The following is a 98,480-nucleotide window of genomic DNA, read 5'->3' on the forward strand; positions in this document are numbered from 1 at the left end:
CCTCGCCGAGACTATGGTTCTCCCGCCGAGACTATGGTTCTCCCGCCGAGACTATGGTTCTCCCGCCGAGACTATGGTTCTCCCGCCGAGACTATGGTTCTTCCGCCGAGACTATGGTCGATGGCCGTAGTCTCGACGGTGAATCCGTAGTCTCGCCGCCTGTCGCGGCGACGCACTACAGGAAGATGTCGGGGAACAGGTCGCTCTCGTCCACGCCGGGGGAGTACTTTCTAAGGTCGGTGATGCCGGCATCCGCCAGCACCTCCTCCACGATGAGCGAGCGCCCGGTGAACTCGCGCGCGGGCTTGGTGAGCACCTCGTAGGCGGCGTCCGCGTAGATCTCCGGCGTGCGGCTCTTGGCCAGCAGGGCTTCGCCGCCCAGGATGTTGCCGACAGCGGCGGTCTTGATGGTGGTGGCCGGCCACAGCGTGTTGGCCGCGATCCCGTCGCGCGCGAACTCGGCGGCGAGACCCAGCGTGACCAGGCTCATGCCGTACTTCGCCAGCGTGTAGCCGGTGTGCGCGCCCAGCCATCTGGGGTTGAGGTTGATCGGCGGGCTCAGCGAGAGGATGTGCGGGTTGAACCCGTTCTTCAGGTGGGGGACGGCCGCACGGGAGAGCATGAATGTTCCGCGCACGTTGACGTCCTGCATGAGGTCGTAACGCTTCGGCTCCAGCTCGAGCGTGCGGGAGAGGTTGATCACGCTGGCGTTGTTCACCACGACGTCGATGCGTCCGAACTCGGCCACCGTGGACTCGACGGCGCGCGCGATGTCGTCGTCGTTGCGCACGTCGCCGACGATGGCCAGCGCGTTTCCGCCCGCGGCACGGATGTCGTCGGCTGCGGTATGGATCGTGCCGGGTAGGCGCGGGTCGGGGGTGTCGGTCTTCGCCAGGAGAGCGACGTTCGCGCCGTCGCGCGCGGCGCGAACGGCGATCGCGAGGCCGATGCCACGGCTGCCGCCCGACATCAGAATGGTGCGTCCTTCAAGGGTGGTCATGGGGTCTCCTCGTCTCGATACGTCGATGAAGCGGATGCCGTCAGCGGGCGGACCGCGCGGCGAACGCTGCGACTCGGGCACGGGCATCCGGCGTCTCGAAGGCGGCACCGATGGTGCGGGCCTCATCATCGAGCCCGTCGCGGAAGCTGCGTGCGACCGCCCCGCGCACGAGCCGTTTCGCCTGCCCGTACGCCCCCGCAGCACCCGCCAGCCAGTGGTCGGCTATCGCCCGGGCGCGCTCGCGCAGCAGATCGTTCGGGACCACCTCGGCCACGAGTCCCCACTCGAGCCCTTCGACGGCGGTGAGGGAGCGGTCGGTGAGCAACAACTGCAGAGCCTTGCGCGCACCGACGGCCTGCGGCAGCAGTGTGCTGACGCCGCAGTCAGGCGTCAGCCCGATGTCGGCGTACTTGGAGACGAAGAACGCGGCCTCGCCGGCCACCACATAGTCGGCGACGAGCATGAAGCCGAGGCCACCGCCGGCCACAGCGCCCTGAACGGCCGCGACGATCGGTTTCGGCGTTTCCGCGAAGATGCGGTGCCCCTCGTGGATGACGTCGGCCAGGCCCTCGACGATCTCGCCCGTTCCGCCGAGCGCGCTCATCGCCGCCACGTCGCCTCCCGCGCAGAACGCCGGGCCTGCGGCGTCGAAGAGCACGGCCCGGATGTCGTCGCGTTCTGCGACCTCCCTCGCCAGATCGCGCCAGCGGTATGCCGCCTCGCCATCGATGGCGTTCAGTCGGTCCGGGCGGTTCAGAGTGAGGTGCGCCAGTCCGTCACTGGCCTCGAACAGGATCGTGTCGCTCATGGTTGTGCCCCCTCATCGGGTCTGTGCTCATCATCGAGCGCTCATCATCGAGCGCTCATCGTCGAGTGCTCATCATCGAGCGGTCGCGACCGCGCCCGCACGTGTGCAACCTACTCCGCTGACGGATGCCCGCCCCGAGTCGGTGTACGCCGGCGACAGTCTCAGACGCGCGACGCGGCTGCGGTGTTGTAGGCATCCGTCAGCGCCGCTGCGGCGTAGCGACACGAGGCGCTTCTTTGCTCGCTGCATCAGCGTGTGGTGAGAAGTGCCGCCGTGCGGAGAATCGGCGCGACATCCCGGCCAGCCGCCTGGTGTGGCGAGATGTCGCGTCGAGTCCCCGCACGGCGGCGAGAGCCCTTTTGGGGGATTGGGCTCAGCTCTCGGTCACGGTGCCTCCGACCGGACCCCGGGTGGCGTGAGCATCACGACACCCCTGACTGGGCCCTCGGGGTGGCGTCAGCATCACGACAGCCCCAACTGGGCCCTCGGGGTGGCGTGAGCATCACGACAGCCCCAGCTGGGCAGAGAGCACGAAGACCGCCGCTCCGAGCACCACGAGGTCGTGGCTGTCGTCGACGATGCTCATGCGCGTGCGCTCGCCCACCGTCGAGAGGGTGCGTGCGTGCACGACCTTCAGCGCCGAGTCCAGTAACGGGCCTTCGATGAGGTCCCTCGGCCCCGCGAGAACGACGTCGTCGAGACCCAGGGCGGCCACGATGGGCGCGATCGCGAGTCCGAGCGAGCGGCCGGCGTCAGACAGCACGGTCTCGCGTGCCTCGTCGCGCGTTGCGCGGAGCCGTGCGCGCAGGTGGGGCACGGCGACGATCTGCTCGAGGCATCCGCGTCGTCCGCAGGCGCACGGCTCGCCGTTCTCGTCGACGACGAGGTGGCCGATCTCGCCAGCGTTGGCGTTGCTGCCCTCGACGAGGGTGTCGCCGATGACGAGGCCCGCGCCGACGCCGTGCTCGATCTCGACGAGCATGAAGCTGGGTGCCGCTTCGCGGAACGTGTGGATCGCCAGGGCCGCCGCATTCGCGTCGTTGCCCACGTGCACCGGCACTCCGAACTCCGCCCGGAACGCACCGGCGAGGTCGAGGCCGGACCATTCGAGGTTGGGCGCTGACAATACGACGCCGGCCGAATCCACTACGCCGGGCGTGCCGATTCCGATGCCGAGCAGCCGCACCGTCGACCTCTTGACGAGATCCCGGGCGAGGGACACGGCCTTCGTGAGTGCGTCTGTTCCGGTGGCGTCGTCGAGCGGCACGTCGGCCCGATGCACGATCTCGCCTCCGATGGCCACGACCGCCCCGACGAACCTGTCGTCGGCGGAGAGGTCGAGGCTCACGACGTGGTACGCATCTTCGTTCAGGCCGATGAGCTGGGCCGGCTTGCCGACACGGGCGTCGGTGCGCTGGCCGAGCTCGCGGATGAGACCCTCGGATGCCAGCTCGCTCACCAGGTCCGAGACCGTCACGCGCGTGAGCCCCGACCGGCGCGCGAGGTCGGCACGGCTCATGGCGCCGTCGTGCAGCAGGGTCTGCAGGAGCAGCGAACGGTTGTGCTGACGGTTGTGCTCCGGCAGCGCCTTCGCCGTCACGCGCAGCTGTGCCATGCTCACCTCCGTCGATGGTCGCTCTGTCGTCGGACCCCATCGGGTCGCGGTTGATGCCGACCGTGTTAGTGAACTGCTCTTACAAACTCCGTGTCAAGTCGACGAGTTTGCAGGCCAAGTGCTTCGTAAGTTTTACTAACAAACATGCCCGAGCCAGAAGTGCCGTTCGATCACGCCGAGCTGCCCATCGACATGAGTGATGCGGATACCCGTGCTCGCGCCATAGCGACGACCCTGCTCCCCGGATTCACCGGCACGCGCCTCCCCGACGCACTGCGTGACCGACTGGCCGCAGGCCTCGGGGGAGTGTGCGTGTTCGGGTCCAACATCGTGTCGGAACAGCAACTGCGCGAACTGAACGACGACATCTTCTCCGTGGCCCGACTCGCCGTGATCGCGATCGACGAGGAGGGCGGCGACGTGACACGACTGAACTACGCGGACGGCTCGCCCTACCCGGGCAACGCGGTCCTCGGCAGGCTGGACGACCTTCCGCTCACCGAGCGCGTCGGACGCGACGTCGGCCGTGCGTTGCGCCGCACCGCGTGCACGCTCGATTTCGCGCCGGACGTCGACGTCAACTCGAATCCCGACAATCCGGTGATCGGCGTTCGCAGTTTCGGCACAGGGGCCGAGCTGGTGGCGCGACACGGGGTCGCGTGGGCCACGGGCATCCAGTCCACGGGTATCGCCGCGTGCGCCAAGCATTTTCCCGGGCACGGCGACACCGCGCTCGATTCGCATCTGGCGCTTCCGGTGATCGACCGCTCGCTGGATGAGTTGCGCGAACGCGAGTTCGTGCCGTTCAAGGCTGCGATCGATGCCGGTGTGTTGAGTGTCATGACGTCGCACATCGTGCTTCCTCAGGTCGATGCCGGCACTCCTGCGACATTCTCACCGCGCATTCTGCAGGAGCTGCTGCGCGAGGATCTCGGCTTCGAGGGCGTGATCGTCACAGACGCGCTCGACATGAAAGGCGCCAGCGGTGAGATCGGCATACCGGAGGCGGCGGTACGTGCGCTGGCCGCCGGTTGCGACCTGCTCTGTCTCGGTTCCGACACGAGCGACGACTTGGTGAACGAGGTCATCGGCACGATCGGCGAGGCCATCGACGCAGGACGGCTGAGCGTGGAACGGGTCGCGGTTGCGGCGCGCCGGGTGCGCGCACTGGCGCGGCGGCTCGAGAAGCTGCGGGAGAGCATCCCCGAGTTCGCTGCCGGCGAAGAGAACGACGGGCCGACGGTGGGCCGCGCGGAGCAGGCGTTCGACGTGCGGCCGGGTGCGGTCGACGCGCTGCAGCGGGCGCGCGCACCGTTCTCAGTGGTGCGTCTGGAGACCGAGGCGAACATCGCCGTCGGCGTCGCGCCCTGGGGGCCGTTCGCGCAGGTCGTCGCGCAGCCATCGTCCCCGGATTCTGTGGAGTGGGTCGGGCATCCGGAGTTCATCGTCTCGGAATCCGAAGCGGCAGGTGGCGAGCTCGACCGCCGAATCGCCGACGTGCTGGCCGCGGTGCCGGCCGACCGCGGCGTCGTCGTGATCGGCAAGGCGGTTCACAGGCATCCGTTCGCGCGGGCGACCGTGGACGCGCTGCGTTCGGCCCGCACCACGCTCGTCGTCGACATGGGCTGGCCGTCGGATGATCGGGCGTATTCCGACATCGCGACGTTCGGCGCATCCAGGCTGATCGGACGGGCGCTGATGTCGCTGCTGGCCCCTCGGACGCACGTGGAGAACGGGCGGTGAGGGTCGGCCTCGACATCGGCGGCACCAAGGTCGACGCCGTGGTGCTCGATGACGACCTCGCCGTGATGGCGAACGTGCGCACCCCGACCGGGCTCGGACCCGACGGCGTGTTGGCGTCGGCGGAGCGTGCGACGCGAGAGGTGATGGCGTCACATGGTGCGCCTCTCACCGAGGTGAGCTCGGTCGGCATCGGCATTCCCGGCATGGTGGATGCCTCCACCGGCGAGGTCAGGCATGCCGTCAACCTCGACGTCGAGCACCTCGCTCTCGCCGACGAACTCGCGGCTCGCATCGGTGCGCCCGTTCGAGTGGAGAACGACGTGAAGGCGGCGGCGCTCGGCGCCTACCACCTGCTCGGTCTGCGCGGATCGGCCGCGCTGCTCAATCTCGGCACCGGGCTCGCAGCAGGCATCGTCGTCGACGGACGCCTGTGGCGTGGCGCGGAGGGCGGCGCCGGCGAGATCGGCCACATCCCGGTCGTGCCGGGTGGCGTTCTGTGCGGCTGCGGCCAGCGCGGATGCCTCGAGACCGTGGCCAGCGGGTCCGCCGTCGCGCGCGTGTGGCCCAGCGAGACCCAGCCGCCCGCCGTCGACCTGTTCGACAAGGCGGATGCCGGCGACTCGCGAGCGCAAGAAGTGCGGCGCGCGCTTGCGGAGGGCGTGGCATCCGCTGTGCGTATTCTCGTGCTCACAGTCGACGTCGGCACGGTCGTGATCGCCGGCGGACTGAGCAACCTCGGGGACCGACTGCTGGCGCCGGTGCAAGACGTGCTGCACGGGTGGGGGGCGGACTCGCGGTTCCTCGCCTCGCTCGGCCTTGCGGAGCGTGTGCGCATGCTGTCGCCGCAGCTGTCGGCAGCCGCAGTCGGCGCCGCGCTCGTCGGCGGGCCGGCTCCCGTCGGCGCAACGGTGCAGGCGGGTGGACTGGTCCCCGGCACCGCCGCGCAGGTGGGCGGGGTGGTCCCCGGCACCGCCGCCCGTATCGGTGCGGCCGGGCTGGTCAGGGGGGCCGCGCAGGTAGAGCAGACTGGTACCGAGACTCGAGAGCTTCTGGAGGGGCATCCGTGGAGGTTGTGATCAAGCAGACCGCCGATGAGGTGGGGGTGCTCGCCGCCGATCTGATCGAGCGGGTCGTCGAGTCGAAGCCGCGTGCGGTGATAGGACTGGCGACCGGATCGTCGCCGCTGGCGATCTACGCCGGCTTGGCGCGGCGAGTGGCTGCCGGCAGTCTCGACTTCACCGGCGTTCGCGGGTTCGCGCTCGACGAGTACGTGGGCATTCCGGAGGAGCATCCGCAGAGCTACGCATCCGTGATCCGAACCGAGGTGGTCGAGCCGCTGCACATGGATCCGACACTGGTGCAGGTGCCTGACGGCCGGTCGGTCGACATCGAGGTGGCGTGCCGGGACTACGAGCAGGCGATCGCGGATGCCGGCGGCATCGACATCCAGATCCTCGGCATCGGCGGGAACGGGCACATCGGATTCAACGAGCCGACGTCGTCGTTCCGCTCGCGTACCCGGATCAAGACGTTGGCGCCGAAGACGCGGGCGGACAATGCCCGCTTCTTCGACTCGCCGGAGCAGGTGCCGACGCATTGTGTGACACAGGGGCTGGGCACGATCATGGATGCCCGCAGGCTCGTGCTCGTCGCGCAGGGCGAAGGCAAGGCGGATGCCATCGCCGCGGCCGTGGAGGGGCCGGTGTCGAGCGTGTGCCCGGCATCCATCCTGCAGTTCCACGAGCACGCGACGGTGATCGTGGATGAGGCGGCCGCGAGCAAGCTCCGCTTCGCGGACTACTACAGGTACACCTACGACAACAAGCCGGCCTGGCAGCTGTAGCGCCGCGATCGCTGTGACCCGGCCCGTCGCAGCACGGCCCGTCGCCACGCGGCCCGCGCCCGGCCCGCGGATGAATCCATGGCCGAACCTGTCGCTTCCGGCCAGTGAAGCGACTGTATGGGCCATGAACTTTGGTGCGGCTACCCACGCCAGCCTCCACGGATGAGAGCTGTACGGATGCGCGCTATCGCCGGTTTCGCCGAGGGATAGACCAGTCCCGATGTGAGCCGCACGACCTCCCGGCCTGCGTCGACACACGCAGAATGCTTGTCCACGTCGCGTTGCCATTGCTTGCGGTCGGTCCTGTGGTGGTCACCGTCATACTCGGTCAGCACGCGATACTCGGGGTAGGCGAACTCCGTGAACCCGATCGGCGTCCCGTTCGCGGCGAACACGTCGTAGTCGAGGTGCGGGTCCGGCAGGCCCGCTCGGGCACCGGCAAGGCGCGTTCGCGTCTCCGCCGCCGACGAACTGCCGACACGGATCATGGCGAGTGCCGTGCGCAGCTTGGCCGCGTGCCGACGGTACGGCGCGCTCGCCGCCGCGCTGAGTTGCTCGAGGGTGGCGAGGGCATCCCCTGGCGTGCCCCGCTGCATGCCGTGGCATCGCGGAATCCGCACGATGGCATCGCCGACCTCGACCAGCTCATCGACGCTGAGATCGTCGGCGAGCATCGCCCACGTGGATGCCGGACTGGAAACCCGAATTCCGTCCAATGTGCGCGCGCTCGTAAGTCGTTCACCGAACTGGTGTCCTCGAGTGCCGGCCGCCTTCGACGTGCGTCGTGGCGCGATCGCGCCGATGTCGATCCCGCGAGGGGGAACCTCCACTCCGCGATGTCGAGACGGCACCAGGGAGGCACGTAGCAGGCGAAGCGGAATCGGCAGGCCCCAGAGCACGGCAGCAGTCACGTGGCAGAAGAACCACCCGGGAGCTGCCGTGGTGGCGAATGCGGTTGCACGAGCCACGATTCCGCGGCGAAGACATTCGGCCCCGACCGCGAAGGGACTCCCGTCGTCGGGCCGTGCGCCTTCTCCCTCAGCGAATTCAGCACGTGAGTTGAACATCCGCACGCCGCGGAAAGGCGATGCCAGACGAGGATGCCGCAGTCGCCCCTCCGTGACTCCGGCGGCGTGAGCATCCTTCACGGAGAAGGCGTCACCGAGCTCTGCAGGCAGTGGCTCGGAGATCCGTGGCATGCGACCATGCTGTCCGAATCATGGCTGCGGAGGGGCAGCCGTGGAGCGTTGGTGGAGGATCCAACGACGCGAACGCCTGGGGACGACGAGCGTCCGCCGTCCGAGCGGCCGCACGCTCTGGGTGCCGTGGGAGAACCGCTCGCACTATCCGGCGAATTCCTGTCCCGATCCGTTGCTATCAGGCGGGATAACGACGGCTACGGCCATGAAGTCCCGGTCTGCGGCGCCACGGGGCAGCGCAGACCGGGCGGCGCAAGGAGTCAGACCAGAAGGTCGCCGGCGGCCCAGACCTGATGCACGGACCACTCGTGGTCGAGCAGCACCGCGTCGGCGAGGTAGCCGGCGGCGAGACGGCCGAGCTCGTGCTCGCGGCCGAGCATGCGCGCCGGCGTCAGCGTCAGCGCTTCGACGGCGGCGACGGGCGCGATGCGGGTACGCTCCACGGCGATCTTCAATGCGGTGTCCTGCGTCAGGGTGGACCCGGCGATGCTCGTGCCGTCCGCCAGCATGGCCTGGCCGTTCACCACGTTCACGGTGAGGGAGCCGAGCTGGTACACGCCGTCGGTCGAGCCGGCCGCTGCCATGGCATCCGTGATGAGCGCGATGCGGTGCGGTGCCTGCACGAACGCGAGATGTGCGACATCCGGATGCACGTGGAATCCGTCGAGAATCAGCTCGAGCGTGACGCGGGGATCGTCCACCGCGGCCACGATCGGGCCGGGAGCACGGTGATGGATGCCCGGCATCGCATTGAACGCGTGCGTGAGCACGCGCGCCCCGGCATCGAACGCCTGCGCGGCCTGCTCCTCGGTCGCGTTCGTGTGCCCGACGGCCACCACCACGCCGGCCTCGACGAGCACGTCGATCGCTTCCATGGCGCCCGCGAGTTCCGGCGCGATCGTGATCTGCTGCAGCGTTCCCCTCGCCGCAGCGATGAGCAACTCGACCGCCTCGAGGTCGTCGGGCGTGATGAGGAAGTGCGGGTTGTGCGCGCCACGCTTGTCGGCGTTGAGGAACGGGCCCTCGAGGTGCGAGCCCAGCACGAGCGGGTCGGAGTCGGTCAGATCGGCGATGAGGCGCAGGCTGTCGCACAGCTGGGGCACCGGATTGGCGACGAGGCTCAGCACCGAGCGCGTCGTGCCGTGGCGGCGGTGCGTGCGCAAAGCGGTGCGCAGGTCGTCGAGGTCGCCCTCGTAGGCGCATCCGCCCGCGCCGTGCGAGTGCACGTCGACGAAGCCCGGCGTGAGCCAGTGGCCGCCGGCATCCGTCACGGCGGCGCCGTCTGCGTACGCCCTCCAGCCGGTGCCGTTCCCGGTGGCGACGATGCGGTCGCCCTCTGAGGCGAGCCAGAAGTCGTCGACCTGGCCGTCGACATCCAGCTTGCGAGCGCCGTGGATGACCAGCGCGGCGCTCACGAGAGTTCCCGTCGTCCGCTGACGATGCCGCTCAGCAGCGCGACGAGTGCGAACACGACGGCGACGATGGGCTGGCCGAGGTCCCACCAGGCGAAGGCGGCGGCAGTCATGACGATGATCTCGACGATCGCCTTGCCGAACGTGTCGATGCGGATGACCGCCTTCGGCGACCGGAACAGCGCCCAGAGCACGATCGCGAACAGCGGCGCGCCGATGCCGACCACGATGTTCCACGGCAGCGGCCATGCGATGAAGCCCCACACGGCAAGGCTCACGAACGCGAACAGCTCGATGACGAAACGGAGTATGTCCCACGGCCCGATCTGAGGCTGGGCGGGAGCGTGCGGATGCTCGGAGTTCTGGGCAGACATCGTCTCCATCGTATCCGGACGCGGGCGCAGCCCGGCCCGACGAGACTGCACGCCCGCCCCGAGAGTGTGGGTAGTACCCGCTGTTTCGGGGCGGTCGTGCAGTCTCACGGGAACGCGGCGTGCAGTCTCACGGGAACGCGAGCGAGCGGACGGATCAGCGGAAGATGATCGTACGGACTCCGTCGAGCAGGATGCGGTTCTCCGCGAACCATTTCACCGCTTGCGTCAGCGTGCGGCTCTCCTCGTCTTGACCGATCGCGACCAGCTGCGACGGCGACTGGGAGTGGTCGACTCGCACCACGTTCTGCTCGATGATCGGCCCCTCGTCGAGGTCGCTCGTGACGAAGTGAGCGGTGGCTCCGATGAGCTTCACACCACGCGCGTGCGCCTGCTTGTACGGATTCGCGCCCTTGAAGCCGGGCAGGAACGAGTGGTGGATGTTGATGCAGCGCCCCGCCAGCGCATCGCACAGCTCCGGAGACAAGATCTGCATGTACCTGGCGAGCACGACGAGCTCGATGTCGTGCCGCTCCACCTCCTCGAGCACGCGGGCCTCGAAGGCGGCCTTGCCCGCGGCATCCGTCACGGCGAGCGAGTCGAAGGGCACGCCGTAGAAGCCGGCGAGATCGCGCAGGGCGCCGTGGTTGGAGAGCACGAGGGGGATGTCCACCGGCAGCTGCCCCGCCCGCTGCCGGAACAGCAGGTCGTTCAGGCAGTGCGCAGCCGTCGAGACGAGCACGAGGGTGCGCAACGGCCGGCCGACCGTGTCGAGCGTGTACATCATCTCGTAGCGCTCGGTGACCGGGTTCAGCGCCGCCTCGAACTCTGCGTGATTTGCGGGCGACTGGATCTGCAGCCGCATGAAGAACCGGCCGGTGTCGGCGCTGGAGAACTGCTGGCTCTCGGTGATGTTGCCGCGTGCCTGCACGACGGCTCCGCTGACCGCGTGCACGATGCCGGGCCGATCGGCGCAGTTCAGCGTGAGCACCCAGTGCTGTAGGGCATCCATCCCATCAGGGTAGGGCACCGTCTGGTGGGCACTGAACGACAGGCGAACCAGGAGTTCGTTGAGGTGCCGATGAGGCGTGAGCGGTCGAATCGAATCGATTAGAGTAATCGCGGCTCCGCTGCTCAACACACTCGATCGGCTCGGCAACCCCAGCAAACCGGGGTCGCTCTCGACTCGGTCGCGTTTACGAGGCTGCATGAGCAGTGAAGGAGGAACCGCGATGCAGTCGCACACGCATCAGCCCGACACCGCACGTTTTCCGTGGGCCGGGATGATCGCGCTCGCCACGGCGGCGTTCCTCGCCGTCACCAGCGAAACGCTGCCCACGGGCCTGCTCCCCGAGCTGGCGAACGGCCTGCACGTCTCGACCCCGCAGGCGGGGCTGCTCGTGTCGGTGTACGCGTTCACGGTGGTCGTCGCGGCGACACCGGTGACGGCGCTGACCCGGCGCATTCCGCGGCGCGCGCTGGTGGTGAGCGTCATCATCGTGATCGGCCTCAGCTCGCTGCTTCTGGCCATCGCGCCGAACTACACGGTCGCCGTCATCGCACGCATCACGGGGGGCGTGGCGCACGGCGTCTTCTGGGCCGTGACCGGAGCGTACGCCGGCCACATCGTGCCATCGCATCAATTGGCCAGGGCCGTCTCGATCACGTCGGGAGGCGTCTCGCTCGCGCTCATCCTCGGCTCGCCGCTGGCCACGATCCTCGGTCATGCGGCCGGATGGCGCGTCGCGTTCGCGGTGGTCGGATGCCTCCTGGTCGTGGGATCGCTCGTGGTCGGCACGATGCTGCCGCGGGCGAGCGTGCCAGGAGTCGGGACGGCGACGGCGAGCATCCCGACCGTCACCGGAAGCGTTCCAGCCGTGACCGCCCCGGTCGCCGGCCTGCCGCGTCGCTCGAAGCGACGTGCGCGTGGAGGCGATGCGAGCATCCGTCCGGTGATCGTGATCTGCGTGCTCACCGGAACGATCGTGCTCGGCAGCATGACGTTGAACGCGTATGTCGCTCCGTTCGTGTCGGATGCCATGGGACTCGGTGTCGGTGCCGTCGGCCCGTTGCTGTTCGTCGGCGGCATGATGGGCGCGGTCGCCACCGTGCTGGTCGGTGTGTGGCTGGGTCGGCATCCAGGGCGGGCGATCACCGTGGCTCTGGCGCTGACGACCGTGGGCGTCGCGGTTCTCGCGGTGGTTCCCGGCATCACGCCCGTGGCGATCGCGGCGTTCGCTCTGTGGGCCCTTGCCTTCGGATGCCTGCCACCCCTTCTTCAGACCCGGTTGCTGCAGGCGGCGTCCCCCCGGTTCCGTGATACCGCGAGCGCCCTTTACACGACGGCGTTCAACGTGGGGATCGGCGGGGGTGCCGTCGTCGGCGGCGGGATCTATGCGGTGTGGGGCATCGACGCCGTGCCGTGGGCGGCCCTGATCGTGCTGGTGCTCGCGGTGGTCATGCTCGCTGTGGTCAGCGGAGTGCGACCTGGATCAAGCGTCGCCGGCGAACGTGACATCGACGCTGACGTGTGTGCTGGGACCGAAGCGGCCTGAACCGCCGGCGTAGCGCACCGCGATGTCGTGCGAGCCGGGCGTGCTCACGAAGAAGTAGTCGGTTCCACCGAACGCGACGTCCGGCTTGGTCGGCACGCCATCGAGGAGGATCTGCGTCGGCGCGCCCGCAACGCCGGCCACCGTCACCGCGACCACGGGCGAGCCTTTCCAGAGCACGTTCCCGGCCGTCACGCCGGGGCCGGTGAGCGAGAAGCGGGCGGACGCGCTCGGCGAGGTCGCGCCGTCGATCGACTGGCTGGCCGTGACAGTGCCCGAGACGGTTGCGGACGGCGACGTGGTCGAGCGAGCTTGGCCGGCCGACGGCGTGGGGGTGGGGGTCTGGTCGCCGACGGACGGCGCCGAGGGCTTCGGAGCCACCGCGGCCATAGCCCGCAGGTGCGAGGCCGGGATCGCAGTCGTCGTGCTCGTGCCGGCGGACGCCGGGGCGCCGGTCGGCCTGATCACGGACGCGGGAGCGGCCGAGGCCGCGGTCGGCGCGGCCACCTGCGCACTCCACACGCCGGACGAGCCGGCCGTGACGCTGGTGGCGGCACCACCGGCCGACACCGTCACGGTCGCGCCCGGAGTCGCGGTGCCGGAGACCAGCGGGTAGTACAGGTTTCCGCCCGTGTCGACCGTGCCGATCGTCGGCGCCGCCGGTTGCTGCGGCTGGGTGGGGGCTGCCGGACCGGTCGGGGTGCTCGGCGCTGCCGGCGCAGCGGGCGCGCTCGATGTCGCGGACGGGCCGCCGGCCCCGGGACCGGAGCGGCCGGAATCCGAGGGGGAGGGATCGTTCGGTGCCGGAACATCGGAAGGCGCGGGCGCCGCCGGTGGAGCCGAGGCGTTCGTCGAAGGATCACCGGACGTCGAGCCGGTGCGCGAAGAGTCGGTGTGCGAGGAGCCGAATCCCTGCGCGACGACCGTGCGGGAGGCATCCGTTCCTCGTCCCGGCGAGGTCGCGATGAGTACTCCGGCGACGGCTGCGCCGACGACCACGACGGATGCCGCCGTACCCACGATCACGCCCGTCGCACCACTGAAGACTCCGCCGATGCCGCCCGAGGAGCCGACGCTCGCACCTGCGCCGGCGGACGACGCACCCGATCCCACTGTGGTTCCCACTGTGGCTCCGACGCCGACGATCACGCCGGTCTTCAGTGTCGCCGCGTACACCGTTGCCGCTCCGCTGCCGAGGATCAGCGGAAGCAGCACGAGCGCGAGCCGCAAGCCGGTCTCCTCCGCTTCGGCGGCCGCCATTCTGCACAGCTCACAGGTCTGAAGGTGCGCATCCACCCGCGCGTTGTCGCGCTTGCCGAGACGTCCGCGCGAGTGCGCCGCAAGGTGCTCGACGGTCCAGGCGCATGCCGGCTCCAGATCGGCCGACGTGAGGTGTGCGCGGATCCAGGCCTGCCGCAGACCCTCCCGCGCCCGATAGCAGAGCGCTGCGGCTGCCTGAGCGCTGAGGCCCACCAGCGGAGCCAGTTCGGCGGGCTGCATGCCCTCGACCTCGCTGTACCAGAGCGCCTCCTGCCAGCGCGGCGGCAGGGAGCGGAAGGCCTGCGTGGTCATCGATCGCTCGAGGGTGGCCAGCGAGTGATCCTCCTGCACCGCGAGCCTGTCGAGCTCCTCCGGCTCCAGTGGAAGGGCGTCCTTGCCGGCGCGGCCCCACGAGGCGGCGATGTTCCGCACCGTCGTGAACAGATAGGGGCGGAACGCGTTCGTCGGTCCGTTCCCCGACTTCAGGGCCTGCAGGATTCGCGCGTATGCCTCGGAGACGAGGTCGTCCGGCTCGTAGGTGCTCGTGACGGAACGGGCGACGGATGCGGCGGCCGACGCGTGCCGGCGGAAGAGCGTCGCGTAGGCATCCGTGTCGCCCTTGCGGGTCAGGCGTACGAGCTCGGCGTCGCCGGCGCGCTCGAGTCGGCGCGGGGAGTGGTGCGCTGACATTCGGGTCGTCTGTCGCCTTTCGCGCCTCACGGCGCCGGATACATGAGTGCTGAGCCTCGTCGGCGGTGGGGCAGGGCCGCCGTCCGGGTCCCTTGATTCTCCGTTGACCGACCTGTATACGCAATTCGCACGTCGGAGACAGATTGCGAGAAGAGCGTCTACGCGTCGATGCAACGGACATCGGTGCTGCGTCGCGAAGAATCTCAGCGAACCCGCGTCATGATCCGGTGCGCGCCGCGTCTTCTCATAGTGAAACGGACCACCGTCGCGTCACATTCGGCTTCTGGCGCGGCGGCCCTGGCTGCGACCCGAAAACGGTCAGGATGCCGCGTGCGCCTGTGGGGGCTCAGAGCACGTGGTGCCGGGGTGGTGCCGGCGATGTGAACTCCGTCGGCACCGCCCCATCGTCCGTCGACGCGACGCGACGCGACGCGACGCTCGCATGCGCGCGGCAGGCTACTCGTGCCCGGGTGCCTCGTGGTCGGCGGATGCTTCGCGCGCGCGACCGTCGCTGAGCACGATCGCCAACAGCACGAGGTTGACGATCCAGCTCAGCACTACGAACGGAACCACGGTGTGCAGCGGGAACAGCACGAGCAGTACCAGCGCACCGACGATGTGTACGGGCGTCCAGGGCCCGCCGGTGGCGCGGCGGAAGAACGCGTTGCCTAGTGCGTAGAGCGCTGCCCCGCCGCACAGCAGTCCGGCGACCCACGAACCGCTCGCGCCTGCCGACTCGCCGAGGATCAGCGCGTCGGCTACGGCGGATGCGACGATGCCGAAGACGAGCAGCACCGGAATGTAGGTGAACGCCGTCTGCGCGATCATGCCGCGGTCATGCGCGTGCGAGATGTACTCGCTTCCGCCTCGCTGGTTGTGCCGGAAATAGAGGAGGAAGAGGAGCACCGTACCGACGAATGCGGCGAGGAATGCGTTGCCGCGCATCCAGTCGATGCTGCCGGAGGCGAAGCTCACGCCCGTGTCGATGATCGATTCGCCGAGCGCGATGATGAGAAAGAGGCTCACGCGCTCCGACATGTGCTCTCCTGAGACGTTCCATGTGGAGTCGTCGGAGGATCCGAGCGCCGGCACCCAGAAGTGCAGCCTCGGACCGGCGTATTCGAGCACGAGAGCCGCGATCCACACCCAGAGCCGCGCGTCGGGCGGCACGAGAGCGCCGGCGATCCAGAGGACGCCCACCCCGGCATGCCAGCAGGTGATGCGCACGAAGTTCATCGCGTGCGGCCTGCTCGTCGGGGCGAATGCGGCGATGGTGAACACGCTGCGCACGAGTCCGAACGCGGTGAGCGCGAGAGCGAAGAGCAGCGCTCGGTCGCCGAAGGCATCCGGAATCGCGACGGCGATCAGCATGCCGAGCAGCATCATGAGGAACAACAGAGCTGCGACCGGCCATCGCTCGGGGTTGAGCCAGCTCATCGCCCAGGTCGTGTACACCCAGGCGAACCACACGACCATCGCGAGCATCACCGTGTGCAGCAGGGCGAGCGGATCCCGGTGGTCGATCAGGATGTGCGAGAGCTGCGTGACCGCGAAAACGAACACGAGGTCGAAGAACAGCTCGACGTAGCCGACGCGGTGGGCGACGTCGCCGGTCGCGGGGCGCAGCAGTCCGGGTGCACTCGCTCTCATCGGCACCACTCTGGCACGAGGATGCAGCCGACAGTGGGACGAGGACACCTGCTACGCGACGATGACGCGCATGCCGGCATCCTTGAAGTCGTTCAGCTGCTTCGTGGTGATGCCGTCGTCGGTGATGAAGGTGTCGAAGGCGCCCGCCTTGCCGACGGAGGCGAACGCGCGGCGACCTATCTTGCTCGAGTCCGCAACGAGCACGGCCCGTTCCGCACGGTCGGCCATCAGCGCGTTCACGGCGGCTTCGTGCTCGTCGTGCACGGTGGGACCCAGTACCGGGTCGAGACCGTTCACTCCGATGAAGGCGAAGTCCAGCGCGATCTGCCCGAGCACGGAGTCGGTGTACGGGCCGACGAGCTCGTACGACCTGGCCTGGACGACGCCGCCGGTCATCACCACCTTGATCTGGGGCCGCATGACGAGCTGGGCCGCGATGTTGATGGCGTTCGTGACGACCGTGAGAGTCGGGTGGGAGGACGGTTCCGCGACGTCGGGGCGTGCGGCCAGCGCACTCGCGACTGCGGTGCTCGTCGTTCCCCCGCAGAGGCCGACGACGGCTCCGCGCGGGACCAGCGAGCTTGCCGCTTGCGCGATCGCCTGCTTCTGCTCCGCGTGCTGCTCTCGCTTGTATCGCAACGGAAGGTCGTAGGCGACGGACTGCCCGGTCGCGCCGCCTCTGGTGCGGCTGAGCAGTTGCTGCGACGCGAGTGCGTCGAGGTCGCGACGGGCGGTGGCCGGGGAGACGCCGAGGCGCTCAACGATGTCATCCACCTCGATCTGCCCGGTCTCGGCGAGCAGATCGAGCACGGCGCGGAGGCGCGCTGTGCGGTTCACGAAGCAGCCCCGTCGGTTGCGGCTGTGCCACCGCCGGTGCCGGCGGCGCTCTCGGATGCCGCGCCGGCGTTCGCGAAGAGGCGGAGCATCCGCTCGGCTTCCGCGCTCAGTGCGGCACGCCCGGCCTTCACGTACTTGCGGGAGTCGACCACCGTCGGATTCTGCGCGAGGTACTCGCGCACCGCCCGGGTGAAGAAGCCGTTCAGGTGGGTGGAGACGTTGATCTTCGTCATTCCGGCGCGGATCGCCGCGACGATCACTTCGTCGGGCACGCCGGAGGAGCCGTGCAGTACGAGCGGCACCTCGAGTGCGGCGTGCAGCCGGGCGATCAGGCCGAGATCGAGGGATGCCTCGCGCGCCGTCATCGCGTGCGACGAACCGACGGCCACGGCCAGGGCATCCACGCCGGTCTCAGCGACGAACGAGCGCGCCTCGTCGGGGTCGGTGCGCACGCCGGGCGCGTGGGCACCGTCTTTGCCACCGATCTCGCCGAGCTCTGCCTCTACCATCACCCGGTTCTCGTGTGCGTACGCCGCGATCGCGGCAGTCGCATGCACGTTCGCGGCATACTCCAGGCGGGATGCGTCGAACATGACCGATCCGAACCCGAGGTCGATCGCACGGCGAGCGAGCTGTTCGTCTTCGGCATGGTCGAGGTGCACGGCGACCGGCGCGGTGGACTGTCGGGCGAGCGCGAGACATGCGAGCGCGATCGGGTCCAGAGCTGCCGGATCCGACGTCGTGCCAGAAGCGCTCGCGGCGTCAGCGCTCGCGTGGTACGCGACGCAGTTCTGCGAGATCTGCAGAATGACGCCGATCTGCGATCGCTCGGCGGCCGCCACGAGCGCCTCGGCGGTTTCCAGGTGAATCACGTTGAACGCACCGATCCCGGTTCCGCGTGCGGCGGCATCCGTGATCAGGTCCGCCGTCGGGGTCAGTGCCATTTCTCTCCTTCGTCGACTCTCAACACACCACCGGCTGAGCCGTTTCCGCCGGTCGAGTCGTTTCCGCCGGTCGAGCCGTTTCCGCCGGATGAGCCCTTCCCGCCGGTTGAGCTCGTCGAAACCGCCACACCAGCCGCCAGGGCATCGCGCGCCGCCAGCGCCGAGCCGAACAGCCCTGCGTCGGCACCGATGCTGGCCTTGATGAGCTGCGGGCGGCGATGGAACGTGAGGATGTCGTCCAAACGCTCACGAAGCGGCTGCAGGAGTTCCTCGCCCGCCTCCGACAGCCCGCCGCCGATCACGATCGCCTGAGGCGCCAGCAGCGCGACGATGTGCGAGAAGCCGAGCGCGAGCGCGTCGAGCGCCGTCGCCCAGTCGGTTGCGGCGTTCGCGTCGCCGGCGTGCATGAGTTCGAGCACCTCTTTGGCGCCGGCGACCGTGCGTCCGGTACGCATGCGATAGCGGCGCGCGATGGCGGCGGCCGAGGCGACGGCCTCGAGGCATCCACGGCCGCCGCATGCGCAGATCGGACCCTGGGCGACACGGTCGTGGCCGATCTCCCCGGCAAGGCCGCCTCCCGCATACAGTCGGCCGTTGATGAAGACGGCGGCCGCGATGCCCGTACCGATCGTCACCACTACGACATCATCGAAACCTCTGGCTGCACCCATCCGATGTTCGGCTTCACCTGCCCCGCGTACGTCGTGACCGAAGCCGACGGGCACGCCGAGAGCAGCCTCGGCGCGGTCGCGGAACGGGAAGTCGTGCCAGCCGAGGTTCTCGGCGAACACGCCCACTCCGCGCACATCGTCGACGTGGCCCGGAACGAGCAGCCCTGCCGCGGCGGGGTGCACGGCGGGATGCCTCGCCGTGAACTCCTCCGCGAGCCTGGCGACCTCATCGACGACGCGCTGACCCGTGTCTTCACCGGCCAGCGGCGTCGGCACTCGTGTGCTCTCGAGCATCCGGCCCTGCTCATCGAGCAGCGCCGCTTTCATGTCGGTGCCGCCCACGTCGAATGCGAGCACCGCGGCGCCCGGGCCTACCGACGTGGGAGGGGTCATTGCGGGTCCAGGATGACGGATCGGGTGAGGTTGCGCGGCTGGTCAGGATCGAGCCCCTTGCGTCGTGCGCGCTCGAGAGCGACGCGGTGCAACCTCACGAGGTCGGCCATCGCATCGATGTCGCGGTGCTCGAAGCGAGCGCCGGTCGCCGTCGTGTCGGCTGCGATGCCCTCGGGAAGCGCTCCGAACGCCCAGGTCACGCGACCGGGAGCGGCGATGGCGATGGGGCCGTGCCGATACTCCTTTGCGAGATACGACTCCGTCCACGACTGCGAGGACTCGCGCATCTTCAGCGCGGCCTCGTGTGCGATGCCGACGCTGAAACCGCTGCCGAGGAAGGTGTACTGGTCGGCGTCGACGAGTTCGTCGTCGATGGGCTCTTCGAGCACCGCCCGCGCCTGGTCGATGACCGGCGCGAGATCTTCGCCGAGGGAGGCCCGCAGCAGTGCCAGCGCGCTCGTCGCGAACCGGGTCTGCACCACCGAACGCTCATCGGCGAATGGCAGCGCGACCACATCGTCGACGAGATCGACGAGAGGAGTGTTCGGGTCACCGACGACGCCGATCGTACGAACACCGGAGCCGTGCGAGCGCACTTCCTCGAGCAGTTCGAGCACCTCCGTCGTCGTTCCGGAACGGGTGATCGCGACGATCGCGTCGTAGCCGCGGTCGATGAGAGCTTCGGATGCCGCAAAGGCATCGGTCTCGCCGTGCCCGCCGCGCTCGCGCAGGCTCGCGTAGGACTGCGCCATGAACCACGAGGTGCCGCAGCCCACCACGGCGATGCGCTGTCCGTCAGCGGGAAGCAGCGCGCGTTCCGGAGCCAGCGCGACGGCGCGCGCCCAGACATCCGGCTGCGACGTCAGCTCCGCTTCGAGGTCGGCGCCGGGCACTCGTGTGTTGTCATCGGTCATGCATCCAATGATCGTTCATGATCATTACTGGTGTCAAAGCTGCAGTTCCGATCGTTGGCTCCGCTCGGACGGGATCGCATGCTGCCGTGATCGGAACGGCGTCCATGCGTTCGAGCATCCGCTCGATCAGGCTACGACGACGGTGATTCCTGCGACCTCGAATGCGGCGCGGTGGCGGTCGCTGATGCCGACGTCGGTGATCAACGTCTCGAACGCCTCGAGCGATGCCACCGTCGCGAACGCACGCGTGCCGATCTTGCTCGAATCGGCGATGACGACAGCCCGTTCGGCACGCCGCGCCATGAGTGCATTGATGGCGGCTTCACGTTCGTCGTGCACTGTCGCACCGAAAACGGGATCGATGCCGTTCACTCCGATGAACGCGAAGTCCATGGCGATCTGCGCAAGGACCTCGTCGCTGTATGGTCCGACCAGCTCATAGGAGCGCGGCTGCACGACGCCACCGGTCACGACGGTGCGGATCCGGGGTCGCATGACAAGCTCGGCCGCGATGTTGATCGCGTTGGTCACCACGGTCAATCCATGGCGCGGTGACGGTTGGGCGAGGTCAGCACGCGCGGCGAGGGCGCCGGCCACCGCTGTGCTCGTAGTGCCGCCGGTGAGGCCGACGACCGCCCCCATCGGAACCAGATCGCTCGCCGCTTTCGCAATCGCCTGCTTCTGCTTCGCGTTCTGTTCCCGCTTGTATCGAAGTGGGAGGTCGTACGCGACGGACTGTGCGGTCGCTCCGCCGCGCGTTCGTGCCAGCAGCTGCTCGGCGGCGAGGGCGTCGAGATCGCGCCGTGCGGTGGCCGTCGAGACGCCGAGCCGATCGACGATCTCATCGATCTCGACGCTGCCGGTCTCGGCGAGCAGATCGAGTACGGCGCGCAGGCGCTCGGTGCGCTTCACAAGCATCCCCTCTCCGGGCGTGCCCGGATCCGCGGCTTTCGCGCAACCGTGCACCCGGCCCGCATCGTTAGTCATCGTACGGGCGTGCCTGTGGAGCGGGGGAGCGCAGGCGACAAGGGAGCTGGCCGCATCCTGACCATGAAGTTGAGCGATTGTGAAACAAAACGGCAACAAAAGTGCAACATTCGTCTTGCAGCGTCATGTTTGTTGTGCTCAAATGACCCAGCACGGTGCACAGCGAGGTGAATGGAGCAATGGATGCCGATCGGTGACGGAATGAGGATCGGCGTCGTCGGTGCCGGTGCCCGCTGCAAACTGGCCCTGAACGCCATCGATCCCGCCGTCACCGCCGCTTCGGTTCCGGCGGGCATCGTGGCAGTGGCAGACACAACCCCACAGGGCCGCGCTCGCGCGGCTCGGATCTTCGGCGAAGACGTCGCGGTGGTTTCCGATGTGAGTTCACTCATCGAGCAGGGCGTCGACGCGGTGTTCGTCACCACTCCGGACTTCACGCACGCCGAGATCGCTGTGCAACTTCTGCGCGCCGGCGTCGCGGTCTACCTCGAGAAGCCGTTGGCAATCACCACCGACGGCGCGGACGACGTTCTGCGCGTTGCGTACGAGTCCGGCTCGAAGCTCTACGTGGGCCACAACATGCGGCACATGCCGGTGGTGCGACTCATGCGCAGTCTCATCCAGGACGGCGCGATCGGTCAGGTCAAGGCCGTCTGGTGCCGACACTTCGTGGGCAACGGCGGCGACTACTACTTCAAGGACTGGCACGCAGAGCGGGCCAAGACGACCGGCCTTCTGCTGCAGAAGGGCGCGCACGACATCGATGTCATCCACTGGCTGGCCGGCGGCTACAGCCTCGACGTCACCGGCATGGGAGACCTCGCCGTCTACGGCGACATCGGCGATCGTGCCGACAACTCGGGTCGGGTCATGGGGGACTGGTTCTCCTACGACAACTGGCCGCCCGCCTCGCAGACCGACCTCAACCCGGTGATCGACGTCGAAGACATCTCGATGGTCTCGATGCGGCTCGACAACGGCGTGCTGGCCAGCTACGAGCAATGCCACTTCACCCCCGACTACTGGCGCAACTACACCGTCATCGGAACCGAAGGACGCCTGGAGAACCACGGCGACTCCGCGGGCGGGACTGTGCGCGTGTGGAACAAGCGCACGTCGTACAACGAGTCCGGAGATCAGTCGTACCCGATTCCCGAGGGCGAGGGCGGCCACAACGGAGCGGATGCTCTCACCGTCGCCGAGTTCCTCCGCTTCGTCGGCCACGGCGGCGCGACCGACACGTCACCGGTCGCCGCCCGCAACGCGGTGGCTGCGGGCGTGGCGGCGACCGAGTCGCTGCGCGACGGCTCGACACCACGTCGTGTGCCTGCACTCGACGCCGAACTTCTCGACTACTTCGCACACCACCAACAACGAAGAGGCGTCGCCTGACGCCTCATCCTCCAACACCAAAGAAAGAGAAACGATCATGGACCGTCGTTCCTTCCTCTCCTTGGCCGCACTCGGGGGCGTAAGCCTCGGGTTGGGCGCCACGCTTGCGGGCTGCAGCTCGCAGTCGTCGGGAACAGGATCCCAGTCCGGTGCCTACAAGGCGCCGTCGAAAGATCTCAAGGCGACCATCAGTTACGCCATCTGGGACGTCAACCAGCAGCCGGCGATGGAGAAGATAGTTGCCGCCTTCAACAAGATCTATCCGAACATCACGGTCAACATCCAGCTCACGCCGGGGGCAGGCGGTGCCTACTGGACCAAGATGAAGACGCTGGCGCAGGGCAAGAACCTGCCCGATGTGCTCTGGATGAACGGCCCGAACATCCAGCTGTTCGCGCTGAACAACCAGTTGCTGCCGCTCGACGACCTGGTCGCCGCCGGCGCGGTGAAGAAGAGCAACTATCCAGCGGCTCTCGTCGACCTGTACACGGCGGGCGGCAAATTCTGGGGCGTTCCGAAGGACTTCGACACCATCGGGCTGTACTACAACAAGGACCTGCTCGCCAAGGCCGGTGTGCCGGAGCCGACGTCATCGTGGACGTGGGACGACCTCAAGACGAACGGCAAGAAGGTCTCCGACCATTACAACAAGAGCGTCTTCGGCTTCGCCGGCGACCTGACCGGCGGTCAGACCTCCTGGTACAACACCATGCTGCAGGCCGGCGGCTACATCATCTCGCCCGACCACAAGAAGTCCGGCTACGATCTGCCCGGTTCGGTCAAGGGCCTGCAGTTCTGGGCCGACTTGATCGCAGCAGGCATCTCGCCGTCGATGCCGCAGCTGACCACCACGCTCGCCAACGACTGGTTCACCTCGGGCAAACTCGCCATGGTCATGGACGGCGACTGGGAGACCACGCCATACCACCAGGCCTTCGGAGACAACCTCGGCGTCGTCGAACTCTCCAAGGGGTCGAAGAGCAATCAGTGCGTCATCCACGGTCTCGGGAACGTGATCTCGGCGACGACGAAGGAACCGGATGCCGCGCGGGCATTCGTCGCCTACCTGGGCACCAAGGACGCCGCCCTGGTGCAGGCCGACGCGGGCGTCGTCATTCCTGCGTTCAACGGGAGCCAGACCGTCTGGGCGAAGTCGATCCCCGGGCTGAACCTGCAGCTCTTCCTCGACGAGGCGAAGGTCGCGTCGCCGTACCCGATCTCGAAGAACACCTCGGCGTGGAACCAGTTCGAGACCGACATCCTGCCCGGCGCATTCGCGGGACAGACGCCGATGGCGACGGCGGCGAAGCAGCTGGCCGACAAGATGAACGCGGCCCTCGCGAAGGAATGACGCGATGAGCACCTCGACCGCTACGGCCACCAGTGCCGGGGCGGCGAAGCCTGGGCCGGCGAGAAGGTCGGCCCGGCTTCGCCGGTTGCTGCCAGACGGGCCCTGGCCTTGGGTCTTCATCGTGCCGACGCTCTTCGGTGTCGCCGTGTTCTACCTCTGGCCGATCCTCAAGACGTTCTATCTGAGCTTCACCACCGTCGGCGTCTTCGGCGGCTCGACGTTCACCGGGCTCGCCAACTATGTGGAACTGTTCACGGATCCGCAGATTCTCCGCTCGATACTGAACACGGCGATCTACACGGTGATCGTGCTTCTCGGCATCCCGATCGCGGTCGGACTCGCCTCGTTGATCGAGCGGCCGGGCATGCGCTTCCGCACGCTCTACCGCACGCTCTACTTCATTCCGTACGTGACGATGCCCGCCGCGGTCGGCATCGTGTGGCGGCTGATCTTCAACGGAGACTTCGGTCCGGTCAATTGGCTGCTCTCGCTGGTGGGCATCAAGGGACCTTACTGGTTGGCCACACCGGGCTTCGCGCTCGTGGCCGTGGCCATCGTCGGGCTCTGGATGTCGCTCGGCTTCAACCTCATCATCATCAGCGCCGGCCTGCGGGAGATACCCCAAGAGCTGTACGAGGCGGCGCAGGTGGACGGGGCGTCGCGGTTCCGGCAGTTCCGCAGCATCACCGTGCCGCTGCTGACGCCGAGCATCTTCTTCGTGACGATCATGACCGTGGTGAACGGCTTCCAGCTTTTCGACCTGCTGTACGTCATGCTCGGCAAGTCGAACCTCGCCATGCCGCAGACGCAGAGCATCGTCTACATCTTCTACAACGAGGCGTTCATCCAGAACAACCAGGGGTACGCCTGCGCCATCGGCATCCTGATCCTCGCGATCATCGCCGTGCTGACGGCCGTGCAGTTCCGACTGCAGCGGAAGTGGGTCAACTATGTCTGAGAACCTCTCGACGGTCGCCGTCGTCACAGGCGACAGGGCGCGTCAGCGTGAGCTGACCAGGCGTCGAGGACGCACGCAGTCGAACTGGGGTGCTCACACCGTGCTGCTGATCGGCGGGATCGTCATGATCTCGCCGTTGATCTACCAGGTGATCATGTCGCTGTCGACCAGCCAACAGGTCGAGAGCGCGCCGCCCACGTTCTGGCCCGGCGTGCTCCAGTGGCACAACTACGCGGACGTCTTCGCGCAGATGCCCTTCGGGCAGGAGCTCTGGATCTCCGTCGCGATCACCGCAGTGCGCCTGATCGGGCAGCTGCTCCTGTGCTCGATCGCCGGGTATGCGTTCGCTCGAATGCGGTTCTCGGCGAAGGGCGTCATCCTTGGCGTCATCCTGTCGATCATCATGGTGCCGGCGCAGATCTATCTGATTCCGCAGTATCAGATCATTCAGGGCCTCGGCTGGCTCAACACAGTGATCGGCATCGCCGCGCCCGGCGTGTTCAGCGCGTTCGGCACGTTCCTGATGCGCCAGTTCTTCCTGGGGCTGCCGCAGGAGCTGGAAGATGCCGCGCGCATCGACGGAGCGAGCTCGTTCCGAATCTTCTGGAACATCATGCTGCCGCTGGCCTCGAACGGACTATGGGCGCTCGGCATCATCACGGTGCTCTGGTCGTGGAACGACCTGATGTGGCCGCTGATCGTCACCTCCAGCGCCCAGACCGCGCCGCTCAGCGTCGGGTTGGCGAATCTGCAGGGGGTGCACGCGAACAACTACCCGGTGCTCATGGCGGCCAGTCTGATGGCGATGCTGCCCATTCTCGCCCTGTTCATCCTGCTGCAGAAGCGCGTCGTCGCCGGCATCGGCCGTAGCGGGCTCAAGTGATGGCGACGATCGAGAGCGGGCACACGCACGGGTGGAGCTTCGTACTCTGCGACGCGCTCGAGAAGGTGTACCCGGATGCCGAGCCGCGGCAGTGGGCGCAGGAAATACCCCTGAGTGTGACGCTGGGCGAGACCGCATCGTTCCAGCTCGCGTATCGTCCGCCGGCGAGCGGTGCGTTCCGCGATCCGACGCCGCTGCACCTGAGCATCGAAGGGCCGTCGTCCGATCTGGTGAGCGTGCACCGCGTCGAACTCGTGCCGTGCGATATGCCGGCGTTCCCCGGGCATGACGATGGGTACGACCGCGACGCGCCCGGGCTCTTCCCCGACCTGCTGAGGCCGCTGGAGAACGGGGAGCTGTGGCCGATGTTCGGCAGCTGGCGTGCCGTGTGGTTCGACCTGGTCGCTGATGAGATGGCGAGGGCGGGCATCCAGTCCGTCAGCGTCGTCGTGCGCGACGACTCGGGCAGCGAGCTCTACCGGAGCGAGGTGAGCATCACAGTCCTGCCGCTGCGGTTGCCCGAGCTCGACATCGTGAACAGTCATTGGCTGCATGCCGACGCGGTCGCCGACCACTACGGCGTTCCGGTCTTCAGTCAGGAGCACTGGAGGCTGCTCGAGCGCTTCGTCGCGTCGGCGGCGGGCATGGGGGTCAACTCGCTGTTGGCACCGGTGTGGACGCCGCCGCTCGACACCGGCACGGGGCACTACCGCACTCCGGTTCAGCTCGTCGATGTGGATGACGTGGGAGACGGCGAATACCGGTTCGGTTTTCAGAAGGTCGTGCGCTGGCTCGAGCTCTGCCGGTCGGCCGGGATCCGTGGCGTGGAGGTCGCTCATCTCTTCACTCAGTGGGGCGCGGAGTTCACCCCGGCGATCTACGCGCGCCGTGGTGATGAAACCGTTCGGCTTTTCGGGTGGGACGTGCGTGCCACCGACCCGCGCTATCGCGCCTTCCTTCAGCAGCTGCTTCCGCAGTTGCTGACCGTGCTCGACGAGCACGCCGAACCCGAAAAGGTCGTCTTCCACGTCTCCGACGAGCCGCACGGCGAAGAACAGCTGTCGAGCTACCTCGCTGCGAAGAACGTGGTGGCCGACCTGCTCGACGGACGCAGACTCGTGGATGCCCTGAGCGACTTCGCGTACTACGAGAGCGGCGCCGTCCCTGTTCCGGTCGTCGCGACGGACGCCATCGGGCCCTTCCTCCTGAACCGCCCGGACGAGCTGTGGGCGTACTACTGCGTCTCGCAGGAGCGCGACGTGGCGAACAGGTTCTTCGCACTGCCGTCGGCCAGGAGTCGCGTGATCGGGCATCAGCTGTTCCGGTTCGGCATCCAGGGCTTTCTGCACTGGGGGTTCAACTTCTACTACTCGTGGCACTCGTTGCGACTGATCGATCCGTTCCGCGACACGAGCGCGGGCGGCGCATTTCCCGGCGGCGACCCGTTCGTGGTGTACCCGGGCGAGAACGGGCAACCTCTTCCATCGATCCGGTACCGGGTGTTCGCACAGGCCATGGCCGATCACCGCGCGATGCAGGCGCTGCGCGACCGCGACGGCGTCGAGGCAGTCACGGAGCTGATCGACCAGGACGACACGTTGCGTTTCGATCGCTTCTCGACGGATCCGGTGCACTATCTGAGCGTGCGAGAAGCGATCAACGCACGGCTCGTGCGTGGCTGACGCCACGGCACGCCAGACGGGACTCGGATGCGATAAACACGTAAGGATGTCTGTGCGAAGGAGGACGACGGGGTGAAGGCGCTCTACAAGGCCAAGGCCGCACCGGGGCTCGAGCTGGTCGATCGACCAGAGCCGGTGCCCGCGGAAGACGAGGTCAAGATCCGCGTGCTGCGCACGGGCATCTGCGGCACCGACCTGCATATCCGGCGCTGGGACGACTGGGCGGCCTCCGCGGTGGCGTCCCCGCTCATTCCGGGCCACGAGTTCTTCGGCGAGGTCGTCGAAGTCGGCCCTCTCGTGCACGAGGTGCAGGTCGGCGACCTGGTCTCGGGCGAGGGGCACATCGTGTGCGGCATGTGCCGCAACTGCCGAGCGGGACGACGGCAGATGTGCATCCGCACGAAGGGTCTCGGCGTGCAGCGCGATGGCGCGTTCGCCGAGTACCTCACGTTGCCCGGCACGAATGTGTGGGTGCATCACGAGTCGATCGACCCGGAGGTCGGTGCGATCTTCGATCCGCTCGGCAACGCCGTGCACACGGCGTTGGCGTTCCCGCTCGTCGGAGAGGACGTGCTCGTCACCGGCTGCGGGCCGATCGGTCTGATGGCGGTCGCGATCGCCAGGCACGTGGGCGCCCGGTTCATCGTGGCCACCGACATCAGCCCCGACCGGCTGGCGATGGCAACTCGCATGGGTGCCGATCTGGGCGTCGACGTGTCGAAGAACACGATTCGCAGTGCCCAGGAGGCGCTGCGGATGCGCGAAGGCTTCGACATCGGCTTCGAGATGAGCGGTGCGCCCAGCGCTCTTCCTCAGATGATCGAGAACATGAATCACGGCGGGCGCATCGCCATGCTCGGCCTGCCGACCGGGGCGATCGCCATCGACTGGGGCATCGTCGTCACCCACATGCTCACGCTCAAGGGCATCTACGGGCGTGAGATGTTCGAGACCTGGAACGCGATGGGTGCCATGCTGCAGACCAGTGCCGTGTTGCGTGAGGCGATCGGCTCGATCATCTCGGAGCGGATGCCCGCCACCGAGTGGGAGCGCGGATTCGAGGCCGCGGCATCCGCTCACGGTGGCAAGGTCATCCTGGACTGGACACAGCTGTAGAAGGGCGTTCACGTCGCGAATTCGGCCATTGCGGCCGCTCATGACGGCACACTTCGCGACGTGAAAGCGAGAACGTAGGAAGGCTGAGCACATGTACGGGGCGATCAGGGAGCACCTGGCAGGCGAACTCGCCGATATCGAGGCCGCGGGCCTGACGAAGCGGGAGCGCGGCATCCGCGGTCCGCAGCAGGCCGAGATCGAGGCCGATGGGCTTCAGGTGCTGAATTTCTGCGCCAACAACTATCTCGGCCTCGCCGACAGCCCACAGCTGGTGGATGCCGCGACCCGCGCCCTGCAGGAGTGGGGATACGGACTGGCCAGCGTTCGCTTCATCTGCGGCACCCAGGAGCAGCACCTCGAGCTCGAGCGGCGGGTGTCGGAGTTCCTCGGCACCGAGGCGACGATTCTGTACTCGTCGTGCTTCGACGCGAACGGCGGCCTCTTCGAGGTGCTGCTGGGCGCAGAAGACGCGATCATCTCCGACGAGCTGAACCACGCGTCGATCATCGACGGCATCCGGCTGTGCAAGGCAAGGCGCCTGCGGTACCGCAACCGCGACCTGAACGATCTCGAGGAGCAGCTGAAGGCGTCGCAGGACGCACGCTTCCGCGCCATCGTCACCGACGGCGTGTTCTCGATGGACGGCTACATCGCACCACTGGTGGGCATTTGCGACCTTGCCGAGAAGTACGACGCGCTCGTCATCGTGGACGACTCGCACGCCGTCGGATTCGTCGGCGAGCATGGCCGCGGCACGCCGGAGCTCTGCGGCGTCGAGAACCGCATCGATGTGCGCACCGGAACGTTCGGCAAGGCGCTGGGCGGGGCATCCGGCGGCTACGTCTCCGCACGACGCGAGATCGTCGATCTGCTGCGCCAGCGCTCGCGGCCGTACCTCTTCTCCAACACGCTCGCCCCGTCGATCGTGGCAGGAACGCTCGCCGCCCTGGATCTGATCGAGCGCTCCGACGACGCCCGGGTGCAGCTGGCCGAGAACGCGCGGCTGTTCCGCAGCCTGATGACCGCGGCGGGTTTCGAGTTGCTGCCCGGCGAGCATCCGATCGTGCCCGTCATGTTCGGCGATGCAGCCCTCACGGCCCGGATCGCGGCCGAGATGCAGCGCCATGGCGTGTACGTCACCGCGTTCAGCTACCCGGTGGTCCCCGTGGGAAAGGCGCGCATTCGGGTGCAGCTCTCGGCAGCGCACACGCCCGAGCAGGTGCGGCTCTGCGTCGACGCGTTCATCGCAGCCCGCGAATCGGCCTGAGATGGCCTGCGCGACACGGAAGCCTGCCCGCCGAGAGCCCGGTTCGCCGTGAGCAGCGGGGCGGATGCCGATCGCGCGACCCGCGATGCGGACGGGCGCGTCTCGTATCGAGTGCTCGTCTGGCTCGCCGTCGCCACGTTCTCGATGGGCATCGATGGATACGTGCTCACCGGCCTTCTGCCGAACATCTCCGCCGATCTGCACGTGACCACCGCTGCCGCCGGGCAGTTGATGACGGTCTTCGCGCTGACCGCAGCGCTCGCCGGTCCGGTTCTGGTGACGGTCACCGGTCGCTGGGAGCGACGCACGGTGATCGTGGCAGCGCTCGCGGTCTTCGTGGTCGGCAACCTCATCGTCGCCGTGGCGCCGGGGTACGGGATCGCGCTCGGAGGCCGGATCGTCTCAGCGCTCGGCGGAAGCCTGCTCAACGCGGCGGCGAGTGCTTACGTCATCGCGATCACACCCGAGCGGCACAGGGGCAAGGCGCTCTCATTCATCCTCGGCGGCTGGATGGTCGCCACGGCGCTCGGTGTTCCGGTCGGTCTCGTGATCGGCGAGGCCGACTGGCGGTTCCCGCTCGTCATGGTCGCCGTGGTAGGGGCCGTCGCGCTCGTCGGAATACTCATGCGCCTGCCACGAATGCACCTCCCCGAGATCTCGTTCGCGGAGCGGCTGCGGCCACTTCGCACCCCACGGCTCCTGGCGGGACTGCTCGTCACGGTGGGAATCCTCTGCAGCAGCTACTGCTGTTTCACGTACGCGACCGTGATCTTCGAGCCCTTGTTCCACGCACCGCAGGCGATGATCGCCCTGCTGTTCGGGTACGGGATCGCGAGCACGCTCGGCAACGCGTTCTCAGGAAGGCTGGCAGATACGAGCACGCCGGTGCGCACGTTGAGTGTGCTGCTCCTTCTGCTGCTGATCGATGCCGTCTTCGGTTTCGCGATGCTGAACACGGCCGTCGGTGTGATGGCGGCCGCCGGCGGTGTGGTGTGGTTCCTGATCGCCGGGATCGGCAACGGCGGTGCGGCCGTGCCGCAGCAGGCACGTCTGGGCAGCATGGCGCCGGACTCCGTCGCGGTCGTGATGGCGCTCAACGGCAGCGCCATCTCGCTCGGGTCGGCACTGGGGAGCGGTCTCGGGGGTGTCGTGCTGGCGGCAGGCGTGACCGCGGCCGCCCTTCCCGGCGTCGCCGCCGTCATCCTCGCCGGAACGGTCATACTGCACCTCCTCGTCGCGCGAACGCGGTCGGTCGTCGCCCGCTGAGGGCCCGCCCAACCGACGCTCGGCGCGTGTTCGGCGCTGGTAGGATCGTGCACGTCGCAACTGGCGTATCGACGTGGGTCGGGCATCCGGCATGCGTCGCGGATGGTTCACCATCGGGGAGCGACTGACCACCTTGCGAGATTCGAGGGCGGATTCGGCCGTGCGCCTGGGCCGACGCGAGACAGACGTGAAGACATCCGCCTCACGAAAGGCAAGGAGCCGCGCATGACCGTTTCGTCCACCTTCAACGCGCCACTGGCCGAGGTCGATCCCGAGATCGCCGAGGTTCTGAATCTCGAACTCGGCCGCCAGCGCGACTACCTCGAGATGATCGCGAGCGAGAACTTCGTTCCGCGCGCCGTGCTCGAGTCGCAGGGCTCCGTGCTCACGAACAAGTACGCGGAGGGCTACCCCGGCCGTCGCTACTACGGGGGATGCGAGTTCGTCGACATCGCAGAGAACCTCGCCATCGAACGTGCCAAGTCGTTGTTCGGCTCGGAGTTCGCGAACGTGCAGCCGCACTCGGGGGCATCGGCCAATGCCGCAGTGCTGAGCGCCATCGCACAGCCGGGCGACACGATCCTCGGCCTCGAACTCGCGCACGGCGGTCACCTCACGCATGGCATGCGGCTGAACTTCTCCGGCAAGCTCTACAACGTCGCCTCCTACGGCGTCGACCCCCAGACGTTCCGCGTCGACATGGACGTCGTGCGCGAGAAGGCGCTCGAGCACAAGCCGAAGGTGATCATCGCCGGCTGGTCGGCCTACCCGCGCCACCTCGACTTCGCCGCGTTCCGTGCGATCGCCGACGAAGTGGGTGCGACGCTCTGGGTCGACATGGCGCACTTCGCGGGGCTCGTCGCCGCGGGCATCCATCCGTCTCCCGTGCCGCACGCCCACGTGACCAGCTCGACCGTGCACAAGACGATCGGCGGCCCGCGCTCCGGGTTCATCCTGAGCAACGACGCCGACATCGCCAAGAAGCTCAACTCGAACGTGTTCCCCGGCCAGCAGGGCGGCCCGCTCATGCACGTCATCGCGGCCAAAGCCACCGCATTCAAGCTCGCGGCCACCGACGAGTTCCGAAACCGTCAGGAGCGTACGGTGCGCGGGGCCCAGATTCTCGCGGAGCGCCTGACGGCGGCCGATGCGAAGGATGCCGGCGTCGACGTACTGACCGGCGGCACCGACGTGCACCTGGTGCTTGTCGACCTGCGCACGTCGGAGTTCACCGGCAAGGAGGCGGAGGACCGCCTGCACGAGGTCGGCATCACGGTGAACAAGAACGCGGTGCCGTTCGACCCTCGGCCGCCGATGGTGACCTCCGGTCTGCGGATCGGAACGCCGGCTCTGGCCACCCGCGGATTCGCCGACGAGGAGTTCACCGAGGTCGCTGACGTGATCGCTCTGGCGCTGAAGCAGGACGCCGACATCCCGGCGCTGCGTGCTCGCGTGCGGAAGCTGACGGATGCTTTCCCGCTCTACCCGGGACTCGGCCCGTCCGGCTTCCCGGTCGAGCAGGTCGAACTCGCGTCGTCGATCGACCGATGACGGCGATTCGGCTCGATGGCAAGGCCACTGCGGCCGCCATCAAGCAGGAACTCGCCGAGCGCGTCGTCGCGCTTCGGGAGCGCGGGATCGTTCCTGGCATCGCGACCGTGCTCGTCGGCGCCGATCCTGCGTCGCAGCTGTACGTGGGCATGAAGCACCGGCAGTCCGAGGCGATCGGGATGAACTCGATCCAGGTCGAGCTGCCCGCGGACGCCACGCAGGAGGACGTCGAGGCCGCCGTCGATCGGCTGAATGCCGACCCCGCGTGCCACGGCTACATCGTGCAGCTGCCGCTGCCGAAGCACATCGACACCGACGCGGTTCTCGAACGTATCGATCCGGCGAAGGATGCCGACGGCCTGCATCCGACGAACCTGGGCCGGCTCGTACTCAACGTGAACGCGCCGATTCAGACGCCGCTGCCGTGCACTCCTCGCGCCGTGATCGAGCTGTTGCTGCGGAGCGGCTACGACTTGGCGGGCAAGCACGTCGTCGTCGTGGGGCGAGGCGTGACGATCGGACGCTCGATCGGCCTGCTGCTCACGCGGAGGGCGATCAACGCGACGGTCACTCTCACACACACGGGAACGCGCGACCTGCCGTTCTATCTGCGGCAGGCGGACGTCATCGTTGCCGCGGCAGGAGTGAAGCACCTCGTTCGTCCCGAAGACGTGAAGCCCGGCGCCGCTGTGCTCGATGTCGGAGTGACGCGCGAGGACAACCCCGAAACCGGAAAGCCGAAGGTGTTCGGCGACATCGCACCAGGGGTCGACGAAGTGGCGGGCTGGCTCTCGCCGAACCCAGGCGGAGTCGGGCCGATGACCGTCGCGCTGCTGATGACGAACGTGGTGGAGGCAGCGGAGCGCGCGCTGGAGCTTGGAGCGGAGGCCATTTCTGGCCTCCGCCGCGACGCTCCCTATCGCACGGCCGTCACGCCGCAGTAACGGCACGTCGGAACCGGCGATGGGGGCCCAGCGCCGACCGCCGTCTCGGCGGTCGGTAATCGTCTACTCGTTGTCCGGAGACGCGGCCTCGTCCGACGTCAGGAGGATGACATTGCCGTCGGGGTCGTCGACCATGGCGGCGTAGGGGCCCACGGTCTTGGTCGGCGACAAACGGCCGTGATACCCCGCTTCGGTGAGCTCGGCCCAGACGCTGTCGACGAGCGCGTCGGCGCCGACGTAGAACTCCAGGAGCTGCTGGTAGCCGCCCGACGGGCGCTGGAAGTTCGGATCGTAGACAGAAGCGAAACTCGTCGTGAGCAGCAGGCTCACGCCGCTCGGCATGCGGTGGATGACGATGGGCCGATCGCCGACCGGATCGGGGATCTCGAGACCGAGGCGGCGGTAGAACGCGATCGAGGCATCCAGGTCGCGAACCTCGAGCACGACCATGGCGAGTTGTATCTGCATGCTGCGATCGTGCCGCATGCCGCCGACACTCTTCGGGCGCGGCCCCGTGCTGGGTGCTCGCTACGCTGGAGCGATGAGCATCGACACGTCCCACTCCGCCGTGCAGGCCGTCGAGCGCGAGCTGCGGGCTCACGACATCAAGGGGGAGGTGCGGTGGCTCGACGAGGCGACACCGACCGCCGCCGCGGCGGCCGCGTCCCTCGGCGTCGAGGTCGGCGCGATCGCGAACTCGCTCGTGTTCACGCTCGACGGCGAACCCGTGCTCGTGATGACCTCTGGCGGACACCGGGTCGACACCGCCTACCTGGGCGGGCGGCTCGGCGGTGCGCTGAAGCGGGCATCCGCCGAGACGGTCCGGGAGGCGACGGGACAGGTGATCGGGGGAGTGGCCCCGACCGGGCATCCGGCACCACTGCGCACGTGGGTGGACACCGCGCTGAAGGCGTACCCCGAGATCTGGGCCGCGGCCGGGCATCCGCACACGGTCTTCCCGCTCACCTACGACCAGCTCGTCGAACTCACCGGCGGCACCGAGGCAGAGGTCGAGGCGGGGGAGTAGCGCTCACGCGCCAATCGTCGCGAATTGTGGACGCGACATGTCGCCATCTCGGCGATAAGCGGCAGGTAGCGACCCCGATTCCGGCGGCTACCGGGCGTTGTTCCCCGCGACCGAAGTCGATGACCGCACACCTCCCTCATGGTCGGCGACCATCGACCCGTTGCCGAGCCACGCATCCAGCAGCTCGCGGGGCTCGGCGGACTGAGCCGGGCGAGCCTCGCCGGGCTCAGACGTCCTGGGGGTAGATGATCGCCTTCACCGCAGAGGGGTCCCTTGCCCCGATCGCGAGCGCATCGGCCGTCTGGGCGAGTGTGAAGCTGTGCGTGTGCACGCCGGTCAGGTCGACGCGACCCGACGAGATGAGTGCGATGCCGAGCGGCCAGGTGTTCTGGTAGCGGCTCACCATGGCGATGGTGATCTCGTTCCAGTTCAGCGTATGCAACGGCAACTCCGCGTTCTGCTTCGCGATGCCGATCACGGCGGCACGACCGGCCGGACCGAGCCGCGACAGACCGTCGGCCAGCACTCCAGGCGCACCCGAGCACTCGAGGAGCACGTCGAACGTGCGCGACGAGCGGCCCGCACCGCTGAGTTCCACCGCGAATCCGTGCCTGCTCGCCAGTTCGAGCCGCGGTTCGGCGACGTCGGTGATGGTCACAGTGCGGGCACCGAGCGCTCGCGCGGACTCAGCGGCGAGAAGCCCGACCGGACCCGCGCCGGTCACGAGCACGTCATCGCCTGGGCGAAGCCCCGCTCGCTGGCAGCCCCACAGACCCACCGAGAGCGGTTCGACGATCGCGCCCTCTTCGAACGTCATCGTGCCAGGCATGACGAAGAGGGTGCGGGCGTCGATCGCCAGCCGCTGCACGAGCGCGCCGTCGACGGGTGGCGTCGCGAGGAACCGCAGGTTCGGGCACAGATGATACCGGCCGGCGCGGCACTGAGCGCATGTCCAGTCCGGAACGCTCGGCTCGATGGCCACGCGATCGCCCGGTACCACGTTCGTGACACCCTCGCCTACCGCGATGACCTCGCCCGACGCCTCGTGGCCGAGCACGAGGTCGCCATCCACGATGTAGGGGCCGATGCGTCCGTACCGGTAATACGCGACATCCGATCCGCACACGCCGACGGCGCGGATCGCGACGACCGCTTCACCCGGAGCGGGATCCGGTTCCGGGCGATTCTGCAACTGGATCGTTTCAAGCGCGGTCATCACCGCTGCGATGTTGGCCATGCGGTCTCCTTCGAGTCGGAGTTCGAGTTCGGGTTCGAGGCGAGGGCGAGGGCGTTGTCGAGGTCGAGGTCGAGGTGGTGGTGGTGGTGGTGGGTCAGACCCGCGCCGCCCCGCGGTGCAGCTCGAGGTGCTCGAGGTACACCTCGGCGTTGTGGCGGATGCCCGCGACATCCTGGTCGCTCAGCTCCCGCAGCACTCGCGCCGGCGCACCCACCACGAGCGACCTCGGCGGAACGAGGGTGCCCGCCGTGACAAGCGCCCCGGCGGCGACGAGCGACCCCGCGCCGATCACGGCCCCGTTCATCACGGTGGCGTGCATGCCGATGAGCACGTCGTCTTCGACGGTGCAGCCGTGCAGCACCGCGTTGTGCCCGACCGACACCCCGGAGCCCAGCGAGAGCGGAAAGCCCGCGTCGACGTGGCAGGAGCAGTTGTCTTGGATGTTCGACCGCTCGCCGATGACGATCGGCTCGTTGTCGGCGCGCAGCACGGCGTTGTACCAGACGCTCGCCCGGTCGCGCAGCGTGACGGCACCGATCAGGTGCGAACCCGGGGCGGCCCAGGCGGACTCCGCCACCTGCGGCACCGGACGGTCGGGCAGGGCGGTGAGGCGGGCATCCGGATGAGCGGTCATGCCGTCAAGGCTATGCCGCTGCTCAGGGGCTCGCACCACGGCGGTTTACAGGCATACCGCGCGAGAACAGGCAGAGTCTGCCTGCGTTCGCGTGGCATGCGCTTTCCTGCCTGCTTTCGGCAGGCGATTAGGAGTGGCTACTCGTCTCTGGACGCACCGGCCGACGGCACCACCGCGAACAGGTCGGGCTGGGCGTAGCCGTGCTCGGCGAACGCAGCGTCGACGGATGCCTCCACCTGCGACACCAACTCGTGCGGCACCAGCGCGATAGCCGATCCGCCGAAGCCGCCGCCGGTCATCCTGGCGCCGATCGCGCCGTAGTTCTGCGAGATCTCCACGGCCAGGTCGAGCTGCGGGACGGACACCTCGAAGTCGTCGCGCAAGGAGCGGTGCGAGGCGTCCATCAGATCGCCGATCGCCCGCGGGCCGTCGACGCGCAGTGTGCGCACCGTGTCGAGCACCCGCTGGTTCTCGGTGACGACGTGTCGCACCCGCCGGAACGTCTCACCATCGAGCACCTCGTGGGCCCGCGGAAGGTCTTCGATCGACACCTCGCGCAGCGATTCGACCCCGAGCGCCCGTGCGCCCGCCTCGCAGGATGCCCGTCTCGCGGCGTATCCGCCGTCCGCGTGCTCGTGCTGCACCTTCGTGTCCATCACGAGAACCTCGAGCCCCGCCTCGTCGAACCCGAGCGGGATGACGTCGGTCTCGAAACTGCGGCAGTCGATGAAGATGCCGCTGTCGGCACGGCCGAGCAGCGAAGCGGACTGATCGAGAATGCCCGTGGGCGCGCCGACGACCTCGTTCTCCGCGAGGTGACCCGCCTTGACGAGCGTCTTGCGGTCGAGGTCGAGCCGCCACACATCGTTCAGCGCCACGGCGACCGCGGACTCGATGGCCGCAGACGACGACAGGCCGGCGCCCACCGGAACGGCGGAGTCGAGATAGAGGTCGAAGCCGGGCACGGCGTTCAGGTCCGCGCCCGGTCGGCCCAGCATTTCAGACTGACCCAGTGCCCAGGCGACGCCGAGCGGGTAGTTCTGCCAGCCGCGCTCGCCGCCAGGGCCGAGGTCGGACAGCGACGTCTCCTCAACGCGGTCCGAGAACGACGACGCGACCCGGATCGCTCGGTCGTCGCGTAGTGCGAGCGCGCCGACCGTGCGCCGGTCGATGGCGAACGGGAACACGAAGCCGTCGTTGTAGTCGGTGTGCTCGCCGATCAGGTTCACGCGGCCCGGTGCCGACCAGACGCCCTGCGGTGCGTGCCCGAACAGCTCGGTGAAGCGTGCGCGGGCCGCTGTGACGAGGTCAGCAGAGACGAGGTCGGTCATTCCGGATTCTCCTTGTCTGCCAGCGCGATCGCCGTGCGAAGCGATTCCGCTTGCCGCTCCGGCGGCACATCGCCGACCCATGCTCCCATGGCCGCTTCGCTCCCGGCCAGGAACTTCAGCTTGTCGGCCGCGCGCCGCGGCGAGGTGAGCTGAAGGTGCAGCCGCACGTCGTCGCGGTGCACGTTCACCGGCGCCTGGTGCCAGGCCGCGATGTACGGGGTCGGTGTGTCGTAGAGCCGGTCGACCCCGCGCAGCAGGCGCAGGTAGAGCGTCGCGAGTTCGTCACGCTCGGCGGCCGTCGTCGCGGCGAAGTCGGGCACCTGCCGGTGCGGCACGAGGTGCACTTCCAGCGGCCACCTCGCCGCGAAAGGTACGTACGCGCTCCAGTGAGTGCCGGCCAGGAGCATCCGCTCGCCCGCTCGCTCGAAGTCCAGGATGTCGCCGAACAGTGTCGGCCCGTACGCCTCGACCGAGGCGAGCAACCGCTGCGTGCGCGGCGTGATGTAGGGGTAGGCATAGATCTGGCCGTGCGGATGCCCGAGCGTCACGCCGATCGCCTCGCCGCGGTTCTCGAAGGGGAAGACCTGCTGGATGCCTTCCAGTGCCGACAGCGCGGCGGTGCGGTCCGCCCAGGCCTCGATCACGGTGCGCGCCCTCGACGTGGGAATGCTGCCGAACGCTCCCGAATGCTGCGAGCTGAAGCAGACCACCTCGCACCGGCCGACGGAGGTGCGAACGCGTCCGATGCCGACCTCGGCGAGGTCGTCGAGGCCGCGCGGCGCATCCGGACCACGCAGGTAGGGGCCGAACGACGGCGATCGGTTCTCGAACACGGCAACGTCGTAGTCGCTGGGGATCTCCGACGGGTTGCCGGGTGACTGCGGGGCGAGCGGGTCGAGCTCGGCGGGCGGGAGCATCACGCGGTTCTGCCGGGCCGCGGCGATGGAGATCCATTCCCCGGTCAGTGGATCCTGGCGCATGCGCGCGGTCTGCGGACGCGGATCGAGCGTACGGAGATCGGGAGCGCGATCGGCCGGCAGTGTGCTGTCGGCGTCATCGAAGTAGATGAGCTCGCGCCCGTCGGCGAGCGTGTACTCGCGTTTCGTGATGGTGCCCACGAAGCGACCCTACCTTACGGATTGACAACCAATCAAAAGCAAACGTAAGTTGCTGCTGTGGCCGTCGTTCCCGCACCGATCACCGGTGCCGTACCCGACGCCGGTGCGCCGGCGACCATCAGGCGTCAGCGGATGCTGGGCCTGATCGGCGACCGCGGCTTCGTTCGCGTCAGCGAGCTCAGCGAGATGTTCGGGGTCTCCGACGTCACGGTGCGGGCGGATCTCGCGGTGCTCGAGGGTACCCAGGGCATCCGAAGGGTGCACGGCGGTGCGATGCCCCGAGTGACCGCGCCGCTGCATGAGCGCTCGTTCGAAGAGGCGCTGGAGAGCTCGGCCGACGAGAAGCTGGCGATCGGCCGCCGTGCCGTCGAACTCGTAGAACCGGGCATGAGCGTCATCGTCGACGTGGGCAGCACGTGCATGGCGCTCGCCCGCGAACTGGTGCGACGTGAAGACCTCTACGACGTCACCGTGATCACGAACGGGCTGACCATCGCTCTCGAGCTGGAGAACGCCGTTCCGCGGGTGCAGGTGATCGTCACCGGTGGCACGCTCAGGCCGCTGCAGCACTCGCTCGTGGCGCCACTGGCATCGCTCATGTTCGCGCACGTGCACGCCGACCTCGCGTTCATCGGTTGCAACGGAGTGGATGCCCGCGCCGGCGTCACCAACATCAACCTGCCCGAGGCGGAGCTGAAGCGTCAGATGGTGCAGGCATCCACGCGAGCCGTTGTTCTCGCAGACGGCTCGAAAGCCGGTCAGGTGCACCTCGGTCGCATCGGCGGGTTGGCGGACTTCGAAGCGGTCTACCTCGGCGCCTCAGCGGATGCCCGTGCCCTGCGAACGCTCCGCGCCGCGCACGCGCGCGTCGTGCGCGCCTAGTATCCGCCGCTTGGGCGCGCCTAGTACCCGCTGGTTGACGCGCCTAGTACCCGCTGGTCGAGCTCGTCGAAACCCATCGCCGGACGGCGGTTTCGACGCACTCCACCGCAGGGGTGGCGGCCTGCGCGCCCTACGCTGGGAGAATGCGCGCACCCACTGGGGACCAGTTCGAGTTGACCTGCGAGACGCCCGACGGGCAGGCGAAGGCGGTGATCACGCAGGTGGCTGCCGGCATCCGCTCGTATGCCGTCGGCGGTGTCGATGTCACGGAGCCGTTCGACGAGTACTCGACGCCGCCGGGAGGCTGCGGAATCGTTCTCGTTCCTTGGCCGAACCGGGTGAAGGATGCCACGTGGTGGTGGCGCGACGAGTCCGGCTCGGTCACGGAGCAGAAGCTGGCCGTCACAGAACCGGGCAACGGGAATGCGATCCACGGACTGCTGCGCTACTCGCCGTACCTGCTGGTGATGCGCACGAAGGACTCCGTCACGCTCTCCGCCACGATCTACCCCCAGCTCGGATATCCGTTCCTGCTCGACACCACGGTGCGGTATGCGCTGAGCGCCGACGGGCTCACTGTGGAGCACACCATCGTGAACACGGGAACCGGAGACGCGCCGGTGGCGATCGGTGCGCATCCGTATCTCAAGGTGGGCGGCGTCGACACTGCGGAGCTCGTTCTGCGGCTGGATGCCTCCACTCACTTCGAGGTGGACGACCGCATGAACGTGGTCGAGGAGCATCCGGTCGAGGGCACCGAATACGACCTGCGAGGCGGGCGCCGGGTCGGCGACCTGAAGCTTGACGACGGATTCGGCGGCGTGCGCCACGAGGCCGGCCGCGCAGAGCACTCGCTCACGGCTCCTGACGGCCGGTCCGTCACCCTCTGGGGTGACGAGTCGTTCGGCTTCGTGCAGGCGTTCACGAACCGATCGTTCTCTGCGCTCCCGAGCGGCAGTGTCGCTGTGGCGGTCGAGCCGATGACCGCCCCCGTGAACGCCCTGAACTCCGGAGAAGGGCTGCGGTGGCTCGGCTCCGGCGAGACGTTCAAGGCGCGCTGGGGGATCTCGCCGCATTTGACCGTCTGAAGGCATCCATAGCCAAATAAAGACAGTTACCTCCGAAATAGGGTTACCCTCTATCTGGAGGTAACTGTCATGAAGATGGAACAGCGTAGGTGGTGGGCGCTGATCGCCGTGAGCCTCAGTGTGCTCGCGGTCGGCATCGACGGAACCGTGCTCTCGATAGCGCTGCCGACCCTGGCCGGTGTGCTGCACGCGTCGGAGGCGCAGCTGGAATGGTTCTCGGCGGGCTATCTGCTCATGCTCGCCGCGGCGGTGCTTCCCGCCGGCCTTCTCGGGGATCGTTTCGGCCGCAAGAAGGTGCTCCTCGCCTCGCTCCTGGTCTTCGGCGCAGGGTCCGTCCTCTGCGCGTACTCGACCTCGCCGGAGGAGTTCCTGGTCGCCCGCCTGGTCATGGGAGTCGCCGGTGCCGGCATCGCGGTCATGGCGCTTTCCGCTGTCACGGTGTTCTTCGACGAGGCCACCCGACCGAAGGCCGTCGGTGTCTTCGCCGCCGCGAACTTCCTGTCGCTTCCGCTCGGCCCGATCGTGGGCGGCTGGATGCTCGCCAACCTCTGGTGGGGCTGGGTGTTCCTGCTCAACGTCCCCGTCGTCGTGATCGGACTGCTGGCGGTGCTGCTGCTCATCCCGGAGTCGCGGGCAGAGTCGTCCGCCGAGTCGCCTGCCGGGCATCGTTCCAGCCTCGACGTCGTGGGAATCCTCTCCTCCGTCGCCGGGCTCGTCGTCTTTACGTTCGGCATCGTCGAGGCCGGCCAGCACGGCTGGACGGATGCCGCGGCGCTGGCCTCCCTCGCCATCGGATTCGCCGTGCTCACCGGCTTCGTGTTCTGGGAGATCGCTCTGACGCGGCGCGGCCGCTCTCCGCTCGTCGACACGCGCCTGTTCCGTTCGCGGGCGTTCGCGGGCGGCGCGATCCTCGCCGGAGTGGCGGGCATGGGCATGGTGGGGCTGCTGTTCGTGATGCCGCAGTTCTTCCAGGCGGTGCAGGGGGTCGACGTGTTCGTCTCCGGGCTGCGGCTGCTGCCGTTCGTCGGCGGCATGCTGATCGGAGCGCTGCCCGCGAGTCGGATCAGCGCGCGGATCGGCTACAAGGCGACGGTCGCTCTCGCGTTCGTCGTGATCGGCATCGGTTCGGTGTTGGGCTCCTTCACCGTGCGCTCCACGGGCGAGGGGTACATCGCGATCTGGATGGCCGTCGTCTGCGCGGGCGCCGGGCTCGGGCTCACGGCCTCGATGGCGGCGGCGGTTTCTCAGCTGACCGCAGAACGCAGCGGAATCGGCTCCGGCCTGGTGCAGGCGCTGCAGAAGACGAGCGCTCCTCTGGGCACAGCCATCCTCGGCAGCGTCGTCGCAGCGGTGTACTCCGCGCAACTGGCGAAGTCGCTCTCCTCGATACCGGCGCTCGCCGCGGACTCGGCCGCGGCATCCGCCGCACAGTCCAGCGTCTACGCGGGCGCGGCCGTGGCGGCCAGGCTGCATTCGCCGCAACTCGCCGATGCCGTGCGTACGGCGTTCACGCATGGCATGAGCGTCTCCCTGCTGGTCTCCGCCGGCATCGCGGTGATCGGGGCCATCATGGCTGTGGTGATTCTTCCGCGCACGGCACAGGCCGGCGCCGTCACGTCACCCGAGGAGCCCCCGAGTCGAAGGACCGCACATGCCGAACCGAACGGATGACCCGGACAAACCCGGACTGCGCGAGCGCAAGAAGGCACGCACGCGGGCATCCATCCAGTCGCACGCGCTGCGCCTGTTCACTGAGCAGGGCTACGAGGCGACGACCATCGACCAGATCATCGACGCGGCCGAGGTCTCGGAGAGCACGTTCTTCCGCTACTTCCCGACCAAGGAGTCGGTGGTGCTCTTCGACGAGTTCGATCCGAGGATCGTCGCCGCCTACGACGCGCAGCCCGAGGAGTCGTCGCCGATCGCTGCCATGCGCGCGGCGATGCGTGAGGCTCTGAACGAATTGACCGACGCGCAGAAACAGGAGCAGCGTGAACGGCTGCCCCTGCTTCTCGGGGTTCCGGCGCTGCGTGCCGCGATGCTCGACCAGCTCTCACAAGGAATGCTCTTGCTGTCCGAGGCGATCGCGCATCGGTCGGGCAGGCCCTCCGACGACTTCCAGGTGCGCACGATCGCCGGGGCGATCGTCGGATGCATGTTCGCCGTTCTCGGGCGGCTGATGGACGAGCCTGGCGCGGACATGTTCGAGCTCATCGACGAGGCCTTCGGCTACCTGGAGAACGGGCTGGAGCTGTAGGGCCGCCCGACGTCGCGGTCGGTGCTGCGGCCCTCGGCCGCGCCATGTCAGCCCTCGTCGATGCCTTCGATCACCGAGTTGCGCGGCCTGAGCGAACCGCCGGTCGCCAGCTTCATGAGGTCGCTGTTCAGATCGATCGTCAGCTCTGTACCGCCCGCGCTGCCGTACTCGTGCTGATAGCTTCGCCAGCCCTCGCCGCGCACCTCGCGTTCGAACCCGCTCTCCATGAGCAGCAGCAGCTCGAAAGCAGCACGGTCGATGCGGGAGCCGAGCGCCTTGTCCTGCCAGTCCTCGGTCGCCGCGAACACTGAAGTGGGAACGCTGAGGGCCCGCAGGTAGGCGAAGAGCGACCGCATCTGTTCGTCGACGACGAGAGCGTGACGTGCTGTTCCCGCGGTGGCCGCGAGCGCGACGGGCTTGGCGATCAGCAGATCGTTGTCGAGTACCTGGAAGAACGAGCCGAACAGCCCGCTCGGCCCGGCCTTGTACACCGGAGTGCTCGCCACGATGCCGTCCGCCTCGCGCAGCGCATCGACCGCGGCCGTGAATCGCGGCCCCAGCAGGCCGGATGCCAACGCGCCCGGCAGCTCGGGCAGCAGGTCCCGCAGATCCACCGTGGTGATCTGCACCGTGTGTCCGCGGCGCTCCGCGGTCACACGCACCGCCTGAGCGATGCGGTCGCCGAGCAGCTTCGTGGAAGACGGATCGCTGATCCCCGCGTTCACGACCGCGAGGCGAAAGGTCTGCGCCTGCCGGGCGTCGTCGGGATACGCCATCTCAGTTCTCCTCGAACGGTGCCACCGGGTCGCTGTCGCGTTGTGCCGCTACGGCGTCGGTGTCCTGGTAGGGGGAGCCGCCGGTCACGTTGTCGCCGCGGTTCGCATTCGGCCGGGGCTGCCGCGGCTCGGCGTCTCCGTACTTGGCCTTCACGAGGCTCGCGTGAGTCGGGACATCCGGAACCTCGGGGTCGCGCAATGACTCGAATTCGCGCCGCAGCACCGGAATCACCTCACCACCGAGCAGTTCGAGCTGGTCGAGAACCTTGCCGAGCGGCAGGCCGGCGTGATCGACGAGGAAGAGCTGACGCTGGTAGTCGCCGACGTAGTCCCGGAAGCTCAACGTCTTGTCGATGATCTCCTGGGGAGATCCCACCGTGAGCGGGGTGCTCTCGGTGAACTGCTCCATCGACGGGCCGTTTCCGTACACCGGGGATTCGTTGAAGTAGGGGCGGAACTCGTCACGGGCATCTTGCGAGGTCTTCGCGATGTACGTCTGGCCGCCGAGCCCTACGATCGCCTGCTTGGCGCTTCCGTGGCCGTAGTGCTCGAAGCGCTGGCGGTAGAACTCCACCATGCGCTGCGTGTGTTCCTTGGGCCAGAAGATGTGGTTGGCGAAGAATCCGTCGCCGTAGTAAGCGGCCTGTTCGGCGATCTCAGGGGTGCGGATCGATCCGTGCCACACGAAAGGCGGCACGTCGTCGAGCGGACGCGGGGTCGAGGTGAATCCCTGGAGCGGCGTACGGAAGTGTCCTTCCCAGTCCACGACGTCCTCGCGCCAGAGCCGGTGCAGCAGGTTGTAATGCTCGAGTGCGAGCGGGAGGCCCTGGCGGATGTCCTGACCGAACCACGGGTACACGGGCGCGGTGTTGCCGCGGCCGAGCATGAGGTCCATTCGGCCCTTCGAGAGGTGCTGCAGCATCGCATACTCCTCCGCGACGCGCACGGGATCGTTCGTCGTGATGAGCGTCGTGGAGGTCGTCACGATCAGCCGCTTCGTCAACGCCGCGATGTGCGACAGCAGCGTCGTGGGGGATGAGGAGAAGAACGGCGGGTTGTGGTGCTCGCCGACGGCGAAGACATCCAGGCCCACCTCTTCGGCCTTGACCGCCATCTGTACGACGGCGTCGATGCGCTCGGCCTCGCTGGGCGTGGTGCCCGTCGTCGGGTCGCGCGTGATGTCACTGACCGAGAAGATGCCGAACTGCATCAGGATGACCCCCTCCGGGTGGCCGGTCGCCCGGCCCTTATGTCGATGTATGCGTTTGCATAGATACTGAACGCGTCATCCCTTGCAATCATTCCCGGCTCAAGACGGCTCGTACCACCACGGCGTCTCCACGTCGGCGTACTCGTCAGCGATCGCATGAAGCGCCGCTCGATCGTCCGGGACGTCGCCGACAGCTATAGCCAGATGTGCTTCGGTCCATTGCTGTGGAATACGAACGCTGAACTTTGCATCGAGAAGTTTCACGAGCTCGCGATCGTGATTCTCGGCATATTCGTGAGCGATGCTCTGCTCCGGCGGCACTGCATGCGGGCGCGAACTCTGGTCCGCGAACCACGTGAAGAACTCCTCGCCAAGGCGCTCATCGATGATCATCACATTGCTCCTACCGTGGTGGCGGACGAGGACGGGCTCTCGAGCCGCGATGCTCGTTGCCGCTGCCCAATGCCGGGCGACCCAGGAGGATGTCAGTTCTCGCATGTGCTGCAAAATACGCATTTTGCAGCACGTCTATGAAGCGGGATGTGTTCCCGGTGTGTTTCTCCAGAACCTTCACGTTGGGGACGCCGAGATTGAGATGCCGGTGCGCCCGGTGGGGCTCGAACCCACGACCCGCGGATTAAAAGTCCGATGCTCTACCAACTGAGCTACAGGCGCGCGCACACCAATCTACCTGGCGGACGAGCCGCTCGCGGGCCGCTCGAGTCGTGGGGAGCGCGACGCGACGCAGAAACAGTCAGACGCGCCGGCCCCCGGTCAGTGCCCGGATGATCCAGACGATGATCGCCAGGAGCAGCAGGACGATTCCCAGCCAGAGATGCTGTGCGTGGACTTTGCAGGCGAGTGCCGCGCACGCTTCGGCTGCGTCCACGCGGCAGATGCGGAATCCTTGAGGGGTGACCGATTCGAGCCGCCCGTATCACAAGCCGACGAAGCTTCCCGGCTTCCGGTTCGACGACCTGCACGGTGCAGACGACCCGGCGCAGACGAGCAGGGTGGCGCACGAGACGGCGGCGGCGCTTCTGGAGCGGGTGCGCAGGCATCCGGATCCGGAGATCGTCTCTCGCCTGGTCTCCTACACCGACGACAACGGCATCGACGCGATCGCCGAGCTGTGGTCGCGGGCGAGGGCGCACACGTTACCCGGCGCTCTGTGGCGCATCTACCTGCTGCGGCTCGCGATCCGCGAGGATCCGCACGCGGCGAGCCTGCAGTACCAGCGCGGAACCGACGTGCTGCAGTCGATCGATCCCGTGGTCGCGGGAGCCGAGGCTCCGACCGGACCGAGCGAGATCATCGACATGGCCGATCGCATCCTGCGCGGCGTATTCGAGGGTGACTTCGCCGTCGCGCTCGAGCGCGCAGCCGCGTTCTGTCGGGTCAGCGCGTCCGGATGCACGAGCCTGGCCGATGACGCGGAGCCCACGGAGCCGGCGCGTGCGACGGTGCTGACCAGACGCGCTCTGCGGTTCTCGGAGTTCGCGTCGGAACTCACCGCTGCTGCGAGGCTATGGCGCAGCGATTCGCTGGAGTGAGCGTCGGGCCAGGGCTGCCGCGGGAACCGCAGGGAATAGCCCTCGCACCAGTTCGTTACACTCATATGGCCGGGCCGCGGTAACCCCGGGCTCCATCATTCGCCGCTCCGAGCGGCCTCGCGCCGAGAGGCGTTCCGCGGCCCGGCGTTCTCGTGTTTCACCGCTGGCATCCCCCCGCCTCCCGTTGGTTTCCGCCCGCCGCCCCCCCCGTTGGTTGAGCTTGTCGAAACCCTGCCCGACTCGAAACCCCGCCCGACTCGAAACCCCGCCACGACTCGAAACCCTGCCCGACTCGAAACCCCGCCCGACTCGAAACCCCGCCACGACTCGAAACCCTGCCCGACTCGAAACCCCGCCCGAGCTACCCGAAGCGACCGGACACGTAGTCCTCGGTCGCCTGCACCGACGGCTTCGTGAAGATCGTCGCCGTGTCGTCGTACTCGATGAGTCGGCCGGGCTTGCCCGTTCCTGCGATGTTGAAGAACGCCGTACGGTCGGAGACGCGCGTCGCCTGCTGCATGTTGTGCGTGACGATGACGATCGTGTACTCCGTCTTCAGCTCCTCGATGAGGTCCTCGATGGCGAGCGTCGAGATCGGGTCGAGGGCCGAGCACGGCTCGTCCATGAGCAGGATGTCCGGGGAGACCGCGATCGCCCGCGCGATGCACAGACGCTGCTGCTGACCGCCCGAGAGGCCGGAACCGGGCAGATGAAGGCGGTCCTTGACCTCGTTCCACAGATTCGCTCCGCGGAGGGACTGCTCGACGAGCCCGTCCTGGTCGGACTTCGACATCCGCCGGTTGTTCAGCTTGACGCCGGCCAGCACGTTGTCGCGGATCGACATCGTGGGGAACGGGTTCGCCCGCTGGAACACCATGCCCACCTGTCGCCGCACCAGCACAGGGTCGACACCCGGTGCGTAGAGGTTGTCGCCGTCGATGAACACCTCGCCTTCGACGTGCGCGCCGGGGATCACCTCGTGCATGCGGTTCAGGGTGCGTAAGAACGTGGACTTGCCGCATCCGCTCGGCCCGATGAACGCCGTAACGGTGCGCGGCTCGATCGTCATGCTCACGCCCTCGACGGCGAGGAAGTCGCCGTAGTACACGTTGAGGTCGTTCACATTGATGCGCTTGGACACGATTGCTCCTGTTCGGATCCCACCGGCCGCTGCTAACGCAGTCCCTTGGGGGAGAAGACCTTGGCGACGATGCGGGCGATGAGGTTCAGAATGACGACGAGGATGACCAGAAGCAGTGCAGCGCCCCATGCTGACTGGTACGACGACGCGATGTCTTGAGAGGGGAACTTCCAGTCCGTGTAGACCATCACCGCGAGGGACTGCATCGCTCCGCTGAACGGATTCGCGTTGAAGTTGTCGGTGAAGCTCGCCGCGATGAAGATCGGCGCGGTCTCGCCGATCACGCGCGCTATGGCCAGCATCACGCCGGTGATGATGCCGGCGATGGCGGTCGGCAGCACGATGCGCACGATCGTGGCGAACTTCGTCACCCCGAGCGCGAACGACGCCTCCCGCAGCTCATCGGGTACGAGCTTCAGCATCTCTTCTGTCGACCTGATCACGATCGGGATCATCAGCACAGACAGCGCCACCGACGCCGAGAATCCGCTGAACGCCTTCGGACCCATGATCAGCGTGAAAAGAGAGAACGCGAACAGGCCGGCGACGATCGACGGTATGCCGGTCATCACGTCGACCAGGAACGTCACGGCGCGGGCCATCCACTGCTTCGGCTGCGCGTACTCCACCAGGTAGATCGCGGCCATGATACCGATCGGTATCGAGATGAGCGCCGCGATCCCGGTGATCACGAGCGTGCCGACGATGGCCTGCCAGGCGCCGGCGACCACCGTGACTTTGAGCGTCTTCGGATCGAAAACGCTCCCGCCGGTCTTCGTGATGAAGTCCCAGGTGAGCGCCGGGGCGCCGCCGACGACCACCGTGACGAGCGTGGAGATCAGCGGGATGAGCGCGAGCAGGAACGCGATAGTCACCAGTCCGCGTACGACCCTATCGGTGGCCTTGCGTCGGTTCTCGACGACGGTGGAGAGGATGCCCAACCCCACCAGATAGACCGCCGCGCTCAACACCAGCCAACCGACGATGCTGAATCCGGTCATCGCCAGCACTGCGGCACTCACCGCGAGCGCGCCGGCCAGCGTGTAGAGCTCGGCGAAGCGCGGCAATTGCCCTGAGGTGAGCGCGTTCGGCACCGGCCCGCGCGGGCTGCGGCCGTTCTGCACCGGCCCATGCGGGCTGCGGCGGTTTCGCACGACGGTGACGGTCATGCTTCAGCGGCCTCCTTGGCGGCCTGTGCGGCTGCGCGCTTCAAGCGGCGGCGGTTGCCCGCTCCGGTGCGGGCAACGATCCAGCGCGCGAGGAAGTTCACGCCGAACGAGATGACGAAGAGGGCGAGACCTGTGGCGATCAGGGCGTCCCGCTGCATCGTGTTCGACTCGGGAAAGTTGCTGGCGATATTCGCGGCGATGGTCTGCGAGTTCATGGTGTCGGTGATGACGTGCACCGAGAAGAGCAGCGACGGCGAAACGATCATCGCGATCGCCATGGTCTCGCCCAGCGCACGGCCGAGCCCGAGGAGGGTGGCGCTGACGATGCCGCTGGAAGCGTAGGGGAACACGGCGAGCCGGATCATCTCCCACCGGGTGGAGCCGAGTGCGAGCGCCGCCTCCTCGTGCAGGCGAGGGGTCTGCAGGAAGATCTCGCGCGAGATCGACGTGATGATCGGCAGGATCATCACGGCCAGCACGATGCCGCCGGCGAGCATGGTCGAACCGGTACGCGACACGGGGCCTGCGAACAGGGGGATCCAGCCGAGGTACTGGCTCAGCCAATCCTGGAACGGGATGATGAACGGTCTGATGATGAAGATGCCCCAGAGGCCGAACACGACCGAAGGCACTGCGGCGAGCAGATCGACGAGATAGCCGAGCACACTCGCCAGCCGACGGGGCGCATAGTGCGAGATGAACAGCGCGATGCCGATGGCGACAGGTGTGCCGAGCACGAGTGCGATGAGCGCCGAGAAGAGCGTGCCCCAGACGAGCGGGCCGACATAGGCCCAGAACGACGAATGCCCCTGCGTCGTGCCGTGGGTCAGATCGGGACTCGTCGTCCAGTTCGCGACGATGGCCGGCCCCGCCTTGATGATCAGGAAGATCGCCACTCCGGCCAGGATGACCATGATCAGGGCGGCGGATCCCGTGCTCAGGAAGCGGAAGATTCGGTCGGCCGGCCGCGATTCCGCCTTCGACCCCCGAGAAGAAGAACGCGGCGGCTCGGGGCGCCTCTCACCGGCATCCGACCGCTTCTCGGGCACGTTCGTCAGTGGTGATCGCACAGCGGTATTGTCTGTCACTTCACTCTTCCTGACGGTGAGCCGGAAACGGTCGGATGCCGGTTGTCGCGTTTCGCAGGTTGCGGCTACTTCACGGCGGCGAGCGTCTTGGCGGCCTTGGTGAGGAACGAGTCCGGCAGTGGCGCAGCGCCGGCGTTCTTCGCGCCGATCTCCTGACCGGTCTTGCTCACCACGAAGCCGAGGTAGGCGGCCGTTATCTTGCTCTGGTCGGCACTCTTGAACTTCTTGCAGAGGATGTCGTACGAGAGGAGCGGAATCGGGTAGGCCGTCGTGTCGGTGATCTTCGTCGTGTCGAGGGTCACCGTGAGATCGTCTACGCCCTGCGGTGTGATCTGACCGGACTGGGCGAGGGACTTGGTGGCAGCGGCCTCGCTGTACTGCACGAACTTGCCGCTAGAGCCGACCTCGATCGAGGCCTGTGTCGCCTTGCCGATGGAGCTCTGGTCTGCATAACCGATCGTGCCGGTTCCCGCCTCGACGGTGTTCACGACTCCCGAGCCGCCCTGCTGCCCGCTGCCGACATTGTTCGGCCATGCGGTGCTGGCATCCCAGGCCCACACGGCCGGGGCCTGCTGGTGAAGATACGTGGTGAAGTTCGCGGTCGTTCCGGAACCGTCGGACCGGTGAACGACCGAAATCGGAATGGCCGGGAGGTTCACCCCGCTGTTGAGGGCTTTGATCGCCGGGTCGTTCCAGGTGGTGATCTTGCCGGCGAAGATCGACGCGATCGACTTGGCATCGAGGTTCAGGCTCGACACTCCGTCGAGTTTGTAGACGATCGAGACGCCCGAGAGATAGACAGGAATGTTCACAGCGCCGTCAGGCCCGCACGTCTTCTTCGCCTGCGCGAACTGTTCGGCGGAGAGGGCTGCATCGGACCCCGCGAAGTCGTAGCTGCCATTGAGCCAGTTGGTGACGCCGCCGCCGGAGCCCTGCGACTTGTCGTAGTTGACCTTGACCCCGCTCGCTTGTGCCTGGAACGCGGCGGTCCACGCTGCCTGAACGTTGGCCTGGGCACTCGAGCCGCCCGCGGTGATCGTGCCGGAGAGCGAGCTGTAGTCCGCCGATGCGGAGGCGGTGGAAGAGCTGGTGCTGCCCGGGTCGCCGCCGTTGCCGGAGCAGGCGGTGAGCGCGAGCGCCGACGCCAGCGCGACGGCGCCGACTGCGGCTGCATTCTTGAACTTCACTGTGTTCCCTTCGGATGTGGGTGGCTGTCGGGCAGCCGCACACCCGCATGCCTCCTGCAGGGCGAGCGTGCATCCTTGGCCCGTGGCTCGGGCCGAGGAGTCGGCCCGTCAGCGACGGTATGCGCGGGGCGTGACCAGAATCCCGCCTCGTGGTGAACGGCAGGTGAACAGCTTCGTACGGCTAATGCCGAGGGCTGTGCGTCTCGATCGCGATGATGCCGGATGCCGGGTTGCTCTTCGACAGGTGCACGACGGAGTACTCGCCCACCTCGAGCGCAGCGGCATCTCTGATGTAGCTGCCCATCGTGGTGCCTGTCGCAAGGGCGATCTCGCGCAGCACGTCGGGAATGACCGGACCGTGGCTGCAGAGCACCGCGGTTCTGAGAGCACGTACGCGCTTGCCGACCACCTCACGGATGCCGGCCGTCGACGTGCCCGATTCCCAGGCATCCTGCGAGAGCACGTCGGTTCTCCTGGCGGTCACCCCGAAGGCGGCGGCCAGTGGTGCGACGGTGGCGACGCACCGTACGGCCGAGGAGGTGACGATGCGCTTCGGTCCCCACGCCGCGATGGTGGGCACGTTGCTGGTGGCCTGTTGCACACCGACCTTGGTGAGCGGGCGCAGGGCATCCGTGCCACTCCAGCGGGACCGGGAGATGGCCTTGGCATGCCGCAGCACCACGAGGGCGAACGTCTTCGTCACGCCCTCGTCGAAGAGGGCGGCCCACTGTGCGACGATCTCCGCGTCGCGCTCGTAGCTGAGGTACTTGCGGGTGCGCTTCAGAGGTACCCACTCGATGGCGGCGATCTCATCGTTCGGCACGAACGTGGAGGCGTGCACGGCCTTCTCGCTCACTTCAGCGGCCCAGTAGTGCACGAACTTCTCGCGTCCGCTGGAGATCACGTAGTTCGTGACGCCGAGCGGCACGCCGAGCGTCACCTTCAGACCGGTCTCCTCGAGAACCTCGCGCTGCGCGGCCTGGGGAAGCGACTCGCCGGGGTCGACCTTGCCTTTGGGCAGGGTCACGTCGGCGTACTTCGCCCGGTGCACGACCAGGATGTGCGGGGTGCCGTCGATGATGCGCCAGCAGACCGCACCACCGGCGTAGATGACCGTGTCGGTCACCGGCGGCTGCCCGAACGCTGTCGGTGCGAGATCACCTGCATGAGCCTATTCTGCAGATCGTCGAGCGGCTGTCCATTCTCGTCGAGGCTGTGCCGCACCCAGCTGCCGTCCGAGGTCAGCCACCACGACGACGTGCGTTCGTCCATCGCGCGATCGAAAAGGTCGTAGAGTTCGGCGATGTGCGCGGGGTCCACGAGGCGCACGAGCGTCTCCACCCTGCGGTCCAGGTTGCGGTGCATCATGTCGGCGCTGCCGATGTACACCTGCGGGTCCCCGTCGTTCTCGAAGGCGAAGATGCGGGAGTGCTCCAGGTATCGGCCGAGGATGGATCGCACCCGGATGTTCGCGCTGTACCCCTCCTGTGCGGACTTCAGCCCGCAGATGCCACGCACCCACAGGTCCACGGGAACTCCGGCGCGGCTCGCGCGGTAGAGCGAGTCGATGATGGCCTCGTCGACGATCGAGTTCACCTTGATGCGGATGCCGCTGGGGCGCCCCGCCTCCGCGTTGGCGCGTTCGTTCTCGATCGCCTTGATGAGCCCCTTGCGCAGGTGCAGCGGGGCGACGAGCAGCCGTTTGAACTTCTTCTCGATGGCATAGCCGGAGAGCTCGTTGAAGAGCCGCGTGAGGTCCTTGCCCACCTGATCATCGGCGGTGAGCAGGCCGAGATCCTCGTAGATGCGCGACGTCTTCGGGTTGTAGTTTCCGGTGCCGATGTGGCTGTAGTGCCGCAGCACTCCGTTCTCTTCGCGCACCACGAGCGCGAGCTTGCAATGCGTCTTCAGGCCGACAAGGCCGTACACCACGTGAACGCCCGACTTCTCGAGCTTGCGCGCCCACTCGATGTTCGCCTGCTCGTCGAACCGCGCCTTGATCTCCACCAGCGCGAGCACCTGTTTGCCGCGTTCGGCGGCGTCGATCAACGCCTCCACGATGGGACTGTCGCCGCTCGTTCGATACAGCGTCTGCTTGATGGCCAGCACGTGCGGATCGCGGGCCGCCTGCTCCAGGAACGCCTGAACACTGGTCGCGAACGACTCGTACGGGTGGTGCAGAAGGATGTTGCCGCGCGCGATAGACGCGAAGACATCCGGTTTCGCGTTGGGCTCGCGAGGCATCAGCTGGGCCGGTGTCGTCGGCACGTGGTTCGGATAGTGCAGTTCGGGACGCTCGATACGGCTGAGCTCGAACAGCCCGCCGAGGTCGAGCGGGGCCGGCAGCCGATAGACCCCCTGCTCGGTGATGTCGAGTTCCCGCACGAGCAGGTCGAGCGTGATCGGATCCATATCCTGCGACACCTCGAGCCGGATCGGCGGCCCGAACCGGCGGCGCAGCAACTCGCGCTCCAGCGCCTGGATGAGGTTCTCGGTCTCGTCCTCGTCGACCTCGACATCCTCGTTCCGCGTCACGCGGAACACGTGGTGTGCCAGCACCTCCATGCCGGGGAACAGGTCGCCCAGATGGTGGGCGATCAGGTCTTCGAGCATGATGAAGCGCATCTGCCCGATCGACTCGCGCTGGTCGATGCGCACGAATCGGGGCAACATCGTCGGAACCTTGAGCCGGGCGAACTGCTCCTTTTCCGTCTTCGAGTTGCGCACCCGGATCGCCAGATTCAAAGAGAGCCCCGAGATGTAGGGGAACGGATGCGCGGGATCGACCGCCAGCGGCATCAGCACGGGGAAGATCTGCCGGGAGAAGATCTCGCGCATCTGCTCACGGTCGGCGTCGTCGAGGCTGTCCCAGGTCGCGATCGAGATGCCGGCTTCGGCAAGCGCGGGCATCACGCCGTCGTGGTATGCCCGGGCGTGCCGCACCTGCAGCTCATGCGCCTTCTCCGAGATGTCTGCGAGCACGTCCACCGGAGCGCGGCCGGTGTTCGTCTGCACGGCGAGCCCTGTGAGGATGCGCCGCTTGAGACCCGCGACGCGCACCATGAAGAACTCGTCGAGGTTGGTGGCGAAGATCGCGGCGAAGTTGGCCCGCTCCAGCACCGGGATGAGCGGGTCCTCGGCGAGCTCGAGCACGCGCTGATTGAAAGCCAGCCAGCTCAGCTCCCGGTCGAGGTAGCGGTCCGGCGGCAGGCTCGGATCGATCTCGGGGTTCCACGGCTGCTCGAAATCGTCGTCGAACTCCGGGCTCAGCCCGGTGCCGATCATGGTGTCTTCGCCGTCCATCCCCTCATCATGACAAACCCGCCGTCGGTTGAGCTTGCTTTTGCCGACGGTCGGGCTTGCCTCGGCCGCCGGTCAGCGTGCCTCAGCCGTCGGTTGAGCTTGCTCCCTCCGCCGGTTGAGCTTGGTCCTCCGCCGGTTGAGCTTGTCGAAACCTCTTTGCACTCCTGGTTTCGACAAGCTCAACCAGCGGGTCCGGGGTCGGCTCAACCCGCGGTGCGCCTGTATTGCACATCGACGGCGTCTTCGATGAAGCCGAAGCGGCGGTACAGGGCCAGGGCCGGGTGGTTGTCGCCCTCCACGTACAGGGACGCCTCGGTGCGGCCCTTCGCGCGCATCCTCCGAAGGCCCTCCGCGAGCAGGAGCTTGCCGAGGCCGCGGCTCGCGGCGTCCGGATCCACGCCCAGCACGTACACCTCGCCCTCTGCGGCGTGCGGCTGAAGCTTCATCCAGTGGAAGCCGAGCATGCGGCCTGCGGAGTCCTTCGCCACGAGAAAGTCCGCCGGGTCGAACCAGGGTTCCGCCTCCCGCTCGGCGAGGTCGTCGGCGCTCGTGCTGCCCTGCTCAGGATGCGATGCGAACGCCCGTGCGTTCAGCGCGAGCCAGTCGGAGGCATCCGCGTCGGGGTCGAACTCCGCGATGCGGATGCCGCTGGTCGACATCGCAGCGCCCGCGCCCGTGGACCCGCCGTCACCGACCGTGAGCAGGGAGGGCAGCCGCAGCCGCAGCAGGGTGCGCACCACGTCGAAGCCGTGGCCGGAAGCGAGGGCACGCGCGGCCGGATGATCGCCGTGCGACCACGCGGTGACGTCCGGCTCCAGCTCGGGAAGCAGCGAATCCAGCATCGCGGTTCCGAAACCTCGTCCGCGCGCCGCCGGCAGCACGGTGAGGTCCAGTTCACCGTTCCCGAATGCGGCCGCGGCGATCGCGACGCCGCCGTCCCGGCCGACGCGAACCGACCGGCGCCCGGATGCGAGGTCGAGCCTGGTCTGCTCGTTGAACGGGTCGGTGTCGTCGTGGCGCAGCGCGGCGTCTGCCACAGTGAGGGCGTCCGCGACGTCGTCGGAGCTCGGCGACACGCGCTCAGACATCCTCGTCGTCGACGACGTTGAACCGGTAGCCCACGTTGCGCACCGTTCCGATCAGCGACTCCGAGTCGCCGAGCTTGGCGCGCAGCCGCCGTACATGCACGTCCACAGTGCGCGTGCCGCCGAAGTAGTCGTAGCCCCACACCTCGCTGAGCAGCTGTTCGCGTGTGAACACCCGGGCCGGATGCGTGGCGAGGAACCGCAGCAGCTCGAACTCCTTGAAGGTGAGGTCGAGCGGGCGGCCGTGCACCTTGGCGGAGTAGCTGGCCTCGTCGATCGTCACACCGGATGCCTGGATCTTCGACTGGGCCGGATCGTTCGATCTGCGCTCGACGGCCAGACGGATGCGCGCGTCGATTTCGGCGGGCCCGGCACCCTCGAGAATTACGTCGTCAGCTCCCCACTCGGCCGTCACCGCGGTGAGGCCGCCCTCGGTGAGCACGAGCACGACCGGCACCGCGTTGCCTGTGGTGGCGAGGATCTTGCACAGCGCCTTCGCACCTACGAGGTCGCGTCGTGCGTCGAGGAAGACGAGGTCGCACGACGACGCGTTCAGCAACGACGACGTGTCTGCTGCGACCTGACGCACCCGATGGGAGAGCAATCCGAGTGAGGCGAGCACCTCGTTCGCGGGCGTGGGCGTGAGCACCAACAGTTGAGCCACGCGACCCTCCCGCCCGGTTGAGAAGTATCCCGATCCTATCGTCGCGAGGGAGAATGGTCGGGTGACCGGCGAAACCCTCACCCCGACCATGCGGTGGACCTCGGTCGTGGGCGTCTGGGTCGCGTCCCTGGCGGCTGCAGTGCTGATCGGCGTCTTCGCCGACGCCCATGCCTACCTCGGATGGCTCGGCATCGCGATGGCCGGCGCCGTGCTCGTCTCCATGTGCATTCAGCTGGCCACGCAGGAGAAGCGCGGCTTCGTCATCCGGATGGGCACCAGCCTGGCCGGGTCGTTCGTCATCTTGGCGGTCGCAACGCTCGTGCTCGCCCTGATGCATCGCTGAGTCCGTCTTGTGTGCGCGTCCCCGCCGGGCGCACCGCGGTCGGCCGGATGCACGGCTGGGTCCGGCGGCGTACATGCCGCCGCCTTCACGAGCGCGTTGTGTGCCGGACGACCTCGTAGACTGAAGCACATGCTTGTCACCCTCGAGCTCGTGTTCGTCGGCCTGCTGTCGCTGGCAGTGCTGGCGATCGCCGGCGTCTCGGTTCTGGTCGTCTACAACCTGTTCCGAGGCCAGCGCTGATCTCCATCCCCGAAGGGCTCCCCGCGGAACTCGTTCCACTCTCGTGGCTCCTCGGAGTCTGGGAGGGTACCGGCGTGCTCGACTACACGATCGGCGATGAGCACGTCGAGCGCGAGTTCGGACAGCGCGTCAGCTTCAGCCACGACGGGCTCCCGGCGCTGAACTACAGCTCCTACACCTGGATGCTCGATGAGCAACGCACGCCGTTGGCGACCGAGCTCGGCTATTGGCGGCTCAGCCGCACGCTCCTGCCGGAAGACGCCGGCCCGGGACTCCTTCCCGGTTCGAACACGCGTCCCTTCGACACGGCGCGCTCGGTCGAGACGCTGCGCACGTCGGAGGGCGCATTCGAAATCGAGGCGCAGATCCTGCACCCTGACGGCATCTCCGAGCTCTACGTGGGACGGGTGAAGGGCCCTCGCATCGACCTCGCGACGGATGCCGTGCTGCGCACCTCCGGCGCGAAGGACTACTCGGCAGCGACCCGCCTATACGGCCTGGTCGAATCGCACCTGCTCTGGGCGTGGGACATCGCCGCCCTCGGTCAGGACCTGCGCACCCACGCATCGGCTCGGCTGGCCCGCACCGATCTCGCGGCCGAGACACCGCCTGAGGAAACGAGTGCAGGCCCGATACCGGCCGGCACGGTACCCGCATCCGAAGCGGGCGCGGAATGAACGCCTCGCCGTTCCTCGCGCTCTCCGGCGCCGTCGCGGCCGGCGACGGGGCGGCCGACGCCGGTGTCGCCGCGCACTACGGCAATCCACTCACCGAGCAGCGCGCACTGCAGCGCGGTGACGCGGTCGTAGACCTCTCCACTCGCGGCGTTATCGCGGTCTCAGGAGGCGACCGGCTCAGCTGGCTGGACTCCATGAGCAGCCAGTCGCTGCGAAGCCTCGCGCCTGGCGAGTCTGCGGAGGCGCTGCTCCTCGATCCGGCCGGCCACATCGAGCACGCGCTGCACGTCGTCGACGACGGCGAGACGACCTGGCTGCTCGTCGAGCGCTCCGACACGGATGCCGTGCTCGCCTTTCTGCAGAAGATGCGCTTCATGCTGCGTGTCGAGCCGGTGGACCGCACGGGCGACTTCGCCACCGTCGGCAGTTTCGAGGGGCCGAGCGACGGAGCCTCCGCGACGCGGGCATCCTCCGTCCTCGAGACCGCTGCGGCGTCGGAAAACGGCGTGCGCCTGCAGTGGTGCGACCCGTGGCCGGCCGTCGTCGCCGGCGGTCACCAGTACGCGCACCCCGAGCAGGCCGGCCAGGAGCATCCTGGTGCCGGATACCGCTGGGTGGAGACGCTCGTTCCGCGGGGCTCGCTCGACGCGCTCGCAGAGCAGGCGGCATCCGACCGGATGCATGTGGCGGGCACCATGGCGGCCGAAGCGTTGCGCATCGCCGCATGGCGACCACGCCTGATCACGGAGGTCGACGAGCGCACCATTCCGCACGAGCTCGACTGGTTGCGTACGGCAGTGCACCTGAACAAGGGCTGCTATCGCGGTCAGGAGACCATCGCGAAGGTGCACAACCTGGGACACCCGCCTCGCAGGCTCGTGTTCCTGCATCTGGATGGCTCGGAGGGCATCGAGGTGCAGGCAGGCGCTGACGTGCTCGCCGGGGACTTGGTCGTGGGGCGGGTGACGTCTGCAGGGGTGCACCACGAGCTCGGGCCGATCGCGCTCGCTGTGGTGAAGCGCTCGACGGATCAGGCGATCGACCTGACCGTGCGCACGTCCGAAGGAGCGGTTGCGGCCGCCCAGGAGATCATCGTGCCCACGGATGCCGGCGCCGAAGCCCACGTGCCGCGCATCCCGCGGCTGGGCGCCGTCAGGAGATAGGGCCGTCGGTCGATAGGGCGGTCCGGAGACACCGCTCATCGAGCATCGGCCGCGCGTCCCGGCGCTGCTGCTGCCGGTACGCTTGAAGGCATGCCCTCCCCCTACACCCTGATATTGCTGCGCCACGGCGAGAGCGAGTGGAACCAGAAGAATCTCTTCACCGGCTGGGTCGACGTGCGACTGTCCGAGAAGGGACGTTCTGAGGCCGCGCATGCGGGGGAACTGCTGGCATCGGAGGGGCTTCTGCCCGACGTGCTGCACACGTCCGTGCTCAACAGGGCGATCCAGACGGCGAACCTTGCGCTCGAAGCGGCCGACCGGCCGTGGATCCCCGTGCGCCGTTCGTGGCGCCTCAACGAACGGCACTACGGTGCGCTTCAGGGCCTCGACAAGGCGGAGACCAAGGAGAAGTACGGCGACGAGCAGTTCATGCTCTGGCGCCGCTCATTCGATGTTCCACCGCCTTCGCTGGCCGACGACGCCGAGTGGTCGCAGGTGGGCGACCCGCGCTATGCCGACCTGACGAACGAAGAGCTGCCGCGCACGGAGTGCCTGAAAGATGTCATCGCGCGCATGCTGCCGTACTGGCACTCCGACATCGTGCCCGACCTTGCGGCCGACAAGACCGTTCTCGTCACGGCGCACGGCAACTCGTTGCGCGCGCTCGTCAAGCACCTCGACGGTGTAGGTGACGACGAGATCGCCGAGCTGAACATCCCCACCGGCATCCCGCTCGTCTACCGGCTCGGCGACGACTTCATGCCGCTCGGTGCGGGCGAGTACCTCGACCCGGAGGCTGCTGCGGCCGGTGCCGCGGCGGTAGCAGCCCAGGGCGCGACCGCCGGTTGAGCCTCTTCCCGCCGGTCGCCCCTGTCGAAACCCGCCGGTCGACCCTCTTCCCGCCGGTCGCCCCTCTTCCCGCCGGTTGAGCCTGTCGAAACCCGCCGGTCGACCCTCTTCCCGCCGGTCGACCCTCTTCCCGTGGGTTGAGCCTGTCGAAACCCGCCGGTTGGTGCGCAGCGTGTTCCCGCGGGTTGAGCCTTCCCGCCGGTCGCCCCTCTTCCCGCGGGTTGAGCCTGTCGAAACCCGCGAACGCACAACCTCCCACGACCTCAGCCCGCGGACACCTCTGGCGCCCAGTCCCCGGTCACGAGGTACTGCACCTTCTTCGCGATCGACACGGCGTGGTCCGCGAACCGTTCGTGGTAGCGCGACGCGAGCGTGGCATCCACCGTGTCGACCGTCGCGCCCTTCCAGGTCTCGCCCAGCACCTTGTCGAACACGCTCGCGTGCAGCTCGTCGATCTCGTCGTCCTGGTTGCGCAGCTCGTCGGCCACTCGCGGATCCTGCGTGCGGAGCAGCTCGACCAGACGCTCGGCGATGAGCACGTCGAGGCGGCCCATTTCCTTGAACGTGCCGCGCAGGCTCTTCGGAACGACCTTGTCCGGAAAACGGTAGCGCGCGAGTTGGGCGATGTGCTCCGCCATGTCGCCCATTCGCTCCAGCGATGCGCTGATGCGGAGTGCGCTCACCACGATGCGCAGATCTCTGGCGACCGGGTTCTGCCTGGCGAGGATCTGGATCGAGAGCTCGTCGAGCACGACCGTCAGCGCGTCGATGCGCTGGTCGTTCTGGATGACCGTCTCGGCCAGCGCCACGTCCCCGTTGTTGAACGCCTGCGTGGCGCCCTGGATGGAGACGACGACGAGTTCGCCGATCTCGACGAGGCGGTCCTGCACCTCGCGCATCTCGTGCTGGAAAACGTCACGCATTGACTGTCCATCCTCTTGGGCGGCGTGCCGAGCGGCCGGTCGTTCCGGTCGTCCGTGCCACACCGGGTCGGGCCATGCTCTCCGTGCCAGGTTAACGGTCGGTGTCGGATGCCCGAACATTGCGCGAATCGGGCCCCATCAGGGGGTTCCGCGGCCGGAACCACCAGGGGTGCCCCGGTAGCCTTCTGGCATGGACTCCACCTGGTTGGTGCTGCTGTCTCTGGCACTCGGCCTCGTGGTCGGGGCCGGATTCGTGTGGCTGCTGCACTCGGCGGCGTCCCGCAGCCATCGTGCCACCGAGATCGTGAGTCCGACCGTTCCGGACGGCGTCGACCAAGTGCTGGAGGCGCTCCCGACCGCAGGCATCGTGGTGGATCCGAGCAACAATGTGGTGCGGGCATCCGCAGGTGCGTACGGTCTCGGGCTGGTCTGGAATGCGGCACTCAGCCAGCCGCGCATGGTCGAGCTCGTCGACGAGGTGCGTCGAACGGGGGAGCCCGTAGCGGAAGACCTCGAGCTGGCCCGCAGCACCCTGGGGGATGCCACAGTGCAGCTCACGGTGCGCGTCGCCCGGCTGGGCTCCCGCTACATCCTTCTGCTGGCGGACGATCGCACCGAGGCGGTGCGTCTCGAGCAGGTGAGGCGCGACTTCGTGGCGAACATCAGCCACGAGTTGAAGACGCCGATCGGGGCGATCAGCGTGCTGGCGGAGGCGTTGGAGTGCGCGCCGGACGACCAGGAGCAGGTGCGGCACTTCGCGGCCCGGCTCACGTCGGAGGCCGGCCGTCTCGCCCGCCTGACGCAGGACATCATCGACCTCTCCCGGTTGCAGGCTGCGGAGATCGTGCCGCACGCGGAGCGAGTGTCGATCGATGCTGTGGTGGCTTCAGCCGTCGACCAGAATCGCGTGCTCGCCGAATCGCGGGGCATCGAGCTGGCCACCGGACGCGCGTCGCACGCCGTCGTCTTCGGGGACGAGAGCGTGCTCACGACGGCCGTGCACAACCTGGTCTCGAACGCCGTGCGCTACTCACCGGGCAACACCCGCGTCGGTATCGGCACGCGCCTCGCCGACGGTGTCGTGGAGATCGCGATCACCGACCAGGGGCCCGGCATTCCGCCGGAGGATCTGGACAGGGTATTCGAGCGCTTCTATCGCGTCGACCAGGCACGCTCGCGTGCCACAGGCGGCACCGGGCTCGGGCTCTCCATCGTCAAGCACGCGGTGCAGAACCACGGCGGCGAGGTGCGCGTGTGGTCGCAATCCGGCCGTGGCTCGACCTTCACCATCCGGCTGCCCGAGGCAGAGCACATCGCCCAGGCGCCGGGCACGGACACCCGCGCTGCCGAACCCGCAGACGTCGCACAAGGAGAACGAACGAGATGACACGCATCCTGCTGGTGGAAGACGAGGAGTCGCTGAGCGAGCCGCTCGCGTTCCTGCTGCGCCGAGAGGGATACGAGGTGACCGTCGCCGACAACGGGCAGGATGCCGTCGCCCAGTTCGATCGTGACGGAGCCGACCTGGTGCTCCTCGACCTGATGCTGCCCGGCATGCCGGGCACCGAGGTGTGCAAGCTCCTTCGCGTGCGTTCGAGCGTTCCGATCATCATGCTCACGGCGAAGGATTCCGAGATCGACATCGTGGTCGGGCTCGAGCTGGGTGCCGACGACTACGTGACCAAGCCGTACTCGACCAGGGAGCTGCTCGCGCGCATCCGTGCCGTGCTGCGCCGCCGTGTCGACGAGGAATCGTTCGACGACAGCGTCTTGGAGGCGGGGACGGTGCGCATGGACGTCGACCGCCACACCGTCTCGGTGTCAGGGCTGGATACGCCTATGCCGCTGAAGGAATTCGAGCTGCTCGAACTGTTGCTGCGCAATGCCGGCCGGGTGCTCACCCGCGGCCAGCTGATCGACCGGGTGTGGGGGAGCGACTACTTCGGCGACACGAAGACGCTCGACGTGCACATCAAGCGCATCCGCTCGCGGATCGAGGCGAACCCGTCGGATCCTCGGATGCTCGTGACGGTACGCGGTCTCGGGTACCGCTTCGAAGACACCGTGCCGGCGGGGCAGCCGGAGAACCGGCCGCAGCCTTGAGCTACCTGCGCCGCAGCCTTGAGCTACCTGCTGGGAGCGTAGTCCGAGTAGCCCGGGAACGAGGATGACAGCACGGGCACCTGGATCTGCGTGCCCGTGACACCCGCGTAGCTGAAGTACACGTCGGTCAGCGAGCCCGGCTTGGCGTTCAGGCCGACGAACTCCACCCGCGTCGCACCCTTGGCGCCGATCTTCTTCACGGCGTCGCCCATGATGGCGACCTGGTGCGACCTCGAGTCGTGCTGGATCGAAAGGTAGTGCGCCTTGTCCTCGTTGTTCACGAACGTGACGACGAGATTGCCGACAGTACCGGAGCTGTTGGAGATGATGAGCGCGTTGCGGATGTCGATCTTGCCGACCGTTCCGTTCACGCCGTGAGCGGACTCCTTGATGTACAGGGTGTCCTGAGGTGTCAGCAAAGTGCAGCCGGACATGCCTGCGGTGAGTCCGAGAGCGAGAACGATGGATGCCGCGACGCGCGCCTTCACTTCAGATCCTCCAAGTCGCACCGGGCCGGCCGGTTCGGCCTGTTACGAACACCGCGGATTGCCTCTCGAGCCTACCGTATCGCGGGCGGTCGGCCGGTTGGGGGCACAGGGTAGCACGACACCGCTGTGGTATCCTAGACGCTGCTGAAGGGACTGCTATCTATGCTTTTCGAGGTCGGCGAGACTGTCGTTTACCCCCATCACGGTGCTGCAACGATCACCGAGGTCAAGAAGAGAATCATCAAGGGTGAAGAGAAGGTCTACCTCAAGCTCAACGTCACCCAGGGCGACCTGACCATCGAGGTTCCCGCCGAGAATGTCGACCTCGTCGGCGTTCGCGACGTCATCGGCAAAGAAGGCCTCGACAAGGTGTTCGAGGTGCTGCGTGCGCAGTTCACCGAGGAGCCGACGAACTGGTCCCGCCGCTACAAGGCGAATCTCGAGAAACTCGCCTCCGGCGACGTGATCAAGGTCTCCGAGGTTGTGCGCGATCTGTGGCGTCGCGACCAGGACCGCGGCCTCTCCGCCGGTGAGAAGCGCATGCTCGCCAAGGCACGTCAGATCCTCATCTCCGAGTTGGCGCTCGCCGAGAAGACCGACGAAGACCAGGCATCCAACGTGCTCGACGAGGTGCTCGCCTCCTGAAGCGCTGCATCATCCTCTAGCCTTTCGGCATGAGCGAATCCTCGCCGCGCGTCGCGGTGATCGTGGTCGCCGCAGGATCGGGCACCCGTCTCGGGGCGGGGAGGCCGAAGGCGTTCGTTTCCGTCGCCGGTCGCACCCTGCTCGAGCACTCGATGCATGCCGTGCGCGGCATGAGTGCCGACGCCCAGCTGATCGCGGTCGTTCCGCACGGCGCAACGGACGAGGTGCGCCCTCTGTTGGCGTCGCTCACGCCTGACGCGGTCGTCGTGGCGGGCGGAGCGAGCAGGCAGGCATCCGTCGAAGCCGGACTCGCGGCGCTGCATGAAGCCGTGCAAGTCGTGCTGGTGCACGATGCCGCACGGGCGTTCACGCCGTCCTGGCAGTTCGACGCGGTGGTCGCCGCCGTCGACGCTGCGGGAGAGGGCGTCGTGCCCGGTCTTCCCGTCAATGACACCATCAAGCGCAGGAACGTCGACGAGCTCGTCACGGACACCGTCGACCGCTCCGCGCTCGTCGCCGTGCAGACGCCGCAGGGATTCCCCCGAGACATCCTCGTCGCGGCATATCAGGCCGCGACCGAGGAGGCGACGGATGACGCCGCCCTCGTCGCCGCAATCGGTCACCCGGTGCGCGTCGTCGCGGGCGACCCACTCGCCTTCAAGGTGACGACGCCCGCTGACCTGGTCAGAGCCGAGCAGCTCTTCGGTGCGGCCCCCCATGCCGGGCCCCCCAGGATCGGGTTGGGCACCGACACGCACGCCTTCGGCGGCGACGGCGAGCTCTGGCTGGCCGGTCTGCACTGGCCAGGCGAACCGGCACTGTCCGGGCACAGCGATGGGGATGCCGTCGCGCACGCCATCGTCGACGCGCTCCTCTCCGCAGGCGGACTCGGCGACATCGGGTCGGTTTTCGGAACCGACGACCCGCGATTCGCCGGCGCACACGGTGAGGTCTTCCTCTTGGCGGCTCAGGAGCGGCTCGCCGCTGCCGGTCTGCGCGTCGGAAACGTGAGTGTGCAGCTGATCGGCAACCGGCCGCGGTTCGCCCCCAGACGCGAGGAGGCGCAAGGAGTGCTGTCGGGCATGCTCGGCGCGCCGGTCTCGATCTCGGCGACGACCACCGACGGGCTGGGTTTCACCGGCCGCGGCGAGGGTGTGACGGCGATCGCCACAGCGCTGGTGATGCCCGTCATCGGCGATGCCGCACGTTGAGCCAGGCTCGAACCATCGGTAACAGGGCCGGTTCGACCGGCGGTTGCACCTAGTCTTGACAGCGTGGGAATCCGACTGTACGACACGCGAGCCGCCCGCTTGCGCGATTTCGTTCCGCTGCACCCCGGCAAGGTCGGCATCTACGTCTGCGGTCCCACCGTGCAATCCTCGCCGCATATCGGTCACCTGCGATCGGCGCTGGTCTACGACCAGATGCGCCGCTGGTTCAATTACCGCGGCTACGACGTCACGCTCGTGCGGAACGTGACCGATATCGACGACAAAGTGCTGATCAACGCGGCCGCGGCGCAGGCATCCGGCAGCGATGAGCAGTGGTGGGCGCTCGCCTACCGTTATGAGCGCGACTTCACCGACGCATATTCTTCGCTCGGCATTCAACAGCCCACGTACGAGCCTCGCGCCACCGCGAACATCCCGCAGATGCAGGAGCTCATCCAACGGCTGGTTGCGAGCGGGTACGCCTACGTCGCCGACGACGGCTCGGGCGACGTGTACTTCGACGTGCGCAGCTGGCCGACGTACGGCGAGCTGACGAAGCAGAGCATCGATGCGATGGAAGCGGCGACGGATGCCGACCCGCGCGCAAAACGCGATTCGCGCGACTTCGCGCTCTGGAAGGGTCGTAAGGACGACGAACCCGAGTCCGCCTCGTGGGCGAGCCCGTGGGGCGTGGGACGCCCGGGCTGGCACATCGAGTGCTCCGCCATGTCGGCACGCTATCTCGGGCCGCGCTTCGACATTCACGGAGGCGGCCTCGATCTGCGCTTTCCGCACCATGAGAACGAACTCGCCCAATCGACGGCCGCGGGCGAAGCGTTCGCCGGGTACTGGGTGCACAACGGGCTGGTCAACGTGGCGGGCCAGAAGATGTCGAAGTCGCTCGGCAACTCGGTGTATGCGGCCGATCTCATCGGCGCAGCCCGCCCGCTCGTCGTGCGCTACTACCTGGGCGCGGCACACTACAGGTCGACGATCGACTTCACCGAGAGCTCTCTGGCCGAGGCCGAGGCGGCGCTCGAGCGCATCTCCGGTTTCCTCGAGCGCGTCGACCGCAGGCTGGCGGGCACCCGCTTCGCCTCCAGCGGCGCCGAGGTGCTCCCGGCGGAGTTCGCCGACGCGATGGATGACGACTTCGGGGTGCCGCAGGCGCTCGCCGTACTGCATGACACGGTACGTGCCGGCAACCAGGCGCTCGACGGTGAAGATCTGGGTGCCGCGGCCACGGCCAGGGGGCAGGTCGAGGCCATGACCGAGGTGCTGGGCATCAACCCGTTGTCACAGCAATGGCAGGTGCGAACGGATGCGCCTGCTCGTGCTGCCCTGGACGCCCTGCTGCGCCGACTTCTCGCAGACCGGCAGGCAGCCCGCCAGGCACGGGACTTCGCACTGGCCGACCGCATCCGCTCGGAACTGGCCGAAGCGGGCATCACGATCGAGGACACCCCGACGGGTGCGCATTGGAGTATCGATGGCGAATAAGCCGCGCGCGGGAGCCGTGCGCAAGTCCAAGAAGGGTCCTACCAAGGGCACCGGCGGTCACGGCCGCAAGGCGCTGGAAGGCAAGGGACCGACGCCGAAAGCGCAGGACCGCACGTACCACGCCGCGGCCAAGCGCAAGGAGCTCGCCGAGCGTTCCGCGGCCAAACGCGGCGGCCAGCGGTCCAACACCGGGGCAGGTACGACCGCACGCCGTGCCACGGCGGACGACGCCGAGTTCGTCACCGGCCGCAACTCCGTGCTGGAGGCGTTGCGGGCGCGCATTCCTGCCACAACGCTGTACGTCGCCGCGCGCATAGAACTCGACGATCGCGTCAAGGAGATCCTCAGCACCGCGACGAAACGTGGAATCCCCGTGCTCGAGGTGATGCGTCCCGAACTCGACCGGCTCTCGGGTAGAGACACAGTGCATCAGGGCGTGGTGCTGAAGGTTCCGCCGTACGAGTACGCACACGTGGACGACGTGCTCGACTCCGTGCTGCAGAAGGGCGAGGTGCCATTGTTCATCGCGCTCGACGGCGTGACGGATCCGCGAAACCTGGGTGCGATCATCCGCTCGACCGCGGCATTCGGCGGCCAGACGGTCATCGTTCCGCAGCGCCGCTCCGTCGGGGTGACCGCGTCGGCGTGGAAGACGTCGGCGGGTGCGGCAGCGCGTACGCCCGTTTCGATGGCGGCGAACCTCACGCAGACGCTCAAAGGGCTGAAGAAGCGCGGACTGTTCGTGCTCGGACTCGCCGGCGACGGCGACGTATCGCTGCACGATCTTCAGCTTGCGGACCGCGGCGTGGTGATCGTGGTCGGCAGCGAGGGCAAGGGTCTGTCTCGCCTGGTGAGCGAGACGTGCGATGCGATCGTGTCGATCCCGATCTCCGCTTCGACGGAGTCGCTCAACGCGGGCATCGCCGCGAGCGTGACGCTGTACGAGATCGCGAAGCGGCGGGTGGAGGCCTCCGCCCGCTGACCCGCGGATGCTCATGACGCGGCGTAGACCGTACCCTTAGGAGGTTCCGGAGCGGTGGTATCCCGCTGCGGAACCCGCCGAAGTGCGCCGCGAAAGGTTTGAGGTCATGGATGATCGACGACGGCTGCTCGAGCGCGTCTATTCGCGGGAGGGCGCGGCCGAGGAGCCGCGCGAGTACCGGGATCCGCAGGACGGCTCCACGGTTCGCATGACGCCGAGCCAGTGGGCGCTCGCCGAGTACGACCGGCTGCACCCGCAGGCATCCGACGATGCTCAGGGGTCGGCACCGAACGATGGGGCGTCGCACCAGCGCGCGGGCAAGGACGGTGCAACGGGCCGGCCAGGCCGGGGGACGGGCATCGGCTCCGACGATCCGGACTCCGACCGGGCGCACTTCGATGAGGCGCACTTCGATGAGGAGGACGCTGACGATGCGGGCGAGTCGCGCGAGGCCGGCATCGTGTCCAGGATGCGCCGCGCGGCTCCGGTGCTCGTCGCGGCCGCAGCGTTCGTGCTGGGCGTGCTCGTGGCGGTGGGCGTGTCGAGCGCGGTCGGACGCCCTGCACCATCGAACCCTGCGGCCGTGAACACGCCGACGAATGCTCCGGATGACGCGGACTGGCACCCGCTTCCAGGCCCGGCGGTTCGAGACTTCCTGAACTCATCGCCGCGCGCGACCGATCTGCCGGCCGCCGTCACGAAGGGGTTCGTGCCGAGTTCCTTCCATCTGATCGCGGGATCGGTCTCCCTCGGCGAGAGCGCGTCGATCTACGCGGCCGAGCGTCTGAACGACCAGTACTGCCTCGTAGCGGTCGCCGACGGGGCGAGGGTCGCCGAGACCTGCGGCACGCTTTCCGAGATGGCGGCGCACGGGCTCACACTGACGAAGGACGCGGTGCGTGACGTCGACGGCCTCCCGCTCGCCGTGACGGTGACCTGGTCGACCGACGGCACGATCAGCTGGGAGGCCAAGCCGTCCGTGGGCTGAGTGGTCGGTGGTGCTGCCGCCCTGGCGTGCTTCAGACCTTGGTGCTTCAGACCCCTTGGTGCTTCAGACTTTGGACATCCAGTCGTCGCCTTCGTCGGCCTCGTCGTCGAGCACCTCAACGGGCACGGTGAACGCCTCGGTGACGGGGGCGATGACGGTCGCCTCATCGCGGCGGTAGCGCAGCACGTCGTTGATGTACGACGAGAGCGCCTCGGCCAGCGGTACGTCGCGTCCCTCTTCCTGTGACATGAACCAGCGGTGGTCGAGCAGCTGGTGGAACACCTCGGCCGGCTCGAGCTTGCCGCGCAGGTCGGCGGGGATGGCGCGCACCACAGGCTCGAAGACGCGCATCAGCCATTCGTGGGCGATCGCCTCTTCGTCCGATCCCGGCTTCGCGACCGTCGCCGCGTAGGAGTCCAGGTCGTTCAGCAGGCGGCGAGCCTGGTTCTCGCCGGTGTCGAGGCCGGTCAGTCGCAGCAGCCGGCGCTGGTGGTGCCCGGCATCGACGACCTTCGGCTGGATGCGCACGGTTCCGCTATCGGTACCGGTGCTTCGGATCGCGAGCTCCTCGATGTCGAAGCCGAGCTCGTTCAGCCTGCGCACGCGTTCCGCGATGCGCCATCGGTCGGACGCGGAGAACGACTCGCTCCCGGTGAGCTCCTTCCACAGCGACCGGTAGGCGGCCACGATGCCGCCGGAGATCTCCACAGGGTCGACGTCTTCGTCCAGCCGCCCGCCCGCCTGGATGTCCATCAGTTCACCCGCGATGTTCACTCGCGCGATCTCCAGGTCGTTCTCCCGCTGCCCGTTGGAGAGCCCGCCCTCGTATAGCTGACCGGTCTCGGCATCCACGAGGTACGCTGCGAACGCGCCCGCGTCGCGACGGAACAGCGTGTTCGACAGTGAGACGTCGCCCCAGAAGAAGCCGATCATGTGCAGACGCACCAGCAGTACGGCCAGCGCGTCGACGAGCCGGGTGGCGGTGTCGGGGCGCAGAGTCTGCGAGTAGAGGGCCCGATAGGGCAGCGAGAACTTCAAGTGCCTCGTGACGAGCACCGGCTTGAGCTGCTTGCCCGAGTCATCCGTTCGGCCTTCGATGACCGCGACGGGCTCGACGCAGGGCACGTCGAGGCGCTGCAGCATGCGCAGCATGTCGTACTCGCGTCTGGCCATCTCGCCCGTCGTCTCCTTGACGGCGATGACGTACCCCGAGAGGTTCGCAAAACGCACGAGGTGGCGGGAGATGCCCTTGGGTAGCAGGGCGATGTGCTCGTTGGACCACTTGTCCAGCGGCAGATTCCACGGAAGATCGAGCAGCGCCGGATCGACGGTTGCCGCGGTGATGTTGACGGAGCCCGCCATAGAACTCAACCTTACTGTCGCTGACGATTCGACTGTCGCAGACGAATCGCCCCGGCCCGAGCCAGGCTCGGAACCGGGGCGATTCGATGGTGAGGATGCTCAGCGCCCGGTGACGACGGGCGCGCTGAAGAGCGGAGTGGTCAGTCGACCACGGCGCCGCCGAGGCGCTCGCCGTTCTCGGCGTCGAAGAGGTGCACGTGGCCGGGCTTCGGCGTGATGAACACCGTCTCGCCGGCGTTCGGGTGCACGCGGCCGTCGACGCGGGCGACGATGTCGGTGCGCTTGTCGTCGACGTCCGTGTGACCGTACAGGTACCCGTCGGCGCCCAGTTCCTCGACGAGGTCGACGGTGACAGTGAGGCCGTTGCCCGCGTTGGCGGAGACCACCACGTCTTCGGGACGCACGCCGATGGTGACCTGCTTGCCCGTCTTGGCGAGAACCTCGCGGTCGACCGGCACGACAGCGGTGCCGAACTTGATGCCGCCGTCCGTCACGTCGGCACCGAACAGGTTCATGGCCGGGCTCCCGATGAAGCCGGCGACGAACACGTTGTTCGGCTCCGCGTACAACTCGCGGGGCGTACCGACCTGCTGAAGAACGCCGTCCTTCAGCACGGCGATGCGGTCGCCCATGGTGAGAGCCTCGGTCTGGTCGTGCGTGACGTACACGGTGGTGACGCCGAGACGACGGGTGAGCGAAGCGATCTGGGTGCGGGTCTGAACGCGCAGCTTGGCGTCGAGGTTCGACAGCGGCTCGTCCATGAGGAACACCTGCGGGCTGCGGACGATGGCGCGGCCCATCGCGACGCGCTGACGCTGGCCGCCGGAGAGGGCCTTCGGCTTGCGGTTGAGGTAGGGCTCGAGGTCGAGCAGCTTCGCCGCCTCCAGCACGCGCTGTGCGCGCTCTTCCTTCTTCACCCCGGCGATCTTGAGCGCGAAGCCCATGTTCTCGGCGACGGTCATGTGCGGGTACAGGGCGTAGTTCTGGAAGACCATGGCGATGTCGCGGTCTTTCGGCGGAACATCCGTGACGTTGCGGTCGCCGATGAAGATGTTGCCCTCGTTGACCTCTTCGAGGCCGGCGAGCATGCGCAGCGACGTGGACTTGCCGCAGCCGGAGGGGCCGACGAGTACGAGGAACTCGCCGTCGGCGATGTCGATGCTCAGCTTGTCGACGGCGGGACGCGTGGAACCCGGATACAGGCGCGTCGCCTCGTCGAATGTGACTGTTGCCATGGTTGTGTCTCCTTCACCGGCAGGTACGTGCCGGACGATCCGTTGTGATGGATGTTGTATGGCCATCGGTCGTCGATGACCAGAACTGATGGTACGTCACGACTCCGGCGCCCGACGAATCGCGCGCATCCGCACCGGGCTGCGGTGCAGCGTTCGCCCCGGAGCCGTGCGAAGTTTCTCCAGCGCCCGTCTGGGATTTTCCCAGAGTGCCGCTCTAGGGTTGGTGCCGTTCGCATGCCGCCTCGATGCATGCCCCTGGAACCCCCGCACAGCTGTCAAGCACCCGAAGTGAGATCGAATGTCCAACGGCGATCTTGAACGCCGCCCGTCCAATGGAGAACGCCGCGCGGCGACGCGCGACAAAGCGCGTCAGCTACGTGAAGCGCATCGGAAGCAGGAGCGTCGGCGCCGGGCCGTCGTCAGAACCAGCATCATCGCCGTGGTCGTGGCGGCCGCCGCGATCGTGGCGATCGTGATCGTCTCGTCGATCCATCCGCCTTCGCACGGGCCCGCGAACATGGCCAGCGACGGCATCCTCATCGGCAAGGGCATGAAGGCCGAGCGCACGCCTTCGACGGCGCCCGACGCCAAGCCAGTGGTGAACAAGCAGGATCCCTCAGCCGGCGCGGTGAGCATCGTGACGTACATCGACTACCTCTGCCCGTATTGCGGAGAGTTCGAGCGCACGAACATCGATCAGATCGGCAAGCTCGTCGACAGCGGCGCCGCCACCATCGAGATCCATCCGATACCGCTGCTGGCCAGTCGATCCGCCGGAACGAAGTACTCGCTGCGCGCCGACAACGCCGCCGCGTGCGTCGCCAACTACGACCCGAACTCGTTCTGGGCATTCAACAAGGAGTTGTTCGAGAACCAGCCGAAGGAGAACACGACCGGTCTCACGGATCAGCAGATCAAGGACCTCGTGAAGCGGGCCGGGGTGAAGACCTACGATTCGGTGTCGAAGTGCATCGACGACGGCAGATACGACTCGTGGGCGCAGAACGCGCTCGACCGCACCCTCACCGGCCCGATTCCGAACTCGTCGGTGAAGCAGCTCAAGGCCACGCCGCTCGTGCTCGTGAACGGTAAGCAGTACCGGGGATCGCTGACGGATCCCGACGAGTTCCGCGCGTTCATCGTGAAGGCTCAAGCAGACACGTATTCGACTCCTGCACCGACCGCGACGCCCACTCCGACCGCGACATCGGCCGGCTGAGCGTCGCAAAGCCGGATAGTAGGATGTTGCGATGCCGTGCTGCAGCGATCATGCTGCACGAATCGGCCGACTTAGCTCAGTTGGTAGAGCACTTCTCTTGTAAAGAAGGGGTCGCGAGTTCGAGCCTCGCAGTCGGCTCTTCCCTGCGTCTGGTCAGTCCAGAGCGCTGACGATCAGTCCAGAACGCTGACGAATCCTTCGGGATCGATCAGCTTCGGAGCCCCTTCCCCCCTTGCCGGGCCTGCGCTCCGGCTTGCCGCCGATGTACAGCCAGCCGAGCAGGCGCTCGTGCTTGCCGAGTCCGTGCATCCTGGCCACCGCCTTCGACCTGGTGTAGTGACCGGTGCGCCACATCACGCCCCAGCCCGCCTCGTCGAGCAGCAGGCTGAGCAGGTGTGCCACACCGGATGCCACGGCATCCTGTTCCCAGCCCGGCACCTTCTCGCTCTTGTGCCGCGACGACACCACGGCGACGAGCAGCGGCGCGCGAAGCGGCTTCGTGGACGGCTCGTCCTTGTGCTCCGCCTCGGCGATCGCCGCGCCGAGACGATGACGTGCGTCACCACGCAACTCGATGAGACGCCACGGCTTCAGAGAACTGTGGTCGGCGACGCGACCGGCCGCGGCGACCAACGGGAGAAGCTCCTCGTGCGTCGGGGCGGTGTCCGTCACCTTCGATTGCGATCGTCTGGCCGCGATCGCCTCCCGTGCGCTCACCCGCTACGCGTCCGCCTGCTCGTCGCCCTTGCCATGCTGGTCGTCCTGGGGCGCGAAGGCGAGCGAGAGCGAGTTCATGCAGTAGCGGTCGCCCGTCGGGGTGCCGAAGCCGTCGGGGAAGACATGTCCGAGGTGGGAGCCGCAGTTGGCGCAACGCACCTCGGTGCGCATCATTCCGAGAGAGGAGTCCTCCAGCAATTCGACCGCCTCGGGACGCACCGACTCGTAGAAACTCGGCCAGCCGCATCCCGAGTCGAACTTCGTTCCGCTCCTGAAGAGCTCGGCCCCGCAGGCGCCACAGGTGTAGATGCCCGTGCGCCCCTCGTCGAGTAGTTCACCCGTCCACGGGCGCTCGGTGGCAGCCTCGCGCAACACTGCATATCGCTCTCCGGAGAGCTCGTTGCGCCACTCGTCGTTCGACTTCGAGACCGTGTACGTCATCGCTCGTTCCTCTCTCGCGGGCACCGGCGCCCGAAGACCCGGGCTCTTTCCGCACATCAAGGGTAACGAGCGAGCCATGTGGACTGTTCCTTGCGTCGCTGACCGAGTCGGCAACGCTGACTCGCCGCTGGGCCCCCCGTCGCCGCCTGCGGCGCGCCGCCTGCGGCGCGCCGCAGGCGGCGTGACGGCCGAGCGATAGGGAGGGTCGCGGCGAGGCCCACCGGGCCTTCACTTTCAGCTCCACCGCATGCCTCGGCGATGCGGCGCGTGAGCGACCATACAATGGCGCTGGCCGGTGGGAGGTGGTGGGCATGGGTGAAACGGAGCACGCGCCCGACGCTGCACCGCACGGCACGGACGAACACCGCACGGGGCCGGAACGGTCGACGCCCAGTGAGCGCGATCTCGCCGTGCTCGAGTTCGAGCGGCGGTGGTGGAAGCATGCGGGTGCCAAGGAGCAGGCGATCCGCGATCAGTTCGGTCTGTCCGCAGCCCGGTACTATCAAGTGCTCGGCCGGGTGATCGATTCGCCCGCAGCGCTGGTGCACGATCCGATGCTGGTGCGTCGTCTGCAACGCGTGCGCGACGCACGCCTGGCCGCGCGGGTGGACCGCCTTCGGCCTCGCTGAGCGTGATGCGACGATCGCACAGCGCGATCCCGTACAGTCCTGAACAGCCTGACCTGCCCGACCTCAAGGATCCATACCTCAGACCATGGCCGCCAAGTTCCCGACCGATCGCTTCGACCAGGTCCCCGACGACCTCGAGCGCATCGGCGCGCATCGTGCTCCACGGCCTCGCGGATACGGCTGGGTCTGGGTCGCCTGGTGCGTCGGGGCGGTGGTCGTGATCGTGGGGCTGGGAGCGCTCGGCATCTTCGCCATCAACGGAACGCTGAACGTCAAGCTGCCATTCGCGGGTGGGTCCACGTCGGCCACGGCGACCCCGACGCCCACACCGACGCCGACGATCACACCCGTGGTGAACCCGGCGCTGAACCTCATCGTGCTCAATGGAACGTCGAAGGCGGGGTTCGCGGCGGATGCCACGACCACGTTGAAGGCGGCCGGCTGGCAGAAGATCACGCCGGCCAACGCGAGTTCGACGGACGTGAAGAAGACCACCGTCTATTACGGCGACCCGAAGAACGAGAGCGCCGCGCTCGCGGTGTCGCGGGAGCTTGCGGGGGCGCCGATCCAGGAGACGCAGGACTTCGCGGCGACCGGCGCCGACATCACGGTCGTGCTCGGCCAGGACTACGTGCCGACGCATCAGTGATCACGCACTCGTCGGCGGCCTTGCGAACGTCGATCCGCTGTCGCGTAACCGATTGTCTCAATCTGGACACGCCTCTCGTCCTGGACTAGGCCTGCCGCTACTATCGGGGTTCAACGCTCGCGACCATGCGGCGTTTGCATGAAGGCAATGGGAGTAACAGATGGCGAACGGAACCGTCAAATGGTTCAACGCTGAGAAGGGCTACGGCTTCATCACCGTCGACGGTGGGGGACAGGACGTTTTCGTTCACTACTCCGCTATCGACATGAACGGCTACAAGGTCCTTGAAGAGGGTCAGCAGGTGACTTTCGAGGTCGGAACCGGATCCAAGGGTCCGCAGGCGGAATCGGTGCGTCCCGCCTGACGATCGCCGAAGCATGAAGGAGGGGTGCCGCGGATGCGGCGCCCCTCCTTCATCATTGACTGCCTCATGACCGAACCCTAGAATGGCTAGGTATGGGACATGAGCGCATCAAAGGCAATCTCGGTCTCTTGCTGTTGAGTGTGCTGGGTACTGGCCCGGCGCACGGCTACGACGTCATCGCCTCGCTCAAGGCGCGGAGCGACGGCGAGTTCGACTTGGCCGAAGGCACTGTGTATCCGGCACTCCATGGCCTCGAGGGAGCTGGGCTCGTGGAGAGCTCCTGGCAGACGGTGGAGGGGCGAAGGCGTCGCGTCTACCGGCTGAGCGACGCGGGAGTCCGTGAGCTTTCGAACCAGACGGTGCAGTGGCGGCGATTCGCCTCCGCCATCGACGGTGTGCTCGGAGGCCTGGCATGAACGGCCGTGATCGTATCGACGCGTACCTGGATGAGTTGTTCACCCGGTTGCACGGTGATGTGGCGGAGTGCCGCAGCATGCTCGCCGAGGCGGAGGCGCATCTGCGCGATGCGACCGCGGCATCCGTGCAGGAGGGCATCGATGAGGATGCCGCGCAGCAGGTCGCCATCGAGGCTTTCGGCTCACCGGAGCACGTCGCCCGGTCGGCGGACCCTCATCCTGTCGCCGCGGCGGTCGCGGCGTTCGTGATGGCGGGTGGCGGCCTGGCGGTCGTGGGGTTCGTCACGATAGGACTGTCCGCCGTGATCGCGCGCGTCGTTGCGGCGTTCACTTCGACGCAATGGGTTTACGGCGCTCCGGCCGGACATCGCTTCAGCGCGGCGCAGTGCGCGCATTGGCTGAGCGTGCAGCCGACGGCTGCCGACTGCAGCTCGGCCGCGGCCATGGAGAACTCCGACGACTCCTTCCAGTTCACGATCGCGGGCGTGATCGCCGGGCTGCTGGTGGTGGGCATCGCGATCGGGCTCGCACTCTTCCTACGGCGAACCGCACCTATCGCCCGGCGCAGAGTCCCGCACATCGTGGTGTGGGCGGTCGGCGCCACCGCCTTCGGCGGTTCGGGCGTGGCCCTTCTCGCAGGCGGGGTCGGCGACATCGTGGTGAGTGGTCTTTGGGGGCAGGGCCTGTGGTACGCGGAGGCCGCCATCGCTTTGACCGTCGCAATGTACTTCGGTGCGCGGTTGATCGCCGCTACCACTCGATCGCTCGGCATCGCCGTCGAAGTCCGGTGACGGCCGCCGCGCCACCCGAGCATCCTGGTCAGGCTTGCGTGCGCCCCGTCTTGCACTCACGAGGGTCGAGTGCCAGAATCCTTTTAGCACTCACTTCTGTTGAGTGCTAACCACTGAATCTTTCGCGTAACGTCCGGGAGGGACGAGAAACAACATGGCAAAGATCATTGCTTTTGACGAGGAGGCTCGTCGTGGTCTCGAGCGTGGACTCAACACGCTCGCCGACGCGGTAAGGGTGACCCTCGGTCCGCGCGGTCGCAACGTCGTGCTGGACAAGAAGTGGGGCGCCCCGACGATCACCAACGACGGCGTGTCCATCGCGAAGGAGATCGAGCTCGACGATCCCTACGAGCGCATCGGCGCCGAACTCGTCAAGGAGGTCGCGAAGAAGACCGATGACGTCGCAGGCGACGGGACCACCACGGCGACCGTGCTCGCACAGGCGCTCGTGCGCGAGGGTCTGCGCAACGTTGCGGCCGGCGCCGACCCGATCAGCCTCAAGCGCGGCATCGAGAAGGCCGTCGCCGCGGTGACCGAGCAGCTGCTCGCTTCCGCCAAAGAGGTCGAGACGAAGGACCAGATCGCCGCGACGGCATCCATCTCCGCGGCCGACCCCGAGATCGGCGCGATCATCGCCGAGGCGATCGACAAGGTCGGCAAGGAAGGCGTGGTCACGGTCGAGGAGTCGAACACGTTCGGCACCGAGCTCGAGCTCACCGAGGGCATGCGCTTCGACAAGGGCTTCCTGTCGCAGTACTTCGTGACCGACCCCGACCGCCAGGAGGCGGTGTTCGAGGACCCGTACATCCTCATCGCCAACCAGAAGATCTCGAACATCAAGGACCTTCTGCCGATCGTCGACAAGGTGATCCAGTCCGGCAAGCAGTTGCTGATCATCGCCGAGGACGTCGACGGCGAGGCACTTGCCACGCTGATCGTCAACAAGATCCGCGGCATCTTCAAGTCCGTCGCCGTCAAGGCCCCGGGCTTCGGTGACCGCCGCAAGGCTCAGCTGCAGGACATCGCCATCCTCACGGGTGGCCAGGTCATCAGCGAGGAGCTCGGCCTCAAGCTCGAGAACGTCACGCTCGACCTGCTGGGCCAGGCCCGCAAGGTGGTCATCACCAAGGACGAGACGACGATCGTCGAGGGTGCAGGAGACCCGGAGCAGATCGCCGGTCGCGTGCAGCAGATCCGCAACGAGATCGAGAACACCGACAGCGACTACGACCGCGAGAAGCTGCAGGAGCGCCTCGCCAAGCTCGCAGGCGGCGTCGCCGTCATCAAGGCGGGCGCGGCCACCGAGGTCGAGCTCAAGGAGCGCAAGCACCGCATCGAGGACGCCGTTCGCAACGCGAAGGCCGCCGTCGAGGAGGGTGTCGTCGCCGGTGGTGGCGTTGCTCTCATCCAGGCCGGCAACGCGGCGTTCGCCACGCTCGAGTTGACCGGTGACGAGGCGACCGGTGCGAACATCGTCAAGGTCGCCATCGAGGCTCCGCTCAAGCAGATCGCGCTCAACGCCGGTCTCGAGCCGGGCGTGGTCGCCGCCAAGGTTGCCGAGTTGCCGGCCGGGCACGGCCTGAACGCCGCGACCGGTGAGTACGGCGACCTGCTCGCGCAGGGCATCATCGACCCGGCCAAGGTGACGCGTTCCGCTCTGCAGAACGCGGCATCCATCGCCGGTCTGTTCCTCACCACGGAGGCCGTCGTCGCCGACAAGCCGGAGAAGGCCGCTCCGGTCCCCGGTGGCGAGGGCGGCGGCATGGACTTCTAGGAGGTCCGTACAACCATGCGGAAGGGCGCCCCTCGGGGCGCCCTTCTTGCGTGTTCGGCGCATCACACGGCGAACAGCTTCGCGTTGGTCAGCTCGACTTCGGCGTAGTGCTGCCCCGCCTGTCCGAGCGCCTGGTTGATCGCAGTCAGCGATTCCTCCACCTGCTGCTGCGTCGCCCGCCACTGGTTCACGACCCCCTGGAACGATTCCGAAGCGTGACCGCTCCACGTTCCCTGCAGCCCCGTGAGCTGCCCCAGCAGGCCGGCGACCTCGCTCTGGATGCGACTCATCGAGCCGCGCACGGCGGCTGTCGCCGCGATCATCTGGTCGCTGTCGACCCGGTACGTCGTCATGGTTCCTCCTCGTCGTGGGGACGCCGCCGCGCTCCGCGGTCCCGTCGCGCTGGTCTCGGCGCCCACCGCATCCGAGGCTACGAACGCGCACGGCGGGGCGGCCGCGAGGAGAACGAACGGGGGACAGGTCGGCGGTGCTCGTGATGGGGGAGGGGAAGACGAGTCCGGCCGCGACGACTACGCGAGCAGCAGTGCGACCATCGGCGCAGGCACTGCCCATACGTCGCCGCCGAGATCGAGCACGGACTTCGTCGCCATGAGCCCGCGCCCGTACTTGCCGTCGACGACGCGTGCCTCGGCACGCCAGCCGGCGTCGACCCACTTGCCCTCGATCGGCACCGTGGTCGAGTGCGCTCCGTCGACAGGAACCCGCACGGGGGCGAAGTCGATCTCGTTGTTCGACTCGGTGCGCGCATAGCCGACGGAGTCGTCGGAGAGCCAGCGACCCTCGTCGCGTGCCTCGATCGCTCGGGCCAGCGTCACGCCGAGTGCCGACTCCGTGAGTCGCGTGAAGTCGGGGGCGGGCAACCCGGGGCTGACGATCGACGGGATCCACGCCAGCAGTGGGTCGGCCAGGTAGAGCTTGTAGTGGGCGCCCACGACCCGATCGCCCTGTTCCCGTACCTGATTGCACCGCAGCGCAGCGTGCGTGCTGATCAACCGGTCGACGCGTGCGGTGAAGGTCGGCCGACTCGAGTAGCCGAGATCCTGCGCAGTGGTCGTCAGGTTGAGCGGGCTGCTCATCCGCTCGGAGATGCCGCGCAGCAGCTGTGTCGTGGTGTTCGTGGGGGCATCCGGATCGACGTCGCGACGAAGCCATGCGTGCAGGTCGCGGGCGTACCCGTCGGAGACGGCGCCTGCCCGAGTGTGCTCGAAGACGGCGCGCGGGAAGCCGCCGCAGGTGAGGTAGTCCTGCCAGGCGAGGTCGAGGTCGTCGACGACGAACTGCAACTCGTCCAAGGAGTTCCGGGCGTGGTCGGTCTGCAGCTGCGCAGGGTTCACCGCGGGCACGACGGGCAGCCCGGGGTAGGCGGCCGCGAGGAAATCGCGGAATGTCATGGGGAGCAGCTGACGGATGCGGTGCGACCCGGTCGAACCCGCTCGTCCGGCCAGCAGGTTGCCCTGGATGTCTTCGGATTGCGCCCATCTGCTCCCGGTGACGACGACGGTGTCGTCGCCGAAGGGCGTCGTGTCTCTGGCGAGCTTGAGTGCGCCGGTCCAGCCGGTCACCATGCTGATCTCGTCGAAAAGCCACACCCGCGGCCGAGGTTTCGGCTGGTCGACCGAACGGGTCAGCATGCGCGCCAGCGTGAGAGTGCGGGTGACGTCTCTGCCGCGCATGGTGTCGCACGGCACGTAGACCACCTGACGTGGATCGATACCGGGCAGCGTGCAGAGGTTTGCGGCGGCGTCCAGGAGCGCCACCGACTTGCCGATCCGCCGCGGCCCGGTGAGCACGACGAGCCGCCCGTCGGGCGCGACGCTCGCGACGTCGTCGAGTATGCCCGCGCGATAGCCGAGCTCGTACCTCGTGCGTTCGCGCAGCGTGCGGTTACCGGCCACCCATGCCGTCGGATCGGCACGGCGGGCTGCGGCGGTCCACCACGGATTGCTCTCGGTCAGCAGCCGCCTCAACTCGTCGTCGCGCACGCGGCAACGGTAACCCTCCGCGGGTGGGATGAGCGGGTGAATCGCCGGGAGGTGCTTGCCATAAGAGGAGAGGTGCAGCGCTTGTGTGCTTGCCAGCAGGGCAGTGGTAAACGACGACGGCCGTTGCCAGAAGGGGAGGGGTCAGGCGCTCTCGAGCGGCTTCGGGGCTTTCGTCGAGTCGGCCAGGGGGAGCGTCACCCGGAACGTGGCGCCGCCGCCCGGCGTCTCCACCACGTCGACGGCTCCGTGGTGAGCGCTCACGATAGAGGCCACTATCGCCAGACCCAGTCCGCTTCCGCCGGTCTCGCGCGTGCGCGACGTGTCGGCCCGCCAGAACCGCTGGAAGATCTTCTCCCTGATCTGCGGAGGGATGCCTTCGCCGTGGTCGATCACGGACAGCACGGCGGCCGCGTGTTGCGGATCGACCGAAACGCCGATCTCCAGGGGGCTGCCGGCAGGCGTGTACCGCACGGCGTTGCCGATCAGATTCGCGATCACCTGCCGGAGCTTGTTCTCCTCTGCCATGACGAGCGCGCGCACGGTCGGGGGCTCGGGGATGTCGCCGAGCTCCAGCGGCACGGTCTCCAGGCCCGGTTCGGACCTGCGTGGCCTGCGCCGCAGTCGCGCGAGCGTGGCCCCGGCGAATCCGATCGGCCCTGTCGTGTTCGGGCTTCTCGGGGCGTTCGTATTCCTCGGGGCATTCGCGTTCCGAGGCTGCCGTCCGCTCGCTGTGCGTTGGCCGGTGGATGCCTGCTCAACGCCGGAAGTCTCCGTCTCGTACTCCCCGAGCGGCTCCGGGAGCGATGGGCCAGGGGGCGGAGGCGGAAGCGGTGGCAGCGACAGCACGACCGACACCGTGCGATCCGGGTTGCCGGCGTTGGCATCCAGAGCGGCGTCGTGCGCGAGCGGCACCAGGTCGACCACGGCGAGGGTGAGCGGTTTCGTCTCGTCGAGGCGGGCCAGCTCCAGGAGATCCTCCACCAGGAGGCCCATGCGCACAGCCTCCTTCTCGATGCGCTCCATCGCCTGCGCCACTTCTTCGGGCGACTGCAATGCGCCCATGCGGTACAGCTCCGCGTAACCACGCACCGAGACCAGAGGCGTGCGCAACTCGTGGCTGGCATCCCCTACGAACCGTCGCATCTGCTCGATCGAGCGCGCCCGGTCTTTGAACGCCTGGTCGATGCGATTGAGCATGGTGTTGAGGGAGCGATTCAGCCGGCCCACCTCGGTGTTGGGTGTTGCACCGCCGAGGCGCTGGCTGAAGTCGCCGTCGGCGATCTCCGCAGCCGTTCGCTCGACCTCGCGCAGGGGCCGGAACGTCGTGGTCACCAGCGCGCGGGTGAGGAACGCGCCGATGATGACGACGATGACGCCGAAGCTGAAGAAGATCGACAGATAGCTGGCGAGAGTGATGTCGAGGGGCGAGGTGGATACGGCGATGATCGCGGTGCCGTAGGTCGGCGCTGCCCCTTCGAGCTGCACGACAGTGCAGACGCTGCGGAACGCGCTGAGACCGTCGCGGCTCTGCAGCCACCCGGCGCCCTGATTCGCGCAGGCGGCACCCTCGTTGAGGCTCATCCGGCTCGGCACCGCCGGCTTCTTGCCGTCTGGCACGGTCTTCCAGTTCTCGTCGAGCGGGGTGCCGTCGGCTCCGTAGAGCACGACGTAGAAGCTGGCCGTGTTGTTCTGCCCGATGACCGGCCCGTTGCTCTTCTTCGCATCGCTCGGAAGGATCGCGTTGATGCTGTCGGGCTGCGAGGCGATGGCCTCGAGCTGCTGGTCGAACAGGTTGATCAGCACAGGCTTGAACAACAGCATCGTGCCGAGGCCGGCGACGAGCAGCCCGAACGTGAGTACGAGGACGGTGACGCCGGTGATCTTCGTGCGCAGCGAGATCGAGTTCCAATGGTCGATCACGGTACTCACGTTCCTGAGCCTAAGGTCTGTGGGCGAGGGATCCCTGCACGTACCTGGATGGGCGGATGCACCGGTGCGCTGTCATGCGCGACTGGCACCTCGGTGACGGGGGACGCTCTTGGTCGCGGCGGCGTGTACGCCGCGACGAACGCGGGTGTCTCGGCTGGTCGACCGCGGCGCGCCGGGCGGGGACCGGCGCCCCCTTCGGTGACGTGAGACGCTCTCGGTCGCGGCGGCGTGTACGCCGCGACGAACGCGGGTGTCTCGGCTGGTCGACCGCGGCACGCCGGGCGGGGACCGGCGCCCCCTTCGGTGACGTGAGACGCTCTCGGTCGCGGCGGCGTGTACGCCGCGACGAACGCGAGCATCTCGACCAGCCGACAGCGGCACGCCGGGCGGGGACCGGCGTGCAGAACAAACTCAGACCTTCGCGGCCTTCAGCATGTAGCCGAAGCCACGTTTGGTCTGGATGAGCGGCTCGCTGGAGTGCGCATCGACCTTGCGGCGCAGGTAGGAGATGTAGCTCTCCACGATGCCGGCATCCCCGTTGAAGTCGTACTCCCACACGTGATCGAGAATCTGCGCCTTGGACAGCACCCGGTTCGGGTTGAGCATGAGGTAGCGCAGCAGTTTGAACTCGGTGGGGGACAGCTCGATAGCCGTGTCGCCCACGAACACTTCGTGCGTGTCCTGGTCCATGGTGAGTTCGCCGGCACGGATGATCGCGTCATCGTCGGCCTGCATGGTGCGACGGAGGATGGCTTTGATTCGCGCCACGATCTCGTCGAGGCTGAACGGCTTCGTGACGTAGTCGTCACCGCCCACGGTGAGGCCGGTGATCTTGTCTTCGGTGTCGTCTTTCGCCGTGAGGAACAGGATCGGCGCGGTGTAGCCGGCACCGCGGAGCCGCTTGGTGACGCCGAAGCCGTTCATGTCGGGCAGCATGACGTCGAGGATGATGAGGTCGGGCTCCTCCTCCAGCACAGCGCTGATCGCCTGCGCCCCGTTGCCGACGGCGCGCACGGCGAAGCCGGCGAATCGCAGGCTGGTGGTGAGGAGGTCGCGGATGTTCGGCTCGTCGTCGACGATGAGAATGCGGGGTCCGGTGCTCATGGGCACCAGTCTCTGCGCGTTGGCTGGATTCATCCTGTGAGTCAGTCGTGCGGCATCCAGTCGGCCGGAGTGTGCGAACCGGGGATGCCCTTAGCGCCCTGCCCATGATCGCCGCTTAGGCGAATGCGGGGCCGCTGTTGAAGAATCGAGGAGGGCGCAGCGCGGCCTCGATGGAAGGGATACCGATGTCCACACCCGGATACGTCGTCGTCGGAGGCGGTCTCGCCGCAGGCACGGCTGCCACGACGCTGCGCGAGGAGGGGTACGACGGCCGACTGACGCTCATCGCAGCCGAAGAGCACGCGCCGTACATCCGCCCGCCGCTTTCGAAGGGCTATCTCGCCGAACTCGACGAGTCGGAGCTGTGGGTGCGACCGGACGCCTGGTGGCGCGAGCGCGACGTCGACCTGCGCGCCGGGCGGCACGCCGACGCACTAGACCTCCGGGAGCGTTCGGTCGTTCTGAATGGTGGTGAGCGTGTTCCGTTCGACCGCCTGCTGATCGCCACCGGGGCGGCGCCGAAACGACTGCAGGTGCCGGGAGCCGACGCTGACGGCATCCACTACCTGCGAACGATCGAGGATTCCCGAGGCATCCGCGAGGCAACCGCCGATGGCGACAGGCGAGTCGTCGTGGTCGGCTCCGGATGGATCGGCATGGAGGTCGCAGCCACGCTCAGAGGCTTCGGCAACGAGGTGACCGTCGTGTCGCACGCACAGGTGCCGCTGTCGGCGGCGCTCGGGGACGAGCTGGGCGAGGTGTTCGCACGGCTTCATCTCGACCACGGAGTACGGCTCGTACGCGGAGCCGCGGTGCTGGGGTTCCGCGTGGTGGACGGCCGGGTGGCCGGCGTGCGGTACGAGGGCGGCGAGGTCGACGCCGACATCGTGGTCGTGGGCGTAGGGGCGACTCCGCTCGTCGGCATCGCCGAGGATGCAGGGCTCGAGGTGGGCAACGGGGTACTGGTCGACGCGGGAATGCGCACGGGCGTCGACGGCGTGTTCGCCGCAGGAGATGCGGCCGACCCGTTCCACCCGGTGATCGGGCAGCGGATGCGCAGCGAGCACTGGGCGAACGCGATCGGTACTGGTCGCACAGGCGCGCTCAACATGCTGGATCGCGATGTCGAGTACGACGACATCCCGTACTTCTACACGGACCAGTTCGACCTCGGAATGGAGTACTCCGGCTATCGGCCGCTGATGGACGGCGCCCGAGTCGTCTGTCGCGGTGACGTGCAGGGTCGCGAGTTCGTGGCGTTCTGGGTGACGCCTCATGGCCGCGTCGTGGCCGGCATGAACGTGAACGTGTGGGACGTCAACGAGCAGGTTCAAGCGCTGATCCGCGGCGCACGACCGGTGGACGAGGCACGGCTGGCCGACCCGAGCGTTCCGCTGAACGAACTCGTGGCCGACGCGTGAGCGTGTACCTGCCGCCGCTGCGTGACCCCGTTCGCAGGATCGGCGCCCACACCTTCGACTTCTCTCAGCGGGTGGCGGTGATGGCGGTCGTGAACCGCACGCCCGACTCCTTCTACGATCGCGGAGCGACCTTCGCTCTGGATGCCGCCGTGCGCGCGTGCCTGACAGCCGTCGAGCACGGGGCGGACTGGATCGACATCGGCGGCGTGCCGTTCAAGCCGGGGCCGGCGCTGCCCGTCGAGGAGGAGATCGCACGGGTCGTTCCGGTCATCGAGGCACTGCGGCGGGAGTCCGACGTGGTCGTCTCGGTGGACACGTTCGAGCCGGAGGTGGCGCGGCACGCGATCGTCGCCGGAGCGGACGTGATCAACGACACCACGGGCATCCACGACCACGGGCTCGCCGAGGTGGTGGCCGACAGCGATGCGACGCTCGTGATCACGCACAGCCTCGCCGAGCCGCGCACGGTGTACCCGCGCCCGCAGTACGGCGACGTGGTGAAGGAGGTCGCGGCGTTTCTGACCGACCGTGTCGAACTGGCCGTGGCGCTCGGCGTTCCCGAATCGCGCATCGTGATCGATCCGGGGCACGACCTGAACAAGAACACCCTGCACACCCTGGAACTGACCCGCCGGTTCGAGGAGATCGCGGGGCTCGGACTGCCCGCGCTCGCCGCAGTGTCGAACAAGGACTTCATCGGTGAGACGCTCGACGTGGATCGAGCCGACCGGCTGGAGGGATCGCTGGCCGCCGCCGTGTTCTGCATCGCTCAGGGCGCGCGGGTGGTGCGCATGCACAACGTGCGTGAGTCCGTCGCGGCTGTGCGCATGACCGAGGCGATCCTGGGCCTGCGCGAACCGGTGTACCTGAAGCACAACATGGGCGAGGTCAACGAGGACCCCGACGAGAAGTGATCGCGTGGCGTACGACGGCTACGTGGTGGATTCATGGCGAGGGGTGACGAAGGGACAAGACGATGAGCGATGACGGAGCGGCGATCGACTCGCTGTGGCCGGAACAGGCATGCGATCTGGGCGACGACGCCCTCATCGCCGGCTACGAAGCGGACGTCGCGGATCGCTGGGTGCGGGTCAACTTCGTTTCGTCCATCGACGGCTCCGCGACCCTGTCCGGCCGTTCCGGCGGGCTCTCGGACGCCTCCGACAAGCGCGTCTTCGCCCTCCTTCGTCGAGTGTGCGACGTGGTGCTCGTGGGTGCGGGCACTGTGCGAGTCGAGGGGTACGGCGGAATGCGGGTGGATGACGCGTCGGAGGCGTGGCGGGCATCCCACGGGTTCGCGCCGCAGCCGACGCTGGCCATCGTCTCCGGGGATCTCGGCCTGGATCCGGCGAGCGATGTGTTCACGCAGGCTCCGGTGCGGCCGATCGTGCTCACCGGGGCGGCCGTACCCGAGGCACGGAGGGAGGCGCTTGCGAAGGTGGCCGACGTGATCGTGTGCGGTGGGGCATCCGTCGACACCGCTTCAGCGCTCCGTATGCTCGCGGAACGCGGCCTGAAACGGGTGCACTGCGAGGGAGGGCCGCATCTGTTCGGTGCGTTCGCCGCCGAGCGCACGCTGAACGAGTTGTGCCTCACGATCGGTCCAGTACTGGAGGGCGGTCTCGGCAAGCGCATCATCCAAGGGGCGCCGCAGCCGCCGCTGGACATGCGCCTGGCCCAGGTGCTGCGCTCCGGTGACACGCTTCTGCTGCGGTACTTGGCCTGAGCCGCCGCCGACCTGCAGGAGTTGCGAACAGGCAGTGGCGGTCAAGCGGCCAGGTCGGCGGAGTCCACGATGGTGTAGCTGTAGCCCTGCTCGGCGAGGAAGCGCTGGCGGTTCTGTGCGAAGTCCTGGTCGACGGTGTCGCGGGCGACGAGGGTGTAGAAGTTCGCGGAGAGTCCGGATTCCTTCGGGCGCAGCAGCCTTCCGAGGCGCTGTGCCTCCTCCTGCCGCGAGCCATAGGATCCGCTCACCTGGATGGCGACGGTCGCCTCCGGCAGGTCCACCGAGAAGTTCGCCACCTTGCTCACCACGAGCACCGGCGTCGTCCCCTCTCGGAACTCCTGGTAGAGGCGCTCGCGCTCGTCCACGGGGGTCGCACCGGTGAGCTGCGGTGCGTTCAGGGCATCCGCCAGCTCGTCGATCTGGTCGAGGTACTGACCGATCACGAGGATGCGCTCACCTGCGTGCCTCGTCACGAGGGTGCGCACCACGTCGAGCTTCGCGGGAGCCGTCGCCGCCAGCCGATAGCGTTCGTCGTCGGCCGCCGCGGCGTAGGAGAGGCGCTCGGATGCCGGCAGGTCGATGCGCACCTCGTAGCAGGCTGCGGGGGAGATGAAGCCCTGCGACTCGATCTCCTTCCAGGGCGCGTCGAACCGCTTGGGGCCGATGAGCGAGAAGACGTCGCCCTCGCGTCCGTCTTCGCGCACCAGTGTGGCAGTGAGTCCGAGCCTGCGCCGAGCCTGCAGCTCGGCGGTCAGTTTGAACACGGGAGCCGGCAGCAGGTGCACCTCGTCGTAGACGATCAGACCCCAGTCGAGCGCGTCGAGCAGGCTGAGGTGCGCGTACTGGCCCTTTCGCTTCGCGGTGAGGATCTGATAGGTCGCGATGGTGACGGGCCTGATCTGCTTGACCTGGCCCGAGTACTCGCCTATCTCTTCTTCGGTGAGGCTCGTGCGCCGCAGCAGTTCGTCGCGCCACTGCCGCGCCGACACCGTGTTCGTGACGAGGATCAGCGTCGTCGTCTTCGCCGTGGCCATCGCTCCAGCGCCGACCAGCGTCTTGCCCGCACCGCACGGCAGCACGACCACGCCGGACCCGCCGTCGAAGAAGTTCTCGACCGCCTTCGTCTGGTAGTCGCGGAGGTGCCAGTTCGTCTCATCCAGCGCGATCTCGTGCGGAGTACCCGGGGTGTAGCCCGCGAGGTCTTCGGCGGGCCAGCCGAGCTTGACCAGCTCCTGCTTGAGGTGGCCCCTCGCCCACGCCGCGACCACGAAGGCGCCGTCGTCGCGCTGCTCGCCCAGCAGAGGCGACACGCGCTTGGCGCCCGAGACCTCACGCAGCACGGCCGGATCCGAGCTGCGCAGCACGAGAATGCCGTCGTCGTCGCGTTCGATCACGAGCCGTCCGTACCTGGCGACCGTCTCCCGGATGTCCACGGCGACGGTCTGCGGGATCGCGAACTTCGAGTACCTCTCGAGTGTGGCCAGCATGTCGGATGCCTGATGCCCGGCGGCACGCGCGTTCCACAGCCCCAGCCGTGTGATGCGATACGTGTGGATGTGCTCCGGGGCGCGCTCGAGTTCCGCGAAGACGGCGAGGTCGTGGCGGGCATCCTCCGCCTCGGGGTGCGCCACCTCGAGCAGCACTGTGCGGTCGCTCTGCACGATCAGGGGTCCGTCAGACATAGCAGACGAGTCTATGCTCGCCTGCCCTGCCCCCGCTGAAGTGCGCACCCGCCGCGGGTGGAACACGACCCGCGAGGTGGCCGTTCGGCCCCGCGGGGGAGGGGGAGCTCAACCCGCGGATGGGCGCATGACCGGCGGCACTCTCACGACGTGCGCACTGACCTGATGCTCGCCACCGGCAGGGTTCGCTCGATGTCGCTGGCGCGGTCGCGGCCGCGGAGGCGCCCACCGCCGAGCCCGGTGGGCTCGAGCGTGAACTCCAATTCCCGCCCGTCGGGCAGCGCGACGGTGACGGTCACGATCGTGCGCGAGCGCACAGCCGACTCGAGCTGGCGGTTCAGCCACGCCTCCGCCCCGCCATGGCCGTCGGTGCGATCTGCTGATCGCAACCGCTGCACCACGATCTGGGCTGTGTCGGTCGACTCACGTGGTTCCGGATGCCCGAGCCTGCGTCGCACTCGAACCTGACGCCCGTCGGAGCCCTCTGCCACCACCGGATAGTGCGCGTCGGCGAGCGCCCAGTAGGCGACATCGATCGGGAATCGCGAGGCGAGCTCGCCGTCGGACACCGGTCGCAGGCCGAGCGCGGCCAGTGATTGATCGACCGCGATCGTGTTCAGCAGCTCGTGGTCGCCGGAGTGCACGACCGAGCCCGTTCCGGACGAAGGGTCGGCTGCCCGCACGCGCACACGTCCGTAGCGGGAGGCGGCTTCGTCGATCAGGTAGGCGACGGGCTGCGGCAGTCCTGTCAGCGATATGGAGCCGATGAACTCGCGCAACGACTGCGCGGTCTCTCCCGCGGCGATCGCCCGATGCAGCGATGAAGGCGACACCCGGAAGCTCGCCGCCAGTCCAGCTCCCTCCGCGTCGGCCAGCGTGCGCAGACGGGCATCCAGCGAAGGGAGGAGGGGACCGGGCGCCACGATGGAGAGGTCGTGCTGCACGTACACGTGGTCCACCTCGGCGGGGAACGTGGCGCGCAGAACGTCGGCAGCGGCATCCGCTCCGCTTTGCAGCAACGTGATGCCTGCTGTGCTCGGCGCAGTGCTCGCGGTGATGCCGAGGAACTCGGCGTGCGCTTCGACCTCGTTCACCCGACGATCGAGCGTGGAGTCCGCCGCGGGATAACGCCACCTGGCATAGCCGCGCAGGGCGTCGCCCCACGCGGCATGCGCCCGCTCGACCATGAGCGGACGGATGTCTGCCGGCACCGAGTCCAGCCACGTTGCAGCGAGCCGCGCCCAGCGCTCCGGAGTGGAGAGCGCCGCCCAGGCTTCGGCGGCGTCGGTCGGCAACCACACGGCTCCCTCCCGGGTGACGAGTCCGGAGCCGTCAGCGAGCCAGCGCACGGTCGCCACATCGTCGGCTTCGATTCCGAGGGCCGACGCGATGCGGCGCGTGTCAGGAAGGGCGAGTCCGCCCTTCTGCAACTCCCGTGCGGGTTCGCGCTCCAGTTCGTACACGAACTCTGCGACGGCGCCCGCGGCGACGAAAGCCCGCTCGGCGGCGAGTCGGTCCACGAAACGACGGTCCACATCGGGAACGCTCGCGAGCGCCGCGGGCTTGCCGGATGCCGCCAGCTTGCGTCCCGGAGTCCCGTCGCCGTCGCCCCACGCTGTGAAGCGGGCCGCCACGCCGGGGTAGAGCGCGATGACGGCTTCGGGGTCGTCGGCCGCGGCGTCGTCGGGATCGTCCGGGTCGGGGTGGTCGGAGGGGACGGTGCGGTCGGAGGGGACGGTGCGGTCGGAGGGGACGGTGCGGTCGGAGGGGTCGGCAGGGCCGGAAGGACCGGCAGGGCCGGAAGGACCGGCACGGTCTGTGTTGTCGCCGGAGTCGGCGACGCGCTCCGCGAGGAATGCCCCCACCAGTGCATCCAGGTCGTGGCGCACGGAGGAGGCCGAGGCATCCGTCGCCCCCCATACCCGAAGGCACTCTGCTGCCTGCCCGGCCGTCGCCGCACCGCCTTGCTCGGCCAGGGCTGCGAGAGCCGCAAGCACCGGCCGCGGCAACGGTGCGAGGGCGTGTTGCACCGAAGGCGGCTCGAGCAGTGCGTCGGCCAGGTCGAAGAAGTCCTCGATGCGCGATCGGGTGAGCCCGCGACCGTCGATGAGGTCGTGAAGGCTCCGATCGTCGAGTCCGCCGAGTCGTTCGGCCAGCGACAGCGTGCTGGTCATATGGACTCGGGACTCGTCACGCGCACACTCCCGCGGCCGTTACCGGCTCGCCTTCCGGTTCTGCCTGCTACGCCCGAACAAACTGACCACGAGCAGCACGATGATCAGCACGAACGCGATCGGCAGCGCGGCAAGAGGCAGCAGCTCGACCGTGGGCCAGATTCCTCTGCCCGAAGCCTGGGCAGGGCCTGCACCCAGCCAGGTGCCGATGATCAGCACGAAGAAGCAGACGATCGAGAGAATGACCAGTCCGGCCGCGATGAACGCCAGCATGCGTTGCATGCGCGATACGGGGCGGGGCGTCTCGTCGGTCACGAATCAAGGATAATTGACGTTGCACGAGCAACGTTCCCCCGAAAGAGGTCTCCCATGCCGACCGGCAAGGTCAAGTTCTACGACGAGGAGAAGGGCTTCGGGTTCATCGCCCAAGACGGCGGTGGCGAGGTCTTTCTTCACGCGTCCGCCCTGCCCGAGGGTGCGGTCGTGAAGGCGGGCACGCGGCTCGAGTTCGGTGTCGCCGACGGCAAGCGCGGTGCGCAGGCGCTGTCGGTGCGCGTGATCGAGCGTGCACCGAGCCTGTCGAAGATGAATCGAAAGTCCGCTGACGACATGGCGGTGATCGTCGAAGACCTCGTGAAGCTGCTCGACGGAATCGGGGCGGGGCTCAAGCGCGGGCGTTACCCGGATACCGAACACGGCCGCAAGATCGCCGCTGTGCTGCGGCGTGTGGCGGACGATCTGGATGCCTGAGCAGCGCGAAGACGAGGCCGTCGCTACCGAGACCGCGGCGGAGGACGCCGCCGAGCAGCCTGCCGGGCGCGCTGCGGCGGAGGTCACCGCGGAGCAGTCTGCCGAGGGTGCGGAGCGCTCAGCCGAAGACACTGCTGAGGACGCGGTCGGCGAGCCCCGGGCCGCCGATGAGCGCCTGCTCGCGGCGCACGACCTCGCCAGGACCGCGCTGCTGGAGATCACGCCGGAGGCCACGATCGGACCGGTCGTGGGCCACGTCGTCGAGGGTGAGCACGTGCTCTCCCTGCTGTTCGAGTGCACGATGCTCGGGTATCCAGGCTGGCGTTGGACGGTCTCGCTCGCACGGGTCGATGCTGACGCCGAGCCCGTCGTGCTGGAGACCGAACTGCTTCCTGGCGAGCAGGCGCTGCTCGCTCCGGACTGGGTGCCGTGGTCGGAGCGTCTCGCGGAGTACCAGGCCGCCCAGGAGGCCGCGCGGGCTGCCGGTGTCGGCGAGGGTGAGACATCCGGCGCCGAGTCGGCGTCCGACGACGATCTCGAGGACGAGGACGAGGACGAGGACGATCTCGACGACGAGGGTGATCTCGACGAGGACGACGACATCGACGGCATCGACATCGACCTCCACGACGAGGTCGATACCGACGACAGTGCCGACGAAGACGACGATGCCGACACGGACGACGACGACACGGACGACGACGAAGACGACACTGACGACGTCGACGTGGAGGCCGATGACATCGCCGGGGCCGAAGCCGCGTCGCTGGAGGACGACGAGGCAGCGGAGGTCGGAGACGCTCCCAGCCTCACGGACGGCGATGACGACGTGAGTGGCAGCGGCGACCCTTCGTAGCAACAGCCGCCTTCTTCCGCAGTCGCAGATTGCGGGTGCCGCACGAGCGCACCCGCAATCTGCGACGGCGCGAGCGGTCAGTCGCGGTCGACTCTGCGCCTTGCACGCATCCTGGAGACCTGCGCGTAGACGAGCCCGATGAGGCCGAGTGCGACACCGACGAACGTGGTCGCCGGCACCCACCCGTGCCCGGATGCCGCCAACGGGCCGGCGAACACCGCCGCGACGATGGCGGCGATCACCCAGAGCCCGGTGCCGACGCCGAGCGCGGCGCGGTCGTCCGTCTTCATCGGCGGCGGATCGGGCAGCCGCTCGCTGTCTTTCAGCCACAGTCGCATCGCGCCGACCACCCCCTTTCCGGCTCAGCCTTCGCACACGGCGAAGCGTCAGCCGATGTGCTCCACGACGTACTCGATGCAACGGATGAGCTGCCGCACGTCTTCCGGGTCGACGGCTGCGAATGTCGCCACACGCAGTTGGTTGCGACCGAGCTTGCGGTACGGCTCCGTGTCGACGACGCCGTTCTCGCGCAGCACCGAGGCGATCCGCGCGGCATCCACGTCGTCGAAGTCGATCGTGACCACGACCTGCGAGCGGTGCTCCGGATTCGCGACGAAGGGTTGGGCGTACGTGACCGACTCCGCCCACTCGTACAGCGCGCCGGACGACTCCGCCGTGCGGGCGGCCGCCCACTGCAGACCGCCGTTGTCGTTCATCCAGTTCACCTGCGCCTCGAGCATGATGAGCGTCGCCAGCGCGGGGGTGTTCAGGGTCTGGTTGAGCCGCGAGTTGTCGACGGCCTGCTTCAAACTGAGGAAGTCCGGGATGTAGCGGTCGGATGCCGCCACGCGCTCCACGCGCTCCAGTGCGGCCGGCGAGAACAGCGCGAGCCAGAGCCCGCCGTCGGACGCGAAGTTCTTCTGCGGGGCGAAGTAGTAGACATCCGCTTCGGATGCATCGAAGTCGACGCCACCCGCCGCGCTTGTCGCGTCGATGACCGTCAACGCACCGCTGTCGCCGTGCACGCGGCGCACCGGTGCCATCACGCCGGTGGAGGTCTCGTTGTGCGGCCAGGCGTAGACATCCACTCCCTCGACCGGCTCCGGTGTGCTGCGCGAGCCGACGGGTGCCTCGACGACGTGCGGTTTCTGCAGCCAAGGAGCCGATGCCGCCTTCGCGAACTTCTGGCTGAATTCGCCGTAGACGAGGTTTTCGGAGCGGTTCTCGATCAATCCGAACGCGGCGGCGTCCCAGAACGCCGTCGATCCGCCGTTGCCGATGATCACCTCGTAGCCGTCCGGAGCACGGAACAGGGTGTCGAGCGCCTCGCGTACGCGGCCGACGAGTCCGCGTACCGGAGCCTGCCTGTGTGATGTTCCGAGCAGCGTGGACTGTGCTGCGACCAGTGCGTCGACCTGAGCCGGGCGCACCCTGGAGGGGCCGCTGCCGAACCGGCCGTCCGCGGGCAGAAGGGACTCGGGAATCGCGATCGCAGGCATGGCGTTCATTTTAGGGCGGTGCCGGCTGCGGCGGCGTCGGTGCCGCCTGAGCGCGCCGGTAGGCTGGAAACGGCGCCTTCGGCTGCCGGCTGAATGAACCACAAGGGGAAGCGATGACCGACCTCGTCGACACCACCGAGATGTATCTGCGCACGATCCTCGACCTCGAGGAGGAGAACATCGTGCCGCTGCGTGCGCGCATCTCGGAGCGTCTCGGTCACTCGGGCCCCACTGTGTCGCAGACCGTGGCCCGCATGGAGCGTGACGGACTCGTCATCGTCTCCGGTGATCGGCATCTCGAGCTGACTCCTGAGGGGCGACGCCGGGCCGTCCACGTCATGCGCAAGCACCGCCTTGCGGAGCGGTTGCTGTCGGATGTGATCGGGCTGGAGTGGGAGTACGTGCACGAGGAGGCGTGCCGCTGGGAGCACGTGATGAGCGAGCAGGTCGAGCACAAGATCCTCGACATCCTCGGGCATCCCACCGAGATGCCCTATGGCACTCCGATCCCCCGCATCGAAGACGAGGGCATCGGCCTTCACAGAGTGTTCCTGAACGGCGTGCGGAATCTGGTGGATGCCACGTCCGGCTCCGACGAACGGGTCAACGCCACGATCAGGCGGTTGGGCGAGCCGGTGCAGTTCGAACCGGAACTGCTGGCACAGCTTCGCCACGCGGGCATCTTCCCCGGATCGACGGGCACGTTCTGGCGATCGGGATCGTACGTGGCCATGCAGATCGACGGCTACACGGAGGCGCTGGAGCTGCCGAGCGAGGTGGCCAGTCACATTTTCGTGACGGCGTAGAGCTCTCCGTCCACAGCTCGCATCGGACCACAGGCGATGAAAACGCCTCGAAAACGATGTGACAAAAAGGTAACGGTCCCGTATCGTCGTACGAGTCCACAGGCCAGCACCCGGTCGTCGGACCCGGCTCAAGACGCTCCCGAAAACCCGTCTCTTGAGCCTGTGAAGCCGAACTCTTCGTGAGATCTCGGACGGGGTGGCTACCTAGTGCCAGCGGAGCGCCGGAGGTTCACACCTTGGCAACATTAGGTACGAGCGGTCTTCCCGAAGACCGCGACCCGAGTACTACCGGCAAGGCGAACGACTCGAACGACTCCCTGAAGCAAGAAACTGCAGTGTCGCGGCGCAGCCTCAGGATCTCGGAGCACGCGGGTTCGCACCGGATTCGGCGGCCGCAGAACGCGGCCCAGTCCGCTGCAGGCGCGAAGGGTTCGGCCCCGAGTCCCGTGAGCAAGCGCAAGCGCCGCCTGCGGCCCCTTGCCAACCTCGCGGTCATGGCGATCGCCGGCGGCATCGTGGCCACCATCGCGATTCCCGCGTATGCGTTCAATCCGCAGACGTCGAACCAGGCATCCTTCGGCACCAGCGCGATCGACACGCTCAAGAAGACCCACTCGCAGTCGGTCAGTGTCTCCAACGCCGTCGCGGGGCCGGTCACCGCGGTCGACACGTTCAGCGCGACCACCGTGCAGCAGCTCGCCGACCAGAAGGCGGCAGCGGCTCGTGCGGCGGCGGCGAAACAGATGGAGGCGTACGCGGCCGCATACAGCGGACCGAGCGCCGCCGACTATCTGAAGAATCCGCCCTATCCGAACTTCAGCCTGGCCCAGGTGTTCAGCGTGGCGAAGCAGTACATCGGAACACCGTACGTGTACGGCGGTTCGACGCCTGCCGGCTTCGACTGTTCCGGCTTCGTCATGTTCGTCTACGCGCAGTTCGGAATCTCGCTGCCGCACTCGGCGTCGGCGCAGGGCGCGATGGGAACCCGCATCTCGCTGGCGGATGCACAGCCCGGTGATGTCGTCATCATGCTGGGCGGCGCACACGACGGCTTCTACGCCGGCAACGGCAACATTCTCGATGCCCCCGACGTCGGTCGCACCGTTTCCATCAGGCCGATCTGGACGAACGACTTCTACATCGTGCGTTTCGGCATCTGAGAGCACCGGGCGCGCGGACGTCGTGCGCGGTCTCGACGTGAAACGTGCTCTGGCCCCGCGAACTTTCGGGCCCGGGCTCCGCGACCAGTGATCGGTGTGCCACAAAGGCGTGGCACACCGATCCTGTTGTGGAGCTCAATCGGCGTTCTGCGCCGCCACGCTGATCTGCGGACGCAGGTCGAGTCGGCGCAGCAGTTGCGCGTTCAATGCCACGACGATCGTGGACAGTGACATCAGGATCGCCCCGACCGACATCGGCAACACGAACCCGATGGGAGCGAGTACGCCGGCGGCGAGTGGCACGGAGATCAGGTTGTATCCGGCTGCCCACCACAGGTTCTGCTTCATCTTCGCGTAGCTGCGACGCGACAGCTCGATGACCGAGAGCACGGAGCGCGGGTCGTCGCTGGCCAGGATGACCCCCGCAGAGCCGATGGCGACATCAGTGCCGGCCCCGATCGCGATCCCGACGTCGGCCTGGGCGAGCGCGGGTGCATCGTTCACGCCATCGCCGACCATCGCCACCTTGCGGCCCTCGCCCTGCAGCTCCTTCACCTTGGCCGACTTGTCCTGTGGACGCACTCCTGCGAAGTACCGGTCGATGCCGAGATCGGAGGCGACGGAGCGAGCGACCTGTTCCGCGTCGCCGGTGATCATGACCACGTGGATGTTCCTGGCTTTCAGCGCCTGGATCGCCTGCCTGGATTCCTCGCGCACTTCGTCCTGCAACTCGAGCGCTCCGATCGCTTCGCCGTCAGCGAGCACGTGCAGGACGATGCCGCCTGTCTCGCGCCAGCGGTCGACCCCGGCGAGCTCGCCCGAGTGCTCCTGCTCGAGCAGATTCGGGCCGCCCACTTGAATGCGTGCTGCGCCGACATGCGCCGAGACTCCGACTGCCGGCGACGACTGGAAGTGCGTGGCTGCGGGCACTTGGAGTCCGCGCTGCCGCGCGGCGCGCACGATCGCTCGGGCCAGCGGATGCTCGGAGTCGGCCTCGGCCGCCGCGGCAAGCGCCAGCACGTCGTCTTCGTCACGGCCGCCCGCAGTCAGCACCCGGGACACGGTCGGCTCACCCTTGGTGAGTGTGCCGGTCTTGTCGAAGAGCACGGTGTCGACCGTGCGCATGCTCTCCAGGGCGAGACGGTCCTTGATCAGCACGCCGCCGCGCGCAGCGCGTTCGGTCGCGATGGAGACGACGAGCGGGATCGCCAGGCCGAGCGCGTGAGGGCACGCGATCACCAGCACGGTGATGGTACGCACGACCGCCTGGTCGGGCTGCCCCATCGCGATCCAGGCGATGGCGGTGATGATGCCGGCGCCGAGTGCGAACCAGAACAGCCATCCTGCTGCGACATCGGCGATGCGCTGCGCCCGCGAGCTGGAGTTCTGCGCCTCGCTCACCAGCCGCCGGATGCCTGCCAGTGCCGTGTCCTCGCCGACGGCGGTCACGCGCATCCGCAGCCCCGAGTCGGTGGCGACGGTTCCGGCGACCAGGTGGTCGCCCACGCTGCGGGTCACCGTGCGGGACTCGCCCGTGATCATCGACTCGTCCATGCTCGCCGAACCCTCGACGATGTCACCGTCGGCAGGCACCCGGCCGCCGGGTCGGATCACCACCAGGTCGTGCACCCGCAGTTCCCCCGGCGCCACCGAGACCGTCCCGCCCTCCTCGACGCGCTCGGCCTCATCGGGAAGGAGCGCGGCGAGGGAGTCGAGGGCCGACGTGGTCTGCGCGAGCGAGCGCATCTCGATCCAGTGCCCGAGCAGCATGATCACGATCAGCAGCGCCAGCTCCCACCAGAAGTCGAGCCCATGATCGAGCAGTCCGAGCGTTGCACCCCACGACGCGACGAAGGCGACGGTGATGGCCAGCGCGATGAGCAGCATCATGCCGGGCTTCAGCGCGCGAAGCTCGCCGGCGGCACCGGTCAGGAACGGTCTGCCGCCCCAGACGTACATCACGGTGCCGAGAACGGGGGAGACCCAGCCGACCCAAGCTGCATCCGGCAGTGGGTAGCCGAGGATCATGGCGAACATCGTCGAAAAGGCAACGACCGGAACGGCGATGACCAGCATGATCCAGAACAGCCGCCGGAACTGCGCGACGTGGCCGCTGTGGCCGCCATGACCGTGCGTCGTGTGGCCCGCGTGTTGGCTGTGTTCCGTGTGGCCGCCGACTTCGCTGCTTTCCGTGTGGCCTGCGTGTTCGCCGTGTTCCGTGTGCCCCGTCGTGCTGTGCCCGGGGTGGCCGGTCGCGTTGTGCCCACCGTGCATGGCTACGGGGTGTCCGGCACGCTCGGCCGTGTTCTGCATCTCGTCCATGCGGCCAACAACCTGGTACCCCCTCTGGGTATTCCTCATTGTGCCGTCACGATGTGCGTGGCACCGTCTCGCCCGTGCGCACGAGTGGCGACGGGCACGTGAACGCCGGTGGCCGACCGGCGCGCCACGGAAGTGCGTTGCGGACATCCTGCGTTACCCTGTAGCCCTGATCATGTTCGTTCGCAATCCTCTGGAGCACTCCCGAATGGGAAACCTTCGGCATCACAGCCACCACTGCTTCCACCACCACTGTGCGTGGAAGCACTAGGCGTCGTCATCCTGACGGCGCCTTTTTTGTTGCCTGTGAAGCCGGATGCTCAGAGCCTGAGGACCGCAGACGAATGCGAGAGATACGGAAAGCCATTCCGATCTATCGAGAGGACGTCGATGCGCACACTGGTGCTGAACGCGGGATATGAGCCCCTGGCCGTCGTGACATTCAAGCGAGCGTTGGCGCTGGTGATGAGCGCCAAGGCGACGGTTGTGGAGGTGGATGCCGAGCATCCGGTCTGGAGCGTCGACGCGGTCTTCGATCGACCCTCGGTCATCCTGCTCACCCGTTATGTGCACCTGCCGCATGGTCGAGCAGTGCCGGTCTCGCGCCGCGGTGTGCTGCGTCGAGACGGACACCGCTGCGCGTATTGCGGCAAGTCGGCGACGACCATCGACCACGTGCTGCCGAAGTCACGCGGGGGAGCGGATGCCTGGGACAACCTCGTCGCCTGCTGCCTGCGCTGCAACAACGTGAAGAGCGACCGCACGGCGGCCGAGATGGGCTGGTCGCTGAGGTGCGCTCCCCGCATGCCCCACGACCCCGCATGGATGGTTCGCGGGGTGGAGCACGTGTTGCCGGAGTGGCAGGGGTACCTCGTGCCCGCGGCGTGAGTGCGGCGCGGCCCACATCTCCGGCAGCGAGCGCGCAGGTTGTGCGTGCCGCCGCGGCGATCGTAGTGTGAGCGTCGAGCTCGTAGTCTCTGCGGTCGGCTGCCGTGCCTTGCACGTGGCGCGCGGTAGACACGAGCAACGTCGCTCGGCTGCGCACCCGAATCCCTGGGCCAGCTAAACTTGTCGGGCCAGCCTCTGTAGCTCAATGGAAGAGCAGTTCCGTCCTAAGGAAACGGTTGGGGGTTCGAGTCCCTCCAGGGGCACCCGTGTGAGTGTCGCGAAAACCCCGGAATTACGCGGAAGTTCGGGGTATCGGGTTCAGGTAGACGGGCCCCGTGCCCACATTTTGCCCGTTACGTTGTTCGTGCTCCTTGGGGCAGGCTCTGAGGGGTAGTGGCCTGTCGC

93 protein-coding genes, 3 tRNA genes and 1 riboswitch are annotated in these 98,480 nt (G+C 67.7%); of the genes, 48 read left to right on the top strand and 48 right to left on the bottom strand.

Annotated features, from left to right (window positions below):
- Nucleotides 1-175 precede the first annotated feature (175 nt).
- From ACYVDK_RS08330 to ACYVDK_RS08340, 3 genes are all read right to left on the bottom strand, one after another.
- Entirely contained in the window at nt 176-1,000 is an 825-nt protein-coding gene (locus tag ACYVDK_RS08330; protein ID WP_460520563.1) for an SDR family oxidoreductase, read from the bottom strand.
- Between the two features lie 40 nt (nt 1,001-1,040).
- Nucleotides 1,041-1,808 carry an enoyl-CoA hydratase/isomerase family protein gene (locus ACYVDK_RS08335; protein WP_460520565.1) on the bottom strand — a complete coding sequence of 256 codons (768 nt, stop codon included), beginning with the start codon at nt 1,806-1,808 and terminating at the stop codon, nt 1,041-1,043.
- Between the two features lie 502 nt (nt 1,809-2,310).
- Nucleotides 2,311-3,423 (bottom strand): ROK family transcriptional regulator, encoded by a 1,113-nt coding sequence (locus ACYVDK_RS08340; protein ID WP_460520567.1) that lies wholly within the window; start codon nt 3,421-3,423, stop codon nt 2,311-2,313.
- 144 nt (nt 3,424-3,567) lie between these two features.
- Between ACYVDK_RS08340 and ACYVDK_RS08345 the strand changes: the two genes are divergently transcribed.
- From ACYVDK_RS08345 to nagB, 3 genes are read left to right on the top strand one after another with little or no spacing between them, the layout of a single operon-like run.
- Complete coding sequence (locus ACYVDK_RS08345) at nt 3,568-5,166, top strand: glycoside hydrolase family 3 protein (RefSeq protein WP_460520569.1); 1,599 nt, start codon at nt 3,568-3,570, stop codon at nt 5,164-5,166.
- The gene (locus ACYVDK_RS08350) at nt 5,163-6,242 is read left to right on the top strand and encodes an ROK family protein (RefSeq protein ID WP_460520571.1); all 1,080 of its coding nucleotides are present in this window, start codon (nt 5,163-5,165) and stop codon (nt 6,240-6,242) included. Before ACYVDK_RS08345 ends, ACYVDK_RS08350 begins: the two co-directional genes overlap by 4 nt.
- Nucleotides 6,230-7,009 (top strand): glucosamine-6-phosphate deaminase, encoded by a 780-nt coding sequence (gene nagB, locus ACYVDK_RS08355; RefSeq protein WP_460520573.1) that lies wholly within the window; start codon nt 6,230-6,232, stop codon nt 7,007-7,009. The genes ACYVDK_RS08350 and nagB overlap by 13 nt, the downstream gene beginning before the upstream one ends.
- A 140-nt stretch (nt 7,010-7,149) precedes the next feature.
- Here the strand turns inward: nagB and ACYVDK_RS08360 are convergent, their stop codons facing one another.
- The 4 genes from ACYVDK_RS08360 to purU form a co-directional block, all read right to left on the bottom strand.
- Complete coding sequence (locus tag ACYVDK_RS08360; protein WP_460520575.1) at nt 7,150-8,208, bottom strand: hypothetical protein; 1,059 nt, start codon at nt 8,206-8,208, stop codon at nt 7,150-7,152.
- A 260-nt stretch (nt 8,209-8,468) separates the two neighbouring features.
- Nucleotides 8,469-9,623, bottom strand: a complete 1,155-nt coding sequence (gene nagA / locus ACYVDK_RS08365; RefSeq protein ID WP_460520577.1) for an N-acetylglucosamine-6-phosphate deacetylase — start codon at nt 9,621-9,623, stop codon at nt 8,469-8,471.
- Nucleotides 9,620-9,994, bottom strand: coding sequence for a YrdB family protein (locus tag ACYVDK_RS08370; RefSeq protein WP_460520579.1), 375 nt, complete (start codon nt 9,992-9,994; stop codon nt 9,620-9,622). Before ACYVDK_RS08370 ends, nagA begins: the two co-directional genes overlap by 4 nt.
- A gap of 154 nt (nt 9,995-10,148) precedes the next feature.
- On the bottom strand, nt 10,149-11,003 hold the full coding sequence (gene purU / locus ACYVDK_RS08375; protein ID WP_460520581.1) for a formyltetrahydrofolate deformylase: 855 nt from the start codon (nt 11,001-11,003) through the stop codon (nt 10,149-10,151).
- Between the two features lie 196 nt (nt 11,004-11,199).
- On the opposite strand from purU, the gene ACYVDK_RS08380 reads away from it, so the two are divergent.
- Nucleotides 11,200-12,546, top strand: a complete 1,347-nt coding sequence (locus tag ACYVDK_RS08380) for an MFS transporter (RefSeq protein WP_460520583.1) — start codon at nt 11,200-11,202, stop codon at nt 12,544-12,546.
- Here the strand turns inward: ACYVDK_RS08380 and ACYVDK_RS08385 are convergent.
- The 7 genes from ACYVDK_RS08385 to ACYVDK_RS08415 form a co-directional block, all read right to left on the bottom strand.
- Nucleotides 12,484-14,493: a sigma-70 family RNA polymerase sigma factor gene (locus tag ACYVDK_RS08385; RefSeq protein ID WP_460520585.1), complete on the bottom strand. Its 2,010-nt coding sequence runs from the start codon at nt 14,491-14,493 to the stop codon at nt 12,484-12,486. The genes ACYVDK_RS08380 and ACYVDK_RS08385 overlap by 63 nt on opposite strands.
- Nucleotides 14,494-14,949: 456 nt before the next feature.
- Nucleotides 14,950-16,143: a low temperature requirement protein A gene (locus ACYVDK_RS08390; protein ID WP_460520587.1), complete on the bottom strand. Its 1,194-nt coding sequence runs from the start codon at nt 16,141-16,143 to the stop codon at nt 14,950-14,952.
- A 51-nt stretch (nt 16,144-16,194) separates the two neighbouring features.
- Nucleotides 16,195-16,980: a DeoR/GlpR family DNA-binding transcription regulator gene (locus tag ACYVDK_RS08395; protein WP_460520589.1), complete on the bottom strand. Its 786-nt coding sequence runs from the start codon at nt 16,978-16,980 to the stop codon at nt 16,195-16,197.
- Nucleotides 16,977-17,924: a class II fructose-bisphosphate aldolase gene (locus tag ACYVDK_RS08400; RefSeq protein WP_460520591.1), complete on the bottom strand. Its 948-nt coding sequence runs from the start codon at nt 17,922-17,924 to the stop codon at nt 16,977-16,979. The genes ACYVDK_RS08395 and ACYVDK_RS08400 overlap by 4 nt, the downstream gene beginning before the upstream one ends.
- The gene (locus ACYVDK_RS08405; protein ID WP_460520593.1) at nt 17,915-18,988 is read right to left on the bottom strand and encodes an ROK family protein; all 1,074 of its coding nucleotides are present in this window, start codon (nt 18,986-18,988) and stop codon (nt 17,915-17,917) included. Before ACYVDK_RS08405 ends, ACYVDK_RS08400 begins: the two co-directional genes overlap by 10 nt.
- Complete coding sequence (locus ACYVDK_RS08410; protein WP_460520595.1) at nt 18,985-19,902, bottom strand: SIS domain-containing protein; 918 nt, start codon at nt 19,900-19,902, stop codon at nt 18,985-18,987. The genes ACYVDK_RS08405 and ACYVDK_RS08410 overlap by 4 nt, the downstream gene beginning before the upstream one ends.
- A 126-nt stretch (nt 19,903-20,028) precedes the next feature.
- Nucleotides 20,029-20,814 carry a DeoR/GlpR family DNA-binding transcription regulator gene (locus tag ACYVDK_RS08415; RefSeq protein ID WP_460520772.1) on the bottom strand — a complete coding sequence of 262 codons (786 nt, stop codon included), beginning with the start codon at nt 20,812-20,814 and terminating at the stop codon, nt 20,029-20,031.
- A gap of 258 nt (nt 20,815-21,072) precedes the next feature.
- Between ACYVDK_RS08415 and ACYVDK_RS08420 the strand changes: the two genes are divergently transcribed.
- The 10 genes from ACYVDK_RS08420 (at nt 21,073) to ACYVDK_RS08465 (ending at nt 33,299) form a co-directional block, all read left to right on the top strand.
- Nucleotides 21,073-22,281, top strand: coding sequence for a Gfo/Idh/MocA family protein (locus tag ACYVDK_RS08420; protein WP_460520597.1), 1,209 nt, complete (start codon nt 21,073-21,075; stop codon nt 22,279-22,281).
- A gap of 37 nt (nt 22,282-22,318) precedes the next feature.
- On the top strand, nt 22,319-23,632 hold the full coding sequence (locus tag ACYVDK_RS08425; protein ID WP_460520599.1) for an ABC transporter substrate-binding protein: 1,314 nt from the start codon (nt 22,319-22,321) through the stop codon (nt 23,630-23,632).
- A gap of 4 nt (nt 23,633-23,636) precedes the next feature.
- A complete protein-coding gene (locus tag ACYVDK_RS08430; RefSeq protein WP_460520601.1) occupies nt 23,637-24,590 on the top strand; it encodes a carbohydrate ABC transporter permease in 954 nt (317 codons plus the stop codon).
- Entirely contained in the window at nt 24,583-25,473 is an 891-nt protein-coding gene (locus ACYVDK_RS08435) for a carbohydrate ABC transporter permease (protein WP_460520603.1), read from the top strand. Before ACYVDK_RS08430 ends, ACYVDK_RS08435 begins: the two co-directional genes overlap by 8 nt.
- Nucleotides 25,473-27,155 (top strand): DUF4091 domain-containing protein, encoded by a 1,683-nt coding sequence (locus tag ACYVDK_RS08440; protein WP_460520605.1) that lies wholly within the window; start codon nt 25,473-25,475, stop codon nt 27,153-27,155. The genes ACYVDK_RS08435 and ACYVDK_RS08440 overlap by 1 nt, the downstream gene beginning before the upstream one ends.
- Before the next feature lie 72 nt (nt 27,156-27,227).
- Entirely contained in the window at nt 27,228-28,271 is a 1,044-nt protein-coding gene (gene tdh, locus ACYVDK_RS08445) for an L-threonine 3-dehydrogenase (RefSeq protein ID WP_460520607.1), read from the top strand.
- A 91-nt stretch (nt 28,272-28,362) separates the two neighbouring features.
- Nucleotides 28,363-29,538 (top strand): PLP-dependent aspartate aminotransferase family protein, encoded by a 1,176-nt coding sequence (locus ACYVDK_RS08450; protein ID WP_460520609.1) that lies wholly within the window; start codon nt 28,363-28,365, stop codon nt 29,536-29,538.
- Nucleotides 29,539-29,586: 48 nt separating this feature from the next.
- Nucleotides 29,587-30,804, top strand: a complete 1,218-nt coding sequence (locus ACYVDK_RS08455) for an MFS transporter (protein ID WP_460520611.1) — start codon at nt 29,587-29,589, stop codon at nt 30,802-30,804.
- Nucleotides 30,805-30,850: 46 nt separating this feature from the next.
- Nucleotides 30,851-30,983, top strand: a riboswitch (ZMP/ZTP riboswitch).
- Nucleotides 30,984-31,029: 46 nt separating this feature from the next.
- Complete coding sequence (glyA, locus tag ACYVDK_RS08460) at nt 31,030-32,355, top strand: serine hydroxymethyltransferase (RefSeq protein WP_460520613.1); 1,326 nt, start codon at nt 31,030-31,032, stop codon at nt 32,353-32,355.
- On the top strand, nt 32,352-33,299 hold the full coding sequence (locus tag ACYVDK_RS08465) for a bifunctional methylenetetrahydrofolate dehydrogenase/methenyltetrahydrofolate cyclohydrolase (protein ID WP_460520615.1): 948 nt from the start codon (nt 32,352-32,354) through the stop codon (nt 33,297-33,299). The genes glyA and ACYVDK_RS08465 overlap by 4 nt, the downstream gene beginning before the upstream one ends.
- A gap of 63 nt (nt 33,300-33,362) precedes the next feature.
- Here ACYVDK_RS08465 and ACYVDK_RS08470 read toward each other — a convergent pair whose 3' ends face one another.
- Nucleotides 33,363-33,767 (bottom strand): VOC family protein, encoded by a 405-nt coding sequence (locus tag ACYVDK_RS08470; protein WP_460520617.1) that lies wholly within the window; start codon nt 33,765-33,767, stop codon nt 33,363-33,365.
- A 73-nt stretch (nt 33,768-33,840) separates the two neighbouring features.
- Here ACYVDK_RS08470 and ACYVDK_RS08475 point away from each other — a divergent pair, with 73 nt between their 5' ends.
- Entirely contained in the window at nt 33,841-34,326 is a 486-nt protein-coding gene (locus tag ACYVDK_RS08475; RefSeq protein ID WP_460520619.1) for a YbaK/EbsC family protein, read from the top strand.
- Between the two features lie 226 nt (nt 34,327-34,552).
- Here the strand turns inward: ACYVDK_RS08475 and ACYVDK_RS08480 are convergent, their stop codons facing one another.
- The 4 genes from ACYVDK_RS08480 to galT all read right to left on the bottom strand — a co-directional run bounded on the left by ACYVDK_RS08480 (nt 34,553) and on the right by galT (nt 38,646).
- The gene (locus ACYVDK_RS08480) at nt 34,553-35,563 is read right to left on the bottom strand and encodes an NAD(P)-dependent alcohol dehydrogenase (protein WP_460520621.1); all 1,011 of its coding nucleotides are present in this window, start codon (nt 35,561-35,563) and stop codon (nt 34,553-34,555) included.
- Nucleotides 35,564-35,657: 94 nt separating this feature from the next.
- Nucleotides 35,658-36,197 (bottom strand): gamma carbonic anhydrase family protein, encoded by a 540-nt coding sequence (locus ACYVDK_RS08485; RefSeq protein WP_460520623.1) that lies wholly within the window; start codon nt 36,195-36,197, stop codon nt 35,658-35,660.
- Nucleotides 36,198-36,334: 137 nt separating this feature from the next.
- A complete protein-coding gene (galK, locus tag ACYVDK_RS08490) occupies nt 36,335-37,528 on the bottom strand; it encodes a galactokinase (protein WP_460520625.1) in 1,194 nt (397 codons plus the stop codon).
- Nucleotides 37,525-38,646 (bottom strand): galactose-1-phosphate uridylyltransferase, encoded by a 1,122-nt coding sequence (gene galT / locus ACYVDK_RS08495; protein WP_460520627.1) that lies wholly within the window; start codon nt 38,644-38,646, stop codon nt 37,525-37,527. Before galT ends, galK begins: the two co-directional genes overlap by 4 nt.
- 57 nt (nt 38,647-38,703) lie before the next feature.
- Here galT and ACYVDK_RS08500 point away from each other — a divergent pair, with 57 nt between their 5' ends.
- From ACYVDK_RS08500 to ACYVDK_RS08515, 4 genes are all read left to right on the top strand, one after another.
- Complete coding sequence (locus tag ACYVDK_RS08500) at nt 38,704-39,528, top strand: DeoR/GlpR family DNA-binding transcription regulator (protein ID WP_460520629.1); 825 nt, start codon at nt 38,704-38,706, stop codon at nt 39,526-39,528.
- A 143-nt stretch (nt 39,529-39,671) separates the two neighbouring features.
- Nucleotides 39,672-40,616 carry an aldose 1-epimerase family protein gene (locus ACYVDK_RS08505; RefSeq protein ID WP_460520631.1) on the top strand — a complete coding sequence of 315 codons (945 nt, stop codon included), beginning with the start codon at nt 39,672-39,674 and terminating at the stop codon, nt 40,614-40,616.
- 69 nt (nt 40,617-40,685) lie between these two features.
- Entirely contained in the window at nt 40,686-42,287 is a 1,602-nt protein-coding gene (locus ACYVDK_RS08510) for an efflux MFS transporter permease (RefSeq protein WP_460520633.1), read from the top strand.
- Nucleotides 42,268-42,873, top strand: coding sequence for a TetR/AcrR family transcriptional regulator (locus ACYVDK_RS08515; protein WP_460520635.1), 606 nt, complete (start codon nt 42,268-42,270; stop codon nt 42,871-42,873). Before ACYVDK_RS08510 ends, ACYVDK_RS08515 begins: the two co-directional genes overlap by 20 nt.
- A 47-nt stretch (nt 42,874-42,920) precedes the next feature.
- Here the strand turns inward: ACYVDK_RS08515 and ACYVDK_RS08520 are convergent, their stop codons facing one another.
- The 5 genes from ACYVDK_RS08520 to ACYVDK_RS08540 all read right to left on the bottom strand — a co-directional run bounded on the left by ACYVDK_RS08520 (nt 42,921) and on the right by ACYVDK_RS08540 (nt 45,748).
- Nucleotides 42,921-43,649, bottom strand: a complete 729-nt coding sequence (locus tag ACYVDK_RS08520) for an NADPH-dependent FMN reductase family protein (RefSeq protein WP_460520637.1) — start codon at nt 43,647-43,649, stop codon at nt 42,921-42,923.
- Nucleotide 43,650: 1 nt separating this feature from the next.
- The gene (locus tag ACYVDK_RS08525; protein ID WP_460520639.1) at nt 43,651-44,859 is read right to left on the bottom strand and encodes an LLM class flavin-dependent oxidoreductase; all 1,209 of its coding nucleotides are present in this window, start codon (nt 44,857-44,859) and stop codon (nt 43,651-43,653) included.
- Between the two features lie 99 nt (nt 44,860-44,958).
- A complete protein-coding gene (locus ACYVDK_RS08530) occupies nt 44,959-45,252 on the bottom strand; it encodes a hypothetical protein (protein WP_460520641.1) in 294 nt (97 codons plus the stop codon).
- Between the two features lie 209 nt (nt 45,253-45,461).
- Nucleotides 45,462-45,534, bottom strand: a tRNA-Lys gene (locus tag ACYVDK_RS08535).
- Between the two features lie 79 nt (nt 45,535-45,613).
- Nucleotides 45,614-45,748 (bottom strand): hypothetical protein, encoded by a 135-nt coding sequence (locus ACYVDK_RS08540; RefSeq protein WP_460520643.1) that lies wholly within the window; start codon nt 45,746-45,748, stop codon nt 45,614-45,616.
- Nucleotides 45,749-45,773: 25 nt separating this feature from the next.
- Here ACYVDK_RS08540 and ACYVDK_RS08545 point away from each other — a divergent pair, with 25 nt between their 5' ends.
- A complete protein-coding gene (locus tag ACYVDK_RS08545; protein ID WP_460520645.1) occupies nt 45,774-46,412 on the top strand; it encodes a DNA-directed RNA polymerase subunit beta in 639 nt (212 codons plus the stop codon).
- 361 nt (nt 46,413-46,773) lie between these two features.
- On the opposite strand, the gene pstB is transcribed toward ACYVDK_RS08545, so the two are convergent.
- The 8 genes from pstB to ACYVDK_RS08585 all read right to left on the bottom strand — a co-directional run bounded on the left by pstB (nt 46,774) and on the right by ACYVDK_RS08585 (nt 56,049).
- Nucleotides 46,774-47,553, bottom strand: coding sequence for a phosphate ABC transporter ATP-binding protein (gene pstB, locus ACYVDK_RS08550; protein ID WP_460520647.1), 780 nt, complete (start codon nt 47,551-47,553; stop codon nt 46,774-46,776).
- 32 nt (nt 47,554-47,585) lie between these two features.
- Nucleotides 47,586-48,722, bottom strand: coding sequence for a PstA family ABC transporter permease (gene pstA, locus ACYVDK_RS08555; RefSeq protein WP_460520649.1), 1,137 nt, complete (start codon nt 48,720-48,722; stop codon nt 47,586-47,588).
- Entirely contained in the window at nt 48,719-49,792 is a 1,074-nt protein-coding gene (gene pstC, locus ACYVDK_RS08560) for a phosphate ABC transporter permease subunit PstC (protein WP_460520651.1), read from the bottom strand. Before pstC ends, pstA begins: the two co-directional genes overlap by 4 nt.
- A gap of 83 nt (nt 49,793-49,875) precedes the next feature.
- Nucleotides 49,876-50,997, bottom strand: a complete 1,122-nt coding sequence (gene pstS, locus ACYVDK_RS08565) for a phosphate ABC transporter substrate-binding protein PstS (protein WP_460520653.1) — start codon at nt 50,995-50,997, stop codon at nt 49,876-49,878.
- Between the two features lie 181 nt (nt 50,998-51,178).
- Complete coding sequence (locus tag ACYVDK_RS08570; protein WP_460520655.1) at nt 51,179-52,123, bottom strand: NUDIX hydrolase; 945 nt, start codon at nt 52,121-52,123, stop codon at nt 51,179-51,181.
- A complete protein-coding gene (locus ACYVDK_RS08575; RefSeq protein WP_460520657.1) occupies nt 52,120-54,300 on the bottom strand; it encodes a polyphosphate kinase in 2,181 nt (726 codons plus the stop codon). Before ACYVDK_RS08575 ends, ACYVDK_RS08570 begins: the two co-directional genes overlap by 4 nt.
- 203 nt (nt 54,301-54,503) lie before the next feature.
- Nucleotides 54,504-55,376, bottom strand: a complete 873-nt coding sequence (gene mshD, locus ACYVDK_RS08580; protein ID WP_460520659.1) for a mycothiol synthase — start codon at nt 55,374-55,376, stop codon at nt 54,504-54,506.
- 4 nt (nt 55,377-55,380) lie between these two features.
- On the bottom strand, nt 55,381-56,049 hold the full coding sequence (locus ACYVDK_RS08585; protein WP_460520661.1) for a winged helix-turn-helix transcriptional regulator: 669 nt from the start codon (nt 56,047-56,049) through the stop codon (nt 55,381-55,383).
- A 61-nt stretch (nt 56,050-56,110) separates the two neighbouring features.
- Here ACYVDK_RS08585 and ACYVDK_RS08590 point away from each other — a divergent pair, with 61 nt between their 5' ends.
- From ACYVDK_RS08590 to ACYVDK_RS08605, 4 genes are all read left to right on the top strand, one after another.
- Entirely contained in the window at nt 56,111-56,392 is a 282-nt protein-coding gene (locus tag ACYVDK_RS08590; protein WP_460520663.1) for a hypothetical protein, read from the top strand.
- Between the two features lie 236 nt (nt 56,393-56,628).
- Nucleotides 56,629-57,309: a nitrobindin family protein gene (locus ACYVDK_RS08595; RefSeq protein ID WP_460520774.1), complete on the top strand. Its 681-nt coding sequence runs from the start codon at nt 56,629-56,631 to the stop codon at nt 57,307-57,309.
- The gene (ygfZ, locus tag ACYVDK_RS08600; protein ID WP_460520665.1) at nt 57,306-58,472 is read left to right on the top strand and encodes a YgfZ/GcvT domain-containing protein; all 1,167 of its coding nucleotides are present in this window, start codon (nt 57,306-57,308) and stop codon (nt 58,470-58,472) included. The genes ACYVDK_RS08595 and ygfZ overlap by 4 nt, the downstream gene beginning before the upstream one ends.
- 90 nt (nt 58,473-58,562) lie before the next feature.
- Nucleotides 58,563-59,321, top strand: a complete 759-nt coding sequence (locus ACYVDK_RS08605; RefSeq protein ID WP_460520667.1) for a 2,3-bisphosphoglycerate-dependent phosphoglycerate mutase — start codon at nt 58,563-58,565, stop codon at nt 59,319-59,321.
- Nucleotides 59,322-59,584: 263 nt separating this feature from the next.
- Here the strand turns inward: ACYVDK_RS08605 and phoU are convergent, their stop codons facing one another.
- A complete protein-coding gene (gene phoU, locus ACYVDK_RS08610) occupies nt 59,585-60,244 on the bottom strand; it encodes a phosphate signaling complex PhoU family protein (RefSeq protein WP_460520669.1) in 660 nt (219 codons plus the stop codon).
- Nucleotides 60,245-60,434: 190 nt separating this feature from the next.
- Here phoU and ACYVDK_RS08615 point away from each other — a divergent pair, with 190 nt between their 5' ends.
- Both ACYVDK_RS08615 and ACYVDK_RS08620 read left to right on the top strand, forming a co-directional pair.
- The gene (locus tag ACYVDK_RS08615; RefSeq protein WP_460520671.1) at nt 60,435-61,631 is read left to right on the top strand and encodes a sensor histidine kinase; all 1,197 of its coding nucleotides are present in this window, start codon (nt 60,435-60,437) and stop codon (nt 61,629-61,631) included.
- Entirely contained in the window at nt 61,628-62,347 is a 720-nt protein-coding gene (locus ACYVDK_RS08620; protein WP_460520673.1) for a response regulator, read from the top strand. Before ACYVDK_RS08615 ends, ACYVDK_RS08620 begins: the two co-directional genes overlap by 4 nt.
- Nucleotides 62,348-62,370: 23 nt before the next feature.
- On the opposite strand, the gene ACYVDK_RS08625 is transcribed toward ACYVDK_RS08620, so the two are convergent.
- Nucleotides 62,371-62,835: a hypothetical protein gene (locus tag ACYVDK_RS08625; RefSeq protein ID WP_460520675.1), complete on the bottom strand. Its 465-nt coding sequence runs from the start codon at nt 62,833-62,835 to the stop codon at nt 62,371-62,373.
- 162 nt (nt 62,836-62,997) lie between these two features.
- On the opposite strand from ACYVDK_RS08625, the gene ACYVDK_RS08630 reads away from it, so the two are divergent.
- The 5 genes from ACYVDK_RS08630 to ACYVDK_RS08650 all read left to right on the top strand — a co-directional run bounded on the left by ACYVDK_RS08630 (nt 62,998) and on the right by ACYVDK_RS08650 (nt 68,161).
- Nucleotides 62,998-63,480, top strand: a complete 483-nt coding sequence (locus ACYVDK_RS08630; protein WP_440295708.1) for a CarD family transcriptional regulator — start codon at nt 62,998-63,000, stop codon at nt 63,478-63,480.
- Nucleotides 63,481-63,509: 29 nt separating this feature from the next.
- A complete protein-coding gene (ispD, locus tag ACYVDK_RS08635; protein ID WP_460520677.1) occupies nt 63,510-64,691 on the top strand; it encodes a bifunctional 2-C-methyl-D-erythritol 4-phosphate cytidylyltransferase IspD/2-C-methyl-D-erythritol 2,4-cyclodiphosphate synthase in 1,182 nt (393 codons plus the stop codon).
- A 63-nt stretch (nt 64,692-64,754) separates the two neighbouring features.
- Entirely contained in the window at nt 64,755-66,191 is a 1,437-nt protein-coding gene (gene cysS, locus ACYVDK_RS08640) for a cysteine--tRNA ligase (protein WP_460520679.1), read from the top strand.
- Entirely contained in the window at nt 66,181-67,173 is a 993-nt protein-coding gene (rlmB, locus tag ACYVDK_RS08645) for a TrmH family RNA methyltransferase (protein WP_460520681.1), read from the top strand. Before cysS ends, rlmB begins: the two co-directional genes overlap by 11 nt.
- Before the next feature lie 106 nt (nt 67,174-67,279).
- Nucleotides 67,280-68,161, top strand: a complete 882-nt coding sequence (locus ACYVDK_RS08650; protein ID WP_460520683.1) for a hypothetical protein — start codon at nt 67,280-67,282, stop codon at nt 68,159-68,161.
- 63 nt (nt 68,162-68,224) lie between these two features.
- Here ACYVDK_RS08650 and ACYVDK_RS08655 read toward each other — a convergent pair whose 3' ends face one another.
- Nucleotides 68,225-69,523, bottom strand: coding sequence for a DUF4032 domain-containing protein (locus ACYVDK_RS08655; protein WP_460520684.1), 1,299 nt, complete (start codon nt 69,521-69,523; stop codon nt 68,225-68,227).
- A gap of 140 nt (nt 69,524-69,663) precedes the next feature.
- On the bottom strand, nt 69,664-70,758 hold the full coding sequence (locus ACYVDK_RS08660; RefSeq protein WP_460520686.1) for an ABC transporter ATP-binding protein: 1,095 nt from the start codon (nt 70,756-70,758) through the stop codon (nt 69,664-69,666).
- Between the two features lie 439 nt (nt 70,759-71,197).
- Between ACYVDK_RS08660 and ACYVDK_RS08665 the strand changes: the two genes are divergently transcribed.
- Nucleotides 71,198-71,977 carry a DsbA family protein gene (locus tag ACYVDK_RS08665; RefSeq protein WP_460520688.1) on the top strand — a complete coding sequence of 260 codons (780 nt, stop codon included), beginning with the start codon at nt 71,198-71,200 and terminating at the stop codon, nt 71,975-71,977.
- Nucleotides 71,978-72,042: 65 nt separating this feature from the next.
- A tRNA-Thr gene (locus ACYVDK_RS08670) sits at nt 72,043-72,115 on the top strand.
- Between the two features lie 15 nt (nt 72,116-72,130).
- Here ACYVDK_RS08670 and ACYVDK_RS08675 read toward each other — a convergent pair.
- Both ACYVDK_RS08675 and msrB read right to left on the bottom strand, forming a co-directional pair.
- Nucleotides 72,131-72,694 carry a nitroreductase family protein gene (locus ACYVDK_RS08675; protein ID WP_460520690.1) on the bottom strand — a complete coding sequence of 188 codons (564 nt, stop codon included), beginning with the start codon at nt 72,692-72,694 and terminating at the stop codon, nt 72,131-72,133.
- A 3-nt stretch (nt 72,695-72,697) separates the two neighbouring features.
- Nucleotides 72,698-73,135: a peptide-methionine (R)-S-oxide reductase gene (msrB, locus tag ACYVDK_RS08680; RefSeq protein ID WP_460520692.1), complete on the bottom strand. Its 438-nt coding sequence runs from the start codon at nt 73,133-73,135 to the stop codon at nt 72,698-72,700.
- A gap of 311 nt (nt 73,136-73,446) precedes the next feature.
- On the opposite strand from msrB, the gene ACYVDK_RS08685 reads away from it, so the two are divergent.
- The 6 genes from ACYVDK_RS08685 to groL all read left to right on the top strand — a co-directional run bounded on the left by ACYVDK_RS08685 (nt 73,447) and on the right by groL (nt 77,758).
- Nucleotides 73,447-73,764: a DUF3263 domain-containing protein gene (locus ACYVDK_RS08685; protein WP_460520694.1), complete on the top strand. Its 318-nt coding sequence runs from the start codon at nt 73,447-73,449 to the stop codon at nt 73,762-73,764.
- An 85-nt stretch (nt 73,765-73,849) separates the two neighbouring features.
- On the top strand, nt 73,850-74,413 hold the full coding sequence (locus tag ACYVDK_RS08690; RefSeq protein ID WP_460520696.1) for a LytR C-terminal domain-containing protein: 564 nt from the start codon (nt 73,850-73,852) through the stop codon (nt 74,411-74,413).
- A gap of 160 nt (nt 74,414-74,573) precedes the next feature.
- On the top strand, nt 74,574-74,777 hold the full coding sequence (locus ACYVDK_RS08695; RefSeq protein WP_022900747.1) for a cold-shock protein: 204 nt from the start codon (nt 74,574-74,576) through the stop codon (nt 74,775-74,777).
- 92 nt (nt 74,778-74,869) lie between these two features.
- Nucleotides 74,870-75,193, top strand: a complete 324-nt coding sequence (locus ACYVDK_RS08700; protein WP_460520698.1) for a PadR family transcriptional regulator — start codon at nt 74,870-74,872, stop codon at nt 75,191-75,193.
- Nucleotides 75,190-75,984, top strand: a complete 795-nt coding sequence (locus ACYVDK_RS08705) for a permease prefix domain 1-containing protein (RefSeq protein WP_460520700.1) — start codon at nt 75,190-75,192, stop codon at nt 75,982-75,984. Before ACYVDK_RS08700 ends, ACYVDK_RS08705 begins: the two co-directional genes overlap by 4 nt.
- A 154-nt stretch (nt 75,985-76,138) precedes the next feature.
- A complete protein-coding gene (gene groL, locus ACYVDK_RS08710; RefSeq protein WP_460520702.1) occupies nt 76,139-77,758 on the top strand; it encodes a chaperonin GroEL in 1,620 nt (539 codons plus the stop codon).
- Nucleotides 77,759-77,820: 62 nt separating this feature from the next.
- Here groL and ACYVDK_RS08715 read toward each other — a convergent pair whose 3' ends face one another.
- The 4 genes from ACYVDK_RS08715 to ACYVDK_RS08730 form a co-directional block, all read right to left on the bottom strand.
- Nucleotides 77,821-78,111, bottom strand: a complete 291-nt coding sequence (locus ACYVDK_RS08715) for a WXG100 family type VII secretion target (protein ID WP_460520704.1) — start codon at nt 78,109-78,111, stop codon at nt 77,821-77,823.
- A 177-nt stretch (nt 78,112-78,288) separates the two neighbouring features.
- Nucleotides 78,289-79,761 (bottom strand): ATP-binding protein, encoded by a 1,473-nt coding sequence (locus ACYVDK_RS08720; RefSeq protein ID WP_460520706.1) that lies wholly within the window; start codon nt 79,759-79,761, stop codon nt 78,289-78,291.
- 141 nt (nt 79,762-79,902) lie between these two features.
- On the bottom strand, nt 79,903-81,690 hold the full coding sequence (locus ACYVDK_RS08725; RefSeq protein WP_460520708.1) for a sensor histidine kinase: 1,788 nt from the start codon (nt 81,688-81,690) through the stop codon (nt 79,903-79,905).
- A 411-nt stretch (nt 81,691-82,101) separates the two neighbouring features.
- On the bottom strand, nt 82,102-82,794 hold the full coding sequence (locus ACYVDK_RS08730; RefSeq protein ID WP_325454444.1) for a response regulator transcription factor: 693 nt from the start codon (nt 82,792-82,794) through the stop codon (nt 82,102-82,104).
- 185 nt (nt 82,795-82,979) lie between these two features.
- Here ACYVDK_RS08730 and ACYVDK_RS08735 point away from each other — a divergent pair, with 185 nt between their 5' ends.
- From ACYVDK_RS08735 to ACYVDK_RS08745, 3 genes are all read left to right on the top strand, one after another.
- Complete coding sequence (locus ACYVDK_RS08735) at nt 82,980-84,215, top strand: NAD(P)/FAD-dependent oxidoreductase (RefSeq protein WP_460520710.1); 1,236 nt, start codon at nt 82,980-82,982, stop codon at nt 84,213-84,215.
- Nucleotides 84,212-85,129 (top strand): dihydropteroate synthase, encoded by a 918-nt coding sequence (folP, locus tag ACYVDK_RS08740; protein ID WP_460520712.1) that lies wholly within the window; start codon nt 84,212-84,214, stop codon nt 85,127-85,129. Before ACYVDK_RS08735 ends, folP begins: the two co-directional genes overlap by 4 nt.
- 62 nt (nt 85,130-85,191) lie before the next feature.
- Entirely contained in the window at nt 85,192-85,941 is a 750-nt protein-coding gene (locus ACYVDK_RS08745) for a pyrimidine reductase family protein (protein WP_460520714.1), read from the top strand.
- 41 nt (nt 85,942-85,982) lie between these two features.
- On the opposite strand, the gene ACYVDK_RS08750 is transcribed toward ACYVDK_RS08745, so the two are convergent.
- From ACYVDK_RS08750 to ACYVDK_RS08760, 3 genes are all read right to left on the bottom strand, one after another.
- Nucleotides 85,983-87,623, bottom strand: a complete 1,641-nt coding sequence (locus ACYVDK_RS08750; protein ID WP_460520716.1) for an Ercc3/Rad25/XPB family helicase — start codon at nt 87,621-87,623, stop codon at nt 85,983-85,985.
- Nucleotides 87,624-87,766: 143 nt separating this feature from the next.
- A complete protein-coding gene (locus tag ACYVDK_RS08755; RefSeq protein ID WP_460520718.1) occupies nt 87,767-89,797 on the bottom strand; it encodes a helicase-associated domain-containing protein in 2,031 nt (676 codons plus the stop codon).
- A 39-nt stretch (nt 89,798-89,836) separates the two neighbouring features.
- Entirely contained in the window at nt 89,837-90,112 is a 276-nt protein-coding gene (locus ACYVDK_RS08760) for a hypothetical protein (RefSeq protein ID WP_460520720.1), read from the bottom strand.
- A 54-nt stretch (nt 90,113-90,166) separates the two neighbouring features.
- Between ACYVDK_RS08760 and ACYVDK_RS08765 the strand changes: the two genes are divergently transcribed.
- Nucleotides 90,167-90,547 carry a cold-shock protein gene (locus ACYVDK_RS08765; protein ID WP_460520722.1) on the top strand — a complete coding sequence of 127 codons (381 nt, stop codon included), beginning with the start codon at nt 90,167-90,169 and terminating at the stop codon, nt 90,545-90,547.
- Complete coding sequence (locus ACYVDK_RS08770) at nt 90,540-91,403, top strand: DUF3027 domain-containing protein (RefSeq protein WP_460520724.1); 864 nt, start codon at nt 90,540-90,542, stop codon at nt 91,401-91,403. The genes ACYVDK_RS08765 and ACYVDK_RS08770 overlap by 8 nt, the downstream gene beginning before the upstream one ends.
- A gap of 77 nt (nt 91,404-91,480) precedes the next feature.
- Here ACYVDK_RS08770 and ACYVDK_RS08775 read toward each other — a convergent pair whose 3' ends face one another.
- Complete coding sequence (locus tag ACYVDK_RS08775) at nt 91,481-91,741, bottom strand: DUF2530 domain-containing protein (protein WP_460520726.1); 261 nt, start codon at nt 91,739-91,741, stop codon at nt 91,481-91,483.
- Nucleotides 91,742-91,789: 48 nt separating this feature from the next.
- On the bottom strand, nt 91,790-92,902 hold the full coding sequence (serC, locus tag ACYVDK_RS08780; protein ID WP_460520728.1) for a PLP-dependent aminotransferase family protein: 1,113 nt from the start codon (nt 92,900-92,902) through the stop codon (nt 91,790-91,792).
- 113 nt (nt 92,903-93,015) lie between these two features.
- Between serC and ACYVDK_RS08785 the strand changes: the two genes are divergently transcribed.
- Together ACYVDK_RS08785 and ACYVDK_RS08790 are read left to right on the top strand one after the other, a co-directional pair.
- Entirely contained in the window at nt 93,016-93,708 is a 693-nt protein-coding gene (locus ACYVDK_RS08785; RefSeq protein ID WP_460520730.1) for a metal-dependent transcriptional regulator, read from the top strand.
- Nucleotides 93,709-94,154: 446 nt separating this feature from the next.
- Nucleotides 94,155-94,868 carry a C40 family peptidase gene (locus ACYVDK_RS08790; protein ID WP_460520732.1) on the top strand — a complete coding sequence of 238 codons (714 nt, stop codon included), beginning with the start codon at nt 94,155-94,157 and terminating at the stop codon, nt 94,866-94,868.
- Between the two features lie 135 nt (nt 94,869-95,003).
- On the opposite strand, the gene ACYVDK_RS08795 is transcribed toward ACYVDK_RS08790, so the two are convergent.
- Nucleotides 95,004-97,190, bottom strand: a complete 2,187-nt coding sequence (locus tag ACYVDK_RS08795) for an HAD family hydrolase (RefSeq protein WP_460520734.1) — start codon at nt 97,188-97,190, stop codon at nt 95,004-95,006.
- A gap of 387 nt (nt 97,191-97,577) precedes the next feature.
- On the opposite strand from ACYVDK_RS08795, the gene ACYVDK_RS08800 reads away from it, so the two are divergent.
- Nucleotides 97,578-98,075, top strand: a complete 498-nt coding sequence (locus ACYVDK_RS08800) for an HNH endonuclease (RefSeq protein WP_460520736.1) — start codon at nt 97,578-97,580, stop codon at nt 98,073-98,075.
- Nucleotides 98,076-98,266: 191 nt separating this feature from the next.
- A tRNA-Arg gene (locus ACYVDK_RS08805) sits at nt 98,267-98,338 on the top strand.
- The last annotated feature ends 142 nt before the right edge of the window (nt 98,339-98,480 follow it).

The sequence above is a fragment of the Humibacter antri genome, from assembly GCF_054777235.1.

Excerpts from the sequence above, each read along its gene's own strand:
- ACYVDK_RS08795 (WP_460520734.1), bottom strand. The coding sequence starts at position 97,190 with ATGGACGAGATGCAGAACACGGCCGAGCGTGCCGGACACCCCGTAGCC.
- ACYVDK_RS08425 (WP_460520599.1), top strand. The coding sequence starts at position 22,319 with ATGGACCGTCGTTCCTTCCTCTCCTTGGCCGCACTCGGGGGCGTAAGC.
- ACYVDK_RS08715 (WP_460520704.1), bottom strand. The coding sequence starts at position 78,111 with ATGACGACGTACCGGGTCGACAGCGACCAGATGATCGCGGCGACAGCC.
- ACYVDK_RS08345 (WP_460520569.1), top strand. The coding sequence starts at position 3,568 with ATGCCCGAGCCAGAAGTGCCGTTCGATCACGCCGAGCTGCCCATCGAC.
- ACYVDK_RS08430 (WP_460520601.1), top strand. The coding sequence starts at position 23,637 with ATGAGCACCTCGACCGCTACGGCCACCAGTGCCGGGGCGGCGAAGCCT.
- msrB (WP_460520692.1), bottom strand. The coding sequence starts at position 73,135 with ATGACGTACACGGTCTCGAAGTCGAACGACGAGTGGCGCAACGAGCTC.
- ispD (WP_460520677.1), top strand. The coding sequence starts at position 63,510 with ATGAGCGAATCCTCGCCGCGCGTCGCGGTGATCGTGGTCGCCGCAGGA.
- ACYVDK_RS08630 (WP_440295708.1), top strand. The coding sequence starts at position 62,998 with ATGCTTTTCGAGGTCGGCGAGACTGTCGTTTACCCCCATCACGGTGCT.
- ACYVDK_RS08420 (WP_460520597.1), top strand. The coding sequence starts at position 21,073 with ATGCCGATCGGTGACGGAATGAGGATCGGCGTCGTCGGTGCCGGTGCC.
- groL (WP_460520702.1), top strand. The coding sequence starts at position 76,139 with ATGGCAAAGATCATTGCTTTTGACGAGGAGGCTCGTCGTGGTCTCGAG.
- ACYVDK_RS08700 (WP_460520698.1), top strand. The coding sequence starts at position 74,870 with ATGGGACATGAGCGCATCAAAGGCAATCTCGGTCTCTTGCTGTTGAGT.
- ACYVDK_RS08575 (WP_460520657.1), bottom strand. The coding sequence starts at position 54,300 with ATGGACGGCGAAGACACCATGATCGGCACCGGGCTGAGCCCGGAGTTC.
- ACYVDK_RS08530 (WP_460520641.1), bottom strand. The coding sequence starts at position 45,252 with ATGATCATCGATGAGCGCCTTGGCGAGGAGTTCTTCACGTGGTTCGCG.
- ACYVDK_RS08775 (WP_460520726.1), bottom strand. The coding sequence starts at position 91,741 with ATGCGACTGTGGCTGAAAGACAGCGAGCGGCTGCCCGATCCGCCGCCG.
- ACYVDK_RS08340 (WP_460520567.1), bottom strand. The coding sequence starts at position 3,423 with ATGGCACAGCTGCGCGTGACGGCGAAGGCGCTGCCGGAGCACAACCGT.
- ACYVDK_RS08370 (WP_460520579.1), bottom strand. The coding sequence starts at position 9,994 with ATGTCTGCCCAGAACTCCGAGCATCCGCACGCTCCCGCCCAGCCTCAG.
- ACYVDK_RS08380 (WP_460520583.1), top strand. The coding sequence starts at position 11,200 with ATGAGCAGTGAAGGAGGAACCGCGATGCAGTCGCACACGCATCAGCCC.
- ACYVDK_RS08750 (WP_460520716.1), bottom strand. The coding sequence starts at position 87,623 with ATGTCTGACGGACCCCTGATCGTGCAGAGCGACCGCACAGTGCTGCTC.
- ACYVDK_RS08620 (WP_460520673.1), top strand. The coding sequence starts at position 61,628 with ATGACACGCATCCTGCTGGTGGAAGACGAGGAGTCGCTGAGCGAGCCG.
- ACYVDK_RS08650 (WP_460520683.1), top strand. The coding sequence starts at position 67,280 with ATGGATGATCGACGACGGCTGCTCGAGCGCGTCTATTCGCGGGAGGGC.
- phoU (WP_460520669.1), bottom strand. The coding sequence starts at position 60,244 with ATGCGTGACGTTTTCCAGCACGAGATGCGCGAGGTGCAGGACCGCCTC.
- ACYVDK_RS08330 (WP_460520563.1), bottom strand. The coding sequence starts at position 1,000 with ATGACCACCCTTGAAGGACGCACCATTCTGATGTCGGGCGGCAGCCGT.
- ACYVDK_RS08450 (WP_460520609.1), top strand. The coding sequence starts at position 28,363 with ATGTACGGGGCGATCAGGGAGCACCTGGCAGGCGAACTCGCCGATATC.
- ACYVDK_RS08735 (WP_460520710.1), top strand. The coding sequence starts at position 82,980 with ATGTCCACACCCGGATACGTCGTCGTCGGAGGCGGTCTCGCCGCAGGC.
- ACYVDK_RS08755 (WP_460520718.1), bottom strand. The coding sequence starts at position 89,797 with ATGACCAGCACGCTGTCGCTGGCCGAACGACTCGGCGGACTCGACGAT.
- ACYVDK_RS08390 (WP_460520587.1), bottom strand. The coding sequence starts at position 16,143 with ATGAGAGCGAGTGCACCCGGACTGCTGCGCCCCGCGACCGGCGACGTC.
- rlmB (WP_460520681.1), top strand. The coding sequence starts at position 66,181 with ATGGCGAATAAGCCGCGCGCGGGAGCCGTGCGCAAGTCCAAGAAGGGT.
- ACYVDK_RS08505 (WP_460520631.1), top strand. The coding sequence starts at position 39,672 with ATGCGCGCACCCACTGGGGACCAGTTCGAGTTGACCTGCGAGACGCCC.
- ACYVDK_RS08410 (WP_460520595.1), bottom strand. The coding sequence starts at position 19,902 with ATGACCGATGACAACACACGAGTGCCCGGCGCCGACCTCGAAGCGGAG.
- ACYVDK_RS08480 (WP_460520621.1), bottom strand. The coding sequence starts at position 35,563 with ATGGCCAACATCGCAGCGGTGATGACCGCGCTTGAAACGATCCAGTTG.
- glyA (WP_460520613.1), top strand. The coding sequence starts at position 31,030 with ATGACCGTTTCGTCCACCTTCAACGCGCCACTGGCCGAGGTCGATCCC.
- ACYVDK_RS08400 (WP_460520591.1), bottom strand. The coding sequence starts at position 17,924 with ATGGCACTGACCCCGACGGCGGACCTGATCACGGATGCCGCCGCACGC.
- serC (WP_460520728.1), bottom strand. The coding sequence starts at position 92,902 with ATGCCTGCGATCGCGATTCCCGAGTCCCTTCTGCCCGCGGACGGCCGG.
- ACYVDK_RS08655 (WP_460520684.1), bottom strand. The coding sequence starts at position 69,523 with ATGGCGGGCTCCGTCAACATCACCGCGGCAACCGTCGATCCGGCGCTG.
- ACYVDK_RS08360 (WP_460520575.1), bottom strand. The coding sequence starts at position 8,208 with ATGCCACGGATCTCCGAGCCACTGCCTGCAGAGCTCGGTGACGCCTTC.
- ACYVDK_RS08385 (WP_460520585.1), bottom strand. The coding sequence starts at position 14,493 with ATGTCAGCGCACCACTCCCCGCGCCGACTCGAGCGCGCCGGCGACGCC.
- ygfZ (WP_460520665.1), top strand. The coding sequence starts at position 57,306 with ATGAACGCCTCGCCGTTCCTCGCGCTCTCCGGCGCCGTCGCGGCCGGC.
- ACYVDK_RS08475 (WP_460520619.1), top strand. The coding sequence starts at position 33,841 with ATGAGCATCGACACGTCCCACTCCGCCGTGCAGGCCGTCGAGCGCGAG.
- ACYVDK_RS08515 (WP_460520635.1), top strand. The coding sequence starts at position 42,268 with ATGCCGAACCGAACGGATGACCCGGACAAACCCGGACTGCGCGAGCGC.
- ACYVDK_RS08525 (WP_460520639.1), bottom strand. The coding sequence starts at position 44,859 with ATGCAGTTCGGCATCTTCTCGGTCAGTGACATCACGCGCGACCCGACG.
- ACYVDK_RS08435 (WP_460520603.1), top strand. The coding sequence starts at position 24,583 with ATGTCTGAGAACCTCTCGACGGTCGCCGTCGTCACAGGCGACAGGGCG.
- ACYVDK_RS08470 (WP_460520617.1), bottom strand. The coding sequence starts at position 33,767 with ATGCAGATACAACTCGCCATGGTCGTGCTCGAGGTTCGCGACCTGGAT.
- ACYVDK_RS08705 (WP_460520700.1), top strand. The coding sequence starts at position 75,190 with ATGAACGGCCGTGATCGTATCGACGCGTACCTGGATGAGTTGTTCACC.
- ACYVDK_RS08605 (WP_460520667.1), top strand. The coding sequence starts at position 58,563 with ATGCCCTCCCCCTACACCCTGATATTGCTGCGCCACGGCGAGAGCGAG.
- ACYVDK_RS08770 (WP_460520724.1), top strand. The coding sequence starts at position 90,540 with ATGCCTGAGCAGCGCGAAGACGAGGCCGTCGCTACCGAGACCGCGGCG.
- ACYVDK_RS08745 (WP_460520714.1), top strand. The coding sequence starts at position 85,192 with ATGAGCGATGACGGAGCGGCGATCGACTCGCTGTGGCCGGAACAGGCA.
- ACYVDK_RS08785 (WP_460520730.1), top strand. The coding sequence starts at position 93,016 with ATGACCGACCTCGTCGACACCACCGAGATGTATCTGCGCACGATCCTC.
- ACYVDK_RS08695 (WP_022900747.1), top strand. The coding sequence starts at position 74,574 with ATGGCGAACGGAACCGTCAAATGGTTCAACGCTGAGAAGGGCTACGGC.
- ACYVDK_RS08440 (WP_460520605.1), top strand. The coding sequence starts at position 25,473 with ATGGCGACGATCGAGAGCGGGCACACGCACGGGTGGAGCTTCGTACTC.
- ACYVDK_RS08510 (WP_460520633.1), top strand. The coding sequence starts at position 40,686 with ATGAAGATGGAACAGCGTAGGTGGTGGGCGCTGATCGCCGTGAGCCTC.
- ACYVDK_RS08730 (WP_325454444.1), bottom strand. The coding sequence starts at position 82,794 with ATGAGCACCGGACCCCGCATTCTCATCGTCGACGACGAGCCGAACATC.
- ACYVDK_RS08765 (WP_460520722.1), top strand. The coding sequence starts at position 90,167 with ATGCCGACCGGCAAGGTCAAGTTCTACGACGAGGAGAAGGGCTTCGGG.
- ACYVDK_RS08335 (WP_460520565.1), bottom strand. The coding sequence starts at position 1,808 with ATGAGCGACACGATCCTGTTCGAGGCCAGTGACGGACTGGCGCACCTC.
- ACYVDK_RS08520 (WP_460520637.1), bottom strand. The coding sequence starts at position 43,649 with ATGGCGTATCCCGACGACGCCCGGCAGGCGCAGACCTTTCGCCTCGCG.
- ACYVDK_RS08690 (WP_460520696.1), top strand. The coding sequence starts at position 73,850 with ATGGCCGCCAAGTTCCCGACCGATCGCTTCGACCAGGTCCCCGACGAC.
- ACYVDK_RS08660 (WP_460520686.1), bottom strand. The coding sequence starts at position 70,758 with ATGGCAACAGTCACATTCGACGAGGCGACGCGCCTGTATCCGGGTTCC.
- ACYVDK_RS08485 (WP_460520623.1), bottom strand. The coding sequence starts at position 36,197 with ATGACCGCTCATCCGGATGCCCGCCTCACCGCCCTGCCCGACCGTCCG.
- galK (WP_460520625.1), bottom strand. The coding sequence starts at position 37,528 with ATGACCGACCTCGTCTCTGCTGACCTCGTCACAGCGGCCCGCGCACGC.
- ACYVDK_RS08685 (WP_460520694.1), top strand. The coding sequence starts at position 73,447 with ATGGGTGAAACGGAGCACGCGCCCGACGCTGCACCGCACGGCACGGAC.
- ACYVDK_RS08615 (WP_460520671.1), top strand. The coding sequence starts at position 60,435 with ATGGACTCCACCTGGTTGGTGCTGCTGTCTCTGGCACTCGGCCTCGTG.
- ACYVDK_RS08405 (WP_460520593.1), bottom strand. The coding sequence starts at position 18,988 with ATGACCCCTCCCACGTCGGTAGGCCCGGGCGCCGCGGTGCTCGCATTC.
- purU (WP_460520581.1), bottom strand. The coding sequence starts at position 11,003 with ATGGATGCCCTACAGCACTGGGTGCTCACGCTGAACTGCGCCGATCGG.
- pstA (WP_460520649.1), bottom strand. The coding sequence starts at position 48,722 with ATGACCGTCACCGTCGTGCGAAACCGCCGCAGCCCGCATGGGCCGGTG.
- ACYVDK_RS08465 (WP_460520615.1), top strand. The coding sequence starts at position 32,352 with ATGACGGCGATTCGGCTCGATGGCAAGGCCACTGCGGCCGCCATCAAG.
- ACYVDK_RS08800 (WP_460520736.1), top strand. The coding sequence starts at position 97,578 with ATGCGCACACTGGTGCTGAACGCGGGATATGAGCCCCTGGCCGTCGTG.